The 94,336-nt window shown below is 33.5% G+C and carries 79 protein-coding genes and 1 other RNA gene; 43 read left to right on the forward strand and 37 right to left on the reverse strand.

What is annotated here, in order from left to right:
* The 6 genes from VKY47_RS06880 to VKY47_RS06905 form a co-directional block, all read right to left on the reverse strand.
* The coding region (locus tag VKY47_RS06880) for a LytR/AlgR family response regulator transcription factor (RefSeq protein WP_324311518.1) at positions 1-644 on the reverse strand (644 nt) is incomplete at its 3' end.
* Entirely contained in the window at positions 641-3,526 is a 2,886-nt protein-coding gene (locus tag VKY47_RS06885) for a sensor histidine kinase (RefSeq protein ID WP_324311521.1), read from the reverse strand. The genes VKY47_RS06885 and VKY47_RS06880, both read right to left, overlap by 4 nt.
* Positions 3,527-3,630: 104 nt before the next feature.
* Positions 3,631-4,044 carry a putative metal-binding motif-containing protein gene (locus VKY47_RS06890; protein ID WP_324311523.1) on the reverse strand — a complete coding sequence of 138 codons (414 nt, stop codon included), beginning with the start codon at positions 4,042-4,044 and terminating at the stop codon, positions 3,631-3,633.
* 4 nt (positions 4,045-4,048) lie between these two features.
* Positions 4,049-4,492 carry a hypothetical protein gene (locus VKY47_RS06895; RefSeq protein WP_324311526.1) on the reverse strand — a complete coding sequence of 148 codons (444 nt, stop codon included), beginning with the start codon at positions 4,490-4,492 and terminating at the stop codon, positions 4,049-4,051.
* A 97-nt stretch (positions 4,493-4,589) separates the two neighbouring features.
* Positions 4,590-5,279, reverse strand: a complete 690-nt coding sequence (locus tag VKY47_RS06900) for a putative metal-binding motif-containing protein (RefSeq protein WP_324311527.1) — start codon at positions 5,277-5,279, stop codon at positions 4,590-4,592.
* A 4-nt stretch (positions 5,280-5,283) separates the two neighbouring features.
* Positions 5,284-6,084, reverse strand: a complete 801-nt coding sequence (locus VKY47_RS06905; protein ID WP_324311529.1) for a prolipoprotein diacylglyceryl transferase — start codon at positions 6,082-6,084, stop codon at positions 5,284-5,286.
* A 284-nt stretch (positions 6,085-6,368) separates the two neighbouring features.
* On the opposite strand from VKY47_RS06905, the gene VKY47_RS06910 reads away from it, so the two are divergent.
* Complete coding sequence (locus VKY47_RS06910; RefSeq protein ID WP_324311531.1) at positions 6,369-6,890, forward strand: DUF7935 family protein; 522 nt, start codon at positions 6,369-6,371, stop codon at positions 6,888-6,890.
* A gap of 22 nt (positions 6,891-6,912) precedes the next feature.
* Here the strand turns inward: VKY47_RS06910 and VKY47_RS06915 are convergent, their stop codons facing one another.
* From VKY47_RS06915 to VKY47_RS06925, 3 genes are read right to left on the reverse strand one after another with little or no spacing between them, the layout of a single operon-like run.
* On the reverse strand, positions 6,913-7,800 hold the full coding sequence (locus VKY47_RS06915) for a patatin-like phospholipase family protein (RefSeq protein WP_324311533.1): 888 nt from the start codon (positions 7,798-7,800) through the stop codon (positions 6,913-6,915).
* The gene (locus VKY47_RS06920; RefSeq protein WP_324311535.1) at positions 7,797-8,702 is read right to left on the reverse strand and encodes a patatin-like phospholipase family protein; all 906 of its coding nucleotides are present in this window, start codon (positions 8,700-8,702) and stop codon (positions 7,797-7,799) included. The genes VKY47_RS06915 and VKY47_RS06920 overlap by 4 nt, the downstream gene beginning before the upstream one ends.
* Positions 8,699-10,702, reverse strand: coding sequence for a M1 family metallopeptidase (locus tag VKY47_RS06925; RefSeq protein WP_324311537.1), 2,004 nt, complete (start codon positions 10,700-10,702; stop codon positions 8,699-8,701). Before VKY47_RS06925 ends, VKY47_RS06920 begins: the two co-directional genes overlap by 4 nt.
* Before the next feature lie 81 nt (positions 10,703-10,783).
* Between VKY47_RS06925 and recG the strand changes: the two genes are divergently transcribed.
* Positions 10,784-12,937, forward strand: a complete 2,154-nt coding sequence (gene recG / locus VKY47_RS06930) for an ATP-dependent DNA helicase RecG (protein ID WP_324311539.1) — start codon at positions 10,784-10,786, stop codon at positions 12,935-12,937.
* Between the two features lie 127 nt (positions 12,938-13,064).
* Positions 13,065-14,813 (forward strand): N-acyl-D-amino-acid deacylase family protein, encoded by a 1,749-nt coding sequence (locus VKY47_RS06935; RefSeq protein WP_324311540.1) that lies wholly within the window; start codon positions 13,065-13,067, stop codon positions 14,811-14,813.
* 3 nt (positions 14,814-14,816) lie between these two features.
* On the opposite strand, the gene VKY47_RS06940 is transcribed toward VKY47_RS06935, so the two are convergent.
* Positions 14,817-16,034, reverse strand: a complete 1,218-nt coding sequence (locus VKY47_RS06940; protein WP_324311541.1) for a TlpA disulfide reductase family protein — start codon at positions 16,032-16,034, stop codon at positions 14,817-14,819.
* Positions 16,035-16,094: 60 nt separating this feature from the next.
* Positions 16,095-17,384: a fumarylacetoacetase gene (gene fahA / locus VKY47_RS06945; RefSeq protein WP_324311542.1), complete on the reverse strand. Its 1,290-nt coding sequence runs from the start codon at positions 17,382-17,384 to the stop codon at positions 16,095-16,097.
* 247 nt (positions 17,385-17,631) lie between these two features.
* Here fahA and VKY47_RS06950 point away from each other — a divergent pair, with 247 nt between their 5' ends.
* Positions 17,632-18,903 carry a serine hydroxymethyltransferase gene (locus VKY47_RS06950; RefSeq protein ID WP_324311621.1) on the forward strand — a complete coding sequence of 424 codons (1,272 nt, stop codon included), beginning with the start codon at positions 17,632-17,634 and terminating at the stop codon, positions 18,901-18,903.
* An 80-nt stretch (positions 18,904-18,983) separates the two neighbouring features.
* On the opposite strand, the gene VKY47_RS06955 is transcribed toward VKY47_RS06950, so the two are convergent.
* The 3 genes from VKY47_RS06955 to VKY47_RS06965 form a co-directional block, all read right to left on the reverse strand.
* On the reverse strand, positions 18,984-20,537 hold the full coding sequence (locus VKY47_RS06955) for a hypothetical protein (protein ID WP_324311543.1): 1,554 nt from the start codon (positions 20,535-20,537) through the stop codon (positions 18,984-18,986).
* Between the two features lie 86 nt (positions 20,538-20,623).
* Positions 20,624-21,013, reverse strand: coding sequence for an acyl-CoA thioesterase (locus tag VKY47_RS06960; protein WP_324311544.1), 390 nt, complete (start codon positions 21,011-21,013; stop codon positions 20,624-20,626).
* Between the two features lie 64 nt (positions 21,014-21,077).
* Positions 21,078-22,112 (reverse strand): glutaminyl-peptide cyclotransferase, encoded by a 1,035-nt coding sequence (locus tag VKY47_RS06965; RefSeq protein WP_324311545.1) that lies wholly within the window; start codon positions 22,110-22,112, stop codon positions 21,078-21,080.
* 89 nt (positions 22,113-22,201) lie between these two features.
* On the opposite strand from VKY47_RS06965, the gene ffs reads away from it, so the two are divergent.
* The 4 genes from ffs to fsa all read left to right on the forward strand — a co-directional run bounded on the left by ffs (position 22,202) and on the right by fsa (position 27,997).
* Positions 22,202-22,300: signal recognition particle sRNA small type (gene ffs / locus VKY47_RS06970), an RNA gene on the forward strand.
* A 145-nt stretch (positions 22,301-22,445) separates the two neighbouring features.
* On the forward strand, positions 22,446-23,249 hold the full coding sequence (locus tag VKY47_RS06975; protein WP_324311546.1) for an SDR family oxidoreductase: 804 nt from the start codon (positions 22,446-22,448) through the stop codon (positions 23,247-23,249).
* A 44-nt stretch (positions 23,250-23,293) separates the two neighbouring features.
* A complete protein-coding gene (locus VKY47_RS06980; protein WP_324311547.1) occupies positions 23,294-27,214 on the forward strand; it encodes a choice-of-anchor L domain-containing protein in 3,921 nt (1,306 codons plus the stop codon).
* Between the two features lie 129 nt (positions 27,215-27,343).
* Positions 27,344-27,997: a fructose-6-phosphate aldolase gene (gene fsa, locus VKY47_RS06985; RefSeq protein ID WP_324311548.1), complete on the forward strand. Its 654-nt coding sequence runs from the start codon at positions 27,344-27,346 to the stop codon at positions 27,995-27,997.
* Positions 27,998-28,049: 52 nt separating this feature from the next.
* Here fsa and VKY47_RS06990 read toward each other — a convergent pair whose 3' ends face one another.
* Positions 28,050-29,474 carry a TlpA family protein disulfide reductase gene (locus VKY47_RS06990; RefSeq protein ID WP_324311549.1) on the reverse strand — a complete coding sequence of 475 codons (1,425 nt, stop codon included), beginning with the start codon at positions 29,472-29,474 and terminating at the stop codon, positions 28,050-28,052.
* 159 nt (positions 29,475-29,633) lie between these two features.
* On the opposite strand from VKY47_RS06990, the gene VKY47_RS06995 reads away from it, so the two are divergent.
* Positions 29,634-31,259 carry an ABC-F family ATP-binding cassette domain-containing protein gene (locus VKY47_RS06995; protein ID WP_324311550.1) on the forward strand — a complete coding sequence of 542 codons (1,626 nt, stop codon included), beginning with the start codon at positions 29,634-29,636 and terminating at the stop codon, positions 31,257-31,259.
* Between the two features lie 79 nt (positions 31,260-31,338).
* Here VKY47_RS06995 and VKY47_RS07000 read toward each other — a convergent pair whose 3' ends face one another.
* Positions 31,339-31,572, reverse strand: a complete 234-nt coding sequence (locus VKY47_RS07000; RefSeq protein ID WP_324311551.1) for a putative signal transducing protein — start codon at positions 31,570-31,572, stop codon at positions 31,339-31,341.
* Positions 31,573-31,730: 158 nt separating this feature from the next.
* Here VKY47_RS07000 and VKY47_RS07005 point away from each other — a divergent pair, with 158 nt between their 5' ends.
* Positions 31,731-31,922, forward strand: coding sequence for a cold-shock protein (locus VKY47_RS07005; RefSeq protein WP_324311552.1), 192 nt, complete (start codon positions 31,731-31,733; stop codon positions 31,920-31,922).
* Positions 31,923-32,006: 84 nt separating this feature from the next.
* Here VKY47_RS07005 and pheT read toward each other — a convergent pair whose 3' ends face one another.
* The gene (gene pheT, locus VKY47_RS07010; RefSeq protein ID WP_324311553.1) at positions 32,007-34,436 is read right to left on the reverse strand and encodes a phenylalanine--tRNA ligase subunit beta; all 2,430 of its coding nucleotides are present in this window, start codon (positions 34,434-34,436) and stop codon (positions 32,007-32,009) included.
* A gap of 232 nt (positions 34,437-34,668) precedes the next feature.
* A complete protein-coding gene (gene ytxJ, locus VKY47_RS07015; RefSeq protein ID WP_324311554.1) occupies positions 34,669-35,064 on the reverse strand; it encodes a bacillithiol system redox-active protein YtxJ in 396 nt (131 codons plus the stop codon).
* Positions 35,065-35,355: 291 nt separating this feature from the next.
* Here ytxJ and clpB point away from each other — a divergent pair, with 291 nt between their 5' ends.
* From clpB to VKY47_RS07040, 5 genes are all read left to right on the forward strand, one after another.
* Entirely contained in the window at positions 35,356-37,965 is a 2,610-nt protein-coding gene (clpB, locus tag VKY47_RS07020) for an ATP-dependent chaperone ClpB (RefSeq protein ID WP_324311555.1), read from the forward strand.
* Between the two features lie 353 nt (positions 37,966-38,318).
* Complete coding sequence (locus VKY47_RS07025; protein WP_324311556.1) at positions 38,319-38,699, forward strand: hypothetical protein; 381 nt, start codon at positions 38,319-38,321, stop codon at positions 38,697-38,699.
* Positions 38,700-39,007: 308 nt separating this feature from the next.
* Positions 39,008-39,679 (forward strand): deoxyribose-phosphate aldolase, encoded by a 672-nt coding sequence (gene deoC / locus VKY47_RS07030; protein WP_324311557.1) that lies wholly within the window; start codon positions 39,008-39,010, stop codon positions 39,677-39,679.
* A gap of 21 nt (positions 39,680-39,700) precedes the next feature.
* Entirely contained in the window at positions 39,701-40,399 is a 699-nt protein-coding gene (gene deoD / locus VKY47_RS07035; RefSeq protein WP_324311558.1) for a purine-nucleoside phosphorylase, read from the forward strand.
* Positions 40,400-40,457: 58 nt separating this feature from the next.
* Entirely contained in the window at positions 40,458-40,964 is a 507-nt protein-coding gene (locus tag VKY47_RS07040; RefSeq protein WP_324311559.1) for a histidine phosphatase family protein, read from the forward strand.
* Here VKY47_RS07040 and VKY47_RS07045 read toward each other — a convergent pair.
* Entirely contained in the window at positions 40,957-41,703 is a 747-nt protein-coding gene (locus VKY47_RS07045) for a DUF6503 family protein (protein WP_324311560.1), read from the reverse strand. The two genes, VKY47_RS07040 and VKY47_RS07045, sit on opposite strands and share 8 nt — an antisense overlap.
* Before the next feature lie 90 nt (positions 41,704-41,793).
* Between VKY47_RS07045 and smpB the strand changes: the two genes are divergently transcribed.
* Positions 41,794-42,249, forward strand: coding sequence for an SsrA-binding protein SmpB (gene smpB / locus VKY47_RS07050; protein WP_324311561.1), 456 nt, complete (start codon positions 41,794-41,796; stop codon positions 42,247-42,249).
* A gap of 115 nt (positions 42,250-42,364) precedes the next feature.
* Positions 42,365-42,898 (forward strand): hypothetical protein, encoded by a 534-nt coding sequence (locus VKY47_RS07055; protein WP_324311562.1) that lies wholly within the window; start codon positions 42,365-42,367, stop codon positions 42,896-42,898.
* Here the strand turns inward: VKY47_RS07055 and VKY47_RS07060 are convergent.
* Positions 42,895-43,536: a protein-L-isoaspartate(D-aspartate) O-methyltransferase gene (locus VKY47_RS07060; protein ID WP_324311563.1), complete on the reverse strand. Its 642-nt coding sequence runs from the start codon at positions 43,534-43,536 to the stop codon at positions 42,895-42,897. The two genes, VKY47_RS07055 and VKY47_RS07060, sit on opposite strands and share 4 nt — an antisense overlap.
* Before the next feature lie 139 nt (positions 43,537-43,675).
* Here VKY47_RS07060 and VKY47_RS07065 point away from each other — a divergent pair, with 139 nt between their 5' ends.
* The 8 genes from VKY47_RS07065 to miaA all read left to right on the forward strand — a co-directional run bounded on the left by VKY47_RS07065 (position 43,676) and on the right by miaA (position 52,906).
* The gene (locus VKY47_RS07065; protein WP_324311564.1) at positions 43,676-44,635 is read left to right on the forward strand and encodes a Gfo/Idh/MocA family protein; all 960 of its coding nucleotides are present in this window, start codon (positions 43,676-43,678) and stop codon (positions 44,633-44,635) included.
* A gap of 115 nt (positions 44,636-44,750) precedes the next feature.
* Positions 44,751-45,641, forward strand: a complete 891-nt coding sequence (locus VKY47_RS07070; protein WP_324311565.1) for a 3-hydroxyacyl-CoA dehydrogenase family protein — start codon at positions 44,751-44,753, stop codon at positions 45,639-45,641.
* Between the two features lie 64 nt (positions 45,642-45,705).
* Positions 45,706-46,944, forward strand: coding sequence for a DUF1015 domain-containing protein (locus tag VKY47_RS07075; RefSeq protein WP_324311566.1), 1,239 nt, complete (start codon positions 45,706-45,708; stop codon positions 46,942-46,944).
* 66 nt (positions 46,945-47,010) lie between these two features.
* The gene (locus tag VKY47_RS07080) at positions 47,011-47,667 is read left to right on the forward strand and encodes a YggS family pyridoxal phosphate-dependent enzyme (protein WP_324311567.1); all 657 of its coding nucleotides are present in this window, start codon (positions 47,011-47,013) and stop codon (positions 47,665-47,667) included.
* A gap of 67 nt (positions 47,668-47,734) precedes the next feature.
* Positions 47,735-49,105: an exonuclease domain-containing protein gene (locus VKY47_RS07085; protein ID WP_324311623.1), complete on the forward strand. Its 1,371-nt coding sequence runs from the start codon at positions 47,735-47,737 to the stop codon at positions 49,103-49,105.
* Positions 49,102-51,045 (forward strand): DUF3857 domain-containing protein, encoded by a 1,944-nt coding sequence (locus VKY47_RS07090; protein ID WP_324311568.1) that lies wholly within the window; start codon positions 49,102-49,104, stop codon positions 51,043-51,045. Before VKY47_RS07085 ends, VKY47_RS07090 begins: the two co-directional genes overlap by 4 nt.
* 25 nt (positions 51,046-51,070) lie before the next feature.
* Positions 51,071-51,964, forward strand: a complete 894-nt coding sequence (locus VKY47_RS07095; RefSeq protein ID WP_324311569.1) for an ion transporter — start codon at positions 51,071-51,073, stop codon at positions 51,962-51,964.
* Between the two features lie 12 nt (positions 51,965-51,976).
* On the forward strand, positions 51,977-52,906 hold the full coding sequence (gene miaA, locus VKY47_RS07100; protein ID WP_324311625.1) for a tRNA (adenosine(37)-N6)-dimethylallyltransferase MiaA: 930 nt from the start codon (positions 51,977-51,979) through the stop codon (positions 52,904-52,906).
* A 118-nt stretch (positions 52,907-53,024) separates the two neighbouring features.
* Here miaA and VKY47_RS07105 read toward each other — a convergent pair whose 3' ends face one another.
* Together VKY47_RS07105 and VKY47_RS07110 are read right to left on the reverse strand one after the other, a co-directional pair.
* The gene (locus tag VKY47_RS07105; protein WP_324311570.1) at positions 53,025-53,678 is read right to left on the reverse strand and encodes an outer membrane beta-barrel protein; all 654 of its coding nucleotides are present in this window, start codon (positions 53,676-53,678) and stop codon (positions 53,025-53,027) included.
* 247 nt (positions 53,679-53,925) lie between these two features.
* Positions 53,926-54,435 carry an outer membrane beta-barrel protein gene (locus tag VKY47_RS07110; protein ID WP_324311571.1) on the reverse strand — a complete coding sequence of 170 codons (510 nt, stop codon included), beginning with the start codon at positions 54,433-54,435 and terminating at the stop codon, positions 53,926-53,928.
* A gap of 220 nt (positions 54,436-54,655) precedes the next feature.
* Between VKY47_RS07110 and xerD the strand changes: the two genes are divergently transcribed.
* The 6 genes from xerD to VKY47_RS07140 all read left to right on the forward strand — a co-directional run bounded on the left by xerD (position 54,656) and on the right by VKY47_RS07140 (position 61,223).
* A complete protein-coding gene (gene xerD / locus VKY47_RS07115; RefSeq protein WP_324311572.1) occupies positions 54,656-55,552 on the forward strand; it encodes a site-specific tyrosine recombinase XerD in 897 nt (298 codons plus the stop codon).
* A gap of 127 nt (positions 55,553-55,679) precedes the next feature.
* Complete coding sequence (locus VKY47_RS07120; RefSeq protein WP_324311573.1) at positions 55,680-56,855, forward strand: sensor histidine kinase; 1,176 nt, start codon at positions 55,680-55,682, stop codon at positions 56,853-56,855.
* Positions 56,856-57,063: 208 nt separating this feature from the next.
* Complete coding sequence (locus VKY47_RS07125) at positions 57,064-58,986, forward strand: BatA domain-containing protein (protein ID WP_324311574.1); 1,923 nt, start codon at positions 57,064-57,066, stop codon at positions 58,984-58,986.
* Positions 58,983-60,236, forward strand: coding sequence for a dihydroorotase (locus VKY47_RS07130; RefSeq protein WP_324311575.1), 1,254 nt, complete (start codon positions 58,983-58,985; stop codon positions 60,234-60,236). Before VKY47_RS07125 ends, VKY47_RS07130 begins: the two co-directional genes overlap by 4 nt.
* Before the next feature lie 4 nt (positions 60,237-60,240).
* The gene (locus tag VKY47_RS07135) at positions 60,241-60,567 is read left to right on the forward strand and encodes a DUF4870 domain-containing protein (RefSeq protein ID WP_324311576.1); all 327 of its coding nucleotides are present in this window, start codon (positions 60,241-60,243) and stop codon (positions 60,565-60,567) included.
* A gap of 14 nt (positions 60,568-60,581) precedes the next feature.
* Positions 60,582-61,223 carry an alpha/beta hydrolase gene (locus VKY47_RS07140; RefSeq protein WP_324311578.1) on the forward strand — a complete coding sequence of 214 codons (642 nt, stop codon included), beginning with the start codon at positions 60,582-60,584 and terminating at the stop codon, positions 61,221-61,223.
* Between the two features lie 4 nt (positions 61,224-61,227).
* On the opposite strand, the gene VKY47_RS07145 is transcribed toward VKY47_RS07140, so the two are convergent.
* Positions 61,228-61,731 (reverse strand): hydrolase, encoded by a 504-nt coding sequence (locus VKY47_RS07145; RefSeq protein ID WP_324311580.1) that lies wholly within the window; start codon positions 61,729-61,731, stop codon positions 61,228-61,230.
* Positions 61,731-62,492, reverse strand: coding sequence for an MBL fold metallo-hydrolase (locus VKY47_RS07150; protein ID WP_324311581.1), 762 nt, complete (start codon positions 62,490-62,492; stop codon positions 61,731-61,733). Before VKY47_RS07150 ends, VKY47_RS07145 begins: the two co-directional genes overlap by 1 nt.
* 92 nt (positions 62,493-62,584) lie before the next feature.
* Here VKY47_RS07150 and VKY47_RS07155 point away from each other — a divergent pair, with 92 nt between their 5' ends.
* A complete protein-coding gene (locus VKY47_RS07155; protein ID WP_324311582.1) occupies positions 62,585-64,036 on the forward strand; it encodes a TonB-dependent receptor in 1,452 nt (483 codons plus the stop codon).
* A 147-nt stretch (positions 64,037-64,183) separates the two neighbouring features.
* Here the strand turns inward: VKY47_RS07155 and bcp are convergent, their stop codons facing one another.
* A complete protein-coding gene (bcp, locus tag VKY47_RS07160) occupies positions 64,184-64,636 on the reverse strand; it encodes a thioredoxin-dependent thiol peroxidase (protein ID WP_324311583.1) in 453 nt (150 codons plus the stop codon).
* A 41-nt stretch (positions 64,637-64,677) separates the two neighbouring features.
* On the opposite strand from bcp, the gene VKY47_RS07165 reads away from it, so the two are divergent.
* Positions 64,678-65,343 carry an endonuclease III domain-containing protein gene (locus VKY47_RS07165; protein WP_324311584.1) on the forward strand — a complete coding sequence of 222 codons (666 nt, stop codon included), beginning with the start codon at positions 64,678-64,680 and terminating at the stop codon, positions 65,341-65,343.
* Positions 65,344-65,654: 311 nt separating this feature from the next.
* Here the strand turns inward: VKY47_RS07165 and VKY47_RS07170 are convergent, their stop codons facing one another.
* Positions 65,655-66,239: an RNA polymerase sigma factor gene (locus VKY47_RS07170; RefSeq protein WP_324311585.1), complete on the reverse strand. Its 585-nt coding sequence runs from the start codon at positions 66,237-66,239 to the stop codon at positions 65,655-65,657.
* A gap of 235 nt (positions 66,240-66,474) precedes the next feature.
* Here VKY47_RS07170 and uvrA point away from each other — a divergent pair, with 235 nt between their 5' ends.
* A complete protein-coding gene (uvrA, locus tag VKY47_RS07175; RefSeq protein WP_324311587.1) occupies positions 66,475-69,258 on the forward strand; it encodes an excinuclease ABC subunit UvrA in 2,784 nt (927 codons plus the stop codon).
* On the opposite strand, the gene VKY47_RS07180 is transcribed toward uvrA, so the two are convergent.
* The gene (locus VKY47_RS07180; protein ID WP_324311588.1) at positions 69,255-70,322 is read right to left on the reverse strand and encodes a DUF3667 domain-containing protein; all 1,068 of its coding nucleotides are present in this window, start codon (positions 70,320-70,322) and stop codon (positions 69,255-69,257) included. The genes uvrA and VKY47_RS07180 overlap by 4 nt on opposite strands.
* Positions 70,323-70,620: 298 nt before the next feature.
* Between VKY47_RS07180 and VKY47_RS07185 the strand changes: the two genes are divergently transcribed.
* Positions 70,621-71,778, forward strand: a complete 1,158-nt coding sequence (locus tag VKY47_RS07185) for a hypothetical protein (RefSeq protein WP_324311590.1) — start codon at positions 70,621-70,623, stop codon at positions 71,776-71,778.
* Between the two features lie 145 nt (positions 71,779-71,923).
* On the opposite strand, the gene VKY47_RS07190 is transcribed toward VKY47_RS07185, so the two are convergent.
* From VKY47_RS07190 to VKY47_RS07205, 4 genes are read right to left on the reverse strand one after another with little or no spacing between them, the layout of a single operon-like run.
* Entirely contained in the window at positions 71,924-73,393 is a 1,470-nt protein-coding gene (locus tag VKY47_RS07190) for a lipopolysaccharide biosynthesis protein (RefSeq protein WP_324311592.1), read from the reverse strand.
* Complete coding sequence (locus VKY47_RS07195) at positions 73,378-74,673, reverse strand: glycosyltransferase family 4 protein (protein ID WP_324311593.1); 1,296 nt, start codon at positions 74,671-74,673, stop codon at positions 73,378-73,380. The genes VKY47_RS07190 and VKY47_RS07195 overlap by 16 nt, the downstream gene beginning before the upstream one ends.
* Positions 74,674-74,699: 26 nt before the next feature.
* Positions 74,700-77,132, reverse strand: coding sequence for a YfhO family protein (locus tag VKY47_RS07200; RefSeq protein WP_324311595.1), 2,433 nt, complete (start codon positions 77,130-77,132; stop codon positions 74,700-74,702).
* 29 nt (positions 77,133-77,161) lie between these two features.
* Positions 77,162-77,440 (reverse strand): DUF4834 family protein, encoded by a 279-nt coding sequence (locus tag VKY47_RS07205; RefSeq protein WP_324311596.1) that lies wholly within the window; start codon positions 77,438-77,440, stop codon positions 77,162-77,164.
* Positions 77,441-77,627: 187 nt separating this feature from the next.
* Here VKY47_RS07205 and VKY47_RS07210 point away from each other — a divergent pair, with 187 nt between their 5' ends.
* The gene (locus tag VKY47_RS07210; protein ID WP_324311598.1) at positions 77,628-78,608 is read left to right on the forward strand and encodes a transporter; all 981 of its coding nucleotides are present in this window, start codon (positions 77,628-77,630) and stop codon (positions 78,606-78,608) included.
* An 18-nt stretch (positions 78,609-78,626) separates the two neighbouring features.
* The gene (locus VKY47_RS07215; RefSeq protein ID WP_324311600.1) at positions 78,627-79,745 is read left to right on the forward strand and encodes a GTP cyclohydrolase; all 1,119 of its coding nucleotides are present in this window, start codon (positions 78,627-78,629) and stop codon (positions 79,743-79,745) included.
* Between the two features lie 56 nt (positions 79,746-79,801).
* On the opposite strand, the gene VKY47_RS07220 is transcribed toward VKY47_RS07215, so the two are convergent.
* From VKY47_RS07220 to VKY47_RS07230, 3 genes are all read right to left on the reverse strand, one after another.
* On the reverse strand, positions 79,802-81,061 hold the full coding sequence (locus VKY47_RS07220) for a cysteate-C-fatty acyltransferase (RefSeq protein WP_324311601.1): 1,260 nt from the start codon (positions 81,059-81,061) through the stop codon (positions 79,802-79,804).
* A gap of 126 nt (positions 81,062-81,187) precedes the next feature.
* Entirely contained in the window at positions 81,188-82,234 is a 1,047-nt protein-coding gene (locus tag VKY47_RS07225; protein WP_324311604.1) for a cysteate synthase, read from the reverse strand.
* Between the two features lie 69 nt (positions 82,235-82,303).
* The gene (locus tag VKY47_RS07230) at positions 82,304-84,352 is read right to left on the reverse strand and encodes a S9 family peptidase (RefSeq protein WP_324311626.1); all 2,049 of its coding nucleotides are present in this window, start codon (positions 84,350-84,352) and stop codon (positions 82,304-82,306) included.
* A gap of 96 nt (positions 84,353-84,448) precedes the next feature.
* Here VKY47_RS07230 and VKY47_RS07235 point away from each other — a divergent pair, with 96 nt between their 5' ends.
* Positions 84,449-84,772 carry a YbaB/EbfC family nucleoid-associated protein gene (locus tag VKY47_RS07235; RefSeq protein ID WP_324311605.1) on the forward strand — a complete coding sequence of 108 codons (324 nt, stop codon included), beginning with the start codon at positions 84,449-84,451 and terminating at the stop codon, positions 84,770-84,772.
* Between the two features lie 84 nt (positions 84,773-84,856).
* Here VKY47_RS07235 and VKY47_RS07240 read toward each other — a convergent pair whose 3' ends face one another.
* Positions 84,857-85,882 (reverse strand): threonine aldolase family protein, encoded by a 1,026-nt coding sequence (locus VKY47_RS07240; protein WP_324311606.1) that lies wholly within the window; start codon positions 85,880-85,882, stop codon positions 84,857-84,859.
* 237 nt (positions 85,883-86,119) lie between these two features.
* Between VKY47_RS07240 and prfB the strand changes: the two genes are divergently transcribed.
* The 3 genes from prfB to VKY47_RS07255 all read left to right on the forward strand — a co-directional run bounded on the left by prfB (position 86,120) and on the right by VKY47_RS07255 (position 90,150).
* Positions 86,120-87,230, forward strand: a protein-coding gene (gene prfB / locus VKY47_RS07245; protein ID WP_324311608.1) for a peptide chain release factor 2 whose coding sequence is annotated in 2 segments (ribosomal slippage) — positions 86,120-86,182 and positions 86,184-87,230 — 1,110 coding nt in all. Because the reading frame shifts where the segments join, the coding sequence is not laid out codon by codon here.
* Positions 87,231-87,233: 3 nt separating this feature from the next.
* Positions 87,234-87,575 carry an arsenate reductase (glutaredoxin) gene (gene arsC / locus VKY47_RS07250; protein WP_324311610.1) on the forward strand — a complete coding sequence of 114 codons (342 nt, stop codon included), beginning with the start codon at positions 87,234-87,236 and terminating at the stop codon, positions 87,573-87,575.
* 118 nt (positions 87,576-87,693) lie between these two features.
* A complete protein-coding gene (locus VKY47_RS07255) occupies positions 87,694-90,150 on the forward strand; it encodes a TonB-dependent receptor (RefSeq protein WP_324311612.1) in 2,457 nt (818 codons plus the stop codon).
* Between the two features lie 246 nt (positions 90,151-90,396).
* On the opposite strand, the gene VKY47_RS07260 is transcribed toward VKY47_RS07255, so the two are convergent.
* Positions 90,397-90,576, reverse strand: coding sequence for a hypothetical protein (locus VKY47_RS07260; RefSeq protein WP_324311614.1), 180 nt, complete (start codon positions 90,574-90,576; stop codon positions 90,397-90,399).
* A gap of 67 nt (positions 90,577-90,643) precedes the next feature.
* Positions 90,644-91,969, reverse strand: a complete 1,326-nt coding sequence (locus VKY47_RS07265) for an APC family permease (RefSeq protein ID WP_324311616.1) — start codon at positions 91,967-91,969, stop codon at positions 90,644-90,646.
* 171 nt (positions 91,970-92,140) lie between these two features.
* Here VKY47_RS07265 and fumC point away from each other — a divergent pair, with 171 nt between their 5' ends.
* Positions 92,141-93,538, forward strand: coding sequence for a class II fumarate hydratase (gene fumC / locus VKY47_RS07270; RefSeq protein WP_324311617.1), 1,398 nt, complete (start codon positions 92,141-92,143; stop codon positions 93,536-93,538).
* 55 nt (positions 93,539-93,593) lie between these two features.
* Positions 93,594-94,336, forward strand: a 743-nt coding sequence (locus tag VKY47_RS07275; protein WP_324311619.1) for an FG-GAP repeat domain-containing protein, incomplete at its 3' end; no start/stop codon positions are given.

Here is a 94,336-nt window from a genome sequence, read left to right on the forward strand (position 1 = left end):
CGTACTTTATCCAAATTAATAATGTGCGATTTATGACATTTAAAGAATTTAGAACTTAATAGTTTCTCAAACTTTCCTAGATTATAAGAGCTGGTTATGGTTACACAATTTGTAATATGGATTTTTGTATAACCTTCATAACCTTCTAGATGGAAAACCTCATCTTGTGGTATAAAGGAAATCCCTTTTTGAGTTGGGATTATAATTTTATTATTTTTAGAAATAGTCTCTTCTAAAAGATTTACTAATTTCAAATTACTGGCACTCTCCATCCTTAGTTTAATAACTTCCAATGCTTTGTTTATGGCTAGGACCAAATCGTTATTGTCAATAGGTTTTAATACATAATCAATGGCCGATTTTTTAAAAGCATCAATAGCATATTCGCTGTAAGCCGTTACAAAAATAACTTGAAAATTAACGTTCTTTAATTTTGAGAGCAACTCAAATCCATTTATTCTTGGCATTTGAATATCTAAAAACAAAATACTTATCTCTTGTGTTTCCAATGCATTAATGGCATCTTCAGGCTTTTGATAAGTACCTAAAATTTGAATTTCCGGAAACAAACTCTCAATCTTTTTTTGTAAACTTTTTAAATTTGAAATCTCGTCGTCTACCAAAATGGCTGTGATGTTTTTCATTTTTTATTTGTCTTAATTAAAAATACAGACTTATTGCCTTTATCGGTTTTATCTGGACTTATTTCTTCAGTGGAATAGTTAATCTCCCATTTTTGAGAATAATTTAAAAAATGTAATCTATCCTTTAAAACACTAGAAGATTTTATGTTTTTACTTTGTTTGTTGCGCGTGTTTACAAAACCCACACCATCATCCATAATTTCCACTTTAAAGGTTTGATGGTCCATATAAATAAAATTTAAGGTAACTAAACCGTTTTCCATTTTATTAAAAACACCATGATTTACGGCGTTTTCAACTATGGGTTGTAATAACATGGTTGGAATTTTTGTGTGTTTTATATCTAAATTAGGATCTACATGAATAATAAAACTTAGTTTTTCTTTAAAACGAAGTTTCTCGATTTCTAAATAGTTTTCTAGCAAACCAACTTCTGTTGCCAACGAAATTTCATTTTCTTTTGAAAGTTCAAAAAATTGACGAATTAATTTCGAAAATTTTACCAAATACAACTCCGATTTTTCAAAATTATTCTCACCTATATAATACTGTATCGCAGAAAGTGAGTTGAACACAAAATGTGGATTCATTTGAGATCTTAAGGCTTTCAATTGTAATTCAGACAAGCGTTTATCTTCAAATATTTTTTGATTCTTTTTAAATTGAGAGCGTTTTACGAAATATCTTGATATTAAGACTACCAAGAAAACACCAAGTAATACAACCAATGCTTTAAACCAAAATTTCTGCCACCACAAAGGTTGTATGATAAAACTTAATTGTTTTTTAATGCCATATGCATCTATAAAAAGCGTGTAATTATCAGGCTGAAGATTATTGAAATTAAAATTATTGGTTGTTGTTTTGATCCAATTTTTATGAATGGGTTCTAGTTTGTAGTTATAGGATAAATTCTTCTGTCTTTCTGAAAAATCAATATTAGAGATTTTAAAGTTTATAGTACTGTTATCTTCATATTTAAACACCGAATTACTTGTTGTAATCGATTGATTATTAAATAGAGCTTCCTCTATATAAACATCTAATAACTGCGAAGTTTTTTGTAAAGCTTTAGGTAGAATAGCAATTCCGTTATTTGTACTAACCAGTAACTTATCTTGATGAACAACCACATTGTTTACACTATTTGATGGCAATCCATTGTCTTTATCTATTAGCATTTTAAAAACAAACGTATCATTTATTTTTGTGTACTTTAATACACCAGACTCGGTAGCCAACCAAATGGTATTGTTTTCTAAATAGGCATTATTTACAATTAGAAATTCGGATTCAGGTAATTGATTAATGGTTTTTAAATCTGTAATGTAAGTGCCAAATCCGTCGGTATTTAACAAAATTTCTTTCTCTGAAATTTTAGAAATACTTAATATGGATTTATTAAATTCTTTGTTATCAAATTGAATTGAAGAAAACACCTCGTCGTTAAATTCCTTTAACCCGCTTGATGTGGCTACTAAAAACCTATCATTAAATACAAGTAATTCATTAATTCCACTTTGCAGATATACGTCCTTAACACTAAATTTTTCAGGATTGATTTTATTTATTCCTACGGAGAATTGTCCAAATAAATAATCTTTGTAAAAAACAAGCTGACGTGCTTTATCGTTCATAAAGTAAATTCGGTCTTGAACATCAACATCTAAAATCACATTATTTTTTCCTCTTTTAACATGACCTTTAGACATGTAAAACTCGGTGTCTAATTCCTCTATATAAGAGGCATTAAATAGATATTCTGCTTCGTTAATATAGGGAGAAAAACTATTTTTAGAGGGATTGTATTTATAAAAACCCTTATTAAAAACATTAGCAATAATTTTATTATTTACCTTACTAATATCACTAACTTTTTCGCCTGTCAAACAATATTTTATATTTTGTTTTTCTATTGGAAAATGGTAAATCCCATCTGTAAAAGTGCTTATCCAAATAGATCCTGTTTTGTCAATAAGCGCAAAGTGGGCTTTTAAATCTGCAGGTATATAAAACGTGTTTTTAATGTGAAAATTATCATCTAAAATACCAACAAATCCTTTTCCGGAGATCTGGATTTCATTGTTTACTAAGTTTATTCTTACGTGTTTAGATTGTTCTAATGCTAGTTCATCTTTAAAATTCCGTTTATATAATTTTAAAGTATTCAAATTAAGAATGGAGTATTGTTTGTCATTTACCCAATAAAACAAACTATCTGTGATTTGACCTCTTTTATGAATCATGTTTAAGACATTTGTAAAATCATAACTTTTAATGGTTTGATCGTTTTTATCTTGAACAAAAACAGAATCTAGTAATTCTGTAGTTTTAAAACTAGAAACAGTTGGGTGCTCGATATAGCTATTAGTAGCAATAGTGCTTCCTAAACGATATTTCATTAAAAGTTTCCATTTGTTATCTTGTAAAATATGAAATGTAGTAGAACTAGTTAAAAAAATCTTATTCCCTACTTGACTTGTGAAAATAGGGTTGAAAATTTCACCTTTTTGCTCGCTTTCAAAAGCATAAACACTATCATTTTGAATATATCCCAATTTTGATGATTTAGAGAGATACCATAGCTTGTCATCTGGAGTTGGAAAAACTTCCCAAACATCGTTAGTTGCCAAACCATCTTTGGTGGTAAAGGTTTTCATGGTGTTTCCATTGTACTTTACCAAACCTTTATCGGTTGCAATCCATATAAATCCTTTGGAGTCTTGGGTTATTTTATAGACATGATTACTAGGCAGTCCATCTTTTGTAGTGTAATTGGTGTATTGTTGAGAAAATGAAAAAGTAGTAGTAAAAAGAAATACGTAAAGAAGACATTTCTGGTTTATCGGTCTTTCTTTCTTTTTAAAGGAGACAATAATCAATGAAAAAAAACTCCATATCCGAATTAAAAATAAAGTGATATGGAGTTTTATATATTTCAGTATTTGATTTTTTAATGTATTACAAATGTAATCGTTTTATTAATTTATTGACAGACTTTTAATCCATTACCTAAATCCACACAAGTTGTTCCTGGAGGGCAATCGGAGTCGGTTTCACAAATAACATGGCAAGTTCCATTTAAACAAACTCCTGTACAATCGGAATCAGATGAACATTCATCAATAATTCCATTACAATTATTATCTATACCATCTGAAGTAACTTCTGTTCTTCCAGGATTTATACTAGGCTCTGCATCATTGCAATCTGTGTTGTCAAGCACATAACCGTCTGGTTGTGTACAAGCTTTTTTACTAACTTCAGGATTTCCATACGAATCACCATCCATGTCGAAATACCAAGTTTGTTCTATACATGATGTCTCATCATCACTACCACAGGCAACTACAAATAGCACAAGAACCAATACACTAAATTTTAAAATTTGATTTTTCATATTATTAAGGATTTACACTATCTATGATTACACAAAACTCTGCTTCTCCAACTCCTGGAATAACGACATCGAACCTAAACTCATCTCCTACTGCTGTCCCTGCTCTCTGACAAGTTACTGTACATGGGTAATTTGTTCCACCAATTCCAATGGTACCAGAACCTGTTCCATTTAAAGTAACAACCTCTGTAAGAAACCACATATCACCTGGGTTTGAGGTTTCATAAATTTCCACTGCGGCAACACCTGGTCCTCCATTATTTGGAAAAAACTCTGTTTGTAATTGTGCTTCTGGCAATAATGTATGCGTAGCACCATTTGTGTCTAAAATAGTTAACCCTTCATAATTACAAACATCTACATTGACGGCATGATCATCGTCATTATCACAATTAAAAAGAGTTAATGCAAATACTAATAGAATTAGGGATTTCATGGTTGTTTTCATAATATTTATTTTGAAATTATTGATATGTTATATTTATATCAAAGAAGCTTAAACTTGTTACCCACTTCACAGGTGTTTTTAAGTTTTATTATAACTTTTAAATCAGTTCGTCTATTCTTCCATCGCAATTATCGTCAATTCCATTTCCAGGAATTTCCATGGCATAAGGATGCACATTGGGATTGGTATCATCGCAGTCTAAATTATTATTTACGCCAACTGCTGGTGGTGGTAATGCGAAACCCGCTCCATAACCATCGCCATCTGCATCTGTATAATATTCTACAATGTCTATGTCTCCGTCACAATTATCGTCAATATCATTTCCAACAATTTCATCTGCTAATGGATTTATCATAGGGTTGGTATCGTCGCAATCTGCATTATTATAAACCATGCCATCTGGTGCAGGATCGCCAAAACTCACTTCGTAAACAGAACCAGAGTTTGGATCTCCAAAGCCATCATTATCAGAATCTTTATAAAAAGTAATTCCGAATAAACCATTGCAATTTTCGTCAATGCCATTATCTGGAACTTCTATAGCACCTGGATAAATATCTGCATTCGTGTCGTCACAATCTGTATTGTTCCCAACGTAACCAATTGGTGGGGTTTCATTACCATACACTCTTACAGATGGTTCAACTCCATAACCATCTCCGTCCACATCTTCATAATAAGAAGTCCATCCATGTTCTGGGTTAGAGCAGCCTGAACCAATTATAAATACTGCTAATACCAATAGCAATGCTGGTAAAATTGTTTTTAATAAATGCTTTTTCATAATTTTAAGTATTAAGTGTGTTTATATTAATTTTTTTATAGAATTTATAATAGAAATAAGCTGAAATTGAAATAAGACAAAGTGCTATAAATTGTGAATGTGATAGTATACTCTCAATAATAAAACCGCGTTCATCGCCTCTAAAAAATTCTAAAACCCCTCTTCCAAAAGCGTATAACATTAAATAGATTAGAAATACCTGTCCTTTAAATTGCTGATACTTTTTAACAACCAACAGTATTAACATGATGGTAAATATCATACTACTCTCATACAATTGTGTGGGATGAACGGAAATGTTTTGAGTAGTTGGAAAAATCAATCCTAAACTACTATCTGTTGGCGAACCATAGCAACATCCCGCTGCAAAACATCCCAATCGACCAATTGCATGTACAATGGTGGTGGTAACTGCAAAAACATCCAGCATGGGCAAAACAGGTATGTTATGTCTTTTTAGATACCAAATGATATAAGGGATTATAATTACAAACGAACCATAAAACACAAAACCTCCCGAAAAATTATTCAGTAGTAAACTTGGATTTTGTATGTATAATAACGGATCTTGTAGATAATAAAAAAGCTTTCCGCCTACAAAACCGGCAATAAATATGTTGTAGAAAAATGTATTTGAAAGATTAATAATTCCCAACTCCTTTTTAGCCCGCCATTTTGTATAAATTCCTGCTAACAACGTTCCTAATGCAATTAAAACCGCATAAGAATATATAGTGACTTCCTGTATTCCAAAAATACTTGATAGAAAATCGGGCAATGAAAAATGAAAGAGTTCTGGGAACATAAATACTTTTCAGGTTAATTACTTAGTTGATAGATTTTGGGCGCTTTTAAAAAAATCGCCAGCAAAAAAGTGATAAATTTCTACTGACGATGATTACATTTATTGATTAATAGCAGGTGCAAAATAGGTCGTACTACAAAGACTACAAATTACCAATAAAGGAATTATAGCTTTCATTTAACGAAATCCCTCTTTCATTCTACGAACTGATAATTTGTGCTGTTATAAAAAAAACTTATGTTTGTAGTAATATAATATGCAACCCTTAACAACTAGAACTACTTATGGATTCCGAAAGAATTATTGATCTATTTATGTTTGCCATTCCTTCTATAATTACTGGTTTGATAGCCTATTACTTTTTTAAGGAACACACAAAAAATGAAGATGGCAGAAGACGTTTTTTATTACATAAAGACATGCAAGTAAATGCCATGCCTTTGCGCCTTCAAGCCTATGAACGCATGGCCTTGTTTTTAGAGCGAATTACCCCTTCAAAATTACTTATTAGAATGAACCCAATATCTTCAAATAAAGAAGATTACGAAACCTTGCTTATAGCGGCTATCGAACAAGAATTCGACCATAATTTATCGCAACAAATCTATTTAGGCGACGATTGTTGGAACATTATTGTAGCTGCAAAAAACGCTACAATTCAACTTATTAGGAAAGCAAGTTTATTAGAAAAAACAGATACAGCAAATAAGCTTCGAGAAGTTATTTTAACCGAAATGATGGAGAAAAGAGCTCCAAGCGATGCTGCCTTATCTTTTATAAAACAAGAAGTAAGCGAGATGTGGTAAAACCTGCTTAACAATTAAGGTGTTATTCTTCCAAATGTTTCATTTTTGCATAATCAAAGCCTTGTTGCCACCATTTGGTCATAAGCCTTTTGCTAAAAATAAGCGAATTTTCAGTTAAACTAGAGGGCGTGTAATACAAGTTAAGCTTGACACCTTTGTTCTTAGCAGCTAATTTTCCAATAAGTATATCGTTTTGTTCCACTTGATTAAGCAAATGGCCGAAAAGATTAATCATTAAGGAGAATGGATTTTTCCCGAGCACTCTCTGGTTTTCTATATTTTCAGTTTCCAAAATAATCGCATCCACTTCTGTGGCGCCACGATTTATGGCTTCTCGAATAGGAACTACACAACCCAATCCTCCATCTGCATATTCAAATCCATTTACCTTGGCAATGGACATAAAGGGAATGTAATTGCAGGAAATCCATATCCAATGACAAAATTCCTCATACGTGCAATCGTTTATGGATTTATACTCAACTGTATTCATAGATAAATTGGACACTGTAACCACCACATCCGACTTTTCTGCTCGGATTTTAAAAAATTCTTCCCGAGTAAAATTGCGCTTAATACTTCGTCTTAAGGCATTGCTTTCGCCAAAGGTTCGTCGCCGTCTAACAAACTGCCACAGAGAGTTTATGAAATCTATGGACACATATTCCCTATCTCCTTTTTTACGTTGTACAAAAGGACTGACACTAAAAATATCGTGTTGCTGAACATTTGTGAAAATATCGTATAATTTTGGAATATTATCCACGGCCAAATGAGGAATCAATAAACTGCCTGTAGATGTTCCTAAAAACATATCGTAGGTTTTGTCTTGATGTTCCATTAGATATTGAGCCACACCTCCGGCATAAGCACCTTTACTTCCACCTCCAGAAATTACTAATGCTTTCATTGATTATCTAACTGACTTATAGATTCATTTTTAAACTTCGCGAAGTTGAAGCCACTTTGCCACCATAAATTCATTTTTTCTTTATTAAACACTAAAGAATTTGTTGTTAAAACTGTTGGGGTATAATAAAAATTGATAATTGCATCTTGATTGGTTGCTACAAATTTTCCAATTCTAATATTCTGACTTTCAATTCTATCCAACATAAAAGCAAACATATTTGTAAGAAGTGAAAAGGCATTTAACGAAGGCATTCTGTTGAATTGTGTGATTTCAGTTTGTAAAACAATAGCATCTATATGTGTAGCTCCTCGTTTTATAGCTTCCTCAATAGGAACCATGGAACCCAAACCTCCATCGGCATATTCGCAACCGTTTTTTTTGACTAAAGACATAAATGGTGTGTAATTACAGGAAATCCAAACCCATTCCAAAAACTCTTCGTAATCGAAATCTTTTATGGATTTATATTCCACTTGATTAAGCGATAAGTTTGAAACAGTTATTACCACATCTTTTTGGGATGCTTTTAACTCGGCAAACTCATCTTCGCTAACCGTTTTTTTTATCAATTTTTTAAGATTATAGCTTTCACCAAAGGTTTTACTACCTCTAAGTAAATTTCTTAGAACATTAAAATGATTGATTCTAATAGTTTCAAGTCCATTTTTTCTTTTTATTGCAAATGGGCAGACATTAAAAATAGCTTGCTGATCGACATTGGTGTAAATTTCCTTTATTTTTTCCACTTGATTTAAAGCCAAATGAGACACCAACAAACTTCCGGTTGAAGTACCCAAAAACAAATCGTATTGATGTTTTTTATTTTCAATAAGATATTGGGCCACGCCTCCTGCAAATGCACCTTTACTTCCCCCTCCTGAAATGACTAATGCTTTCATTTATTTTGTTTTTGTAATCTTAAAATCACGGTTTCATAATCTGGATTTTTAGATAAGGTTTCCAACATGTTTTTAGCATATTTTTTAAAACGCCAGTTGTAATGCCAGGAAGCATCTATAAGGTTAGATAACACTTTTTCATTAAAGATACTTAAAGAGTTTAAATAATTAAAAGCCATTAATCTCACCTCAAAACCATATTTAGGATCGGAATAGCTTATTAATTCATTTAAAAAATCTGTTTTATGCTCTGGTTGATAGGAAGGTGTAGAAATTGCCAGTGCCAACCAAAGCTGTCTTACATTTTTATCGCTTAGCCCAATGACATTTTTGGTTTCACTTAAATAAGTATTTCTATCTTCAGGGAAGTTTATCCATAAATGAAATAGTGCCGATTCTATGGTAATATACGACCGATCATCCAGCAAGCTTTCATAATCTTTTTTAAGGTTTAAAGGAATTTTATCTAAATTCTGAGCAATGGCTTGTCTGGTTTTTAAAGACCCCTCAAACACTTTAGCGGTCACTCTGCTCGGAATTTGAGAGATCACTTTCTGCTTGGCTTGATCTGAAATGGGAGCGGTTAAATAATAAGTACACTTAGAGGTTGCCAATTCACAATCCACCATTTCGTATTCTTGAATAAACGCCGATTTCATTAAACTTTCAGTGGCCTCTTCAAAAGGAAACTCCTCTTGCACCAACCAAATATTTACAAATTTCTTTAGGTTTTTACCACTGGTTATTTCAACTTCTGAAATAAAATCGGATGTTTCTACCATAGCAAAAGGATGTGCTTCCAAATAATTTTTAACGGCTTGTTTAAAGGCTTTATCGCCCACTTCTTCTCTTAAAGCATGTAAAACCCATGCGCCCCGTTTGTAAAAAGTCGTACTACTAGATTTCGGGTTTAACAAAGACGTACTTGTACCAGATCTGTTTTGGTCTATAAGTTCTTGGGCATATTCGTATAAGTTCCAGTAATACCAACTTTTTCCAAACACATCTTTTTCGGCTAAAAGCGCATAATAACTAGCAAAACCTTCCTGCAACCAATGATGCTCGCTATTTTTTGCTGTTACATAGTTGCCAAACCATTGATGGGCTAATTCGTGCGCATTTACATTCACATAATTTCTATCTACAAAAGCTATAGAGTCTATAACAAAAGCATCGGAGAAAATAGTAGCACTTGTATTTTCCATGCCTGCATATAGAAAATCGTGCACAGGAATCTGTTTATAGTTTTGCCACGGATATGGCAGGTCTATTTCATTTTCAAGAAAATCGAACATTTGTTTGCTATAGCGATAAGTGGGTTCCACCTTTAAGGAATCTTCTGGATAATAGTACATTTCTAATGGAATCCCACTATTGGATGTTTCTTCGTATTTATGGTATTTCCCAATAACTAAAGCAAGTAGATAGCTAGACATAGGCTCTTTCATATCGAAATGCCAAGTGGTATTTTCTGCTTCTACGTCTTTGCTTATAAGTTTTCCGTTAGCAATTACTTCATAATCGCTATTGAAAGTAATGGATAAATCGAATTCTATTTTGTCGTTGGTATCATCTAAACTTGGCAACCAATGGCTTGTATATTTTCCTTGTCCTTGCGTCCAAATTTGGTTTGGAGCTTCATTTTCCCAGCCCACAAAATAAAGAGCTTGCTTAGGTTTTGCCTCATATTTAAAACTTAGATGATAGATTTCATCTGCTTTAAATTCAGAATAAACAATCAGTTTTTCACCATCGTTTTTAAAATTGGTTTTCTTATCATTTAGTAAAACATCATCGAAACCCATAGCTAAGGCATCCAAATAAACAGAATCTACGGCCTTTAATATTTTAAAATTATATTCGGCCAAACCATAAACCTTGGAAGAGTCTACATTAAAACTCAAACCACTTTTAACATGAGTAAAATCAACATTTTCAACCTGTTGCGCATAAGTTAATCCTACAAAAAATAAAAAGAAATAAGAAAGGAGATGTTTCATATATATACCATATCAACTACTTGACTAAAATACATAAATTTTGAAGTTTAAAGTTTCAAGATTAAGTTTTATATTCGTATTATGTCTACAAGTTTACAAACTCCCATAGATTATTTAAAAGGTGTCGGTCCAAATCGTGCAGATTTACTTAGGACGGAATTGGGCATCCACACCTACCAAGATTTAATTAATTTATTCCCCAATAGATATTTAGACAGAACGCAATATTACAAGATACATCAATTACAACGCAACAATGCAGAAGTGCAAATTGTAGGTGAAATTATTAGCCTAAAAGAAATTGCACAAAAACATGGAAAACGTTTGGTTGCAACTTTTAGAGACGATACTGGAAGCATGGAACTAGTTTGGTTTCGTGGACAAAAATGGATTCGTGAAAGCTTAAAACTCAATAAACCTTATGTTATTTTTGGGAAAGTGAATTGGTTTAATGGCGTTTTTAGCATGCCACATCCAGATATGGAACTTTTGGAAGAGCATGAAAAAAACATACGTTCTGCCATGCAGCCCATTTATCCTTCTACAGAAAAGTTATCAAATAAGGGCATTACCAATCGTGTAATTACTAAAATTATGCAGCAATTATTTCTTGAAACCAAAGGTCGATTTCAAGAATCCCTATCTGAAAATATCCTCTCAGAATTAAAATTATTATCGAAATCTGAAGCCGTTTTTAATGTCCATTTTCCAAAAAATCAAGAGCTGTTAGCACGGGCTCAATTCCGATTAAAATTTGAAGAATTATTCTATATTCAATTGCAATTAATTCTGAAAAATTTAATCCATAAATCGAAAATAAAAGGCTTGCCATTTACACAAGTTGGAACGTATTTCAACACGTTTTATAAAGACCATTTACCCTTCGAATTAACCAATGCGCAGAAACGTGTTCTGAAAGAAATTAGGCAAGATTTAGGGAGTAATGCCCAAATGAATCGTTTATTGCAAGGCGATGTAGGTTCTGGAAAAACTATAGTTGCATTTATGTCAATGTTAATGGCACTTGACAACGGTTTTCAAGCATGCCTAATGGCTCCGACTGAAATTTTGTCAGTCCAGCATTATAATGGATTAATTGAATTGGCTAACAAATTGAACATCAGCATAAAAATACTTACAGGTTCAAGTAAAACTTCAGAAAGAAAAGAAATTCATAAATTGCTTGAAAACGGCGAATTAGACATCCTAATTGGCACACATGCTCTCCTTGAAGATAAGGTGAAATTTAAGAATTTAGGGCTGGCAATTATAGATGAGCAACACCGTTTTGGAGTCGAGCAAAGAAGTAAACTATGGAGGAAAGGCCCAAGCGGAATTCAACAAAATAATGAAGAGGAATCTGGGGAGATTAGAGGAGCAATTCCTCCACACATTTTAGTGATGACTGCAACCCCAATTCCAAGAACTTTAGCCATGTCTGTTTATGGCGATTTAGACATCTCAGTTATCGACGAATTACCACCTGGAAGACAAGCCATAAAAACGGTGCATCGATACGATAAAAATAGACTAAACGTGTTTCGATTTATTAGAGATGAAATTGAAAAAGGCAGACAAATTTATATTGTGTATCCCTTAATCCAAGAAAGTGAAAATATGGATTATAAGGATTTAATGGATGGCTATGAAAGCGTTTCTAGAGACTTCCCCGCTCCTAATTATCAAATTTCGATTGTACATGGCAAAATGAAACCGGCCGACAAAGATTACGAAATGCAACGCTTCATTAAAGGCGAAACCAACATCATGGTTGCCACAACCGTTATTGAGGTTGGCGTAAACGTTCCAAATGCTTCAGTTATGATTATTGAAAGTGCGGAACGTTTTGGCTTATCACAATTACACCAATTAAGAGGACGTGTTGGACGTGGTGCCGAACAAAGCTATTGTATTTTAATGACGAGTCATAAATTGAGTGCCGACAGCAAAAAACGAATACAAACCATGACTAGAACCAACGATGGTTTTGAAATTGCTGAAGTAGATTTAAACCTTCGGGGCCCCGGAGATCTTATGGGAACACAACAAAGCGGGGTTTTAAACCTAAAAATCGCCGATATTATTAAAGACAAGGACATATTACAATCTGCCAGATTCTACGCTAAAAAAGTGCTCGGTAGCGATCCTACGTTGAAAACTCCAGAAAACAAAAGTATACTTTACACCTACCAACAAGTTGCGAAGTATAAGAATATTTGGAATTATATAAGTTAGCTATAAGGTTCCATACAAGTAATTTTTTAACTATAAATCCTTTAATTTAGCTTATATTCGAATTTAATAATTGAAAAGATTTCCTGTCTTATTGTAAAAATTTATTAACATCAAAGACCCAAAAAAAGTGAATATACTTATCAAAAACGGCCTCTTTTTTTCTGGGGATTCAAACAAAAAAGCAACAAAGCAAGATGTTTTAATTGATAGAAATGGGAAAATCATAGAAATTGGTTCCATCAATCTTCCACAAAATAATACTGTAGAAATAATAGATGCAGAAGGACATTGGATTGTTCCCGGATTTATAGATTCTCACACACATTATGATGCCGAAGTCATGGCATCTCCAGGACTAAAAGAATCGGCACGACATGGCGTAACCTCCATCATACTTGGAAGTTGCTCCGTATCATCCGTATATAATTCACCAGAAGACACTTCAGACTCTTTTACGCGAGTTGAAGCAATTCCTAGAGAAGTGATGTTACCTTTATTGGAAAAAGAAAAAACATGGAACACGCCAAAGGAATGGAAAGCTTATATTAATAAATTACCCTTAGGGATTAATATTGCTTCGTTTATTGGTCATTCGGATGTACGAATGAAAGTTATGGGAATAGATAGATCCTTATCCGATGGAGAATCGGCCACAAAAGAAGAAGAAAACTTAATGGCACGCATGTTAAACGATGCGTTAGACGAAGGGTTTATAGGTTTGTCTACCATGGATAACCCTTGGGATAAAATGGATGGCGACAGGTATTGGTCGCATAAAACGCCTTCCTTCTACTCCTCTTGGAAAGAACGAAAAAGTCTTATCGAAATTTTACGAAAAAGAGATGCTATTTTACAAGGTGCTCCAAATTTAGTAACGCGCTACAATGCTTTAAATTATATGTTAGCGAGTTCAGGGCTTTTTAGAAAACCTTTAAAAACCACCATGATTGCCATGATGGATTTAATTGGCGATAGATATATTTATCCCATACTTGCTTTTACTACTAGATCTATTAATTTATTGGGAAACGCTAATTTTAGAATGCAATCGCCGCCATGTCCATTTACCGTATATTACGATGGTGTAGATTCTGTAATGTTTGAAGAATTTCCAAGTGGTGAAGCCCTTAGACATCTTGCAAAAGAATTAGATACAAGAGATGAGCTCATAAAAAACCCAGAGTTTCGAGATAATTTCAAGAAAGAAATCAAAAATAAATTCGCTCCAAAGGTTTGGCATAAGGATTTAAGTAAAACGACTATTATAGCTTGTCCAGATGAAAGTATGATAGGGAAAAACTTCTATGAATTAGCTGAAGAAAAAAACCAACATCCCGTCGATTTGTTTTTAGACACGATTATCAAATACGATAAACAAATTAGATGGACCACAACCATTGCCAACGATAGAACAGAAAAATACAAGAGGCTTTATAATTTCCCATATAATCTGATTAGTTTTTCAGATGCTGGAGCACACTTAAATAATATGGCTTTTTACAATTTCCCTTTGAAAATGATAAAAATAGTACAGGATTCTATCGATAAAGGCCAACCTATTATGTCTATGGAGCAATGTGTCTGGCGACTTACAAAAGAGCAAGGAGATTGGTTTAACATAGATTGTGGTTACCTAGCAGAAGGTGAAATTGCCGATTTGGTGATTATTAATCCTAAAAACTTTCATAACATCACAGAAGATGTTGAAATAGATATTATTGAAGAATTTAACAATCATGAAAGACTTGTCAACCGAAATAAAGGCGTAGTTTCTAGAGTGATGGTTGGAGGGAAAACCATTTTTAAAAATGATGAGTTTGTTGAAGATTATGGAAAAACAAAAAAATATGGACGGTTTTTAGAGAAAGTAATCTAAATCCTACTCCTCCATCAATCCATTAACAAACCCTTCAAACTCTCTTGTAAACTCCGTATATTTCTCTCCAGTTGCAGGCCCATTAAATCCGGTATGAATTTTACGCACTGCTCCTGTTTTGTCAATAAAAATAGTGGTGGGATAACTCAATACTTGGTTAAGCATGGGAAGCTTCTCTTGAGCAGACACCTTACTGGAACTTCCGTATTGAGCCAATAATACAGGATAATCAATACCTAATCTGTCTTTTAATCTTTGGATGTTAGCAAAAGCTTTCTCTTCAGTTTTAGTGTATTCGAAAGCCAAACCTATAATTTCAAAATCTTTGTCTTTGTTATTTTTATAAAATTCTATAAAATATTTGCTTTCGTCTAAACAATTTGGACACCAAGTTCCCATAATTTGTACCAGAACTACTTTGTTTTTAAAGCGTTCGTCTTCTAAAGAAACCATATGGCCTTTTTCATCAGGAAAAGAAAAACTCATCTTCTCGTAACCGTCTTTTAAGTAGGTTAAATTATTAGCATCAGGTAATTCGAAGCTTTCGTTGCGTTTCGCCGTAAAAGGCTCTTTATAATGGTTTCCAGAGTAAAACATACCTTGTATAGTACTATCTGTAACGGTTGCTATAAAAAAATAGGCATGAGCCCCATCGAAAGTAGATAGTTTTAATTGGTTGCCATCTAAAACGCCTTCCAAAAACCTATAATCTCCAGTTAGGGTTCTAAAAGTTCCAGTTACCTTGTTGTTCTCTTGTTTAAAAATGCCTTTGGCAATATATTTATCGGTTTCAGAATTTGGACTAAAAGTCGTTTCCCAAATCCCGGAAACATCAGTTTTGGCTTTATTTACAGTCTCAAAACGTTCGGTTTCACCAAAAATGGCTTTAAAAGGAACTGTTCGGTTTAAATCGTCTTTAATATAATTTCCTTCTAACCCCTTTTCTGTAATTTTTGCTGCTATATAACCTTCAAATACTGGAGGATTTATAAATACAGAATCATTTCTGTAAATAACCTCATCGACTTCAATAATTTCATCCCCATTGAAGATTTGAAGTTTATCTATACTTAGAACTTCAAAAATAAAAGGCATATCTATACTATCGTTTATTTTTAAAAGCGCTTTGTAAGTTCCTATTTGTAAAGTTTTAGGCTGTTCTTTTTCCAATTTACAAGAAACCAGAAATATCAAGACCACTAATAAGCTTAAATGTTTCATGAGAAATTAGGGATGTCTGTTAAAATAAAAAAAGCGACCTGTTGGTCGCTTCTTTTTTATTTATTTTTTCTTCGGAACAAATATAGGAAGCAACTCAGTTGAGACTTCACCAAAACCAATTCTGGTACCATCTTTTTCGCAATGGCCACGCATAATAACCGTATCGTAGTCGTTTATAAACTTACGCTCTGAACCGTCTTGAAGTTTAATAGGTTTTTCACCTCTCCAACTTAATTCCAACATGGAACCGTAAGAATCTGGCGTTGGTCCTGAAATAGTTCCAGACCCCATCATATCGCCCGAATTTACTGGACATCCATTAACAGTATGATGCGTTAATTGCTGTACCATATTCCAGTACATGTATTTAAAGTTAGACTTGCTAACAATCGTTTCTTTGGCCGATTTAGGTTTGATGGCAACCTCCAATTTAATGTCGTAACTTTTCTTTCCTTTATATTGTAAATAAGGCAATTGTGGTTTCAATGGTTTTGGGCCTTCAACTCGAAAAGGTTCTAAAGCATCTAAAGTTACAATCCAAGGTGAAATGGACGATGCAAAACTTTTTGCCAAGAAGGGTCCTAATGGTACATATTCCCATTTTTGGATATCTCTTGCAGACCAATCATTAAATAAAACCAAACCAAAAATATATTCTTCGGCTTCCTCAATAGGAATAGGTTCACCTAAATCGTTGGCAGCTGTTGTAATAAAAGCCATTTCAAGTTCGAAATCCACTAATTTTGATGGTCCAAAAACTGGTGTATCACTTCCAGCTGGGAGGGTTTGTCCTTGTGGTCTATGAATTGGAATTCCCGAAGGAATAATAGAACTACTTCTTCCATGGTATCCCACAGGAATGTGCAACCAGTTTGGCATTAAGGCGTTTTCTGGGTCGCGAAACATGGTTCCCACATTGGTAGCATGTTCAATGCTTGAGTAAAAATCGGTATAATCTCCTATTTGAACAGGTAATTGCATTTCAATCTCGTCTAGGCGAAAGAGAACAATTTCCTTGTGTTTGACGTTGTTTTTTAATTCGTCGTTTTCTGCATCAAAAATATGCGCAATTCTATTTCTAACTGTTCTCCAAGTTTTTCTACCGTCTGCAATAAAATCGTTTAAGGTATCCTGCAGAAAAATATCGTCGGTTAATGGAATTCCTTCAAAATAACCTAATTGATGTAAAGCTCCTAAATCGATGGCCGTATCTCCTATTCGCGTTCCGATTGTAATAATATCATCTCGCGTTAAGAACACTCCAAAAGGAATATTTTGTATTGGAAAATCTGAGTTTTTATCTACATGTAACCACGATTTTCTATGTGGATCATTAGCTGATATTGACATAACCATTGTGAGTTTTTTTATATTGTTAAAAATCTATTCAAACCTACATAACTTTTTATTTTTATACTAATAATTAAGAAAGAATGTGATTTTAATTGATTCCTTAATGAAATCCAAAAAGCAAAGTAAATATATGTTTTTTGATGGTTTAAACTAATCTATTTGTTATTTTTGACATGATTTTAACGATAACAAGATTTTCATTAAAACCCATCGGGATTTATTGAATTAAAAAACAAATAAAATGATGCAACGCGACGAACAAATCTTCGAATTAATTGAAGCTGAAAAACACAGACAACTGGAAGGCATTGAGTTAATTGCTTCCGAAAACTTTGTAAGCAACCAAGTTATGGAAGCTGCAGGTTCTGTTTTAACTAACAAATACGCCGAAGGCTATCCTGGAAAACGTTATTATGGTGGCTGTGAGGTGGTTGACGAGGTAGAACAATTGGCCATAGACAGAGCAAAAACTTTATTTAATGCCGAATACGTAAACGTACAACCACATTCTGGAAGTCAGGCCAACACTGCTGTTTATGCGGCTTGCTTAAAACCAGGCGATAAAATATTAGGCTTCGATTTATCTCATGGTGGACATTTGACCCATGGTTCTCCTGTAAATTTTTCAGGAAAATTATACAACCCAGTTTTTTATGGAGTAAAAAAAGAAACTGGTCTAATTGATTACGACCATGTGGAAGAAATGGCTAAAAAAGAAAAACCAAAATTAATTATTGCTGGGGCTTCTGCTTATTCTAGAGATATGGATTTTAAACGTTTTAGAGAAATAGCAGATAGTGTTGGTGCTTTGTTATTGGCCGATATTGCACATCCCGCTGGTTTTATTGCTAAAGGTATTTTAAACGATCCGTTGCCTCATTGCCATATAGTAACCACTACCACACACAAAACCTTACGTGGACCAAGAGGTGGAATGATTATGATGGGACAGGATTTCGACAATCCGTTTGGATTAACACTTAAAAACGGAAGCTTACGTAAAATGTCGTCATTATTGGATTCTGCTGTATTTCCTGGAAATCAAGGTGGTCCTTTAGAGCATATTATTGCCGCTAAAGCGATTGCTTTTGGTGAAGCTTTAACCGATGCGTATTTACATTATATGCTACAAGTTCAGAAGAATGCAAAAGCCATGGCACAATCTTTCGTAAATAGAGGTTATCATATTATTTCTGGTGGCACAGACAACCACATGATGTTGATTGATTTAAGAAATAAGAATCTTACTGGAAAAGATGCTGAACAGGCTTTAGTAAAAGCAAATATTACAGTAAACAAAAACATGGTTCCTTTTGACGATAAATCTCCATTTGTAACTTCTGGAATTAGAATTGGAACGCCAGCCGTTACCACTAGAGGCCTAAAAGAAAAAGACATGGAGGGAATTGTAGCTTTAATCGATGAAGCACTAATGAATCATGAAGATGAAGCCAAGCTAGAAGCTATTGCTGAAAAAGCCAATGTCATGATGAGAGACTTGCCTTTATTTGCATAGGTTTTTATAACTTTTATATAAAACAGAAAAACCTGCTGGATCAGCAGGTTTTTTTATGTTTACTTTTTAGAATGTTTTGTTTAAAACATAATATGTTGGTAAGCTCCAGAATCTGGAGAACCCATTCTACTTACACCTAAAATATCGTTTGGTACTTGTCCGGCAAAGCCAGGATTCCCTAGAGCATTTGCTTTGGAATCCTCGCCAATTATCATTTGGTTCCTGTCTCTATCTTTAAAATCTGGATTTTGATTAAAAACATTCCCTTCATATAAAGCTGAATCATTGAAATTATAATTAGAGCCAGTAAAATTATTGTTATTATCTTGAAATCTCATCAAGCTGTTTGTAAACTTAAAGTTGAAGACCACGCCTGGATCTTCAATTTCATCCAGAATAAATTCGATATTATCGTTTCCGTAAATAATGCAATTGTTGAAATTGGCTTCGGTTAAATCGGCTAAATAAGCCACGTTATCCGCATCTAAAAGAAAATTATTGATCAATAAGGTTGGAAACTGTCTATAACTATTATTCCAAAAATTAGCAATCGTGCTATGTGTTACATTATATTTTCCTCCAAAAGTAGCAGCAAAACTACTTTGTCCAGAATTATTAATCACTAAGTTTTCAGCTAAAATAGAAGTTCTCCTTCCTAAGATTCCAAAATTACTGGAATTGTATATTTTCGAATTGGTGATATTTAGTTTGTTGTTGACTTCATTCGGATTTCCTTCACATAAAATACCAACAGCGCCATTTTTAATAGTTGCGTAATTAATGTTGTTATTAACACTGCCTTCAAGCAACCAAATGGTTCCCCATTGCCCCGGAATATTAGAAAAACTAGGTTCTAGTCTGTCTCCTTCAAAAACAACTTCATTTTCCAACAACTCCTGATCGGAACTTAAAGCACCATTAACTTGTAAACTAGCACCTTCTGAAACCAAAATTCCAGAATTGGCATGAAAATGTACGCGTGCTCCAGCTTCAACCGTTAAAGTTTCGTTGTTTGGAACGGCTGCATACCCATAGACCACATAGGGTTTTTGGTTTGTAAAAGTTAATTCGCTTGGCAATAAATAACGACCTTGAATATCGGTTTCTATAAGCTCTCCGCCTATGTTTATAGTCAAGGTTTCAATAATTCCTGTCGTATTATCTTTATCAGGATAGATAAAAACGGCATCCTTTACTAGGGTTACCAATTCTACCGATTGAAAGTTGGAACCAGAGTCGAATTCTATTTTATCGGTATATAAAAATTCGCCATTTAAATTCGGTAAATTATTGATATCGATAGTTGTTTCTATAAATACGTACATACTATCTTTTGCAAGAATCTCTACGTTTTGGAACACTTTTCCAGGCATTCCATCTACATTTAATCGATAGTTTGAGTTTTCGCCCAAAGCCAATCTAAGAGAAGGAATACTAATATCGTTACTGCTTCTATTATACACTTTAAGATTGTAGGTACTAGACCCAATATTTGTAAAAACGGTGTCTAAGTAAACGGTATCTTTTGAAAATTCCAGATTTCCAGAGCTCGGTCCAAAATCCAAATCTTTTCTACAGGAACTGGTAAAGATAAAAACGCTTAAACAAATAATAACATAAAAGGTTTGCTTCATTTTTGAATGATCATTTAGGAATAATATCTCGAGTACTTGGTAAAAATATAACTTTTGAATTGATGATTTAGTATGAAACTAACATTTTAGTAAAATATTTTAAAAACCTCATCTATTATCCTTGTTGGTTTTAGAGTCTTTGAACTTATAAAACACCAAGTTGTTTCAGATTTTGCCAAAAGCTTATTTGTGGTATTATTTATAATTTCAACAACTCTTGTACAGGTTACCCCTTCAGATTTTGTGATATAAGTTTTAATTTTAATGGCATCGTCCAATATGGCTGGGCGTTTATATTCTATAGAATGTGTGAGCATGACCCAAAAGTAAGCATCTCTTATTTCCTGGGAAGCATAAGTAACCCAATGTTCTTTGGCAATATCCTGAACCCACTGAACATAACGCACATTATTAACGTGATCTAGATCGTCTAAATCGTCTTTACTAACCGTTAAAAAGCTCTCGAAAGTTTTCAAAATTATTTATTTATTTATTAGAAATGCCTCTGAAATATATCCACTTAGATTAAATTATAATTTTCTATTTTTCAATAATCTCAACTTCAAACAGCTTATCCCAACGTTTTCCTGTAATAAAAAAGGTTTTGGTATCTGGATTATAAGCAATTCCATTTAATACATCTAATTTTGGATGTTGGGTAACTAGCTTTCTTAAAGGTGTAAAATCGATGACCCCTTCCACAGCACCATTTTTAGGATTTATAATGGCCACGCCATTTTTGTTATAACGGTTGGCGTAGATTTTACCATCCACCCATTCCAATTCGTTCAATTCCACGACTTTTCCTTTATTATGGTAAGCTTGAATAAAGCTCTCTTCAGTTAAGGTATCTGGATTTAGGATCCAAATTTTTTCGGTTCCATCACTTTTATACAGTTTTTTGCCATCGTTGCAAATTCCCCATCCTTCTTTACTTTCACCATATTTAAAGCTTCCTGTTCTTTCAAACGTGTTTACATCGTAAACAAGACCTGTACCACTTTTCCATGTAAGTTGATAAATTTTATCGTTTAAAATGGTTAAGCCTTCACCAAAATAGGCATCGGCCAAATTGATGTTTTTTAAAACCTCTCCTGTTTTATAATCTACTTTTCTAAGTTTGGACTCCTTGTATTGTCCTGTGCTTTCGTATAATTCACCTTTGTAAAACTCCAAACCTTGGGTGTAAGAAGTTATATCGTGAGGATATTCGTTAATAATTTTATACGAATATACTTTAGGAGTCTGATTGTTTAAAATAGTGATTTTCTGAGTAATAATTTCGGTTGTTCCATCTAAATTAAGATGTGCTTCAACCAGATGTTCACCCAACCTATATTCTTTTAAATCTATTGGTTCTGAAACTGGATTTCCATCTATTTTAAACTCTACCGAAGAAACTTCATGGTTTTTTGGATTGGAAATCGAGAGTTTCAAGGTTTCATCTATCGTAATAGCTTGCCCTTCGGCATTAGTTTTAATAGAAATATCATTTTTTTTCTGTGCAGAATTACTTCCACAAGACAGTAAAAAACTCCCTAAAAATATGATTGTAAGATGTTTGAATGTCTTCATTTTAACTTTATAATTTTCGGCAAGTTATTTATTAAAATTCAGTTTAAAAAATCATTGCATTAAAATTAAAAGTATTGTATCTTTGCACGAGGCAAGTCCTACACAACTAGCTCCTGTTGAATCCTCCAGGGCGGGAACGCAGCAAAGGTAAATGGTCGTAGCAGTGTGATGTAGGTAACTTGCCTTTTTTTTTGCCTATCCTTAATCCTTTCTTAAGAAAAGGACATAAAAATAACAAAGATTTGAAAGCTCCGGTTTTCAAATCTTTTTCTTTTTACCCCTACTATTTGCAATTCATTTTTAATTTTACAATTTTATTATATCTTTAACGCTATGTCTAAAATTGTTTTGATTACAGGTGGATCTTCTGGAATAGGAAAATCTGTTGGTGAATTTCTAGTCCAAAAAGGATTTATTGTTTACGGAACAAGCCGATCACCCGAAAAATACCCCGAAAGTAAATTTCCCATTGTAGCTTTAGATGTTACTAAAAAGGAAACTATTACAAGTGCCATTAATCACGTACTTTCAAAAGAAGGACATATAGATGTTTTGATTAACAATGCAGGAGTTGGTATTACAGGTCCTATTGAAGAAATTCCTGAATCTGAAATTAAAAACAACTTCGACACCAATTTATTTGGTCCCATTAATGTCATTAAAGCCGTGTTGCCTAGCATGCGCGCTCATGGTTCGGGATTAATAATAAACGTTACTTCCATTGCTGGTTATATGGGTTTACCTTATAGAGGTATTTATAGTGCCAGTAAAGGTGCTTTTGAACTGGTTACCGAAGCTTTTAGAATGGAGATTAAAGACTTCAATATTCAAATGACCAATGTGGCACCTGGCGATTTTGCGACTAATATAGCTTCTGGGCGATACCACGCTCCTATTTTAGAGAATTCCCCATATAAAATTCCTTATGGAAACACCTTAAAACTCATGGATACGCATGTAGATGAAGGCAAAGATCCCTTACTTATGGCTAAGGCCATCTTTAAAATCATTAATACTCCCAAGCCTAAAGTTCATTATAAAATTGGAGAATTCATGCAAAAGTTTTCTATTGTGTTAAAAAGAATTCTGCCCGACAAGACTTACGAGAAGCTTTTATTAAAGCATTATAAGCTGTAAACTTCTATTGTTCTAAAAAGAAAGCATTGAAAAACAAACTAGCTATGAAGAAATTATTATCACTCTATATCATTTTAAGTGGATGTATGGGTTATGCACAAATACTCGAGATAAACAATCCCAGCCATGCAGAATCGCGATATAGTTTGCAGGAATTAGTAGAAAACGTATTAATAAGTGGTGATTGTGCCGAAGTAAATAATTTTTCCAACCAAGCTTTTGGAGCTCCGAACCAAACATACTCTAAAAGTTATGGCTATTTTAAAAAACCTCTAGGAAGCACCTTTGCTTTCGATGAAGGGATTATATTAACTAATGGCCAGGCTTATCCTGCTGGAAATAACACAATAAATATTAACGGAGAACCTAGCAATGAAAACTTCATGCCTGGAGATTCCGATTTAGAAGCAGCTTTAGGTGTGTCGGGAACCTTAGATGCCACTTTTGTGAAATTTAATTTTGTGCCTACCTCTGCGGATTTTAGCTTTAACTTTATTATGGCTTCTGAAGAATATAACAACTATTTTGAATGTTTGTACTCAGATAGTTTTGCTTTCTTATTACGTGAAGTAGGTGCCGCAACATATACCAACTTGGCAATACTCCCAAATGGACAACCAATAACTGTTACCAATGTTAATAACTCAAATGGATGTCCTGCCAATGTTAACCTCTTTGAAGGATATAATCTACCTCACACCAATTATGGCGGTCAAACCAAAGTACTAACGGCAAGTGCCACAGTAGTGCCTTTCCAAGCCTATGAAATTAAGCTTGTGGTAGCAGATCAAGGAGATTATGCGTGGGATTCTGCCATTTTTATAGAAGCTGGAAGTTTTAATATTGGCCTTAATATTGGGGAAAATTTAACCATTGCAAATGGTAACCCTGCGTGCTCTATCGATACTGTTGTTTTAGATACTCAAATTCCACCAAATTCTGTAGCTCATACTTGGTATTTTAACGGTGTTGAAATTATTGGAGAAACAGAGCCAACTCTTATAGTTATTGAAGACGGTACCTATAGCGTGCTTGTTGCTTATGGAACAAGTTGTACAGCAACAGATACCGTGACAATTGAATTTACAACCAGCCCCATAGCAAATCCGATTCCTGACCAGATACTTTGCGATATTGATAATGATGGGTTTATAGAATTTAATCTATTACTACTAAACGAATTTATTTTAGATACTCAGCTAGAAACCGATTTTTCAATAAGCTATCACACAAGCCAAGCAAATGCAGATGCCAACATCGATCCTTTAGAAGATTCCTATACCAATCAAGTAGCCTATTTTGAAGAAACCATTTTTGCAAGAATAGAAAGCAACCAAAACCTTAATTGTTTCGACACCACAAGCTTTTTAATAGATGTCACTCCAGCTCCCATTGCCGCGCCAGTAATTTATGAATTATGCGACAATATCGACGATGGAGATGATACTAATGGCATGGTTGAGTTCGATTTAAATACCCTTGCTGCTCAAGTTTATGGCAATCAAAATCCTGCAGAGTTAAATATTTCTTATCACATAGATCAAGCAGATGCCAATATCAATGCGTCACCCCTTTCTTTATTATACACGAATATTGTTGCAGATCAACAAGAAATTATTGTCAGACTGGAAAACATAGACAATCCTACTTGTTACGGTACAGCTACAGTTACTCTTGTAGTTAACTCTTTACCTATAACTGCAATTACCGTTACCTTGGAACAATGCGATGACGATTTAGACGGATTAACCTTATTTAATTTAACTCAAGCCTATAATTTAATTTCTGCTAATTATTTGGACTATGAAATTACTTTTTATGAAACCGAAGCTCTTGCACAAACTGGATTAGCTGTAGATCAGATTACAAATCTAACGGCCTACCCAAACCTAAACCCATTTAATGATGTTGTTTATTCAAGAGTTGAAAATGAAGAAGGCTGTCATAGAATTACTAGAATAGATTTAATTGTTGGAGCCTCCCAAATACCAGCAAACTTCCACTTAGATTACGTGGTTTGCGACGATGCGCTTGTTGATAGTGACAACAGGAACGGAATAGCCTCCTTTAATTTTAGCGATGCAACTACTCAAATTGAAGCCTTATTCCCGATCGGGCAGAATGTAGTAGTTAGCTATTATGCAAGTATGGCAGACGCTCTTTCTGAAGAAAACGCCATCTTGAACATCACCGATTTTAGAAATGAGAATTCCCCTTTTACTCAAAATATTTTTGTTAGAATCGACAATGAAAACATCAATGCTTGCCTTGGTTTAGGCGAACACATAACCTTAACAGTAAATGCCTTACCGGAACTCAATCCAATTTCTAATTACGCACTTTGTAGTGATAATAACGAGGCTACTTTCGATTTAACAACAAAAGACATAGAAGTTATAGGCACGCAACCAACGCCATTGTTAATTTCTTATTTTGAAAGTTCAGAAGATGCCAAGAACAACACAAACCCAATTGTTGGAGCTTATATAAACAATCAGAATCCAAGAACTATATATGTTAGGGCACAATTTGATAATAATAACAATGGTGTTGGAGATGTCGATGAATGTGTAGCAACAGATATGAGTTTCAATTTGATTATTAATGCAAACCCAAGTGTTTTTGAACCAACTCCCATTCAAATTTGTAGCTATCAAATAAATACCGAATATAATCTAACCATTAGAAAAAATGAAATTACTGGAAATGATAATTCCATAATCCTGGTTTATTACGAATCGCAATTAGATGTAGATAACAACAACCCAATAACCAATCCGTCGGCCTATTTAAATACTGTTTTAGATAATAACATTATTGTTGTGGCAACAGGTACAAATGGCTGTATCTCTCAAACGACTTTAACACTAAACACTGTTTTATTTGCTAACTTAAATCTAACACCTGCTCCTATTGAAGAATGTGAGGTAGATAACGATGGTTATGATGCCTTTGATATAACTAGAAGTGAAAACAGTATTTTAAATGGTCTAAATGCTTTAGATTTCGTGATTACCTATTACGAAAATGAGCAAGATGCTTTAGAAGGAAACACCAATACCATTAACAATCCGTTAGATTTCACAAACACAGAGCCTGTTAGTCAAATTATTTATGTGCGTGTTACGCCATTCACTAACAATTGTTCTCAAATAATACCATTAACCCTTATTGTAAATCCAGTTCCTGAAATAGCGTTCGAAAACAAATATGTTATTTGTTTAGATACGAATAATCAAGTTATAGATCCAGTAACTGAAACTATTTTACCTAACCCGCCAATCGACACGCATTTAAGTGAAACCGAATATACTTTTCAGTGGTATTATGGGGAAGTAACCGATATAAACAACCTAATTACTGGAGCTAATCAAGCAACTTTCACACCAACAACAACTGGCTTCTATACAGTTAATGCAGTAAATATTTCAACTGGATGTACCATTCCTGGAACTACAGAAGTTGTAGACTCCTATCCTCCTGAAAGTATTACTGCTGAAGTTATCAGCCAATCGTTTACAAACAATAACGCCATTGAAGTAACTATTGTAGGACAAGGTAATTATTTAATTAGTTTAGATTATGGAGAGTGGAAAGATGCTACAACTTTCCATAATGTTAGTGGTGGAGAACATAATATCCGAGTTAGAGATACCTACAATTGTAATGAATTTGTATATGAACTAACCGTGATAGATTATCCTAAATTCTTCACTCCAAATAATGACGGTTATAATGATACCTGGAACCTATATGGGATGCAAGATCAGCCTGAAGCAAAAATTATTATTTACGACAGATATGGCAAACTCATAAAACAAATTAGTCCTAATGGAACTGGTTGGGATGGCAGATTTAATGGTGAGCCTTTACCAACCAACGACTATTGGTTTACAGTGGAATACACCGAGCCAATCTCCTCGGTTAAAAAGATATTCAAAGCGCATTTCACCTTAAAAAGATAAACGAGATTTAACAGTTTTTTTGCTAATTAATAAGCGTACCAAAACATTATAAATTGTAATTTTGCACGACCGAAGTTTCGGAATAAACACAACGAAATTCACCTAAAAGGAATTAAAAACCAATTATTTATGAAATTTTTTATTGATACTGCCAATTTAGACCAAATTAAAGAAGCCCAAGACTTAGGAGTACTTGATGGTGTTACTACAAATCCTTCATTAATGGCAAAAGAAGGCATTACTGGTCATGATAACATTTTAAAACATTATGTAGACATTTGTAATATTGTGGATGGCGATGTAAGTGCTGAAGTTATTTCAACAGATTTTGAAGGTATGGTTCGCGAAGGAGAAGCATTGGCCGAGCTGCACGAACAAATAGTTATTAAATTACCTATGACTAAAGATGGAATTAAAGCCTGTAAGTATTTTTCTGATAAAGGCGTTAAAACGAATGTTACTTTAGTGTTTTCTCCAGGACAAGCCCTATTGGCTGCCAAAGCAGGTGCTACTTATGTATCTCCATTTATTGGTAGATTGGACGATATTTCTACAGATGGATTAAATCTAATTGGTGAAATAAGACACATTTACGATAACTATAGTTTTGAAACTGAAATTTTAGCAGCATCTATTCGTCATACCATGCATATTATAGATTGTGCTAAATTAGGAGCCGATGTTATGACAGGTCCTTTAGATGCTATTGAAGGACTTTTAAGACACCCTTTAACTGATATAGGTTTGGCTAAGTTTCTAGAAGATTACAAAAAAGGAAACTAAGAGTTTATTTCTATCATAAAACATACAGCCTCAATATTATATTGGGGCTTTTTTATTGATTGATTACGCCTAATAGTTCTTCTTCAAAATTAATAGAGAACATGTTGGCATGGGAGTTTTCAATAAATCCTTTTCTGTTTAAAATAATGACTTTGGTAATTGGAAAAATGGCCAGAGTTTGCTTAGCCTCTTTTGGATTTTTCAATAGATATTCTCGAGCGGTTTCAAAATGATACTTTTCCAAAGTTTTTTTCCATAAGTCCTTACTGTCATTGTTGGCATTAATTCCTAAAAACAACACTTCTGGATACTTCTCTTTAAGTTCAGCTACTTTTCTATGGCTTTCTACCACATGATTCATGGTGGCTTGAGACCAGAAGAAAATAACACAGGGTTTATTTTTTAAAACCGAACTTAAATCCAGTTCGTTGTTAAGCACATCAAAAACTTTCACGTTTGGTAAAGGGTTTCCTGGTTTTAAGCTAATTAAGGCACCTACTAGATTACTTACATACTCTTTATGCTTCGTATTGGTGCTCTTAGCGAGATAAGACTGCAACATACTATTGTAGATGTCTACATTCTTGTTATTACTAATAAATTCGATAATGGCACTAATCAACAAAGAGTTCTTAATGTTTTCGTTTGTCATTAAACTATCTATTAACTGCAATCTAATTAAACTATAGTCTAAAGATTGTTTACTAAAAACACTATCTTTTGAAGTTTTAAAGTGTTCTGTAAGCGCTAAGTTTTCAAAATGGTGCTTTAAAAATGAAGAGTATGGAAAATAATCAACTAGATTCTCATCATTATAATCAATGTTATCTCTATAACTATAAAAATCTACTGGTAAGGATTCAAAATTTTCACGTTCGTTCTTTGTATAATTAATAAACGGATAAGTTTCTTTGCTTAAGTAATAATCGTAATTAATATTAGATTCTGCCAAATGGTAAAAAAGCTCGGAGGTTCTTTGTCTGGAAGTAAATTCGTGTAATTTTTTTAACTTATATTCTTTGATAGAGTCTAACTTATATTCAAAATCCTTAGGAGAAAGATGACTAAACCCCAAAACCTGTTTATCTTCAATCTCTCCGTCCAAATATAAATTAATTAAATAATTGTTCTTTCTTGCGCCTTTTCCTGTAAACACTAAAGATTCGTCAAACTCCATGGTATTTAGCCTAAACATAATACTATCAAGGGGTTCCAATAAAACCATTTGAATTTCACCACCATGCGAAAAGGTATATAAACCAGGGATTAACTCCTTAACTTTATAAAGAAATCTGTTTTTGGTATCAAGCGGTAAAGTATCTATAACAGAATTACCTTTTAGTAAAACCACATAGTTATTGGAAGGATTTATTATTTCGCCTCCTAGGTAGGCTATTTCACCTTCGTTTTGATTGGCATCTTTTTTACATGATACCAGAGTTACCAATAATAATATTAATAAGTAAAGATGCTTCATAAATCTTTTAAAGATATTTCGTTTCATTAAATCAAAGACAAAAATAAAAGTTGCTAGCTTCATCTGTTGTTAATTCGCTGTTAAATATTAATAAGATTGCTTTTGTTTTAGGTTGTAGTTGCTTTTGACTATTTTTGCAAAAATTTAAATTATACGCTTATGTTATCAGTTTCTAATTTATCCGTCCAATTTGGAAAACGTGTTCTTTTCGACGATGTGAACATATCTTTTAATCAAGGAAATTGCTACGGAATTATTGGTGCCAATGGCGCAGGAAAATCTACATTCTTAAAGATTCTATCTGGAAAACAAGATCCAACATCTGGACATGTTCATTTAGAGCCTGGTAAACGAATGTCGGTTTTTGAACAAGACCACAACTTATACGACGAACATACGGTTTTAGAAACGGTTTTAATAGGAAACAAGCCTTTGTTTAAATTGAAATCGGAAATAGACGCACTATATGCCGATTATACAGATGAGAATGCTGATAAAATTGGCGAATTACAAGTGCGATTTGAAGAAATGAATGGTTGGAACGCAGATAGCGATGCTGCTGCTATGCTATCTAACTTAGGAATTACTGAAGACCTTCACTACACATTAATGAAAGATGTAGATGGTAAACAAAAAGTACGAGTGCTTTTGGCTCAAGCGCTTTTTGGAAATCCAGATGTGTTGATTATGGATGAGCCTACCAACGACTTGGATTACGAAACCATTTCGTGGTTAGAGAACTTTTTGGCAAATTATGAAAACTGTGTGATTGTGGTTTCTCACGACAGACACTTTTTAGATGCCGTTTGTACACATATCTCTGATATAGACTTTGGGAAAATAAGCCATTTTTCTGGAAACTATACGTTTTGGTACGAATCGTCTCAATTGGCAGCAAGACAGCATGCACAACAAAACAAGAAGGCTGAAGAAAAGAAAAAGGAATTAGAAGAATTTATTAGACGATTTTCTGCGAACGTTGCAAAAAGTAAACAAGCAACAAGTAGAAAGAAAATGATTGAAAAATTAAATATTGGAGATATAAAACGCTCTAGCCGAAGATATCCTGCCATTATTTTTGAAAGAGAACGAGAAGCTGGCGATCAAATTTTAAATATAGAAAACCTTGCTGCATCTATTGATGGCGAAACCTTGTTTACTAAATTGGATTTGAATTTGGTAAAAGGAGATAAAGTGGTTTTGTATTCAAAAGATTCTAGAGCTACAACCGCACTCTTCGAAATTTTAAACGGGAAAATTGAAGCCGATTCCGGAGTGTATAACTGGGGAATTACCACCTTACAATCTTATTTACCTTTAGATAATAGTGAGTTTTTTGAAAATGATTTAACCCTTGTAGATTGGTTACGCCAATGGGCCAAAACCGAAGAAGAACGTGAAGAAGTACATATTCGTGGTTTTTTAGGAAAAATGATTTTTAGTGGTGAAGAAGCTTTAAAGAAATCGAATGTACTTTCTGGAGGAGAAAAAGTAAGATGCATGTTGAGCAGAATGATGATGGTAAGAGCCAATGTTTTAATGTTAGACGAACCTACAAACCACTTAGATTTAGAGAGTATTACTACCTTTAACAATTCGCTAAAAAACTTTAAAGGCACCGTATTGTTTTCTACGCATGATCATGAATTTGCACAAACTGTAGCAAACAGGGTTGTAGAATTAACCCCAACAGGAATTATAGATAGATATACTACGTTTGATGAGTATATGCAAGATCCTAAAATTAAAGAATTACGTAATAAAATGTATGCCGTTAACGTGTAAGGTATGCAGAGTTCAGTAGACAGTCGCAATTTTTCGTTTTAAACACTAAAAACTGCGACTGATACTGTAAATATTTATATTAAGGCTGCAACTCGGCAGTTACACTCTCTACAATGGGTACGGCAGCATCGAGTTCTTCTTCACTAACAAAAATCTCTTGATACCCTGGTACAGGAGATCCAAAACCTGCAAGTCTCCCCGATTCCGTTTCATCTTTTACAATGGGACTAATCCCTACTGCATCCAATTTATCCACTATTAATTGAGCAATAATAAAACTTCCTGTATAAATTTTTATATAACTAGATTCCATAGTATTTAATTTAGCATTGCTTTTAAAGATACAAAATTACCTTGTAATTCGTCGATAATATGATTTAAAAGCACCCTTCTAAAAAAATTGTGAAAAACACAAAATGTTAAATTATATGATTATATTTGATATATTATTAAATTATTTAAATTATTACAATGAGTAAAGGAACAGTAAAATTTTTCAATGATTCAAAAGGATTTGGATTTATTGTTGAAGACGACACAAACAAAGAGCATTTTGTTCACATTTCTGGATTAATCGATGAAATTCGCGAAGGCGATGCCGTAGAATTCGATTTACAAGAAGGTAGAAAAGGATTAAACGCAGTAAATGTTAAAGTATTATAATAATATTTAACTTATTGACATTAAAAAGCCTCGATATATTTCGAGGCTTTTTTTATTCTATGCGTTCATATTTAGAAACTTAATTTATCGTAATTCGGCACCAAGCTCCAAAGTGAAATTCTCTTTTAATTTTTCCATAATCTTATCTATCTGCTTATCTGTTAATGTTTTATGTTCATCTTGAAACGTAAAGCTTACAGCATAGCTTTTTTTCCCTTGAGGCAAGTTTTCACCTTGAAACACATCAAACAAATTAACGGTTTTAAGAAGTTTTTTTTCTGTATTATAGGCAATTCTATTAATATCTTCAAACAGCACTTTATCTTCTATCAATAAAGCAAAATCTCGTTTAATCTCCGGGTATTTAGGAATGCTAGTATAACTTATTTTATTAGTGTTTTTAACCAATTCAATAATCGTATCCCAGTTAAAATCGGCAAATAAAACATCTTGAGAAATCCCGAAATACTTTAAAACAGATTTTTTAACCAAGCCAAACTCGACTACTTGCTGTTTCCCTATCGAGAAAATAAGACCTTCGCTAAGCACGTCGGCATTAAAAGGCGACACGTTAACATCTGTAAAACCTAAGCGCTGTAACACACTATGCACCATTCCTTTTAAATAAAAGAAATTCGTTGGTCTAGAGTCTGCATTCCATCTTTCAGCCTGTTTGCTACCTGTTACAAATAAAGATAAATGCTTATGTTCCGCTCTGTTTTCCTTGTAATTATGATAGGTTTTTCCAAACTCAAACAGTTTCAATCGATCTCTTTTTCTATTGATATTATGACTAACATTTTCCAAGCCAGAAAATAAAACAGATTGTCTTAAAACACTTAAATCATGACTTAAAGGATTCAGCATTTTTACTTCAAATTCTTCCTTAAGTTGCTCGCTTAACTTGGTGTATTCGGGCGTTGTTAAGGAGTTTGTTAGGGTTTCAAAAAAGCCTTGAGCTACCAATTGATTCCCTATAATATTCTGTAATTTATAGTCTTCAAATCTAGATGTATTAGAGATGGAAGCATTCAACTTTTCTGAAGTTACAATATTATTATAACCGTAAACTCTAATAATCTCCTCTATAACATCAGCTTCACGTTGTACGTCGTTTCTGTATGCTGGAACGGTTAAACCCAAACCTGTTTCGGTAACGTTATTAATTTTAATATCTAAGGAAGTTAAAATATCTTTAATGGTATCTTCAGGTAGAACTTGACCAATTAACTTTTTAGCATTTTCAAAACTTAAACGCACTTGAAAATCCTCAATTTTTTTCGGATAAAAATCAAATATTTCACTTGTAATTAGACCACCAGCAATGTCTTGTATCATCAATGCCGCTCTTTTTAAAGCGTATTCAGTAATATTGGGATCGATACCTCTTTCAAATCTAAAAGATGCATCGGTATTTAAATGATGTCTTTTGGCTGTTTTTCTAACGCTTACTGGATTGAAATAAGCACTTTCTAAAAAAATACTTGTGGTTGAAGCTGTAACACCAGAATCAATTCCTCCAAAAACACCAGCAAAACACATCGGTTTTTCAGCATCGCAAATCATTAAGTCTTCTTCGTGCAATTCGCGTTCCACACCATCTAACGTAGTAAATTTTGTTCCTTTTTCTAAGGTTTTTACTTCAATTTTATTCCCTGTAATTTTAGCAGCATCAAAAGCATGCAAAGGTTGCCCTAGTTCGTGCAACACATAATTTGTAATATCTACAATGTTGTTTTTTGGGGTTATTCCAATGGCTTTTAATCTATTTTGTAACCAGATTGGCGAGTCTTCCACTTGTAAACCCGAAATGGTCAAACCACAATATCTTGGTGATAGCTTTTTGTTTGTAACATCTACATCTATCCTTTGGGTTCTATTGTCCACATGAAAAGCACTTACAGAAGGCGTTATTAACTCCAAACTAATGTTTTTTTGAAGCAAGCCAGCTCTTATATCTCGAGCCGTTCCATAATGACTCATAGCGTCTGCCCTATTTGGAGTTAAACCAATTTCAAAAACATGATCATTTTCCACTTCAAAAATTTCGGTAAGTAAGGTTCCTACTTTCAACTTTTCGTCAAGAACCATGATACCTTCATGAGATTTACCAAGACCCAGTTCGTCTTCGGCGCAAATCATTCCATGACTTTCTTCTCCTCTAATCTTACCTTTTTTTATGGTCCAAGCTTCGCCTTCTTCAGTATATAAGGTTGTACCAATAGTTGCTACGGGAACTTTTTGTCCAGCTGCCACATTTGGAGCGCCACAAACTATTTGCAACGGCATATCTAAACCTATGTTTACGGTAGTTAGTTTTAATCTATCTGCATTTGGATGTTGTACACAAGTTAAAACCTCACCAACTACAATACCTTCCAATCCACCCTTTACAGATTGGAAAGAACTAAGCCCTTCAACCTCCAAACCTAAATCTGTTAGCAGCTCGCTAAGTTCATCTGGGGACCAAGTAGTCTTTATAAATTGCTTTAACCAATTGTAAGAAATCTTCATGTTTGCTTTTTATTTAAGACGGCAAAGATAAAATATTGCCCTCAGCATTCAAACAAAGCGTTGAAAATTGTAGAGAATAAATGACTTTAAATATAAAAAAGAAATAGGTTGAAGAATAACAGATTATTTTACAGAAGAAAAAATCAAAAAAAAACACATTTTTCAATTAAATCTTCTCTAAATAAACTAACTATTTAATGGAAAACAACCTGTGTATTTAGGTTAACACTAATCATGAACCAACAAACTCATCCAAATGTATACTATTGATAGAACCATGTGACGCATGTGCTACCACTACGCCATTTTTAATGACAAGTAATTGAGGGGATTCATGCATAACTTGAAATTTATATCCAGTTTCATTAGAAACATCTCTATAATTCAACAAATCCAAGAAATATAGATCTAAATCAGTTTCAGATATATCATAAGCACTAACAAATTGCTTTAAAACCATTCTACTTACGCCGCAACGTGTAGAATGTTTAAAAATGACCTGAGTTTTGATTTTCGATTTTTCTTCAATATCCTCCAACTGGGCAACACTTGTTAGTCCAATCCATGGCAATACTTTTTCTTCTTTTTCTTCGGAAGAGCTACTAAATATTTTATTAAAAATTCCCATAAAAATATAGTTTTTAGTTCTTGTAAACTTGTCTTACAATATCCAGTTACAAGAATTATATGAATAGATATAATGGTAAGTCGAAACTATTTTAACTATCTTACAAACTGACTAAATGTCTTATAAACATTGACTCTATCAGACATTTTGTCCTGCGGTTTGAATTGGTAAGATAATTGAAATAAACACTACAAAGAAAGCAAAATAATTTTGTTAGACTGAAAAATTGGGATCTTAAAATTTAAAGATCTCAAATGTTTTTTAGAATAATTATAAATAAAAATTAGATATATGAACTTAAATAATTTTACCATAAAATCGCAAGAAGCCATCCAGCAAGCGCAACAACTTGCCCAGGGATATGGCCATCAACAAATAGAAAACGAACATTTATTTAAAGCTATTTCTGAAGTTGACGAGAATGTTTTACCGTTTATCCTTAAAAAACTGAATATCAATATTCCAGTTTTATATCAGGCTGTAGACAAGCAATTGGAAAGCTACCCCAAAGTATCTGGAGGAGATATTATATTGTCTCGTGAAGCTGGAAAAACTCTTAACGAAGCTGAAATTATCGCTAAAAAAATGACAGATGACTATGTGTCCATTGAACATTTAATTTTGGCCATTTTTAAATCCAATAGCAAAATTGCCCAAATGCTAAAAGATCAAGGAGCTACAGAAAAAGCACTAAACGCAAGTATAAATGAGTTGCGTAAAGGAGATAAAGTAACCTCACAGAGTCAGGAAGAAACCTATAACTCCCTAAATAAATACGCTAAAAATTTAAACCAATTGGCAAAAGACGGTAAACTGGATCCAGTAATTGGTCGTGATGAAGAAATACGTAGAATTCTACAAATTTTATCCAGACGAACCAAAAACAACCCGATTCTTGTTGGAGAACCAGGAACTGGTAAAACAGCTATTGCAGAAGGTTTGGCCCATAGAATTATAGACGGAGATATTCCTGAAAACTTAAAAGATAAGCAAATTTTCGCTCTAGATATGGGTGCTTTAATTGCTGGAGCAAAATATAAAGGAGAGTTTGAAGAACGTTTAAAAGCCGTAATTAAAGAAGTAACGGAAAGTGATGGAGACATTGTTCTTTTTATTGACGAAATCCACACCTTGGTTGGTGCCGGTGGTGGTCAAGGCGCTATGGATGCTGCCAATATTTTAAAACCAGCCTTAGCAAGAGGTGAGTTAAGAGCTATTGGTGCGACAACTTTAGACGAGTATCAAAAATATTTTGAGAAAGACAAAGCGCTTGAAAGACGTTTTCAAAAAGTCATGGTGGACGAACCAGATACAGAAAGCGCAATTTCCATTTTACGTGGAATTAAAGAGAAATATGAAACGCATCATAAAGTTCGAATTAAAGACGAAGCCATTATTGGAGCTGTAGAATTATCCCAACGTTATATTACCAATCGTTTCCTTCCAGATAAGGCCATCGATTTAATGGATGAAGCTGCTTCAAAATTACGCATGGAAATAAATTCAAAACCTGAGGAATTAGATGTTTTGGATAGAAAAGTCATGCAGTTAGAAATTGAAATCGAAGCTATTAAACGTGAAAAAGATGAATCGAAATTAAAAACCTTACGTTCCGATTTAGCAAATTTAAAAGAAGAACGCAACGAGATCAATGCGAAGTGGAAAAGCGAAAAAGAAGTTGTCGATAATATTCAATCTTCTAAAGCAGATATAGAAAATTTCAAACTAGAAGCCGAACGTGCAGAACGCGAAGGGGATTATGGAAAAGTAGCTGAAATTCGTTACGGAAAGATTAAGGAAGCCCAAGAAACCTTAGAAAAACTTCAAAAAGAACTAAAAGAAAACCAATCTGAAAGCTCTTTAATCAAAGAAGAAGTTACTTATGAAGATATTGCAGATGTGGTTGCTAAATGGACAGGAATTCCAGTCACTAAAATGTTACAAAGTGATCGTGATAAACTATTAAAGCTTGAAGCCGAATTACACAAACGTGTGGTTGGACAAGAAGAAGCCATAATTGCTGTTAGTGATGCCGTAAGACGCTCAAGAGCTGGGTTGCAAAACCCGCAAAAACCTATTGGAACCTTCTTGTTTTTAGGAACTACAGGGGTAGGTAAAACAGAGTTGGCAAAAGCCTTAGCAGAATATTTATTCGATGACGAAAATGCCATGACCAGAATAGACATGAGCGAATATCAAGAACGTCATGCCGTAAGCAGATTAATTGGTGCGCCTCCAGGATATGTGGGTTACGACGAAGGTGGACAACTTACCGAAGCGGTTAGAAGAAAACCTTATTCTGTAGTCTTATTGGATGAAATTGAAAAAGCCCATCCAGATACCTTCAACATACTATTACAAGTATTGGACGAAGGTAGATTAACAGATAATAAAGGGCGTGTAGCCGATTTTAAAAACACGATTATAATTATGACTTCAAATATTGGAAGCCAGATTATTCAAGAACGTTTTGAAGCTACCAAAGATATCGATTCGGCAATTGAAGCTGCTAAAGTAGACGTATTAGCGCTATTAAAACAAAGTGTTAGACCTGAGTTTATAAATAGAATAGACGACATTATCATGTTTACGCCTTTAAGTAAAGAAAACATTAAAGACATTGTTGGCTTACAATTAAAAGGCTTGACCAAAATGCTATCTGAGCAAAACATTACTTTCGATGCCACAAACGAAGCTATCAAGTATTTAGCTGAAAAGGGCTATCACCCAGAATATGGAGCTAGACCTGTAAAAAGAGTCATCCAGAAAGAGGTTTTAAACGAATTAAGTAAAGAAATTTTATCTGGTAAAGTAACTACAGACAGTATTATTTTACTGGATTCCTTTGACGATAAACTTGTTTTTAGAAATCAATCGCATTTGGTTGAAGAAGATTTATAAGAATAGTTTTTTTATGTAGTTAGTTAGTCTGCCTTCTTACAAGCAGGTTAAAAGCAACGCAACTCCTTAAAAAGAGTTGCGTTGCTTTTTGTTTTTTTTTAGGTTTTATGTATTAGACCTTGACCTCCTAAAATTAATAAGCTTATTAAAATTTGTAGGTTAAGTTCACGCAAAATTAGATGGATCCCTTTTTAAATATTTCAAACTAAACATGTTAGAAAGTAACATCATTACTTAAAAAAAAAAAATTGTTTGAGATTAATCTTTATCAAAAAAGCACCAACTTCTTCTATTAAAGCAAAGATGTCTTATAAAAACCAATATCTTAACAGCTAAACTACAACTTCTGTCCTATGAGCATTTTTTTTTATTATAATTTTCCTGAAACGGAAGTATTTGTTTTCGATGAATTTTTAATTTGTCAAATCAAGGAAGGAGAATCGATCCAACCGGACCACAACATCAAATTAAACGAAATTATACAAAAGCACTTTTCAGGAAAAAATATCGCCTATATTTCCAATCGAGTGAACTCCTATTCCGTAGATCCATTGACGTATGTGGAAACTGAAAAAATACCTAATTTACTAGCTATAGCCTTGATATCACAAGAAGGTATTATGCGAAGAAATGCTGAATTTGAAAAAGATTTTTATGATAAACCTTATGAGATTTTTAATAATTTAAGCGAGGCTATAAACTGGGTCCATCGAATCATCCGAAATGCGGATTAATAATTTTCTATAGCTTATAATACATGTATTAAGAAAATAAGCTTAGATGAGGCATTCCCATACTTTGGACATATTTCCATAGTATTAGTTTGTAGTTGACTTAAAGAGGTGGTTTTCTTAAAAGAACAAAGAGTTAAATAAAAATAAGTTTTCACTTAGAATTCATGAGAAAAATAAGAGATTTTATCGCTCTAACATAAATGAGTGGATGAAAATTTCTTAATGTTTTAATAATTTTCAAACGAAATAGCAAAAGTATAAACAGTTAATCGTATTTTTGGTACCACTTAACCTATAAATATGTGCTTATGTCCATTAGTAATTACATTGATCACACCCTTTTAAAATCGTCTGCCACCAAAACTGATATAAAAACTCTATGTGAAGAAGCAAAAAAGTATCGATTTTATTCGGTATGTGTTAACAGTTTCTATGTTGCGCTTGCAAAGCACTTATTACATAGAAGTAATGTAAAAGTATGTGCAACTATTGGATTTCCTCTGGGAGCCATGAGCACTGAAGCTAAAGCGTTTGAAGCTGCAAAAGCCATTGAAGATGGCGCCGACGAAATTGATATGGTAATTAATATTGGCATGTTAAGAAGTAAAAATTATGTGTCGGTTTACAAAGATATTTATGATGTAAAATTAGCTATTGGAAAAACACCATTAAAGGTTATTTTGGAGATTAGCGAATTGTCTAAAAATGAAATTATTAAAGCGTGTCAGATTTGTTTAGATGCCAAGGCAGATTTTATTAAAACATCTACAGGTTTTTCAAAAAGTGGAGCTACCTTGACAGCGGTAAAAATGATTAGAAAAACCGTTAAGGATAAAGCGAAAATAAAAGCTTCTGGCGGAATTAAAGATCTTGAAACAGCCATGAAATATATAGATGCTGGAGCCAACCGAATTGGCACTTCATCTGGAATTAACATTGTTACCGATAAAAAATCGAAAGTAACAAACAACGATTATTAACTTTTTTATTTATCCATTGCTATGAGTGTTCATATTGAAGCAAAACCAGGAGAGATTGCGGAAACTATTTTATTACCTGGAGATCCGTTACGTGCTAAATGGATAGCCGAAACTTTTTTAGAAAACCCTGTTTGCTTTAATAGAGTACGAAACATGTTCGGTTATACAGGTACTTACAAAGGCAAACGTGTTTCTGTTATGGGAACAGGAATGGGCGTACCTAGTATTACTATTTACGCGCACGAACTAATTACAGAATATGGTGTAAAAAACCTTATTCGTGTTGGAAGTTCTGGATCCTACCAAAAACATGTTGAAATTAGGGATATTGTTTTAGCTATGGCAGCCTCCTCCAATTCGGGACTTAACGAATTACGCTTTGGCGGTGCCGATTATGCTCCAACAGCAGATTTTAGTTTGTTCCAAAAAGCTGTAGAAGTGGCGAAAGAAAAAAACATTCCGCTAAAAGCTGGAAATGTATTTACCTCAGATGAATTTTATGCGGACGATTTCGAGTCTTACAAAAAATGGTCGAAATTTGGAGTGCTTTGTGTAGAAATGGAAACTGCAGGTTTATATACAGTTGCAGCCAAACACAATGTCAAAGCGCTTTCCATATTAACTATTTCAGATTCTTTGGTTACAGGAGAACGTACCACTAGCCAAGAGAGGGAAACCACCTTTAAAGACATGATCGACATAGCCTTAGAATTGGCTTAAGCCTGAATAATTGTTTTTTTTTAAGAATGAATGGATAAGTGCAAACTTAAATTTAACCATGAAGTATCTTATTCTAACCATGTTTGGTCTTTCATCTTATTTCTCAAGTTTTGCTCAAGAAAAACCTGTGGAAAACACAACCTATTACTTGATACGACATGCAGAAAAAGATAGAAGTAATACATTAGACAAAAATCCACATTTAACGAATATAGGAAAAACGCGAGCTATAAAATGGAGCGAGGTTTTACAACACATCTCTTTTGATGCAGTGTACTCGACCAATTATTATAGAACAAAGGAAACCGGATGGCCCACAGCAGAAAAAAATAGTTTAGATATAATAATTTATAACGAAAACAATATAAACATTTTAAAATTCCTTGAAGAAACTCAAGGAAAAACCGTTTTAGTAGTTGGACATAGCGATACGATTCCTCGATTTGTTAATACCATTTTAAACAAAGACACGTATCAGGACATTGAAGATTCCAACAATGGCAATTTATATATTATAACCGTTTTAGATGGAAAAAAGCTAGACCAAGTGTTAACCATCAATTAACTGTTACGTTATTAAGTTCTATTTTAGAAAGTAATTCCAAATTATTATTTTCAAATAAATGACCTAATTCGTTCAAATTGACTTCCTTTTGTTTTGGCTGATAATTATTATAATCAACAAACCTAATTCCGTTGATATAGCGTTCGTTATAAACTTCTCTAAACCTAAATCCCAAACCAACCTTTTCATGAAAAGAATAGGCTAAATAATCGATTTTAAAAGTTTTCTTATCTATCCAATAGATAAAAACATCCTCATAATCCGCTCCTCCTCCATCTTGTTTAAAAGTAACTTCAATTTTAAAATAATTTTTATTTTTTATCGATTCTTCACCTAAAAAAGTTTTAATCACAGCCTCATCATTCAAACCGTAAGGAAGCACCGAAAAATAATGTACAGAATTTACAGAAGCTGCATATTTTACAGCCATCGAATCCAAAAGCTCTAAAGGTTCATTATCAACAAAACGATTGAATCCATTGTTATCTACCACATCTCTTAAGGTGAAGATAGAGTCCTTAAAATGACGTTCTAAACTAAAATCGCCATGATTTCTTATGGCCTTATAGTGCTTGTCCCTAAAATCGAATGCAATGGTCGAAGCATCAATCAGCTGGGATCCAGAAACCTCTATGGACTTATTGATAACTTCCTGAGCGTTTAAACCTAAAGGTTTTGCTTTTTTACAGCTCAAAAAAAACAGGCTACATACTAAAGGCAGAAGAATGAATTGTTTCATAAGGTGAAAATTTCAAGTGTTGTGGTAAAATTACTGATAAAATTCAGGAGTATTCTAAAAGTTCTTTTAAATTATTTATCTTTGACAAGTATGCAAAAAAACGTAAACATAAAGAACCGAAAAGCCAGATTTCAATACGAAATATTGGACACCTATACTGCTGGCATTGTTTTATCGGGAACCGAAATAAAATCCATTAGAGATAGCAAGGCTTCAATAGCCGAAAGTTTCTGCGAATTTAACGAACATGGTGAGTTGTTTGTAATAAATATGACCATTGAAGAATATATCTACGGCACATATTACAACCATAAACCAAAAGCCACTAGAAAGCTTTTATTAAATAAAAGAGAGTTAAAAAAACTAGAAAAGGAAGTTAAAAATACGGGACTTACTATTATTCCTTTACGCCTATTTATTAACGAAAGAGGTTTGGCAAAAATGAGTATCGCGCTAGCCAAAGGAAAAAAACTATTCGATAAAAGAGACACTATTAAGGATAGAGAAAATAAAGTGAGATTAGACCGAATTAAAAAAAGCTTTTAATTGAAGCATAGAATCAAACCTTAGTTTTGGTATGATTTCAAATTTTATAAAACTTCTTAAACTTTAAAACGAATTTAGTCGTTCTTTTTTAAACACCCTCAAAACTTTAAAACAGATGAAAAAGTGGAATTTATTACTTTGTTTGTTCGCCCTTAACCTATCTATAAATGCTCAGGAAAGTGCTATAAAATATGGACATAAAGTAAAAACTTTAGAAACTACCGTGCAAACACTTTACAATGTGGTTTCTGGTGAAAAAGGAGATAAAAGAGATTGGGATCTTTTTAAATACCTGTTTATGCAAAATGCAAAACTAATTCCCACTAAAAAAAATGAAGAGGGCTATTTTATTACCCGATATATGTCGCCTTCAGATTACATTTCTATTTCTGAAACCTGGTTGCTCGAAAACGGCTTATTTGAAAAAGAAATTCATAGAACCGTTGATTCCTATGGTAATATGGCCCAAATTTTTAGCACTTACGAATCCTTTCAAAATGAAACAGATCTTGAACCTTTTATGAGAGGTATAAAAAGTATTCAGTTATTTTTTGATGGTTTTAGATGGTGGATTGTTAATATATTCTGGACCCAAGAAACCGAAGATAATAAGATACCTATAGAATATTTACCTCGATCTAGATATTAGTTTTTATCTTCTAATAAAGGTACAAACCTAAATTCGCCAAACTCGTGTTTTTCGAAATCTTTAGGTCCTTTTCTAATAAAAAGTGTCATAACTTGTACGTCGTCTCCAACAGGAATTACCAGACGTCCACCAATGGCTAGCTGACTTAATAAGGGTTTAGGAACAAAAGGAGCTCCAGCTGTTACAATAATTCCATTAAAAGGTGCTTCTTCTTCTAATCCGATATAACCATCTCCAAAAATAAGTTTTTTGGCCCTATACCCTAAACTAGGTAGAAATTTACTTGTTTTTTTATACAGTTCCCGTTGTCTTTCTATACTATAAACAACAGCTCCAAGCTCGCATAAAACAGCTGTTTGATACCCACTTCCTGTTCCAATTTCCAAGATTTTATCGCCTGGTGTAATTTGTAATAATTCCGTTTGAAAAGCTACTGTATAGGGTTGCGAAATAGTTTGGTCTGCAGCAATAGGAAACGCTTTATCCTGATACGCATGATCCAAGAATCCAGAATCCATAAATAAATGCCTAGGAATTTTTCCAATAGCCTCCAAAACTTTTTTATCAGTAATCCCTTTACTATTAATCACTTCAACCAGTTGTTGCCTTAATCCCTTATGTTTAAACGTATCCTTCACAGTTAATTTAGTTTTCTAGGCTAAAATAATCCAATAAGTATCAAGTTCAAAGTTTAAACTTTAAAGTTTCGTTTAATTTCTATTTTCTATTCTCCAATTTCTAAAAGTAAAATCTTATTTTTGTTGAAAACGTAATAACATGCTAAAAGCTGGAGTTCTAGGTGCTGGACATCTTGGGAAAATTCATTTAAGGCTACTTAACCAATCAGAAAAATATCAACTCGTTGGTTTTTATGATGCAGACGAAGTGAATGCAAAAAAAATTGAAGCTGAATTTGGTTATAAATATTTTAATTCCATCGATGCCTTAATTGATGCTGTGGATATGGTAGATATTGTAACCCCTACGTTGTCTCATTACGAATGTGCCAAAAAAGCCATTGCAAAAGGGAAACATATCTTTATTGAAAAACCAATAACCAATACAGTTGAAGAAGCCGAACATATAAGAGAACTTTTAGCCCAACACAACATTCGTGGACAAGTGGGACATGTGGAAAGATTCAATCCGGCGTATTTAGCTGTAAAAGATCAGATTGTAAACCCAATGTTTATTGAATGCCATCGTTTGGCTGAATTTAATCCTCGTGGAACAGACGTTCCCGTAGTATTGGATTTAATGATTCACGATATAGATATCATCTTAAGTGTTGTAAAATCCAAAGTCAAACATGTTTCTGCCAGTGGTGTTTCGGTAATTAGTGATACGCCAGATATTGCCAATGCTAGAATAGAATTTGAAAATGGCTGTGTAGCCAATTTAACAGCTAGTAGAATTTCATTAAAGAACATGCGTAAATCTCGTTTCTTTCAAAAAGACGCCTATATCTCGGTTGATTTTCTAGAAAAGAAATGTGAAGTAGTTAAAATGAAAGATGCTCCAAAAATCCCTGGAGATTTTGATATGATTCTGCAAAATGCTGAAGGCGTTAAAAAACAAATTTATTTCGACAATCCTGAAGTAGAAAACAACAACGCTATTTTAGACGAGTTGGAATCTTTTGCAGATGCCATAAACAACAACAGACCTCCAATTGTAACACTACATGATGGCACAGAAGCCTTAAGGGTGGCGACCATGATTATCGATCAGTTTTAATTCCATCCTTAATCCTTCTCAAAGGGAAGGAAACTTAGATGGAAAATATAATCTTAAATAAAAATATTAACTATAATTAAAAATTCCCTCTCCTTTGGAGCGGGTTAGTAGAGGAATGAAAAACGTAGCAGTAATAGGTGCTGGAACCATGGGAAATGGCATTGCACACACTTTTGCTCAAAGTGGATTTAAAGTACAACTTATAGATATTAGCGAAGCTTCTTTAAAACGAGGAATGGACACCATTTCTAGCAACTTGGATAGAATGGTTGCCAAAGAAAGAATTACCGAAGCTGAAAAAGTGGAAACCTTAGCAAACATAACTACTTTCACTAATATTAACGAAGGAGTAGCTCATGCTGGTTTAGTGGTTGAAGCTGCCACCGAGAACCTCGATTTAAAACTTAAAATTTTTAAGCAATTAGACGAGGCTTGTTCTAAAGACACCATTTTAGCTAGTAATACCTCTTCTATTTCCATTACGCAAATTGCTGCAGCAACTTCTCGACCAAGTCTGGTTATTGGAATGCACTTTATGAATCCGGTTCCGATTATGAAATTGGTGGAAATTATTCGTGGTTACAATACAAGCAACGAAGTAACCAATACCATTATGGAATTATCCAAAAAACTTGGCAAAACTCCAACCGAAGTCAATGATTATCCAGGATTTGTAGCCAATAGAATTTTAATGCCTATGCTTAACGAAGCTATAGAAACACTTTACAATGGTGTGGCTGGAGTTGAAGAAATTGATACAGTAATGAAACTTGGAATGGCACATCCAATGGGACCTTTACAACTAGCCGATTTTATTGGTTTGGACATTTGTTTATCTATTTTAAACGTGATGTACGATGGTTTTAAAAATCCAAAATACGCTCCTTGCCCACTTTTAGTAAACATGGTAATGGCTGGTAAGTTGGGCATCAAATCTGGCGAAGGTTTTTACGATTATTCTGAAAGTAGAAAAGCAGAAAAAGTGGCTGGACAATTTTTGAAGTAATTTTAATTACCGACTAACACTGTTTACTGAACACTGTTTACCGAACACCGAATACTTAAAAAAAATGGCAAGAATATATCCTTTTAAAGCAGTACGTCCTACTCGAGACAAAGTGAGTTTGGTTGCTGCTAGGCCGTATCAAAGTTATAGTAAAGAGCAATTGGAATCTAGGTTGCGAGACAATCCGTTTTCGTTTTTACAAATTGTAAATCCTGGATATAGATATGATAAGGAAATTTCTGGAGAATCAAGATATAACCTAGTAAGAAACAGGTATTTAGAATTTAAGGAAGACGGTATTTTTACTCAAGATGAAAAGCCCTGCTACTATATTTATAAAATTGTAGATCGAGAACAACAGGAGTTTAATGGGATTGTAGCCGCAGTGAGCAATTTAGATTACGAAACGGATGTTGTAAGGAAACATGAAGATACTATTGAATATCGTGAAGAGATTTTTAAAGAATATCTAAAAACGGTTGGATTTAATGCAGAACCTGTACTCCTAACCTATCCAGATAATCCGGCGATTAAATCTATTATAAACAAAATTCAAAAAGAACGTGCCGAATTCGAGTTTACCACCACGTATAGAGATACCCATTATTTATGGAAAGTAGAAAATGAAAAAACCATTGAAAGTCTAAAAAAGGAATTCAATGAAATTCCAACAATTTACATTGCAGATGGCCACCATAGATCGACTTCTTCATATTTGCTATATAAGGATTTAAAGGAAGCCAACCCCGAACACATTGGAAATGAGCCTTATAACTTTTTTATGAGTTATTTAATTCCGGAATCCGATTTACAGATCCATGCTTTCAATAGACTGGTTAAGGATTTAAACGGATTATCCAAAGAGGATTTTTTAATTCAATTAGACACTAATTACCGAATAGAAAACAGAGGTAAAACGCCATATCAACCCATAAAAAAACATCATTTTAGTATGTATTTAGATGGCGATTTCTATTCGCTTCATTTACGAAAAACCATTTACAATATGGAAACATCTTTAGACGGTTTAGATTCTCAAATTCTTTATAAAACTATATTAAACCCTATTTTAGGGATTGAAGATTTAAGAAACGACCAAAGAATTTCATATATTAATGGAAAGAAAGACCTAGTAAACATTAAAAGCAGTGTGGACAGTGGCGAGTTTAAAGTTGGTTTTGTAATGATTCCCGTGTGTGTGGAAGAAATGAAACAAATTGCAGACGACGGTCTAATTATGCCACCAAAGAGCACTTATATAGAGCCGAAATTGCGAAATGGTGTTACTATTTATGAATACTAAATTCCTGCGAAAACAGGAATCTCTTAATCGGAAGTTTATATAAATTACCAAGAATAAAAATTACATATGTCAATAGAACAGAATCTTAATAAGATAAAATCCTCTTTACCAGAACAAGTAACTCTTGTTGCCGTTTCTAAAACTAAATCTGTTAAAGAAATTATGGAAGCTTATCAAGCTGGACAACGCATTTTTGGAGAAAACAAAATCCAGGAAATGGTTGAAAAACATGGAGAGCTGCCAGAAGATATCAAATGGCACATGATTGGAAATGTACAAAGAAATAAAGTAAAACATATGGCTTCGTTTGTAAGCATGATCCATGGGGTTGAAAACTTTAGAACTCTCAAAGAAATCAACAAACAAGCTAAGAGAAATGATAGAATTATAGATTGTTTACTTCAAATTAAAATAGCATCGGAAGATTCTAAATTTGGGATGAGTCCAAGCGAAGCTTCAGACATATTAAAATCTAGCGAATTCCCAGAACTAAAAAACATCAAAGTCGTAGGAGTTATGGGAATGGCGACCTTTACAGACAACCAGGAGCAAATAGAAAAAGAGTTTAATTTATTAAAAACCACGTCAAACCAACTAAAAACCATACATTCGGAACTGGAAATTATTTCTATGGGAATGAGTGGCGACTACCCATTGGCTATAGCTTGTGGCAGCAACATGGTTCGTGTTGGAAGTAGTATCTTTGGAGAACGAAATTATTAAAATCAATGGATAGTTGTAATCGCTAATAACCGATTTCAACTTAATAACATTTAAAAAACAGCACACAATTTACGCTATATTAGACATAGAAACCACTGGTGGTAAGTACAACGAAGAAGGTATAACCGAAATAGCAATTTATAGATTTGATGGCCATAAAGTGGTTGATCAATTTATTAGTTTAGTGAATCCTGAGAGAGAAATCCAGCCTTTTGTTGTTAATCTTACAGGTATTAACAGCAACATGCTTAAAAATGCCCCTAAATTCTATGAGGTAGCCAGACGTATTATAGAAATTACCGAAGATTGTATTGTTGTTGCCCATAATGCAGATTTCGATTATAGAATTTTAAGAACCGAATTTAAACGTTTAGGTTTTCCGTATAAGCGTAGAACACTTTGTACCGTTTCTCTTTCTAAAACACTTATTCCAGACCAAGCATCCTACAGTTTAGGCAAACTTACACGAGCTTTAGGAATTCCAGTTAGCGACCGACATAGAGCTAATGGAGATGCAGTTGCAACGGTAAAACTCTTTAAGATGTTATTGGCAAAAGACATTGAAAAAGTAATTGTTCAAGATGCTATTAAAGTGGAACCTACCTTTAAAATGGAACCTAGTTTAAAACAAATTTTAAACAATCTCCCACATATTACTGGTGTCTATTATATTCATAATGAAAATGGCGAGATAATTTACATAGGGAAAAGCAAAAACATTAAAAACAGGGTCAGCCAGCATTTTACAAACCTAAATGGCAAGTCTAAAAAAATTCAGTTACAAACAGCTGCAGTTACCTACGATGCCACAGGAAATGAATTGATTGCCTTATTGAAGGAAAGTGAGGAAATTAAACGTAACAAACCTATTTTCAATAGAGCTTTGCGAAGAACTATTTTTACACATGCACTTTATAGTTTTGTGGATGAAGATGGCTACATCAATCTAAAAATCGATAAAGCAGATGGGAGAAAAAAAGCCATTACAACCTTCAGCACCAAAAGCAGCGCCAAACAATTTTTATTTAAAGCGGTAGAAGAATTCAATCTTTGTCAAAAACTATCAGATTTGGACCCAACAAAAGGCAGTTGTTTTAATTATACCATTAAACAATGTGAAGGTGCGTGTATAAAAGAAGAAACAGCTATATCCTATAACGATCGTGTTAATAAACTCATAGAAAAATACAGCTATAAAAATGCAAATATGGTGCTAGTAGATAAGGGCCGAGAAGTTGCAGAACGCAGTGTTATCTTAATAAAAGATGGTGTTTACATGGGTTTTGGTTATGTCAATCTTAATTATCAAATTTCCAATTTAAATGTTTTGGAATCGGTAATTACACCTATGGAAAACAATAGGGACACACAACATATTATTCAAAATTATTTAAGGAGAAATAAGCAAATAAAACTAATCCCACTTAATAACCCGTGAAAAAAATCTACCTAACCATCCTACTTATCACCCCATTAATTTTTCATGCGCAATCTGGTTTTAATTCAACTGATTATTCTGTAACCCATACCGATCTTAAAACAAATGTTTTTGAGAAAGATTCCACTGCCAATGCTTTAGTAATTTACGAGTATGGAAACACTTACATAGACGATAAAACGTTTAATCTCATTTCTGAAGTAAAGCGAAAAATAAAAATTATAAATACGAAGGGTTTTGATAGGGCCACAATAACCATTCTATTATACAACAACGGAAAGAAAAGAGAAAAACTTCGAGAAGTCACTGCAACCACTTATAATTTACAAGGAAATTCAGTAATCCACACAAAATTAATAGAAAGTGATATTTATGAAGAGCGATACAACGACAATTATACTTTGGCAAAGTTTACTCTTCCCAACGTTCAAGAAGGCTCTGTTATAACCTACAGTTACACCACCGAATCCCCTTATGTTTTTAATTATAAAGGCTGGGAATTCCAAGACGATATTCCAAAATTATACAGCGAATACAACACTAGTATTCCTGCAAATTATGAATACCACATTAAACTAGTAGGTTTTTTAAAGTTTACGGTGCACAAAAGCGAAATTAAAAAGTATTGTTTGACAGTACATGGTGGAGGACATTCGGATTGTACTGATTCCAAATATGTTATGGAAGATATTCCCGCTTTTAAAGAAGAAGACTACATGACCACTAAAGATAATTATTTGGCTAAAATTGGTTACGAACTCAATACCGTAAAAACATTTGATGGGAGAACAGACAAAATAAGCAAAACTTGGAAAGATGTAGATAAGGAATTAAGAGCGGACAGTAGGTTTGGAAAACAACTCAACGTAAAAATTTCAAACAACTCGTTTATGTCTGAAACGGATGATTTACAACGAGCTAGAAATATATTCTCCTATGTTCAAAACTCCTATACATGGAATGGGGATTTTAATATTTTTGGCGATGTTTCAGTAAAAAACCTCATGAAAAACAAATCTGGAAACGTTTCGGAAATAAACATGCTCCTGCACAATCTTCTTGAAGAAAACAAAATAAAGGTTCATGCTGTTTTATTATCCACAAGAAACAATGGTTTTGCCACCAAAATATTTCCTATTATTTCAGAGTTTAATTATTTAATTGTTCAAGCCACAATTAACAATGAAACTTATTTATTGGATGCCACAGATGAATATTTACCTTTTGGGGAACTCCCATTTAGATGCTTGAACCAAGAAGGTAGAATGCTTGATTTTAAAAACGGTAGCTCTTGGATAGATTTAACCCCAAATAAATTATCGTTAATTCAATACAAGGTAGATTTAAAGTTAAAAGAAGACCATCTTTTAGCTGGAAAACTAAACACAACAGCTACAGGTTATCATTCCTTAGCTTTAAAAAAGGAATATCACGCAGGCCATACTGCTTATTTAAATGGATATAAAGAAAAGTACCATTCAGTAAACTTTATAGATCATTCAGTAAGCAGTAAAGAGAAATCCAGCGATACGTTTTCAGAAGAATTTAACATAGAATACACTGCAGAAGAAATAGGCGGAAATCTCTATATCAATGCGTTTTTAATCAAATTAATGGACGAAAACCCTTTAAAACTTCAAGAAAGAACCTATCCCATAGATTTTGGTTTTCAAGATGCCTTTTTATATACATTAAAAGTAGATTTAAATGAAAACTACGAAGTACTTGAAACTCCAAAAGATTTAACTATTAGCTTGCCTAACAATAAAGGTCTTTTAATTTTTAGTACAAAAATAATTGAAGATGCCATTATCTTATATTTCAAGTTTAACTTCAAAGAGGCTATCTACAATCCGGAGTATTACGAAAGTTTAAAACAATTTATGGGTACACTTGTGGATATTCAAAAAAACTCCCTAATCGTATTAAAGCATAAATAGATTTTCTTTTATTACTTTTGACCTTATGGCTGAAAAAAAACCACTTGCCGACTGGAAAATAAAGGTTCATGATATTATTTATGAAGCTGAAACACCTGCAGGAAAGTTATTCGATATTATTTTACTTATAGCCATTGTAGCAAGTATTTTGCTAGTTATGTTAGAAAGTGTGGAGTCTTTAGACAAACAATATCACACGTTTTTTAATATTTCAGAATGGGTTATAACCATCATGTTTTCAATAGAATATATCTTACGGATTATTTCTGTTAAAAGACCACTTAGATACGTTACTAGCTTTTATGGAATTATCGATTTACTATCAACTATTCCAAAATACCTTTCCTTAATATTTGTAGGCACTCATGCTCTTGTAGCTTTTAGAGCCATTAGATTGTTACGTGTTTTTAGAATATTAAAACTGGTTCGGTTTTTATCAGCATCCAATCATTTAGCTACGGCCTTAAAAGCGAGTAGAGCAAAAATTATGGTCTTTGTGCTTGCCATGGTTATTACAACCATTATTTTAGGTACAGTTATGTACCTGGTTGAAGGTAAAGAAAATGGTTTTGATAATATCCCTAAAAGTGTGTACTGGTGTATCGTTACACTTACCACTGTTGGTTTTGGAGACATCACACCACAAACACCCTTAGGTCAAGTTATAGCTTCATTTGTAATGATTATGGGTTATGGAATTATTGCTGTACCAACAGGAATAGTTACGGCAGAATATGCTAAGCATGATAAAGGAACTGATTCAAATAACCATAATGCAAATGCCATTTCTCCAATACCTAAACACCCAAGGAATACAGACTCCAATTCACTGTCTTGTCCTAATTGTTTAAATGAAAACCATAAGGATTCAGCTAAATTTTGTCACGAATGTGGTCATGATTTAAACACAATATCATAAAACCTTTAAGTTATTACTAGCAAAGGCAACCATAAGTATTTAATTTCTATTGTAGGACCAACTGCAATTGGAAAAACAGCGCTAAGTATCAAGTTAGCGCACTATTTTAATACCGAAATAATCTCGGCAGACTCCAGACAATTCTATAAAGAAATGTCTATTGGCACAGCTGCACCTACTCCAACCGAATTGGCTGCAGCCAAGCACCATTTTATTCATCATAAATCCATTGAAGACAACTATAATGTAGGCGCGTTTGAAAAAGATGCCTTACAGCTATTAGAAATATTGTTTAAAACACATGATGTGGTAATAATGGTTGGAGGCTCTGGCTTGTATGTAGATGCTGTAATTAATGGCTTGGATAGTTTTCCTGAAATCGATTCCAAGATTCGAGAAGATTTAAACAAACAGTTGGAAATTGAAGGTCTAGAGACACTTCAAGAAAAATTGGAAATATTAGATCCAGAATCCTACAAAAACATAGCTATCGACAATCCGAAACGAGTTATTCGTGCTTTGGAAATCTGTATCGGATCTGGACAGCCTTATTCCTTTTTTTTAAATAAAGAAAAAGAAAACAGACCCTTTAAAGCCATTCATATTGGTTTAACCGCCGAGAGAGAGGTTATCTATCAAAGAATTAACCAACGGGTCGATATCATGATGCAACAAGGTTTATTGGAAGAAGTAAAAGCGTTGATAGATAAACAAGAACTCAATGCCTTAAACACGGTAGGCTATAAAGAGCTATTTAAATATCTTAAAGGTGAATGGTATTTAGATTTTGCCATTTCTGAAATAAAGAAAAACTCCCGGAGATATGCAAAAAGACAACTTACTTGGTTTCGGAAAAAAGACAATCATCTTTGGTTCGATTATAAAACATCTATAGACACCATAGTAGAGGCAATAAATTTGAAAATAGCCGAGAAAACCTAAAAGAAAAACATTTAAAAAACCCAGCTAAATCTTGGATGTTAGCTGGGTTTATTCAAATAAAATAAATAAAAAAACCGAAGCTATGAACTTCGGTTTTTTACTATATAATTAGTAGCTACTATAATTTAAATAATAAACCAAAAGCAGCATTACCTCCAAATGGGTTAGCAACGTCTCCAAAACCTAAGTTGAAATTTGTTTCTGCTTTAGCTCCAGTAACATCTGCCTTCGTACTTGAAAAAGATAATAAGTTCTTTAAACCAAAGGTTAAAGCAATCTTTTCGGTTACAAAATAGTTGATACCTAAGTCTAAACCAGCACCAAAAGTGTTGTTAGTTACATCTACAATCTTGTCTTTGTCACTTGTGTAACCAAGACCAAGTTCTGTATACGTTTTAAAACGTTTTCCTAAATCTAAAAAGTAATAACGTCCAAATACACCTGCACCAAAACCAGAACGGTCATTAGTATCAGTACCAGCAACTTCTCTCTTATAAGAAGAATAAGCTACATCGATTCCTACAGCTAAATTCTCCATAATAAAGTATCCTGCTTTAGGGCTAATGTTAAAGTTGTTAGTTTTAGTTTCTGAATTTTTGTCGTTTGTACTACCAAATCCAACAGTACCTTCTATAAAGATATCACCTTCATCAAAACCAAAAGAACCTTCCTCTTGATTGTTAGCATATCCTAAAGTGCTTACGCTTTCTTGTGCATTAACGTTAGCAAATCCAAAGACTACTACCGCAGCCATAATTAATGATTTTTTCATAATAAATTTGAGATTATAATTGTTTTTTAATTATTCGGCAAAATTAAACATTATATCTATTCTGACCTACAAAAAAGTGAGAATCTTCTTCTTAAAAATAAACACAAAACAACCGACCTATAACTGCCTATATTTTAATGGCTTAAGCAGGTGTTAAAAAATTAAAATTTATTTTAATCATGAAAAAAACGCAAAAAAAAAGACTATCTTTTCAGACAGTCTCTTGTATTTATATGGATTATAGAAATTAGAATGAAAACTCTACTCCTAAACCAATGGTTGACCAATCTCCTCCATCTAAGCTTACGCCTGTGTAAGAAATATTGGCACCAATCATATCAGTAAAGCTATATCCAACTCTTGGACGGTAGTAAAAACCACCATCATTACCGTCGTTAATTCCAATAGCATAACCTAAATCGGCTCCAACATAAAGCGCATCTGTAGCATTAAAACGTGCTGCAGCAGCAACAGGAATAAACTGTACATCATCATAATCTACTTCAACTGAATAACCGAAAATATTGATAGATTCAGTTTTACCAAAAGCATTAGTAAAACCTGTGGCACCACCAACAGAAAATTTATCAGAAACCTCAATTAAATAAGCTGCATCTAAACCAATACTAAAAGATGAGACATCTCCTGCATCACCAACTGGTAAAGCAAAGTTTGCACCTACTTTGAATCCTCCTTGAGCACTCATTACTGAAAATCCGAAAACTGCAATTGCTGCAGTAAATAATAATTTTTTCATAATTTATTAAGTTTTTAAATTGATAGAACAAACTAAGTACTTTTTTTTCAATTTACGAACAAAATAACTCATAATTATCAACATTTATAAGAGGCTGTAATTCTAAACACCTACTAATCAGCATGATGTGTAATAAGTTATTAACAATTTATATCAATTCTAGCTTTAATTATCTCTAACCCGCTTATTTAACTAGTCTATTTAGTTTATTTTTGCACTAATGAAATGGGAACACGCCTTAAAAGACTATAAACTTTACTTGAAAATTGAAAGAGGACTTTCTGCCAATTCCATTGCCAGCTATGGTTTGGATGTAGAAAAGTTAATGAAATTTTTGGAGGCTAACAAAATGCCAGCTAATCCTATATCTATTACCAAAGAAAGCATTCAGCCTTTTATTTACGAAACTGCCAAGCATGTAAATGCCAGAAGCCAATCTAGAATTATTTCTGGGCTTCGAAGTTTTTTTAACTATCTCATTTTTGAGGATTATAGAACGGATAATCCTTTAGAGTTAATAGAATCCCCAAAAACAGGTCGAAAACTTCCAGACACACTTTCATTAGAGGATATTAACCATTTAATTGAAGCTATAGATTTAAGCAAACCTGAAGGCGAACGCAATCGAGCTATGCTAGAAACCTTATACAGTTGTGGCCTGCGTGTTAGCGAGTTGACCAACTTAAAGATTTCTGATTTATTTTTTGAGGAAGGTTTTATAAAAGTTACTGGAAAAGGAGACAAACAACGCTTTGTACCCATTGTAGAATCCGCTCAGAAATACATTAATTTATATAAAAAGGAGATCCGAGTTCATTTAGACATTCAAAAAGGACATGAAGACACCTTGTTTTTAAACCGAAGAGGAAAACAGCTTACCCGAGCTATGATTTTCACCATTATCAAACAACTTGCCGTAAAGATAGATTTAAAGAAAAGCATTTCCCCACATACCTTTAGACACTCGTTTGCCACGCACCTATTAGAAAACGGAGCCGACTTAAGAACCATTCAACTCATGTTGGGTCATGAAAGTATTACCACAACCGAAATCTATATGCATGTGGATAAAAGTCATTTAAAAAATGTGCTTCATAGCTTTCATCCAAGAAAATAAACAAAACTTTCTTGTGTATTACTATTTAGATAGCTGATTATTAACTATTTTAGTAGTGAAAACTATAGCATTTTTTAGATTCTCCCCATATTAACTTCAAAACTATCTTAAAAATTGTTTAGAAAATATGGATTTTAAAAACTCAAAAATATCAAACGATTTAAATTCCCTCAACGGTTACAACGAAAAACGCATGTGGCAGTTAGCCGTTGAAATGACCAATGTTGGCGTATGGGAGTTTAACGCTATAAGCAACAAGGTGTATTTCTCTGAGGCCTCCAAACGCATTATTGGTTTTGAAAACGACCCAACATTTGGCGACAACATAAACGCTTGGAACGATCGTGTACATCCAGAAGATAGAGACAAGTATTTTCAAGATTTCCAAGATCATATCCATGGTGTAAAAAACCTGTATGTTAATGAACACCGTATAAAATGCAAAGACGGCAGTTATAAGTGGATTTTGGATAAAGGAAAAATTACTGAAAGAGATGCCAATGGCAATCCCATTCGGTTTATTGGAACCCATGTTGATATTAGCAAGCATGTTGAAAGTGAAATCAAATTAACCGACACGCTTAATATTATAACCAAACAAAACAATCAGCTTAAAAACTTCGCACATATTGTTACACATAATTTAAAACAACATGCTGCCAATTTTGAAAGTCTCCTTATTTTTTATGAAGAAGCCACATCCAACCATGAGAAAGAGGAAATAATAACTTATTTAAATACCTTATCTGCGTCCTTAACAAAAACTATAGGAAATTTAACTGAGATTGTGTCTGTTCAAAACAATCGAACAGCCCGAATAGAAAAACTATATCTGGCAAAAGAAGTCAACCATATCCTAAATGTACTAAACATGGTTATTTCAGAAAACAATGCTAAAATCACCAATCACATCAACCCTAATTTATATGTTTATTACAACCCATCTTACATTGAAAGCATCATTCAAAACCTATTGACCAATGCTATTAAATATAAGCATCCAGATAGGGATCCAGAAATTAAGATTGAAAGTGTTATTGATGATAAAAACATACAAATTAAAATATCCGACAATGGCCTAGGAATCGATTTAGTGAAGTTTGGCGATTCAATATTTGGACTTTATAAAACCTTTCATAAAAACAAAGATGCGGAAGGAGTTGGTTTATATCTGATAAAAAATCAAATAGAAACTTATGGTGGGAAAATTGAGGTTGAAAGTGAAGTTAATGTGGGCACTTGTTTTACCATTAGCATTCCAAACGAAAAAAGAATAACGCCTAGTGAAGCTATTCCAAGTTAAGCCCTAAGCCACACGTGTACTTGAATTTTAAAATTTAGTTCTGTTTCTACTGGATTCTGAATTTTTATCGAAATTCTTCTATCTAAAGCATCTAAGAAGTGAGAATTACAAAAATTATTAGAGATTTTCCGACCTAAAAAATTTAATTTGTTGTTAAAAGGTTTTCTATATCAGAGTAAACGTTATTTTTGTAAATAAACAAATAAGAATGCAGTTTAAACATCCTGAACTTCTTTACGCTTTATTTGCGCTGCTTATCCCAATTCTTATTCACCTATTTCAACTTAGAAAGTTTAAAAAGCAGGCGTTTACCAATGTGGCGTTTCTTAAAAAAGTAACGGCCCAAAGCAGAAAAAGTTCTCAAATAAAAAAATGGCTCATTTTATTTACAAGAATGTTGGTGTTTGCAGCTCTAATTTTTGCATTTGCCCAACCTTTCACTTCAAAAATAAATGCGCTAAACACCCAAAAAGAAACAGTAGTGTATATAGATAACTCCTTTAGCATGCAAGCCAAAGGCGAAGAAGGTGAATTACTTAAAAGAGCCGTCCAAGATCTCATTGAAAACCTAGAGGTAACAGAAAATTTCTCGGTTTTCACAAATAACTACACTTTTAAAAACACAACAATTACTGCTATTAAAAATGAATTGCTACAACTGGACTACGCTTCCAACCAACTTAACTACGACGCTGTTTTATTAAAAGGCAAAAACCTCTTTTCCACCAATTCAGGAAACCAACAACAGTTAATCCTGGTGTCGGATTTTCAAACCAAGGAAACGGCATTCACACCCACATTAGATTCTTTAATAAGTCTCCATGCCGTTCAATTAAAACCTGTAAACTCCAACAACCTGTCTATTGACAGCTTATACATTTCTAACAAAACACCATTAAACATCGAGCTTACAGCACATGTTTCCAACCAAGGAAAACCGCTAAAAAACATTCCAATCTCTTTGTTCAATAATGAAAATCTAATAGCAAAAACAGCCATAGATATTGAACAAAATGCTACAGCTGTTTTTACTGTAAACAATGAAGAAAGCGTAAACGGAAGCATTGTTATTGACGATATCAACCTAGCTTTCGACAATACCTTGTTTTTTAGTATCAATAAAGCAACTAAAGCAAACGTACTTGCCATAAACGAAAGCGACGATACGTTTTTAAAACGAATTTATTCGGAAAATGAATTTCAATATACTTCAGTCTCTTTAAATGAGCTCAATTATAGCGACATTGAAAACCAAAACCTCATTGTTTTAAACGAATTGGAAAGCATCCCAAATTCTTTAACAACCGCTCTAAAGGCTTTTACCGATAAAGGTGGTTTTCTAATGATCATTCCATCAGAAAAAAGTGATTTACAAACCTATAACGACTTGTTGCTGCCATACAACATGCGTTTTACTGCATTAAATTCTTCAGAAAAGAGAATTACAACCATCCATTATTCACATCCACTTTATAAGGATGTTTTTAATAAAGAGGTTTCTAACTTCCAATATCCTAAAGTTCAAAGTTTTTACACACTAAACAGTTCCAATGGAAGTACGCCATTACAATTTGAAGATGGCAAAGCATTTTTAACAAAAAGTGACCAAGTTTATGCGTTTTCAGCTTCCTTAAAAACTGAAAATTCAAACTTTAAAAATTCGCCTTTAATAGTTCCTACGCTTTACAACGTTGGAAAACAGAGTTTAAAAACCTCGGAATTGTACTATGTTATCGGGGAAGAAAATAAATTTGACATTCCAATAAGTTTACAACAGGACGATATTTTAATGATGACTTTAAATGATGAAAGTTTGATTCCGCAACAGCAATATTTCAATAATAAAGTCCAAATTACAACGAATGATGTTCCGGCTACAGCAGGAACTTATACGGTAAGCAATAAACTGGATTTTATAGAAAATATCAGTTATAATTATAAAAGAGACGAAAGTATGTTGCAATATCAAGATCTTTCGGGTATAAAACACATCAACTTATCCCATTCCCTACCCGATTTATTAGGGAATTTAAAAAGTGACTCAAAAATTAACGAGCTATGGAAATGGTTTGTTATTTTTGCACTAGGCTTTCTAGCCATTGAACTGCTCATCTTAAAATACTTTAAATGAACGCACTTTTAAAATCTGCCACAATTATCGACCCTAAAAGCGATTTCCATAATCAAACGGTTGATATTTTAATTGAAAATGGTGTGATTACCGAAATTTCAAAAACACTAAAAAACCCTAAAAGCATTCAGGAAATAGATTTAAAAAATCTGCATGTATCCCAAGGCTGGTTTGATAGTAGCGTGAGTTTTGGAGAACCTGGTTACGAAGAACGTGAAACCATAGAAAATGGTTTAAAAACAGCGGCGCTTTCAGGTTTTACGTCTGTGGCATTAAACCCCAACACAAATCCAGTAATCGATTGCAATTCTGATGTGTCTTTTGTAAAAGCAAAAGCAGAAAAACATGCTGTTAACCTCTACCCTATTGGTGCTTTAACCAAAGAAAGCAAAGGAGTGGATTTGGCTGAATTATTCGATATGAAAAATGCGGGTGCCATAGCTTTTGGTGACTATGAAAAACCTATAGAAAATCCGAATTTACTTAAAATAGCCTTGCAATATGCCAGTAATTTTGATGGCTTGGTACTTTCTTTTCCACAAGAAAATAAAATTTCAGGAAAAGGTGTTATGAACGAACAGTTTACCAGTACTTCTATAGGATTGAAAGGCAATCCAAATATGGCCGAAGAATTGCAAATTTCCAGAGATTTGTTCTTATTGGAATACACGGAGGGAAAACTTCATATTCCAACCATTTCTACAGCAAAATCGGTGGAACTGATTCGCGAGGCAAAAAGGAAAAAATTGAATGTAAGTTGTAGTGTGGCCATTCATAATCTAATTATAACAGACGAGAGTTTAACCACTTTTAATACCAACTTTAAAGTACTTCCGCCTTTGCGTACCAAAGAAGATATAAGTGCTTTAATAGATGGTTTAAAAGATGGCACGATAGATATGGTAACTAGCAATCATAACCCGATTGACATAGAGCATAAAAAAATTGAGTTCGATTTTGCCAAATACGGAACTCTTGGTTTAGAATCTGCTTTTGGTATTTTAAACTCCCATTTTAGTACAAAAAAAACCATCGATTATTTAACCAAAGGAAAAAACAGATTTGGAGTAACTTCTCAAGCTATTGCTATAGGAAACAAAGCCGATTTAAGTTTGTTTAATCCTAATGGGACACAAAAATTCACGAAAGATGCTATTAAATCGACTTCAAAAAACGCCATCTTCCTTGGTTACGAAACCAAAGGCAAGGTATATGGTATTGTTGCTAATAATAAACTTATTTTAAATTAAATTCATGATAGATCAAACCGTTCAAGAAGGAAAGACCATGGCAATTATTAGTTATTTGACCTTTATTGGGTTAATAGTAGCTATTATAATGAATCTTGAGAAAAAGAATCCCTTTACCTTTTTTCATGTCCGACAGATGTTGGGATTAATCATTATGCTTCTTTTTTCAAATTTAGTTGAAGAATATGTCAACAGTTTGTTAGGGACTAGCTTTTGGATTATAACCTTTGTTTGTTGGCTTTTTGGAATATTTTATGCTTCAAAAGGACAAGCAAAACCAATTCCCGTTCTTGGAGAAAAATTCCAGGAATGGTTCAAAAATATTAATTAAAAAAACACAGTAAATTGAGCTTAACATATATTACTAGACCATCTACCTTAAAAGAAAATGCGCCATTATTAATAATGTGCCATGGCTATGGAAGTGATGAGAACGACTTATTTTCTTTTGCTTCAGAATTACCTGAGGAATTATTTATTATTTCACTTAAAGCACCATATCCATTACAACCCTATGGAAATGCGTGGTTTGCCATTAATTTTGATGCAGATCAAAACAAATGGAGCGACGACGAGCAAGCCAAAACTTCAAGGGATTTAATAGCCAAATTTATAGACGAAGCTTGTAGTAAATACCCAGTAAATAAGGATAATGTTACTATTTTAGGATTTAGTCAAGGTACTATTTTAAGTTATGCTGTGGCTTTAACTTATCCTGAAAAAGTAAACCAAGTTATTGCTTTAAGTGGCTATATTAATACGAAGATTATTCCTGAAAACCTTACCGGAAAAGACTATTCACATTTAAGTTTTTATTGCTCGCACGGCAGTGTCGATCAGGTATTACCTGTTGAATGGGCTAGAGAAGCACCAAAATTCTTAAATGCTTTAAACATTGAGAACCAGTATTCCGAATTTCCTGTGGGTCACGGTGTTGCTCCACAGAATTTTTACGAGCTCAAAAAATGGTTAATCGATAGAATTTAGAGTTTTATTGCGTTGGATATAAAAACGAATCGATAAGTTTAAATTTTAACTGCTCGTCTTCGGTTATTTCATAATGAATCAATAATTCTCCCCAATATTTCCCATCAGAAAAGTTGGCAATGATCCATTTATGATTTAAAATTCTAATGGAATTAATAAGCATTTTTGCGCCGGTCATGGATGCATAAGGAATTAGCACGTGTTCTTCACCTGGAAGTGCGTTCAACTCGTATATTTCATCTTTGATAAAAGGAATCAATTCAGAGACATTAAAACCTCGTGCTTCAAAATAAGACAGGGCAGCTTCTGTTTGGTCGAGTTTAAATTCAGATAAAGTTAAAATTCGATCTCGTAAAACAGAAATTGTGTCTTCATAAGCTTGCTTTTTCTCAAGGCTTCTTTCGTATTTCACATCATACGCTTCTAGAATATTTTTAGAATTCACATATTGAAAAACAACGAGTAAAAGCGCAAAAACAAATAGGTACATTAAAATTTTATTCTTCATTAGATAGTAATTTGTAGGTTATCATAAGCCAGAAAAATATTTTCTGGTAAGTTTTGTTGCACGTCGTCATGAAACCCCATTAAATGGCTAATATGGGTTAAATAAGCTCTTTTAGGGTTTACTTTTTCAATAAAATCTAAAGCTTCTTCCAAATTAAAATGCGTAGCGTGAGGCTGTTGCCTTAACGCATTGATCACTAACACGTCCAGGTTTTTTAGTTTTTCTATTTCTTTATCCTCAACCGTTTTCATGTCTGTTAAATAGGCAAATTTATCAAATCTGTAGCCAAAAACCTGAAGATTATAATGCATCCCATCAATTGGAACCACATTTAGATTGGCTAAAGGGAATGCTTCATTCTTAACTTCGTTTATAAGAACACCAGGTGCTCCAGGATATTTGTCTTCGACAGCAAAAATATAATCAAATCTACGCGTCAATTCTCCTATAACCCGTTTATGAGCATACACAGGAATAGGACCTTGATTAAAAAAATAGGGTCTAATATCATCTAAACCGGCTGTATGATCTGCATGTTCGTGAGTAAATAAAATGCCATCTATTTTGTTGCATCCTACCGTTAACATTTGTTGTCTAAAATCGGGGCCACAATCTATCACGTAAACAAAAGAATCCCATTCAATAAGAACTGAAACTCTTAAGCGTTTATCCTTAAAATTTGTACTTAAACAAACAGGATGAGTACTTCCTATAACCGGAATTCCTTGCGATGTTCCCGTGCCTAAAAATGTCACTTTCAAACCTTTTAATTTTAAAACAAAAATAAGGTTATTTTTTTGTTTAACCTGCTAATTAATTACCTTTGTAGTTAAGATTTAATCCAAAATTTAGAATGGAAATAACCCTAAAAGGAGATAAAGAGTTTGATGACATTCCTTCATTAAAAACAAAAGCCCTTCGTATAAATTTAAACGAGCATATTTACGGAACTTTTGCAGAAATTGGTGCAGGACAAGAAACGGTGAGACATTTTTTTAGGGCAGGTGGCGCTTCGGGAACCATAGCGAAAGCTATGTCGGCATACGACAAGGATTTTAGCGATGCTATTTACGGTGTAGAAAAGGATGGACGTTATGTAACTGAAGCTCGTTTACGTAAAATGCTAAACCACGAAATTGGCCTCATTGAAAAACGTTTGACAAGAGATAAACATCCAAATAAAATGTTCTTTTCTTTTGCCAACACAGTAACCACCATAGATTTTGCAAAACAATACAAAGGTCATGGTTGGGTTGGTATTCGTTATCAAATAGATCCTGAGAAGGATTATAACGAGATTATTTTACATCTTAGGTTTAAAGAAAACGATGCCAGATTACAACAAGAAACTTTAGGGATTTTAGGAACAAACTTGATTTATGGTGCTTATTATAAATATAAGCAACCTAAAAATTTACTTCGTTACTTATATGACCATTTAGATAAAGACCAGATTGAAATTGACACCATAAACTTTTCAGGCCCCATTTTTGAAGATGTGGACAACCGATTAATGAGTTTACAGTTGGTTAAAAACGGGATGACAGATGCCGTAATGTTTTCTCCTGATGGAAACAACGTTTTGCCAGCAAAAGTTTTATACAAAAAGAATATTTTAGCTTTACGTGGAAGTTTTAGGCCTGTAACCAAGGTAAATATGGACATGTTCCATAGGTCTTACGAAATGTTTATTAAAGAAAATAAAGTAGAGGAAGAAAGAACCCAAGTTGTTTTCGAAATTACGCTATCTAATTTACGTGCTGAGGGCGAAATTGATGAACAGGACTTTATGGATAGAGCCAAGTTGCTTTGCTCTTTAGGACAAACCGTTTTAATTTCTAATTTCCAGGAGTATTACAAATTGGTGGAATACTTCTCTCAATATACCAAGAGCAGAATGGGACTTGCTATGGGTGTTAACAATCTCGTGGATATTTTTGACGAAAAATATTACCGTCATTTAAGTGGTGGTATTTTAGAGGCTTTTGGAAAGTTATTCTTTAAAGATTTGAGAGTATACTTATATCCAATGCACAACGATGATGGCACAATTACCAATAGCGAAAACGTAAAAGTTCATCCTAGGATGAAAGAATTGTACAAATTTTTTAAGTACAATGGTAAGTTGGTGGATATTACGGATTACGATGAAACCATTTTAACCGTATTCTCAAGAACTGTATTAAAAATGATTACGGATGGCGAAGAAGGTTGGGAAACTATGTTGCCAGAAGGTGTTTCGAAATTAATTAAAGAGAAAAGTCTGTTTGGTTGTGAAACTGAGGAAACTTTTAGAAATGAGTAAATTTCCAGATAGAAAGCGCTGTCTTAAAAGCAGGTTTTAGGTTGGTTCGATCACAGTTTAAAACAAGAAAACCTCAATATCCATTGAGGTTTTGACTACAATGAATCTAACAAAATAAATTAATCCTACTTGTAAGACAGCGTATTATTACTTTAATATTTGATCGGTATGTTCTTTGGTTTTCACTTTTGATATTACATCCTCGATAATTCCTTTTTCATCAATTACAAATGTGGTTCTATGGATGCCTTCATATTCTTTTCCCATAAACTTTTTTGGTCCCCAAACCCCATAAGCTTCAATCACGCTTTTATCTTCATCCGCCAATAATGGATAAGGGAACTTGTATTTGTTTTTAAAATTGCTTTGTCTTTTCTCACTATCTGCACTCGCACCTAGAATCTCATAACCTGCTTTTTGAAATCTAGAATAATTATCGCTTAAATTACAAGCTTCAGCTGTACAACCTGGCGTACTTGCTTTTGGATAAAAAAACAACACCAATTTTTTTCCTTGAAAATCTTTTAAAGAAATGCTGTTTCCATCTTGGTCTTTTGCAGTAAAATCTGGTGCTTTATCTCCTGGTTTCAAATTTGTCATAGTATCTTTGTTTAAATTCAATTTTTGTAAAAATACAACTTATGACTAAGCAAGAAAAGGTAGAATTCGTTATAAAAACGTTAAATGAAATTTACCCAACCATTCCTGTAGCGTTAGACCATAAAGATCCTTATACTTTACTAATTGCTGTATTATTGTCTGCACAATGTACAGATGTTCGCGTAAATCAGATTACTCCATTATTATTTGCAAAGGCAGATAATCCGTACGATATGATAAAGCTTTCTGTTGAAGAAATCAGGGATATTATTAGACCTGTGGGCTTATCGCCAATGAAAAGCAAAGGCATTTATGGCCTGTCGCATATATTAATAGATAAACATGATGGGCAAGTACCAAAAACATATGAAGAACTAGAAGAATTACCAGCTGTAGGACATAAAACAGCTGCTGTGGTTTTATCTCAAGCTTTTGGAATTCCAGCATTTCCAGTAGATACACATATACATAGATTGATGTATCGATGGGGATTTACCAATGGGAAAAATGTGGTTCAAACAGAAAAAGATGCGAAACGCCTGTTTCCAGAAGAAATTTGGAACGATTTACATCTACAAATTATTTGGTATGGACGTCAATATTCTCCCGCAAGAGGTTGGGATTTGAATAAAGACATTATTACAAAAACTATTGGAAGAAAAAGTGTTTTAAAAGCACATCCTCAATATATAGACGACAAAATATAGAATTTTAGCTATCTGGGATTTAATCCTTCAAACTTCATGCATATTGATAAAAAGAAACTAAAGCAAAAAAGTCCTAACGACTAATTAGGACTTTTTCAAAGTTTAGTTGAGAAGCGCTTCAAACTTCATCTTATTACAATTTATAACACTTAAAGCCTTCGAATAATCAAGAAGAAACTGTATGGTCTCTTCTTTTGGGTTTAAATCAAGCTGCCTTTGGGGATTTTTTTCAGAGTAAAGTTTTGCCATTTAGTTTTATTTTTTAATGGGTTTATTTACAATCTAAAACGCAACAGTCTGATTATTATTGTTTAATTGGTTAAAATAATATTATGTTTATCAATAATTTTTCTCATATTAATTAAAGCGTAACGCATTCTACCTAATGCTGTATTGATACTAACACCTGTTTTATCGGAAATTTCCTTAAAACTCATGTCGTTGTACATACGCATCATCAATACTTCTTTTTGATCGGCTGGAAGTTCTTCAATAAGTTTTCTAACATCAGCTTCAACTTGCATTTTAATTATGCTTCGTTCAGCATCTAAAGTTGTATCGCACAAGACCGAAAAAATATTAAAATCTCCCGAATTGCTAAATTTAGGCATGCGATTATTTCGCCTAAAATGATCGATTACCAAATTATGGGAAATACGCATCACCCAGGGCAAGAATTTACCTTCCTCGTTATACTTTCCTCTTTTTAAGGTTTTAATTACCTTAATAAATGTGTCTTGAAAAATATCTTCAGCCATATCCTTATCCAAAACCTTGGAATAAATAAAACTAAAAACGCGTTGTTTGTGTCTCTTAATTAAAACCTCTAAAGCAGGTTCATCACCTTTAATGTAGTTACTGACTAGCGTAGCATCTGTGACAAGTTCGTTTTGCATAATTATTACTTTGAACACAAAGTTTCCTTTATGTTTGGGGTTAAATCTATTTTAAAGTAATTTTATGCTATAGGCTAGACGAGTGATTTTAAGATTAGTAAGTCCCAAATATAACAACATTCTTTGTTATTCTACAAATTAATTGAAATTATTTGAAAAAAAATATTCGATAAGATTCTATTTTCTTGGTTGATTTACTTATAGTATCTTTGCAAAATTAGCGCCTATACAACTTATGACTCCTAACATTTCTCAAGTAAACCCGAAAGAAAATATCATTATTAAAGGTGCTAGTTTGCACAATTTAAAGCATATCGATGTTGTAATTCCAAGAAATAAATTGGTTGTTATTACTGGTTTGTCTGGCTCTGGGAAATCTAGTTTGGCTTTTGATACATTGTATGCCGAAGGACAACGCCGATATGTGGAAAGCCTGTCCAGTTATGCCAGACAATTTTTAGGAAGACTTAACAAACCTAAAGTTGATTACATAAAAGGCATTGCTCCTGCTATTGCCATAGAACAAAAAGTAAATTCTACCAATCCTCGTTCTACAGTAGGTACTTCAACAGAAATTTACGATTATTTCAAATTACTGTTTGCCAGAATTGGAAAAACCTATTCTCCAAAATCCGGAAAGGAAGTTAAGAAAGATACGGTTTCAGATGTTTTAAACTATATTAAAACTTTTGATGAAGGTGAAAAACTCCTGCTCCTCGCTCCTATTTATTTAGAAAAAGGACGCACCATGGAAGACAAGCTAAAAGTGCTTCAACAGCAAGGTTATGCTAGAATTAAAGTGGATAAAGAAGTTTTAAGAATTGAGGAAGCAAAAGATGTTTCTGAAAATGATTCCATATTTTTAGTAGTCGATAGAATTATCACCAAAAACGAAGAAGATTTTTACAACCGTTTGGCAGATGCAATCCAAACTGCATTTTTTGAAGGAAAAGGAGAATGTTATATAGAAACATTAAAAGATAGCAAACAACGATTTTTTAGCAATAAGTTCGAATTGGATGGCATAGATTTTTTGGAACCCAATGTGCATTTATTCAGTTTTAACAATCCCTATGGTGCTTGTCCTAAATGTGAAGGTTATGGAGATATTGTAGGTATAGACGAAGATTTAGTAATTCCAAATACAGCTTTATCTGTTTTTGAAAATGCTATTTTCGCTTGGCGTGGAGAAAGCATGAGTTGGTATCGCGATCAATTGGTGAACAATTCCCATAAATTCGATTTTCCCATCCATAAACCCTTTTTTCAGTTAAGCGAAGAGCAGAAACAACTTATTTGGGATGGTAATAAATATTTTGAAGGCTTAAATTCATTTTTTGCCGAGTTGGAATCCAAAGCTTATAAAATCCAAAATCGTGTGATGCTTTCTCGTTACAGAGGAAAGACCAAATGTAAAGCTTGTAAAGGAAAGCGTTTAAGACCAGAAGCAGATTATATTAAAATTGGAGGTGCCACTATTACCGATTTAGTAGATCTGCCATTAAACAAACTAATGGCCTTCTTTAAACAGTTGGAATTAAACGACTACGATTTAACAATTGCCAAACGCTTGCTTAAGGAAATCAATAACCGTTTGATGTTTTTGGACAACGTGGGTTTAAACTATTTAACTTTAAATAGGAAATCGAATACACTTTCTGGAGGAGAAAGTCAACGAATAAATTTAGCAACATCTCTAGGAAGTAGTTTGGTTGGTTCGATGTATATTCTTGACGAACCTAGTATTGGTCTGCATCCAAAAGATACCGAAAAATTGATTGGTGTTTTAAAATCACTTAGAGATATAGGAAACACGGTTATCGTGGTGGAGCATGATGAAGACATTATGAAAGAAGCCGACGAGATTATCGATATTGGTCCAGAAGCTGGAACTCTTGGAGGAGAAGTAGTTGCAACCGGAACATATAAAGATATTTTAGCTTCCAACTCATTAACAGCTCAATATTTAAATGGCACATTAGAAATTAAAGTTCCTAAAAAAAGAAGAACTTCTAAGTATCATGTAGATATTCTTGGTGCTAGGGAAAACAATTTAAAGAACATAGATGTTAGCATTCCACTTGGAGTGTTGACAGTTATTACAGGAGTTTCGGGAAGTGGAAAAAGCACCTTGGTAAAGAAAATATTGTATCCAGCACTTCAAAAAATATTAACCGATTTTGGCGATAAACCTGGGCAATTTTCAGAGCTAAAAGGAAACTTTAGTAATGTGAAACAGATTGAGTTTGTAGATCAAAATCCTATTGGCCGTTCTTCTCGCTCAAATCCAGTAACTTATATCAAGGCATACGACGATATTCGTGCCTTATATGCCAATCAGAAATTAAGTAAGATTAGAAATTATCAGCCAAAACATTTCTCCTTTAATGTGGATGGTGGACGTTGCGAAACCTGTAAAGGTGAAGGTGAAGTTACTATCGAGATGCAATTTATGGCAGATGTGCACTTAACTTGCGAAACCTGTAATGGCAAACGTTTTAAAAAGGAAGTTTTGGAAGTTACTTTTAACGACAAAAGTATCGACGATGTTTTAAATATGACCATTGATGATGCCATTACCTTTTTTGAAACACACGACCAAGGTAAAATTCAAGGTAAACTACAACCTTTACAAGATGTTGGTCTAGGTTACGTAACTTTAGGCCAAAGCTCTTCTACCCTTTCTGGCGGTGAAGCACAACGTATAAAATTGGCGTCGTTTTTAGGAAAAGGAAGTAAAAGTGACAATACCTTGTTTATTTTCGATGAACCAACTACAGGATTGCACTTTCATGACATACAAAAGCTTCTAAAATCGTTTAATGCCCTAATTGAAAAAGGACACTCCATTTTGGTGGTAGAACACAATCTAGAATTGATTAAATGTGCCGATCATATTATCGATTTAGGTCCAGAAGGTGGTGAATATGGTGGTTATTTAGTCGCTTCTGGAACACCTGAGGAAATTGTTGCCAATAGCAAATCCATTACTGGTAAATATTTAAAGGAAAAACTTTAATAAAACATAAAAGCAAAGAAGCCCACAAATGCAGCCACCATTAGTACTATTGGAAAAAACATGAACGTTGTTATACTGCCTTTTAAAAAACTCTTAAACCAACTTTGTTGATAAAAACATTTTAAAGCAATAATTAGATAGAAAAATATAGATAAAACGATTAGAGCATCTATCCAATCTGGAATATCTATTATAAAATTTATTCCAACAAGAAAACTAAACACCGTAAATATAAAGGCAAAAAAGTAAAAGCTAAACACCAAATGATGCGCATAACGTCCACTTTTTCTGTAAACTAGTTTTAATAATAAAGCAAATAACGGCAAGACAAAAAACATGGCAATAGGAACAGTATCATAAAAGGTCTGTAAAATACTTCCTCCTTGTTTAGATTTAAGAAACTTTAATCCTTGCGCATATAAGCGCCTTTTAAATGCGCTATCATCATCTTTTAATCCCATGGACCTATAAATTTCTTTATCTGGAGCATTTATTTTTATTAAAGAATCTGTTTCTACAGATGTTAGACTAACGTTGTTCTTTTTAGGATTGAAATTTTCACTTTCTACCAAAGAGTCAATTTCCTTAGCTGACATTCCTGTATAAATAGAGGTTTTTTTAAGGGTTTCTCGAGCTTCTTCTCTATCTATAGAGTCTTTAATTCTATTTGCTTGAATTTCTACAAATGAAAGATTATCATTTTTCTCATTTTTCTGAAAAGCAGTAGCAAGACCTTCATCAATTTCCTTTGCTTGTTTATTGGCATTAAATGAAAATAAAAAGAAAAACACAATTGCTATAAACAAATACATTTGAGCTGGATGCAAATAAAGCAAGCGTTTGCCCTCAACAAATTTTCTAGCTATATAACCTGGTTTAAATAATAAAGGAAGAAAACTCTTGAAAAAACGCGCATCAACAGAAAAATAATTGCTAAGGGTGTTAGAGAATAACACACGAAGCGTTAATTCGTCCTTTGACTTTTGACCGCAATGAGGACAAAAAGAAAAGTCGCTTTTAAATGCTTTTTCACAATTTTTACAAGTGGTTTGCTTGGTTGGCATATTCAATAATTGATCTTATAAATGTATGAAAAAAGACTCTTATGAATACAAATAACTATTAAGATTCTTCTAATCCTTTCAAAAAAAACCACACATAAAATACTGGTGAAGTGATTTATTTTATACTGAAAAACAATAGGACCAAAACCTTAAACCTCTTGCATTTGATAAATGACCATAATCTTTATTTTTATATGCATCTTGTTTTCAATTAGTTAAGCCGTCTGTTTTATTTAAAAACATTTTTGGCATGTTGTTTGTTTTATACTAGACAAGTTTCATTTTAAATCTAACAATTATGAAAAAATTTATGCTTTTAATAGCAGCTTTGGTCCTGGGAGGATTAACTGTTAGTGCAACAACTACCAACAAACCAAGTCATATTGACAATACAACAGCTTTGAGAGGTTATGGTAATTCTTTCATATTTGTTGAAAATGGCATCGAGTTTTCGATATTTCCAGACGGACAGTTCGATTTTTATATGCCAAACTATGGACCAAATGTTAATGTGTATGGACCTGGAATAAGCATCAGTTTTAATTCTGGATACAATTACAATCCATTTTTACAATACGATGAGTATGGAGCCATTATCCAAGTGGAACATGTACCAGTTTACTACGATTTTTACGGTCGTGTAAGCCAAATTGGAAATGTGTTTGTAAACTATAATGGTTTTGGACATGTATCTAGAATTGGAGGCCTTTATATTCATTATAACTCTTACAGACAGTATACATATTACACTGGATATATCAATGCCTTCAATCCGTATTATATTTACAGACCTTGGCATGGGTACTATACAGTTCCGGCTTATACCCACTGTGTCGTTTACCATAAACCATATAGACAATATTATACACCTGTAAGATATAATTACAATAAACCGTATACTAACAATTACAGACGTACTACTGCTGTTGCAAGCAGGCGTGGAACTACAGTTACTAGACAAAGTGATTTAGCTACTAGACCAACTCAGGCAAACAATACGCCAAGACGTGATGTTGGAACTGCAAATCCAAGATCGAGCAATCAAGTTGCTACTCAGCCTAGAAGCACGAACAATACTGTAAGACCTAGCGAAAATTCTCAGGTTAACACACCTAGATCTAATAATCAGGTAGCCGTAAAACCTAGAGAAGCAACAAATACGGTAAGACCTCGTGGAGAATCACAAGTTAATTCACCTAGATCTAATAATCAGGTGACAACAAAACCTAGAACTGAAACAAATACTGTAAAGCCAAGAAAGAGTTCAGTGGAAAATTCGCCTAGAGCAAACAGCCCAATGGTTTCACAACCTAGAACACAAACTAGAGGGAATTCAACAAAACCTGTAGTAAAGAATAATGTACCTGATGGAAAACCAAAACAATCAAATAGTCGTACATATAATAAAGAGAATACTAACAGTCCAGTAGCTTCAAATACTAGAGGCAGAAGATAGTTAGTTTTTGGTTGGTTAAGTTGGAAAGTCCTGCAAGTAGTTTGCCTCAAAGCAACATTGTGGGATTTTCCTATTTTATACCATTACTATTTTTGTTTGAATTAAAAAACCTACAAAAAACAAACTAATAGTTATAAAATAACATTTAAGAACCTCTCTTTCCTATTCTGAAAATTCTATTCAACAAAACAGAAATATCATCAGATAAATTAAATCCATAAACCAATGAGCCATAGCTTATAGAAATAAGCGTGCTTTTGAAAGTGATATTAATAATAGGATGAAACGGGAAATCCCAGAAATAAAAAACACCTAAACTTACTAAAAGAAGTAAAATAACCTTTACCGTATTAGCTGAAAATGGCAGCATATTAAACTTATAGTATACAAAGACTATTTTTGAAATATTGTAAATTAGAATGGCTATAAAAGTGGCAAATGCAGCGCCATTTATTCCATACAAAGGAATAAAAACCATGTTTAAAACAACGGTTAAAACGGCTAGGAAAACTCCTAGAATTAGCACCATTCTGTAATAATCGCTATTAAAAAGAATCGCATTATTATTACCAAGCAAACTATCCAACAATTTGGTAAGGCCTATAATGAAAACCACGATTAAACCATCAACATAATTTTCGTTGATTAGTTTGTAAAGTTCATTAATATTTAAAATAATAATTAAAAATATAAACCCGCTAATAATGAATAAGGTCAACGAACTTTTTTGATAAAGAATCTTTAAATCCACTTTATTTTTTTCGTTTAAAAGTTTTGCTGTCAACGGATTTACAATTTGATACATAGATCGATAAGGCACACCAATTACGGTAGCAATGTAAATAGCAACTCCATAATAAGCTACGTTTTCAATGGCTTCGTAGCGATTAATCATGAATTTATCAATTTCTAAAATCACGTTTGCTACAGAACCTGCTATAATTATTAAGCTCGTGTATTTTAAAATAGATATCAGATTAGGGATTCTTTCAAATTTCAATTTTGGAAAACGGAGACTAAACGCATACAACTTCATAATAACCATTCGCAAGGCGTAAACACCAACAATACTATAAATAAACTCGTCCACAGTTAAATAGCCTGCGTATAAAACAAGAAGTAAAACTGTTGTAAATAATCTATGAAATACCTCTTTCATAAAATTGCCAAAAACAGTTTGCATTTGTACTTTAGACCACGCATAAAAGACTTCAAAATAGGCAAAGGTTATGGCTGCGAAGTAAATTAACCAAACATAATCGACCACAATCAAATTATCTCCTGCCAACCAAGTGCTAATAAATGAAAAAGCGAAATACCCAATCAGTCCAAAAGGAATAATTATCAGTAAAGGCAAAAACAACATTAAGGTTAAAAAGCTATTCTGAGATTGTTTGGTTTTAAACGAAGAATAAAATTTCACAATGGTATTATGAACACCAAAAGCCATAAGTGGCATCATAATATTAGCTGTGGAAAGCAGATAACTTACCAATCCAAAATACTCGTCACTTAAAAATGAAGTATATAAAAACAGGACATTAATGGCTCCAATTCCAAAACCTAAATAGGTAATAAGTGTGTTTTTTATAGACTGATTTAGTACGACTCCCATAAAATCAATTTAGTTAAAGATTCGGTTAAAGCTTTTCTACTATATTTTTGCAATCCAATGGCATGGGATTTTAAATGTCCTTCCTGATACGCTCTATAAAAGTTTAAAAGTGTTATTTTAATGGTTTCGTGATCTTGGTAATTAAAATAAGATCCTGTATTGGTCTCTTTAATGATACGCTCAATATCTGAATCTTTTGGACCAATTGCTAATATAGGTCTGCTCGAAACCATGTATTCAAACAGTTTTCCTGGAATAATACATTTGGTTTCTTCAGAGTCTATTTCAATCAATAATAACACTTGCGATTTCTTTTGAAATTCAACGGCTTTACTATGCGTAACATAACTATGATTGGTTACGTAAGCGCTTAAATTATAGCCTTTTAAGGATTCGAGCACTTCTTCGCTTACAGAACCTATAAAATGAAGTTCAAAATCTTTTGCAAAATCTGAATGTTCCTCAATAAGTTCTTTTAAAACTTGCCAGAGCACTTCTGGATTACGTTGGGATAATAAGGAGCCAATATGCGCTAAAGTAAACTTTTTATCTAAAGGTGGAATAGCAACAGTATTTCTATCATAGCCATTTGTAATGACCGAAATTGGTTTTTTAGTTAAATAAGAAAACTCCGTTTTAGTCACTTCACTGGTAACAATAATTTGATCGGCAGTTTGAAGAACTTCTTTTTCTAAAGCTTGATGCTTTTGTTTTGCAAGATCGGTCAGTTTTAGTTGTTTATGATATCCTATGGTCGTCCAAGGATCTCTAAAATCTGCAATCCATCTAACTCCTGCTCTTTTCTGAAGCTCCAAACCTATTAAATGCAAACTATGTGGCGGTCCAGTAGTGATTATGATTTTAATATTATAATCATATATATACCTATCTAAATACTGTACGGAAGGTTTTACCCAATTTATTCTAGCATCTGGAATAAAAAAATTTCCTCTCACAAAAAGTAATAATTTATCAATAAGAGATTGTTGCTTTTGTTTTGGAATAATTCCTTTGCTTATGGTTTTAGATTTGTTTTTAGATAGAATACCAGCAAACTTATAAGGTTCTTTTATGGGTTGTTTTAAGATGGTAATGGTATCTGAAACTTCTTCAAGCAGCGTTTCATCTATAATAGGATAACTAGGGTTTGAAGGTACATAAACAATGGGCTCTATACCAAATTCTGGTAAATATTTCGTGAATTTCAACCAACGTTGCACCCCTGGACCTCCAGCTGGCGGCCAATAGTATGCGATAATTAGAACCTTGGTTTTAGTCATTTTTATTGGAGTAAAGCCATAAAAGCCTAGTCTTTGTCTTTCTTAAAATTATAGAAAAGTCCACCAAGAAGCAGTAAAACAAATACTATGGAACTTGCCAAAGCAATGTTACCTCCAGTTTTAATAACTTGTGGTTCAAATTTAAATTCTATGTCGTGTTTACCTGCAGGCACATTCATACCCCGCAACAGATAATTTACTCGCGAATGTGGCGTTAACTGGCCATCTATATAAGCATTCCATCCATCTTTATAATAAATTTCTGAAAATACTACAAATCCATCAACAGCGCTGTTCGACTTATATTTTATATAACTAGGTTGGTATGTTTCAACAGCAATCGTTGCTGTCGTGTCGATCATCATATCATCCTTTAAAAAAGAAGCATACTCATTATCAGTTATCATAACAGCCACTCGCTTGGTATCCAAACTATCGAGCGCTAACATTTCCTCATTTGCCGAATTAACAAACTTGATGTTTTCAACAAACCAAGCATTTCCATTGGCATCGGGATTGGTATAAGGAAATGGATTTCCTTCTTCATCTTCAGCAATGATATATTTGGTATTCAACATGTTTAACACGTTGATGTTGTTTTTGGAGATGTAAAAATCATACAGCTCATCATAACGTTTTAATTTGGCAGCATGATATCCTGTTAAAGAATTATAAAAGTACGATGCTTTGGCAGGCGCTCTAGAAACCAAATCAAACACTCTAAAATGCCCTGGGTCCTGCATAATAGCTTTATCAACTTCTGTAGCTTGATATGGTTTGTTCATTCTTATAGAAGGCACAAAAGAATCGTTGTTTACATAGCGTCTATCTACTCCAACCAAATCGATAAGAATTAAAATAGCAAATGCCATAATCACTTTTGTTTCAGAAATTTTCTTTTTCAGAAACAAATAAATGGTCCCGGCAGATAATAATACTAACACCAATGTTCTTAAGGTGTCTTGGGTAAAAAATGCTTTTCTGTCTGCAATCAGGGCGTCCATAAATTGCTGTCCGTAATTCTGACGATAAAAACCATCGCTTCCACCTACAAAATTAAACAGGGACGATTTAAACAATAGAAAAACAACAGCTAATCCAGCAGTTATCATCACTGCAAATTTTAGAGCTTTTAGTTTTTCTTCCTCTTTATTAAAATTATTGAAAAGCTTGACAAGTCCAAAAATTGCTAAAACCGGAATACATAATTCCAAAATAACTTGAGTAGAACTTACGGCTCTAAACTTGTTGTACAGCGGCACATAATCTATAAAAAAGTCGGTTATAAACTTAAATGGCTGACTGTCTCCATACGACAAAATAAGCGATAGTAAACTACCACCAACAAGCCACCATTTTAAACGACCTTTAACTAAAAACAGCGCAAAAACAAACAAGAATATTACGACAGCTCCAATATATGCAGGGGCTTCCACAATGGTTTGTTTGCCCCAATAAGTAGGGGTTTGTTTGGCATACTCTCTGGCATCCAATGGAGGAACACCTTGTTTTAAAAAGAATTGGTACGATTCTGAATCCTTACCAACATCCTCGTGGCTTCCACCACCTAAAAATCTCGGGATATATAGATTAAAAGTCTCCAGAATACCATAACTGTATTCGGTAATATAATCTCTATCAAGACCGGTTGTAATTTCTTTTGGTGAACCATCTGGATTGATGGTCAATTCACTTTGTCCACGAGTGCTTTCCTTGGCGTATTCTTGGGTAGCCATCAAACCGGTAGCATTCATTCCTACAGCTAAAACCACAGCAAGCAATAAAATTCCCACAGCTTTGAAGAAATGAGGGAGTTCTTGTTTTCTATACGCATCAATCAAATAGGCTACTCCTAATATCACCACCAAAAACATTAAATAATAAGTCATTTGTGGATGATTGGCAACCAGCTCCAAAGCTAAAGCTAAGGAAGTTAGTAAAAACCCAAAAATATAACGTTTTCTAAAAGTGAGGACAATACCACTTAAAACTAAGGGCATATATGCAATGGCATGCGCCTTGCTATTATGTCCAACGCCAAGTATAATTATGAGATATGTTGAAAATCCAAAAGCAAGTGCCCCAAGGGCTGCGAGTTTGAAATCGACTTTTAAAACTAACAAAAGTATGTAAAATCCTAGAAAATATAAGAACAGATAATCGGCTGGTCTAGGTAAAAACCGAAGCGTTAAATCTAGTTTTTTAATAAAATTATTTGGGTAATGTGCTCCTAATTGATAAGTGGGCATACCACCAAAAGCACTATTTGTCCAATAAGTTTCTTCTCCAGTAGCTTCTTTAAAATCTTTTTGTTGCTTGGACATGCCAATATAATGCACAATGTCACTTTGGTAAATGGATTTCCCTTGAAGTACAGGACTAAAATAAGCTAAAGAAATAATCACAAATCCTACTAAGACAAGGATGTGAGGAAGGAATTTTTTAAATGAAACAGGCATGAAAATATGTTATACTGTGAAAGCGAAAATTAATCAATTTCTTCGTAATCTACATATTCTCCTACATTTTTATTTGAACTCATTCTTTCAGGTGCTTTATCTATGGTAACTTCACCTTCATTATTTTTTTCTTGTTTAGGTGGTTGGTGTTGCCCAAACTGACCACCAAAACGTTCTGCAGCTTTTTTAGCAACATATTTCATTAATAAAGGCGCAAACAATCTGGTAAGTATTTTTATTCCATAATAAATTAATAGAATAATTAAAATAACCCTTAAAACGCCCGTTATAGATGCATACTGTAGCATAGATATAATTTTAAACAAAAATACAAATCTACTTATTTAAAAACTGAAATAAATACTTAAAAAAATTATAAAATCTATATATTTGAATCTATCTAGACGGCATGAAGTACATGCTGTATATATTTTTATAAAAACCTAGAAGATAAGTTGTTATAAAAAACAAGCTCCATTAAAATATCTTTTACATATGAAATATTTAAAAACCTATGTATTCCTTTTCGCTTTTGGCTTTACCATAAATGGATATTCGCAATACACCGAAGTTATTAACTCCAACAGACCTGGAGTCTCACAAAGTGCTTTCTCGGTTGGAACTAACGTAATTCAGTTTGAGGCTGGACCTTATATGTCGAAGGAAAAACACCAACTCCTAAATAGAGAAGATAAAAGTTTCGGTGCTAATTTTGCCTTGAGATACGGACTTTTATGGCCTGCACTAGAATTAAATTTGGAAGGCACCTATCAATCCACAAAAAGATCTTACACCAACACCCTACCAAACGAAGATAGTTTTAGCAATTTTAAAACTTTAACTCTTGGAGCTAAGTATCTGGTTTACGATCCGTTTAGAAATGCTGAAGAGGAAAAACCTAATTTATATAGCTGGAAAGCCAACCGTGCCTTTAAATGGAAATATTTAATTCCTGCTGTTGCGGTTTACGCGGGCGCAAATTTCGACACCAAGGACAATCCATTTACAGCTGCAGGTGTTGAAGGATTTAGTCCGAAAATTATGATTTCTACTCAAAATAACTTTTCTGGAGGATGGGTGTTTGTAATGAACTTTGCAAAAGATAGAATTGGAACAGATCAATCTGATTTTTCTTTTATTTTAACCCTTACAAAATCGATTGCAGACCAATGGGCTGTTTTTGTTGAATCTGAAAATATTAGCAGCGATTTTTATGCAGATAACTTAATTCGTTTTGGAGGGGCTTATTTATGGACCAGAAACCTCCAAGTAGATGCGGCTGCTACATTTAACACCAAAGATACGCCTTCGGTTTTCGGTGTTGCCATAGGAGCCTCCTACCGATTGGATTTTCATGAAGACAAAGAGGTAAAAGATGGTACCTCGGCCAAAGATGAACTTGAAAGAAGGGAAAACAAAGCACGAGGCGAAGAGAAAAACAAGAGAAAAAAGGAAGATATAGATTTTGATATTTAAATTGATATTTTTAAACTTATGATTACACTTAAAGAAGTTAAAAATAAAAAGGAATTAAAAGCATTTGTAACTTTTCCTTTTCAATTATATAAAAACTCAAAATATTGGGTACCACCTATTATTTCAGATGAAGTTGCCACTTTAAGTTCAGATAAAAATCCAGCTTTTTTACATGCTGATGCGTATTTCTTTTTAGCCTATAAAGACAATAAAATTGTAGGAAGAGTCGCTGCCATTTTAAATTGGACAGAAATTAAAACACAAAACGTAAAGAAAATGCGTTTTGGTTGGCTTGATATGATAGATGATATTTCTGTTTCTAAAGCTTTGTTGGACAAGGTAGCAAACATAGGAAAATTGAATAACTTAGAGTTTATTGAAGGGCCAGTAGGCTTTTCTAATTTAGATAAAAATGGCGCGTTAACCTTTGGTTTCGACCATATTGGAACTATGGCTACTTGGTATAATCATCCGTATTACATAACGCATTTTGAAGAATTGGGCTATTTACCTGAAAAAGAATATATAGAAAGTAAATTCCCCTTTAATACCATACCCGTAGAACGTTTTACTCGGGTAAACGAAATTATAACGAAGCGTTTTAAATTAAGACCTAGTAAATTCACTAAAACAAAAGAGGTCATTCCACATATCGATAGCATGTTCGATTTATTCAATAAATCGTATGCCAAGCTATCTACTTTTGTTCCTGTGTCCGATGAGCAAAGAGAATATTTTAAACAAAAATTCATCAATTTTATCAATCCAGAATACATCAAGTTTGTTTTTGATGAAAACGATAACATGGTGGCATTTGCTATTGTCCTACCTTCTTTTTCACATGCTCTTCAAGAAGCGAATGGAAAATTATTCCCTTTTGGATTTTTAAAATTACTGAAAGCAAAAAAACATAGTAAAACTGTTTTGTTCTATTTAATTGGCGTGGAACCAAACTATCATAATAAAGGAGTTACTGCTATTATTTTTAAAGAATTCTACGAAACATTAAAAAAGCAGAACATAGAAACTTGTATTCGCTTACCTGAATTGGCAGATAATTTAGCTTCTCAACAAATTTGGAAAGATTTTGATACTGAGATTATTAAACGTCGAAAAACATTTAGGAAAGAATTATAATAAAAAAATCCGATAGCTAAAACTATCGGATTTTTTTATAATTATAAATAAGTTTTTTATTCATTCATAGATGCTGCTACAGAAGCTGATAATCTTTTATAAGTACCGTTTAATAATCTTTCTCTAATAACATCGAAAGCATCAAGGGTTTCGGTAACATCTTCTAAAGTATGTGTTGCCGTAGGAATTAAACGTAATAAGATTAATCCCTTAGGAATTACTGGATACACAACGATAGAACAGAAAATACCATGATTTTCTCTTAAATCTCTTACTAAAGCCATAGCTTCAGGAATGCTTCCTTCTAAATAAACTGGTGTTACACAACTTTGTGTCGTACCAATATCAAAGCCTCTTTCTTTTAATCCAGATTGTAAAGCATTGGTGTTTTCCCAAAGTTTATTTTTTAATTCCGGCATAGTTCTAAGCATATCCAAACGCTTTAAAGCTCCCACAACCAATTGCATTTGCAGAGATTTTGCAAACATTTGCGAACGTAAGTTGTATTTTAAGTAGTCGATTATTTCTTGATCGGCTGCAATAAATGCACCTGTACTTGCTAAAGATTTAGCAAAAGTTGCAAAATACACATCAATACCATCTTGAACACCTTGTTCTACTCCTGCTCCTGCTCCGTTTTTACCTAAAGTTCCAAACCCATGCGCATCATCTACTAAAAATCTAAAGTTGAATTTCTTTTTAAGTTCAACAATTTCTTTTAATCGGCCTTGTTCTCCACGCATTCCAAACACACCTTCAGAAATCACTAAAATCCCTCCTCCAGTTTGCTCAGCCATTTTTGTAGCTCTCTCTAGATTTTTTTCTAAGCTTTCAATATCGTTATGCTTATAGGTAAATCGTTTTCCCATATGTAAACGCACACCATCAATAATACATGCGTGAGCATCTACATCATACACAATAATATCATCCTTTGCTACCAAAGCATCAATGGTAGAAACCATTCCTTGATATCCAAAATTCAACAAATAGGCAGCTTCCTTATCTACAAATTCTGCTAATTCCACTTGTAGCTTTTCGTGCAATTCGGTATGTCCAGACATCATTCTAGCACCCATAGGATAAGCAGATCCATAAGCAATTCCTGCTTCTGCATCCGTTTTCCTAACCTCAGGATGATTTGCTAAACCTAAATAATCGTTGATGCTCCAAGTAATTACATCTTTTCCTTGAAACTTCATTCTGTTTGAGATTTGACCCTCCAACTTAGGAAACACAAAATAACCTTCAGCTTGAGAGGCCCATTTTCCTAATGGTCCTTTGTCTCTGTAAATTTTATCGAATAAGTCTTTCATATAAGCTATTAATCATGATTTTATAGTGCAAAATTAAAGATTTAAATGTTGAATACATAATCTTTTTTCACCCTATTGTTAACAAAAACATGTTACTAAATTTAGTAACATGTTTTATAATTTTAGTTATTTAATATATTGAATATTTTCTGTGGCCTCCTCGGGTTCGTGAAGATTGTCAAAAAAGCCTTGTTCGTTCATCCATGTATCGCTATAAATTTTACTCATGTATCTAGATCCGTGATCTGGAAACACAACAACAACGTTGGAGTTTTCGTTGAAACAGCCTTCTTCATTAAGTTGTTTTATGGCTTGCATTGCAGCTCCCGATGTGTAACCAACAAATAAACCTTCTGTTCTGGCTATTTCTCTCGCCGTATGAGCACTTTCTTCATCCGTAACTTTTATAAACTCATCTATAACATCGAAATCAGTGGCTGTTGGAATTAAGTTTTTCCCTAAACCTTCAATTCTATATGGATATATTTCCTTTTCATCAAACTCCTTAGTTTCATGATATTTTTTAATCACAGAACCGTAAGCATCCACACCAATAATTTTAATATTTGGATTTTGTTCTTTCAAATATTTTCCAATTCCAGAAATAGTTCCTCCAGTTCCACTACAAGCTACCAAATGTGTAATTTTCCCTTGCGTTTGATTCCAAATCTCTGGTCCAGTTGAATAATAATGTGCATCGATATTCAATTGGCTAAAATATTGATTGATGTAAACAGAACCTTCAGTTTCTTCGTGCAAACGTTTAGCAACTTCATAATAAGATCTCGGATCGTCCGCTTTAACGTGTGCTGGACAAACATAAACTTGCGCGCCCATAGATTTTAACATGTCTATTTTATCGGCAGATGACTTAGAACTTACGGCCAGAATACATTTGTAACCTTTAATAATACTAACCATAGCGATACTAAAGCCTGTATTACCAGAAGTTGTTTCAACAATTGTGTTACCGGGTTTTAAAATGCCTTTTCTTTCCGCTTCCTCTATTATATAGAGTGCAATTCGGTCTTTAGAAGAATGTCCTGGATTAAAAGCCTCTACTTTAGCAAAGTAGTTTCCTTTTAATGAAGAAGTTATTTTATTCAGTTTAATTAGTGGCGTATTCCCAACTAATTCTAAAACATTATTAAATACTTGTTTATTTTTTTCCATACATGATATTTTACGGTAACTTAAAAATTAAGCGACCTAAAACCTTGCAAAAATACATAATTTTTTTTACTAACAAGGGATTCCTTCCAAATCCAGTATAAAAGCATATTCCAAAGCCACTTCTTTTAAGCTTTCAAAACGTCCAGAAGCGCCACCATGACCCGTTTCCATGTCGGTATAAAGCAGTAATTTATTTGTATCTGTTTTAAGCTCTCTTAGTCTAGCAACCCATTTTGCCGGTTCCCAATATTGTACCTGCGAATCATGCAAACCTGTAGTTACCAGCATATTGGGGTAATCCTGCTGTTTAATATTATCGTAGGGCGAATAGGATTTTATGTAATTGTAATATGCCTCCTCATTTGGATTTCCCCATTCATCATACTCTCCAGTAGTTAACGGAATGGTATCGTCCAACATGGTTGTTAACACATCTACAAAAGGCACAATAGCTAAAATGCCATGATACAATTCGGGATTAAGATTGATAATAACCCCCATTAAAAGTCCTCCAGCCGAACCTCCATAGGCATATAAATGTTTGTTTGACGTATAATTGTTGGCAATTAAATGCTTGGTACAATCTATATAATCGTAAAACGTATTCATTTTAGACAAGAGCTTGCCGTTATCGTACCAATCACGACCAAGATATTCTCCGCCTCTAATATGTGCTATAGCATACACAAAACCTCGATCTAACAAACTTAATCTTACCGTCGAAAAATACGGATCTATAGTAGAGCCATAGGAACCGTAAGCATAAAGCACCAAGGGATTACCGGTTTCTTTTTTTAAGTCTTTTCTATACACTAAAGAAACTGGCACTTTTTCTCCATCTCGTACCGTTACCCAAATACGTTCGGAAGCATAATTTTCTTTCTTAAAATTCTCATCTAAAACTTCTTGCTCCTTCTTAAGTTCATGAACTTTCGTTTTAAAATTATAATCTATAACCGAACTCGGAGTTGTTAATGAATTAAAGGTGTAACGTAAAAAATCGCTATCAAAATCTGGATTATTCCCTATATAGGCCGTATAGGTTTCACTTTCAAAAGGAATGTAATAATCCTCTTGGCCATTCCAACTTATAATTCGAAGTTTATTTAAACCTTGTTCTCTTTCGTTAACCACCAAATACTCCTTAAAAATCTCAATGTCTTCCAACAAAACATCTTTTCTATGGGGCAATACATCTTGCCAAAATTTGTTGTCGGTTTCTGTTTCCTTTGTTTTTTGAAGTTTAAAATTTAAAGCATCGTCTTTATTGGTTAATACATAAAAATGGTCTTCATAATGCTCGATAGAATACTCTAAGTTTCTTTCTCTTTCACTAAAAATCTTGAAATCACCGTTAGGAGTATCTGAATTTAAAATTCGGTATTCCGAAGTTAACGTACTTGAGGATCCTATTACAATGTATTTTCTGGATTTAGTTTTATAGACAAAAGTGTTAAAAGTTTCGTCGGTTTCATGATATACTTCTATATCTTCCTTGACCTTTGTATGCAATTTATGTCTAAAAACCTTATACGATCGCAAAGTAACTTTATCCTTACGCGTATAAAAAAGAGTGGCATTATCGTTTGCCCAAGTAACACTTCCTGTGGTATTTAAAATCTTTTCAGGATAAATCTCACCAGTTACCAGGTTTTTAATTTGAATTTTATACTGTCTCCTACTAATGGTATCTGTAGAAAAAGCAGCTAAGGTATTATCTTGACTTATGGAAATACTTCCTAAACTGAAATAAGCGTAACTTTTTGCCATCTCGTTACAGTCAAACAGCAATTCTTCTGGAGCATCTAGAGTACCTTTTTTTCTAGAATAAATAGGATAATCCTTTCCTTTTTCAAATTTGGTGATATACCAATAACCATTTAGTTTATAAGGAACCGATTGGTCGTCTTCTTTAATTCTTGACTTCATTTCCTCAAACAGCTGCTCTTGAAGCTTTTCAGTATGTTTCATCATGCCCTTTGTATAGCTGTTCTCGGCTTCCAAATAGTCTAAAACCTCTTGGTCCTCTCTATGGTTTAACCAATAATAATTATCGATTCGAACATCATTATGTGCTATAAGTTTTTTGGGGATTTTCTTGGCCTTTGGTGGAAGCATGTTGTTATTCAAAAGTGAAAAAATTTTTACTGAATTAATGACATCAAAAATATGAAAATTAAATAGCTTTGCATTCAAATTAATAAATTATAAATTATGTTTGGAGATCTAATGGGCATGATGGGAAAACTTAAGGAAACCCAAAAAAAAGTTGAAGAAACTAAAAAACGCTTGGACACAGTGTTAATTGATGAAAAAAGCAGCGACGAAAAAATAAAAATCACATTGACTGCCAACAGAAAAATTAAATCTATAAGCATAGATGATAGTCTGCTACAAGACAAGGAAGAATTAGAAGATTATCTAATTTTAACCCTTAATAAAGCCATCGAAAAAGCAACCAAAGTAAACGACGCCGAATTAGCTGCTGTTGCAAAAGATAGCATGCCTAACATTCCAGGAATGGATATGTTTAAATAAAACAGGCATTAGGTTTGAGATTTGAGGTTTGAAATTCAATATTTAATGGGCAGTATTGGATGCTATTTTATTCTTTCATAATTCCTATAATGCCATATCCTTTAAAATAGTCAAAAAATACGCATGCATATCATCGGTATAATCCAAATGTGTAACGATTCGTAATTTCCCTTGTCCCATGCCACTTAATCGAATGTTATGATTGGTAAGGGTTTCTAAAAATTTCGATTCGTCTGTTTTACGTTCTAATTCAAAAATAATGATGTTGGTTTCAACAGGTTCTACTTTTTTAATAAAAGATAATCGACTTAAAACCTGACCAATTTCCTTCGCTCTTTTATGGTCTTCAGCCAAACGTTCTAAATGATGGTCCAATGCGTACAAACCAGCTGCAGCTAAATATCCAACTTGTCTCATACCTCCTCCTAGAATTTTTCGGATTCTGATGGCATTTTGCATGATTTTTTCATCTCCAATCAACACAGAACCTATTGGGCAACCTAAACCTTTACTTAAACACACGGACATGGTGTCGAATAATTGACCATAATCTTTAGCTGTTTCTTTCTTTGCCACCAAGGCATTCCAAATTCGTGCACCATCTAAATGGAAACCCAAATTATGGGTAGTACAAACCGTTCTTATTTTTTTAAGCTCTTCAAAATCCCAACAAGATCCTCCGCCTCTATTCGCCGTATTTTCTACTTCTACCAAAGCCGTTAACGGACTGTGATAAAAATCTGGAGGATTAATAGCTTCAACCACCTGTTCTGCAGTAAACATGCCACGATTTCCTTGAATTAATTTACACGAAACACCACTATTGAAAGAGGCTCCACCACCTTCGTAATTATAAATATGGGCATCTTTATCGCAAATAACCTGATCTCCAGGATGGGTGTGCAGTTTTATAGCGGTTTGATTCGCCATGGTTCCAGTTGGAAAAAATAAGGCTTTTGGTTTTCCAAACATGTTGGCAAGTCGTTTTTCCAAAGCATTCACTGTTGGATCTTCCTTGTATACATCGTCACCAACTTCTGATTGCATCATTGCATCCAACATACCTTTTGTTGGCTTGGTAACCGTATCACTTCTTAAATCTATTATCATGGGCAAAATTATAAATCTATAGGATAATTAGGCCACAAACACACAAATAATAGATTTGAAATTCATCTAAAAAACTTTATAATTTAGAATTTCAAACTTTAATTTTATTATTTGTGAATTGGCGACACTTTAAAATTTCGTATTTGTTTTTTTCAAAGCATAAAACTATAAAATTAAATCAAGTTATATTTTATCAGCCAATTATTAATTTTACTTTTGTGAAAACAAAAATAAAGTATGATTACTTCAGATCAAATAAAAGATCTTAATAAACGTCTAAGTGCGCTTAGACAATATCTTTGACATAGATGCCAAACTAATTGAAATTCAAAACGAGGAAGAACAAACCTTTTCTCCAACGTTCTGGAACGACTCTACAGCTGCCGAGCTCGTAATGAAATCGCTTAGAAACAAAAAAAAATGGGTTGAAGATTACCAAAAGGCAAAATTGCTCATCGAAGAACTTGAAATTACTTACGAATACTATAAAGAAGGCGAATCTACGCTCGAGGAAATAGAAAGCAGTACAGAAAAAGTTACAAATCTTATTGAAGATTTAGAATTTAAAAACATGCTTTCCGAAGAAGGTGATAGTTTAAGTGCCGTACTTCAAATTACCGCTGGAGCTGGTGGCACAGAAAGTTGCGATTGGGCAAGCATGCTTATGCGCATGTATTTAATGTATGCCGAACACAGTGGTTTTAAGGTAAAAGAACTCAACCATCAAGAAGGAGATGTTGCAGGAATAAAAACAGTAACCTTAGAAATTGAAGGCGATTATGCCTTTGGTTGGCTTAAAGGTGAAAATGGCGTCCATAGATTGGTTCGAATCTCTCCTTTTGATAGCAATGCCAAACGCCATACCAGTTTTGCTTCTGTGTATGTGTATCCTTTAGTTGATGACACCATTGAAATTGACATCAATCCGGCAGATATTGAAATAACAACAGCCCGTTCTAGTGGAGCTGGCGGACAAAACGTGAATAAAGTAGAAACAAAAGTTCAACTATTCCATAAACCAACTGGAATACAAATTTCTTGTTCCGAAACACGTTCACAACACGATAACAGGTCTAGAGCCATGCAGATGCTAAGATCGCAGTTATACGAAATTGAACTAAACAAACAATTGGCCCAAAGAGAAAATATTGAAGCCGATAAAATGAAAATCGAATGGGGAAGTCAAATTAGAAATTATGTGATGCATCCCTATAAATTGGTTAAAGATGTACGTTCTGGGCATGAAACCGGGAATGTAGATGATGTTATGGATGGACATATAGAACCATTTTTAAAAGCTTATTTAATGATGATGGGCCAAAAATCTGAAGAAAACGAAACCTTGTAAATTATGATCAAAATATATCACAATCCGCGATGCAGCAAATCTAGAGCTGGTTTAGAGCTTGTAGAAAATTCTGGAAAGGAGTTTGAAGTTATTCATTATTTAAAAAATGTCCCTTCAAAAGAAGAACTCAAAGACCTATTAAAACTTTTAAATATGAAAGCTGAAGATTTAATTAGAAAAAATGAAGCTGATTGGAAAGAAAACTTTAAGGACAAAAATTTATCCGAAGCACAACTTATAGAAGCCATGATTAAATTCCCGAAACTTATAGAAAGACCTATAGTAAGCAATGGAAAAAAAGCGGTTATTGGAAGACCTACAGAAATAATTTCCGAGATTCTTTAAAATGGCAAAAAAGCTTTGAAACCCATTAGTTTCAAAGCTTTTTTATTTAACAAACATTTAACCAAACGCCACTAAACCAAATTCTATTTTTGCAGTCTTATATAGCAAAAATACAATCATGAATAAATTTTTATTAGTTTCTTTCTTTATTATTATATCTATTTTTACGGCTCAAGCACAAAAAGATGTAACCATTACGGGAAAGGTTCTTGAACAAAATACCGGCCAACCGTTAGAATATGCTACGGTTGCTTTTTTTAGCAAAGCCGAGAATAGAATAATAACTGGTGGAATTACTAGTGAAAAAGGAGAATTCAGCATTCCAGTGGCTCCAGGAACTTACGATATTTCGATTGAGTTTATTTCGTTTAAAAAACAAATTATTCCAAATCAAACCCTTTCAAAATCTCAAAACATTGGGATTATTCGTTTAGAAGCAGATACTGAAGCTTTAGATGAAATACAAATTATTGCCGAAAGAACGACCGTTCAAATAAAATTAGATAAAAAAATATACAACGTTGGTCAGGACCTTACTGTTCGCGGGGGAACTGTAAGTGATGTTTTAGATAATATTCCTTCGGTTTCTGTAGATGTGGAAGGAAATGTTGCTTTAAGAGGTAATGAAAACGTGAAAATTCTTATTAACGGAAAACCTTCGGGTTTAGTTGGTTTAAACTCGACCGATGCTTTACGCCAGTTGCCAGCGGAATCTATCGAGCGCGTGGAAGTTATTACATCTCCTTCTGCTAGATATGAAGCTGAAGGAACTGCCGGAATTTTAAATATTATTTTACGTAGAAGTAAATTGCAAGGATTTAATGGTGCAGTAACTGTTAGTGCTGGAGACCCTACTTCTGCAGGTATTTCAGGAAATATAAACTATAGAACAGGAGATGTTAACATCTTTAACACGACCAGTTATGATTATAGAAAAGTGCCAGGAAAATCTTCATCCAATACACGTTATTATAATAAAAGATACGATGAAAATGGAATTTTATTATATGACAACCCAGATACTCTAGCCGTAGAAACCAACGATTACGATAGAATAAGAAAAGGTATAAGCACCAATTTTGGGGTAGAATGGTATGTAACAGAATCCGCTTCCTTAACAGGATCTATTTCTTATAGAAATGGGGAAAACGAAAACAATACCACAAATACCTTATCTCTATTTGATGATTTCGGTCAATTTATTTCACAATCAAATAGGTTTGATCCCTTAAAAGAAAAAAGCGATGTACTACAATATTCATTGAATTTTTCAAAAGATTTTGACGAGAGTGGACATAAATTAACCATGGACTTCCAATATGAAGACACCTCAGAAGACGAATTCTCTAACGTATTGGTGGAAGGTGTAAATTCTGAAAGAGTAAACACATTAAGAGATCAAAGCCGTATTTTATTACAAGCGGATTATGTACTTCCTTTAGGTGAAAAAAGTCAGTTTGAATTAGGATATCGAGGTAACTTTAAAGATCAGGATACCGATTATTTAGTAGAAATTTTTGATGCTACCTCTAACGATTTCATAAATAACACCAACCTGTCCAACTTTATGAACTATCGCGAATATGTAAACGCAGCCTACACTCAATTTGGAAGTAAGGTTGGGAATAAGTTTTCTTACTTATTAGGTTTACGTTTAGAAAACACACAAGTAACCATTGATCAAGTTACAAGTAACGATTTTAGTAAAAAAGATTATACAGGTTTATTCCCAACAGTGAATTTTAGTTATGAGTTAAGCGAAAAGGAAAATGTAACATTGGGTTATAGCCGAAGAATTAGACGTCCATGGTCCTTCTTTATTAATCCATTTCCATCTCGTTCTAGTGTCACCAATATTTTTAGAGGAAATCCAGATTTAGCTCCAAGTTATTCAGGGTTATTTGATTTAGGTTATTATAAAAAGTTTGGAAAAATTTCGGTAAATACCTCAGCTTATTACCAACATGCTACCGATGTGTTTAGTTTTGTAAGTTATGATACGGGTCAAACAGTAATTGTAAATGGCCAAGAACTTTCTATTATTGAACGCACACCAATTAACTTAGCGGAAGAGGATAGATATGGATTTGAATTTACGTTTATCTATAGTCCAATGCGTAAATGGAACATCAACACCAACTTTAATATCTACCAGCAATCGTTAACTGGAACAGATCCAAATGGATTATCCTTAGATAGTAAGAGTACCAGTTGGTTTGCCAGATTAAACAACAAATACACTTTACCATTAAGCATTGAATGGCAAACAAGTTTAAATTATAGAGGTCCATCTGAAGATGCACAAAACAAAAGAGAAGGCAACTTTTCTGCGAACATGGCATTCAGCAAAGACATCTTAAACGACAATGCATCTATTGCACTAAACGTAAACGATTTATTTAATACTAGAAAACGTGCTATGGAAACTAGCACGCCTACTTATTATAGTTCTTCAGAGTTTCAATGGAGCCAACGAAGCATCAATTTATCTTTTACATATAGATTCAACCAACAAAAGAAACGTCAGCAAAGAAACGGCACCGGTGGTGGCGATGATATGGAGTTTCCTGGATAAGGAATCTAAATTCCATTTAACATAACAATAAAAAGGCTATCTGTTTACAGATGGCCTTTTTGTTTTTAAATCATCAATAAAGGTTTGGTTTTTTCAAAAGGATTAGTTTTTTTTTACAGAATATGAGCTTGCAATTTATTTATAATTCAATTAAATATAAAAATCAAAATTGAATATAGAAACAAAAAAAATCGCCCAGAAATTTCTTCCTAGGCGATTATATATATTTTATAAAAGTAAAACTAATTAGCTCTTCAATTCGCGTTTTGCTTTCTTTTCCTCTTTCATTTCTTTCAAGCGTTCTATTAAAGCTCCTCCAATCCAATAAGGAATTACAAAAGTCATTAAAAATATCATTAACCAAAAACCAACGGTTAGTATGGTTAAAAATGCTAAAAATCCTAAATACTGGTCAAAATCGAACATAATAAAAATCTTTTTTTAGATAGTAAGGCAAATATACATGAAATGGAGTTTTTAAACAATAGCTAATTTAAGATTTATTAACATTGTTGTTAAGATTTCTCCGAGCTTCATGTTTTTTAAAAATAAACTCCAAAACAAAACAGCTAAAAATAACCGAACCAATGACAATAACACCTACCCTATTGGATGCGAATTGTTGAATAATTAAGGTAATAAAAGCAATAAAGCACATTAAGAACCCAAGTAATGGAACAACTTTTTTAGCTTTTACCTGCTTCGCTAATTTAAATGCTACATAATTTACTATGGCAAATATCAATAAAAACCCAGCGCTTCCGGCCGTCGAAATGCTTTCAAGCTTTAAAACATTTGCTATAAGTAAGGTTAAAACAGCAGTAATCATTAATCCAATGGGATGATTCCATAACTTACTTGTTAAGTGGTGGGGTAATTCGTCATCTTCGGCCAATTCAAAGCTCACCCTACTTCCACCGTAAAGCGACGCATTAATAGCCGAAAAAGTAGAAATTAATGCTGCAATGGTAATTATGGTAAATCCAACATGACCAAGCATGGGTTTTGCGGCTTCTGCTAAAACATAATCTTCCGCCTTTGCAATTTCCTGAAATGGTAAGGACCCAACCGTAACAATGGCAATTATTACATATAAAAACATCACAAACCATACAGAGTAATTATAGGCTTTAGCAATATTTTGTTCTGGATTTATAATATCAGGAGCTGCATTGGCAATGAGTTCAAAACCTTCATAAGCCACAAAAATAACCATCCCTCCTGTTAAAAGCAGTACGGGATTTTCCCAATGAGAGATAGCCAATTGCTCTACATTTGGATTTCCAAACAACCCATAAAGTCCCACAGCAACAAAACCCATTAAAATTATAAGTTTTATTACAACCGCATAGGCTTCTATTTTACTAACTACCTCTACACTGTAATAATTAACAGCAGTTGCCAGAATTATAATAGCACTTACATATATATGAAAGTCGATAGCCCTTATTCCCGATATGCTCCATAAATTAGGGGCATAAGATCCAAAAGCTGAAGCATAAAGCAACAACATAATAATATAGCTTACCCATAACAAATTATTAATGGCTCCACTAAAAACAGTTTTTCCAAAACCCTGATTAATAAATTTCACGGTACCGCCTCTATCTGGAAAGGCCAAGGAAAGTTTGGAATAACTATAGGCCGTTAAACCGGCTATAATACCAGCAAAAAAGAAAGCTAGGGGTGTGCCTCCTTGTGCTAATGAAACTGCCAAACCTAGCACAGCAAAGATTCCTCCTCCAACCATACCTCCTATTCCTATGGACATAGCTTCTAACAAACTTATTTTACTGTTGCTTTTAGGAAACTTCGCCATGGAACAAAAAAATTAGTTAAAATAAAAGTATTGCTTTTTTACCCTGAATCAAAAAAAGAAGGAAATTATATTAGAAACCAAGGAAGGCTTTCTTACAAATAACAAGCTAAGTGCTAATTAAATTAGGGATAATATCGTAATTTTGTAATTCATTTAATATTTTTACGAATCATGACTTTTAGAATAGAAACAGATACCATGGGCGAGGTTCAAGTGCCTGCAGATAAACTTTGGGGAGCACAAACAGAGCGCTCAAGAAATAACTTTAAAATTGGAGCTTCGGCGTCGATGCCCTTGGAAATAATTTACGGTTTTGCTTATTTAAAAAAAGCAGCAGCGTATACCAATTGTGAATTAGGTGTTCTTTCTGAAGAAAAAAGGGATTTAATTGCGCAAGTTTGTGATGAAATTCTTGAAGGGAAACACGACGATCAATTTCCATTGGTTATTTGGCAAACAGGGTCTGGTACCCAAAGTAACATGAATGTTAATGAAGTGGTTGCCAATAGAGCACATCAACTTGTGGGCAAGGTTATTGGTGAAGGCGAAAAAACCATTCAGCCAAACGACGATGTTAATAAATCTCAATCCTCCAACGACACCTTCCCTACAGGAATGCACATTGCAGCTTATAAGAAAATTGTAGAAACCACGATTCCTGGAGTTATTCAATTACGAAATACGCTACATAATAAATCCATAGAATTTAAGCATGTTGTAAAAATTGGTAGAACCCATTTAATGGATGCAACACCACTAACTTTAGGACAAGAGTTTTCCGGGTATGTGTCGCAATTAGATCACGGATTAAGAGCTTTAGAAAACACTCTTCCACATTTATCTGAAATAGCTTTAGGTGGAACAGCCGTTGGAACAGGACTAAACACTCCTGACGGTTATGCCGAACTAGTGGCAGAATACATCGCAAAATTCACCAATTTACCTTTTATAACAGCCGAAAATAAATTTGAAGCTTTAGCAGCCCACGATGCTTTTGTAGGAAGTCATGGCGCATTAAAACAATTAGCAGTTTCATTAAACAAAATAGCAAACGATATTAGAATGATGGCTTCTGGACCACGTTCCGGAATTGGCGAAATCAATATTCCTGCCAACGAACCTGGAAGTTCTATAATGCCTGGAAAAGTAAATCCTACGCAATGCGAAGCTTTAACCATGGTTTGTGCGCAAGTTATGGGGAACGATGTAGCAGTAACCGTTGGTGGAACTCAAGGCCACTACGAACTGAATGTTTTTAAACCGATGATGGCTGCTAACCTTCTTCAATCTGCTCAATTGTTAGGTGATGCCTGTGTAAGCTTCAACGTGCACTGTGCCGAAGGAATAGAACCAAATCACGAGGTAATTAAACAATTATTAAACAACTCCTTAATGTTGGTTACGGCTTTAAATACTAAAATTGGTTATTATAAAGCTGCAGAAATAGCTAATACAGCTCATAAAAACGGAACCACTTTAAAGGAAGAAGCCATTAATTTAGGCTATGTTACTGCTGAAGACTACGATGCTTGGGTGAAGCCAGAAGATATGGTTGGTAAAATAAAATAGTATTTAAATAAAATGAAATCAATATATTAGCGCTAACTAATCAATTATTTAAAATATGAAACATATACTACTTTTATTTACTACTCTAATTTTCATGAGTGCATCTATCAATGCCCAGACTACTTTCACTAAAAACACCATTGACGGAAGCACTAGTGCAAGACCATACACTGTTGCTTCTGGGCATTTAACTAACGATGCTTTCTTAGATATAGCTATTGGCACATATAATGGCAGCAAAGTTACTTGGTATAAAAACAATGGTGATGCCACCTTTGCAGCAGGAATTACTCTTACGGCAACAGGTACAGCCGCATTATCTTATATCGAAAGTATTGCAATTGCCGATTTAAATAATGATGGCCACCATGATATTATAGCAACTGGTTCTTACAATGATAATTTAGTTTGGTTTGAAAACAATGGTGACGAAACCTTTCAGCCTGCTGTATTAATAGCCACTGGAATTGCTGGTGCTGGCGCTGTAAAAGTCGCGAATATTGACAACGACCCAAATGGTAATTTAGATATTATTGTTACAGCGTATACATCAAACTCTGTAGTTTACTTTTTAGGAAATGGTGATGGTACTTTTGGAACCATGCGTACTTTAGTACAAGAAGCTGCTGGAGCAGGCCCTGGCTCTTTTGACATAGCAGATTTTGATGGTGATGGCGATTTAGATGTAGTTGTTGGTTATACAGGAAGTGGTGAGGTGAAATTATATGATAATAAACTCATTCCGGATGGCCTTGATGGTTCTGGAAATGTTCCGTTTGCTGCCTATACAAATACTGT

The organism is Xanthomarina sp., assembly GCF_035306705.1.
Lineage (GTDB): Bacteria > Bacteroidota > Bacteroidia > Flavobacteriales > Flavobacteriaceae > Xanthomarina.

What these genes read in the sequence shown, in the direction of transcription:
- clpB (WP_324311555.1), top strand. Translation starts at nt 35,356, where the DNA reads ATGAACTTAAATAATTTTACCATAAAATCGCAAGAAGCCATCCAGCAA.
- deoD (WP_324311558.1), top strand. Translation starts at nt 39,701, where the DNA reads ATGAGTGTTCATATTGAAGCAAAACCAGGAGAGATTGCGGAAACTATT.
- VKY47_RS07185 (WP_324311590.1), top strand. Translation starts at nt 70,621, where the DNA reads ATGAAAAAATTTATGCTTTTAATAGCAGCTTTGGTCCTGGGAGGATTA.
- VKY47_RS07120 (WP_324311573.1), top strand. Translation starts at nt 55,680, where the DNA reads ATGGATTTTAAAAACTCAAAAATATCAAACGATTTAAATTCCCTCAAC.
- VKY47_RS06890 (WP_324311523.1), bottom strand. Translation starts at nt 4,044, where the DNA reads ATGAAAAATCAAATTTTAAAATTTAGTGTATTGGTTCTTGTGCTATTT.
- VKY47_RS07080 (WP_324311567.1), top strand. Translation starts at nt 47,011, where the DNA reads ATGTCAATAGAACAGAATCTTAATAAGATAAAATCCTCTTTACCAGAA.
- VKY47_RS07130 (WP_324311575.1), top strand. Translation starts at nt 58,983, where the DNA reads ATGAACGCACTTTTAAAATCTGCCACAATTATCGACCCTAAAAGCGAT.
- VKY47_RS06900 (WP_324311527.1), bottom strand. Translation starts at nt 5,279, where the DNA reads ATGAAAAAGCATTTATTAAAAACAATTTTACCAGCATTGCTATTGGTA.
- VKY47_RS07220 (WP_324311601.1), bottom strand. Translation starts at nt 81,061, where the DNA reads ATGAAAGACTTATTCGATAAAATTTACAGAGACAAAGGACCATTAGGA.
- VKY47_RS07260 (WP_324311614.1), bottom strand. Translation starts at nt 90,576, where the DNA reads ATGTTCGATTTTGACCAGTATTTAGGATTTTTAGCATTTTTAACCATA.
- VKY47_RS06950 (WP_324311621.1), top strand. Translation starts at nt 17,632, where the DNA reads ATGCAACGCGACGAACAAATCTTCGAATTAATTGAAGCTGAAAAACAC.
- VKY47_RS07135 (WP_324311576.1), top strand. Translation starts at nt 60,241, where the DNA reads ATGATAGATCAAACCGTTCAAGAAGGAAAGACCATGGCAATTATTAGT.
- arsC (WP_324311610.1), top strand. Translation starts at nt 87,234, where the DNA reads ATGATCAAAATATATCACAATCCGCGATGCAGCAAATCTAGAGCTGGT.
- VKY47_RS07165 (WP_324311584.1), top strand. Translation starts at nt 64,678, where the DNA reads ATGACTAAGCAAGAAAAGGTAGAATTCGTTATAAAAACGTTAAATGAA.
- VKY47_RS06990 (WP_324311549.1), bottom strand. Translation starts at nt 29,474, where the DNA reads ATGAAGCATCTTTACTTATTAATATTATTATTGGTAACTCTGGTATCA.
- VKY47_RS06910 (WP_324311531.1), top strand. Translation starts at nt 6,369, where the DNA reads ATGGATTCCGAAAGAATTATTGATCTATTTATGTTTGCCATTCCTTCT.
- VKY47_RS06915 (WP_324311533.1), bottom strand. Translation starts at nt 7,800, where the DNA reads ATGAAAGCATTAGTAATTTCTGGAGGTGGAAGTAAAGGTGCTTATGCC.
- VKY47_RS06955 (WP_324311543.1), bottom strand. Translation starts at nt 20,537, where the DNA reads ATGAAGCAAACCTTTTATGTTATTATTTGTTTAAGCGTTTTTATCTTT.
- VKY47_RS07230 (WP_324311626.1), bottom strand. Translation starts at nt 84,352, where the DNA reads ATGCTTCCACCAAAGGCCAAGAAAATCCCCAAAAAACTTATAGCACAT.
- VKY47_RS07225 (WP_324311604.1), bottom strand. Translation starts at nt 82,234, where the DNA reads ATGGAAAAAAATAAACAAGTATTTAATAATGTTTTAGAATTAGTTGGG.
- VKY47_RS07170 (WP_324311585.1), bottom strand. Translation starts at nt 66,239, where the DNA reads ATGCAAAACGAACTTGTCACAGATGCTACGCTAGTCAGTAACTACATT.
- VKY47_RS07240 (WP_324311606.1), bottom strand. Translation starts at nt 85,882, where the DNA reads ATGATAATAGATTTAAGAAGTGATACGGTTACCAAGCCAACAAAAGGT.
- deoC (WP_324311557.1), top strand. Translation starts at nt 39,008, where the DNA reads ATGTCCATTAGTAATTACATTGATCACACCCTTTTAAAATCGTCTGCC.
- VKY47_RS07235 (WP_324311605.1), top strand. Translation starts at nt 84,449, where the DNA reads ATGTTTGGAGATCTAATGGGCATGATGGGAAAACTTAAGGAAACCCAA.
- VKY47_RS07195 (WP_324311593.1), bottom strand. Translation starts at nt 74,673, where the DNA reads ATGACTAAAACCAAGGTTCTAATTATCGCATACTATTGGCCGCCAGCT.
- VKY47_RS07095 (WP_324311569.1), top strand. Translation starts at nt 51,071, where the DNA reads ATGGCTGAAAAAAAACCACTTGCCGACTGGAAAATAAAGGTTCATGAT.
- VKY47_RS07075 (WP_324311566.1), top strand. Translation starts at nt 45,706, where the DNA reads ATGGCAAGAATATATCCTTTTAAAGCAGTACGTCCTACTCGAGACAAA.
- VKY47_RS07145 (WP_324311580.1), bottom strand. Translation starts at nt 61,731, where the DNA reads ATGAAGAATAAAATTTTAATGTACCTATTTGTTTTTGCGCTTTTACTC.
- VKY47_RS07155 (WP_324311582.1), top strand. Translation starts at nt 62,585, where the DNA reads ATGGAAATAACCCTAAAAGGAGATAAAGAGTTTGATGACATTCCTTCA.
- VKY47_RS07255 (WP_324311612.1), top strand. Translation starts at nt 87,694, where the DNA reads ATGAATAAATTTTTATTAGTTTCTTTCTTTATTATTATATCTATTTTT.
- VKY47_RS07190 (WP_324311592.1), bottom strand. Translation starts at nt 73,393, where the DNA reads ATGGGAGTCGTACTAAATCAGTCTATAAAAAACACACTTATTACCTAT.
- fahA (WP_324311542.1), bottom strand. Translation starts at nt 17,384, where the DNA reads ATGTCAATATCAGCTAATGATCCACATAGAAAATCGTGGTTACATGTA.
- VKY47_RS07000 (WP_324311551.1), bottom strand. Translation starts at nt 31,572, where the DNA reads ATGGAATCTAGTTATATAAAAATTTATACAGGAAGTTTTATTATTGCT.
- VKY47_RS06995 (WP_324311550.1), top strand. Translation starts at nt 29,634, where the DNA reads ATGTTATCAGTTTCTAATTTATCCGTCCAATTTGGAAAACGTGTTCTT.
- VKY47_RS07210 (WP_324311598.1), top strand. Translation starts at nt 77,628, where the DNA reads ATGAAATATTTAAAAACCTATGTATTCCTTTTCGCTTTTGGCTTTACC.
- smpB (WP_324311561.1), top strand. Translation starts at nt 41,794, where the DNA reads ATGCAAAAAAACGTAAACATAAAGAACCGAAAAGCCAGATTTCAATAC.
- VKY47_RS06940 (WP_324311541.1), bottom strand. Translation starts at nt 16,034, where the DNA reads ATGAAACATTTAAGCTTATTAGTGGTCTTGATATTTCTGGTTTCTTGT.
- VKY47_RS07045 (WP_324311560.1), bottom strand. Translation starts at nt 41,703, where the DNA reads ATGAAACAATTCATTCTTCTGCCTTTAGTATGTAGCCTGTTTTTTTTG.
- VKY47_RS06925 (WP_324311537.1), bottom strand. Translation starts at nt 10,702, where the DNA reads ATGAAACATCTCCTTTCTTATTTCTTTTTATTTTTTGTAGGATTAACT.
- VKY47_RS06980 (WP_324311547.1), top strand. Translation starts at nt 23,294, where the DNA reads ATGAAGAAATTATTATCACTCTATATCATTTTAAGTGGATGTATGGGT.
- VKY47_RS07180 (WP_324311588.1), bottom strand. Translation starts at nt 70,322, where the DNA reads ATGCCAACCAAGCAAACCACTTGTAAAAATTGTGAAAAAGCATTTAAA.
- VKY47_RS06975 (WP_324311546.1), top strand. Translation starts at nt 22,446, where the DNA reads ATGTCTAAAATTGTTTTGATTACAGGTGGATCTTCTGGAATAGGAAAA.
- VKY47_RS07125 (WP_324311574.1), top strand. Translation starts at nt 57,064, where the DNA reads ATGCAGTTTAAACATCCTGAACTTCTTTACGCTTTATTTGCGCTGCTT.
- VKY47_RS06965 (WP_324311545.1), bottom strand. Translation starts at nt 22,112, where the DNA reads ATGAAGACATTCAAACATCTTACAATCATATTTTTAGGGAGTTTTTTA.
- fsa (WP_324311548.1), top strand. Translation starts at nt 27,344, where the DNA reads ATGAAATTTTTTATTGATACTGCCAATTTAGACCAAATTAAAGAAGCC.
- VKY47_RS07215 (WP_324311600.1), top strand. Translation starts at nt 78,627, where the DNA reads ATGATTACACTTAAAGAAGTTAAAAATAAAAAGGAATTAAAAGCATTT.
- VKY47_RS07005 (WP_324311552.1), top strand. Translation starts at nt 31,731, where the DNA reads ATGAGTAAAGGAACAGTAAAATTTTTCAATGATTCAAAAGGATTTGGA.
- recG (WP_324311539.1), top strand. Translation starts at nt 10,784, where the DNA reads ATGTCTACAAGTTTACAAACTCCCATAGATTATTTAAAAGGTGTCGGT.
- VKY47_RS07200 (WP_324311595.1), bottom strand. Translation starts at nt 77,132, where the DNA reads ATGCCTGTTTCATTTAAAAAATTCCTTCCTCACATCCTTGTCTTAGTA.
- VKY47_RS07105 (WP_324311570.1), bottom strand. Translation starts at nt 53,678, where the DNA reads ATGAAAAAATCATTAATTATGGCTGCGGTAGTAGTCTTTGGATTTGCT.
- VKY47_RS07025 (WP_324311556.1), top strand. Translation starts at nt 38,319, where the DNA reads ATGAGCATTTTTTTTTATTATAATTTTCCTGAAACGGAAGTATTTGTT.
- VKY47_RS07110 (WP_324311571.1), bottom strand. Translation starts at nt 54,435, where the DNA reads ATGAAAAAATTATTATTTACTGCAGCAATTGCAGTTTTCGGATTTTCA.
- pheT (WP_324311553.1), bottom strand. Translation starts at nt 34,436, where the DNA reads ATGAAGATTTCTTACAATTGGTTAAAGCAATTTATAAAGACTACTTGG.
- fumC (WP_324311617.1), top strand. Translation starts at nt 92,141, where the DNA reads ATGACTTTTAGAATAGAAACAGATACCATGGGCGAGGTTCAAGTGCCT.
- xerD (WP_324311572.1), top strand. Translation starts at nt 54,656, where the DNA reads ATGAAATGGGAACACGCCTTAAAAGACTATAAACTTTACTTGAAAATT.
- VKY47_RS07265 (WP_324311616.1), bottom strand. Translation starts at nt 91,969, where the DNA reads ATGGCGAAGTTTCCTAAAAGCAACAGTAAAATAAGTTTGTTAGAAGCT.
- VKY47_RS07065 (WP_324311564.1), top strand. Translation starts at nt 43,676, where the DNA reads ATGCTAAAAGCTGGAGTTCTAGGTGCTGGACATCTTGGGAAAATTCAT.
- VKY47_RS07205 (WP_324311596.1), bottom strand. Translation starts at nt 77,440, where the DNA reads ATGCTACAGTATGCATCTATAACGGGCGTTTTAAGGGTTATTTTAATT.
- bcp (WP_324311583.1), bottom strand. Translation starts at nt 64,636, where the DNA reads ATGACAAATTTGAAACCAGGAGATAAAGCACCAGATTTTACTGCAAAA.
- VKY47_RS06920 (WP_324311535.1), bottom strand. Translation starts at nt 8,702, where the DNA reads ATGAAAGCATTAGTCATTTCAGGAGGGGGAAGTAAAGGTGCATTTGCA.
- uvrA (WP_324311587.1), top strand. Translation starts at nt 66,475, where the DNA reads ATGACTCCTAACATTTCTCAAGTAAACCCGAAAGAAAATATCATTATT.
- VKY47_RS07070 (WP_324311565.1), top strand. Translation starts at nt 44,751, where the DNA reads ATGAAAAACGTAGCAGTAATAGGTGCTGGAACCATGGGAAATGGCATT.
- ytxJ (WP_324311554.1), bottom strand. Translation starts at nt 35,064, where the DNA reads ATGGGAATTTTTAATAAAATATTTAGTAGCTCTTCCGAAGAAAAAGAA.
- VKY47_RS06895 (WP_324311526.1), bottom strand. Translation starts at nt 4,492, where the DNA reads ATGAAAACAACCATGAAATCCCTAATTCTATTAGTATTTGCATTAACT.
- VKY47_RS07055 (WP_324311562.1), top strand. Translation starts at nt 42,365, where the DNA reads ATGAAAAAGTGGAATTTATTACTTTGTTTGTTCGCCCTTAACCTATCT.
- VKY47_RS07040 (WP_324311559.1), top strand. Translation starts at nt 40,458, where the DNA reads ATGAAGTATCTTATTCTAACCATGTTTGGTCTTTCATCTTATTTCTCA.
- VKY47_RS06905 (WP_324311529.1), bottom strand. Translation starts at nt 6,084, where the DNA reads ATGTTCCCAGAACTCTTTCATTTTTCATTGCCCGATTTTCTATCAAGT.